Raw genomic sequence first — 115,343 nt, 5'->3', positions numbered from 1 at the left:
GCCGGCGCCCTCGGCTGGGTGGCGATGATCACCATCGGTTCGATGTATCACCTGATTCCGAAGGTCTTCGCTCGCGAGCAGATGCACAGCATCGGCCTGATCAACGCACACTTCTGGTTGGCTACCATCGGCACCGTGCTCTACATCGCCTCGATGTGGGTCAACGGCATCGCCCAAGGCCTGATGTGGCGTGCGATCAACGAAGACGGCACCCTCACCTACTCGTTCGTCGAAGCACTTGAAGCCAGCCACCCAGGCTTCGTGATCCGCATGATCGGTGGTGCGTTCTTCCTCATCGGCATGTTCTTGATGGCCTACAACACCTGGCGCACCGTGCGTCACGCCAAGGCTGCCGACTATAACGCTGCCGCACAGATCGCCTGAGGAGCCGAGCAATGAAGAATCACGAAATACTGGAAAAGAACGTCGGTCTGCTGACCCTGTTCATGATCCTCGCGGTGAGCATCGGCGGTCTGACCCAGATCGTCCCGCTGTTCTTCCAGGATGTCGTCAACGAGCCGGTGGAAGGCATGAAGCCCTACACCGCACTGCAGCTCGAAGGTCGTGACCTCTACATCCGTGAAGGCTGCGTCGGCTGCCATTCACAGATGATCCGTCCGTTCCGCGCAGAAACCGAGCGCTACGGCCACTACTCCGTCGCGGGCGAAAGCGTCTACGACCATCCGTTCCTGTGGGGCTCCAAGCGTACCGGTCCGGACCTGGCCCGTGTCGGCGGCCGCTACTCCGATGACTGGCACCGCGCGCATCTGTACAACCCGCGCAACGTAGTGCCGGAATCGAAGATGCCGTCCTACCCGTGGCTGGTGGAAAACACCCTCGACGGCCGGGACACCCCCAAAAAGATGAACGCCTTGCGCACCTTGGGCGTGCCTTACACCGATGAAGATATCGCCGGTGCGAAAGACGCGGTAAGGGGCAAGACCGAAATGGATGCCATGGTGGCCTACCTGCAGGTCCTTGGCACTGCACTCACCAACAAACGGTAACGCACCATGGATATCGGGACTCTTCGCGGTCTGGGCACTATTTTAGTCGTCGTCGCCTTCATTGGCGTCGTGCTCTGGGCTTACAGCAGCAAACGCAAGAACAGCTTCGATGAAGCCGCCAACCTGCCCTTCGCAGACGAGCCCGACGCCAAGAAGCGTGATGAAGAAGCGTCCAGGAGTAAGAAATAAATGACCTCGTTTTGGAGTTGGTACATCACCCTACTGAGCCTGGGCACCATTGCCGCGCTGGTATGGCTGCTACTGGCAACTCGCAAGGGACAACGCCACGAAAGCACCGAAGAAACCGTCGGCCATTCCTATGATGGCATCGAGGAATACGACAATCCGCTGCCGCGCTGGTGGTTCATGCTGTTCGTCGGCACCGTGATATTCGCCCTCGGCTATCTGGTCCTCTATCCGGGACTGGGCAATTGGAAAGGCATCCTGCCCGGCTACGAAGGTGGCTGGACCCAGGTCAAGGAATGGCAACGCGAGATGGACCGCGCCAACGAGCAGTACGGCCCGCTCTATGCCAAGTTCGCCTCCATGCCGGTTGAAGAAGTCGCCAAGGATCCGCAGGCCCTGAAAATGGGCGGTCGTCTGTTTGCGTCCAACTGTTCGGTCTGCCACGGTTCGGATGCCAAGGGCGCCTACGGCTTCCCCAACCTCACCGACAACGAATGGCTGTGGGGCGGCGAGCCCGAAACCATCAAGACCAGCATTCTGGCCGGTCGACAGGCTGCAATGCCAGGCTGGCTGAACGTGATTGGCGAAGATGGCATTCGCAACGTCACCGGCTACGTGCTCAGCCTGTCCGGGCGCAATACGCCGGAGGGTATCAACATCGACATTGAGCAGGGTCAAAAGATCTTCGCCAGCACCTGTGTAGCCTGTCATGGTCCTGAAGGCAAAGGCACCCAGGCAATGGGCGCGCCGGATCTTACGGACAACGTCTGGCTTTACGGTTCAAGTTTCGGCCAGATACAGCAGACCCTGCGCTACGGCCGTAACGGTCGCATGCCTGCCCAGGAAGAAATTCTTGGCAATGACAAGGTGCACCTGCTGGCAGCTTATGTGTACAGCCTCTCGCAACAACCGGAGAAGTGATCGTTCGAGGTCGGGGGTGACGTCCTGTCGCACCCGACCTCTATACTCCGGGCGTACCATTCGCAGCTGGACAGAAAAATGATCCCGGTCGGCATGTACCGACCGGGACACTCACCCTCCGCCGTGGTACGCATTCGATGACTGAGCAAATCCCCGTTCATGATGTAACCCCCCCGAACAAGGTCCAGGCTTCAACAGACCTCTACGCTGCTCGTGAAAAAATCTATACCCGCTCGTTCACCGGTCTTTTCCGCAATCTGCGTCTTGTAGGCGGCGGCCTGCTGTTCATCCTCTATTTTGGTACTGCCTGGCTGAACTGGAATGGTCGTCAGGCGGTCTGGTGGGACCTGCCCGAGCGCAAGTTCTACATCTTCGGCGCCACCTTCTGGCCGCAGGACTTCATCCTGCTGTCGGCGCTGCTGATCATCTGTGCCTTCGGCCTGTTCTTCATTACCGTCTTCGCCGGGCGTGTCTGGTGCGGCTACACCTGCCCGCAAAGCGTTTTCACCTGGGTTTTCATGTGGGCGGAAAAGGTCACCGAAGGTGATCGCAACCAGCGCATGAAGCTGGACAAGGCGCCCATGAGCGCCAACAAGTTCGGTCGCAAACTGGCCAAGCACACAATCTGGCTAGGCGTATCCCTGGCCATCGGCATCACCTTCGTCGGCTATTTCACTCCGATCCGCGAACTGGTACCTGACCTGTTCACCCTGCAAGTCGGAGGTTGGGCGCTGTTCTGGGTAGGCTTCTTCACGCTGGCCACCTATGGCAACGCCGGCTACCTGCGTGAACAGGTGTGCATCTACATGTGCCCCTACGCGCGCTTCCAGAGCGTGATGTTCGACAAAGACACCCTGATCGTTTCCTATGACCCGCGCCGTGGCGAGAAGCGCGGCCCACGCAAAAAGGATGCGGACTACAAGGCCATGGGCCTGGGTGACTGCATCGACTGCACCATGTGCGTGCAAGTCTGCCCGACCGGCATCGACATCCGTGACGGCCTGCAGGTGGAGTGCATCGGCTGCGCCGCCTGTATCGACGCCTGCGACACCATCATGGACAAGATGAACTACCCGCGCGGGCTGATCAGCTACACCACCGAGCACAACCTGTCTGGTCAGAAGACCCACCTGATGCGGCCCCGTCTGATCGGTTATGCCGTTGCGCTGCTGGCCATGATGGGGTTGTTCGCGTACGCCGTGGCCGACCGTTCGCTGGTCAAGCTCGACGTTCTCAAGGACCGCGTGCTGTACCGCGAGAACGAGCAGGGCATGGTGGAGAACGTCTATACCCTGAAGGTCATGAACAAGTCTCAGAGCGAACAGACCTACATCATCGAGGCCAGTGGTATCGATGGCCTGCGTTATGAAGGCCGCAACGAAATCCACTCGGCAGCCGGCGAACTGATCACCATCCCGGTGGAACTGTCCATCGCGCCAGAAAAGCTGCCCTCCAGCACCAACGACATCGTCTTCCATATCCGGTCGGCTAACGATTCTTCAATCAAAGACGATGCAGAGAGCCGTTTCATCGGCCCGAGCATCCGCTGAACAGGTAGTCCATGAGCGCTTCTGATAACGTAAAAACCCGTTGGTACACCCAGTTCTGGGCCTGGTTCGTCATCGGCATCCTGGCGTTGGCGGTGGTGCTCGGCACCTCGCTGCTGGTCATTTCCATCCGCACGGCCGACACCCTGGTATCGGACAACTACTACGATGCCGGCAAGGGCATCAACCAGTCGCTGGAACGCGAGAAACTCGCCGAGCGCCTGCAGGTTCAGGCGCAACTGAAGCTCAACGACGAGCGCGGGCTGGCCGAGCTGCAGCTCAGCGGCAACAGCCATCCGCCGCAACTGGTGCTCAACCTGCTCTCGCCGACACAACCCGAGCGTGATCGCCGCATCATCCTGCAACCCCAAGGTGAAGGCCTGTACCAGGGGCAAATGCAGGATTCCGTCACGGGTCGGCGCTTTATCGAGCTGATCGGTCGTGAAGGCGAGCAGGACTGGCGCCTGTTCGAGGAAATGGAAATCAGCAGCGGCCAGACCTACCAACTGAACCACTGATCGATTCGATGGCAAGTCCTCTCCCCTGCTATCACTGTGGCCTGCCGGTTCCCGCCGGCAGCACCTGGCACGCCCGCGTACTCGACGAGACGCGGGCGATGTGCTGTCCCGGTTGCCAGGCGGTAGCCGAGGCCATCGTCAGTGCCGGTCTGGAAAGCTACTACCTGCACCGCAGCGAGGCTTCGACCAACCCCGGCGCACTTCCTCAGGCTCTGTCCGATGAGCTGGCGCTGTACGACCGCGAGGACGTCCAGCAACCCTTCGTACAGCATGAGGGTGATCTCGCCAGTACCGCGCTGATGATCGAAGGCATCAGTTGTGCTGCCTGCGGCTGGCTGATCGAGCGGCATCTGCTCGGCCTCGACGGCATCGCCGAGGCCAGTCTGAATCTGTCCAATCACCGTCTGCAGGTGCGCTGGAGCGACAGCCGCTTGCCGCTCAGCGAGTTACTCGCCGAGCTTCGCCGCATCGGCTACGCCGCGCATCCCTATCAGGCCGACCAGGTCTCGGAGCGACTGGCCAGCGAAAACCGCCGCAGCCTGCGCCAGATTGGTGTAACAGGACTGCTCTGGATGCAGGTGATGATGGCGACCATGGCCACCTGGCCCGAGTTCAACCTGGATCTTTCAGAAAGTTTCTTCGTCACCTTGCGCTGGACCGCGCTGCTGCTTACCACGCCCATCGTCTTCTATTGCTGTACCGATTTCTTCAAGGGTGCCCTGCGCGATCTGCGCACACGCCACCTGACCATGGACGTCTCGGTCTCACTCGCCATCGGCGGCGCCTATCTTGCCGGCATCTGGTCCACCGTGACCGGCCAGGGCGAACTGTATTTCGACGCAGTAGGCATGTTCGCGCTGTTCCTGCTCACCGGCCGCTATCTGGAGCGCCGTGCACGGGAGCGTACAGCGGCGGCCACTGCGCAACTGGTCAACCTGCTGCCAGCGTCCTGCCTGAGACTGGACGAAGAGGAGCAAACCGCTCGTATCCTGCTTAGCGAGCTGTGTGTGGGTGATCGCATACTGGTGCAGCCGGGCGCTCTCGTCCCGGCTGATGGCCGCATCCTCAGTGGTCAATCGAGTGTTGACGAATCGGTCCTGACCGGCGAGTACCTGCCGCAACCGCGGGACGTTGGCGACTCGGTCACCGCCGGCACTCTGAACGTTGAAGGCCCGCTGACGATCCAGGTGCAGGCGCTCGGTGACGATACGCGCCTGTCGGCCATCGTCCGCCTGCTGGAACGCGCCCAGTCGGACAAGCCGCGTCTTGCCGAACTGGCTGACCGTGTCGCGCAATGGTTCCTGCTGGTGGTGCTGCTGACTGCAGCCGTCGTCGGCATCATCTGGTGGCAGATCGATCCTCAGCGGGCTTTCTGGGTAGTGTTAGCCCTGTTGGTCGCCACCTGCCCCTGCGCCCTTTCGCTCGCCACGCCGACTGCCCTGACCGCCGCTACCGGCACGCTGCACAAGCTTGGCCTGCTGCTCACCCGCGGCCACGTGCTGGAAGGCCTCAATCAGATCGACACGGTAGTGTTCGACAAGACCGGTACCCTTACCGAGGGCCGCCTGACGCTCAGCGCCGTGCACCCGCTCGGCGCACTCGACGCCGATACCTGCCTGGCGCTGGCAGCAGCCCTCGAAAATCGCTCCGAACATCCCATAGCCCGTGCTTTCGGCCGAGCACCACAAGCCGCCGAGTCCGTCGAGACCGTTCCGGGCCTGGGCCTTCATGGCAGCGTCGACGGCCGTAAGCTGCGAATCGGCCAACCCGGCTTCGTCGCTGAAGGCTTCACCCAACCTACCCCCGCCATTCCAGGCGAACAAGGTCAGTGGCTGTTGCTGGGTGACGAACAGGGGCCGCTGGCCTGGCTGGTACTGGACGATCGTCTTCGTGATGATGCCCCCGCACTGCTCGAGGCCTGCCGTGCCCGTGGCTGGCAGACGCTTCTGCTCTCCGGCGATAGTTCACCCATGGTCGGCCAGATTGCCCGCGAACTGGGTATCGATCAGGCCGAAGGCGGTATGACGCCCGCCGCGAAGCTCATCCGACTGCAAGCACTGCAGGCCCAGGGGCATCGGGTGCTGATGCTCGGTGATGGTGTCAATGACGTCCCGGTACTTGCTGCAGCTGATATCAGCGTTGCCATGGGTTCGGCCACTGACCTGGCAAAAACCAGTGCCGATGCGGTGCTGCTATCCAATCGCCTCAGTAGCCTGGCGCAGGCTTTCGACGTTGCACGGCGCAGCCGCCGCATCATCATCGAAAACCTGAGCTGGGCAACCCTTTACAACGGTTTGATCCTGCCGTTCGCCGCCGTTGGCTGGGTGACGCCACTGTGGGCTGCGCTGGGCATGTCGGCCAGTTCTCTGCTCGTGGTGCTCAACGCGCTGAGGCTGACCCGACTGCCAAAAACGCCTGACGCGCCGAACACCAGCAGCCTGAAGTAGGATGAGCGACACCCGCCCCCCCTTCACCTGCATCACGGCATTTTCCGGAGGCCCCATGGCCGCACTCTACATTCTGATACCCGTCGCGATTGTTCTGGTCGCGCTGGCCATCTGGGTATTCTTCTGGGCCGTTGACACGGGGCAGTACGACGACCTGGACGGACCGGCACACAGTATTCTGTTCGACGACGAAGACCCGAAGCATCAGGCCGGCATCGAGCAGGCGGCGCAGAACGACGAGGAGAATCCCAAGCGTGACTGAGCTAGTGCCCCTGCTGCTGTCCGCCTTTGTCCTCGGCCTGCTCGGCGGGGGACATTGCCTGGGCATGTGTGGCGGTTTGATGGGCGCCCTGACCATGGCCATTCCAGCCGAGCAACGCGGCAAGCGCCTGCGTCTGCTGGTGGCCTACAACCTTGGCCGGGTACTGAGCTATGCAGCCGCAGGCCTGCTTGTCGGTCTTGCCGGCTGGGCCGTTGCCAAAAGCCCGGCGGCGATGGCGCTGCGGGTCGTGGCGGCACTGCTGCTGATCGCCATGGGGCTGTACCTGGCAGGCTGGTGGAGCGGACTGACACGCATCGAAACCATGGGGCGCGGCCTGTGGCGACATATCCAACCCGTCGCCAGCCGCCTCATGCCAGTGCGCAACATGCCGCAAGCGCTGTTCCTTGGCACGCTCTGGGGCTGGTTACCCTGCGGGCTGGTCTACAGCACCCTGCTCTGGTCGGCGAGCCAGGGCGACGCTCTCGACAGCGCCCTGCTGATGCTGGCCTTCGGTATCGGTACCTGGCCGGTCCTGCTGGCCACCGGCCTGGCCGCCGAGCGCATGACCGCACTGCTGCGCAAGCGCGGTGTACGCATGGCCGGCGGCATCATGGTCATTCTCTTCGGCCTCTGGACTCTACCCGGCCCCCACCAGCAGTGGCTGATGGGGCATTGAAAGCCAGAGGGGTTGCGGTATCCAGGCTCGCTAGTCGGGTGGATGAAGCGCGACCCAACGTCTGCTTTACCGCCTTGGCGGTTCTTTAGGCAATTCCCGCTTGTGCTGTGACTTGTCGTAGGTATCGATGATGATCCGTGCGACCTCGTCCGACACCTCGAAACCTTGCAGGAAGGCGTCGATGTCCTGATAGGTCACGCCATGGGCAACCTCATCCGGCTTACCCGGCTCGAGTTCTTCCAGATCAGCAGTAGGCACCTTGTGTACCAGTTGCTGCGGAGCACCCAGTGCAGCGGCGATCTCACGGACCTGGCCCTTGACCAACCCTGCCAACGGCGTCAGGTCGCAGGCGCCGTCACCGAACTTGGTGAAAAAGCCCATCACCGCCTCGGCAGCATGGTCGGTGCCAATAACCAGGCCCTGACGCGCATTGGCGATGGTGTACTGCGCCACCATGCGCATCCGCGCCTTGGTATTACCCAGCACGAAGTCACGCGAGCTGTCCGCCAGCGGCTCCAGCGCCTCGGTCGCCCGGGAAAGCCCCAGGACCGCCGCGCCGATATTGACCGTATGACACTCATCCGGGCTGATGGTATCCACTGCCAGCTGCGCTTCATCTTCATCGTGCTGCACCTGGTAAGGCAGACGCACCGCGATGAATCGATAATCGTCGCCTTCGCCCGCGGCACGCATCCCCTCGACCGCGCGCTGAGCAAGCATCCCTGCCGTGGTCGAATCGACCCCGCCACTGATACCCAGCACCAGGGTCTTCAATCCGGATTCACGCAAGCAGCCCTGGATAAAAGCCACCCGCCGGTCGATTTCAGCCTGAACGGCCTCGGGCCCCTCAAAAGGCGGGCACACATTGAGTGCGACAGCGATCTGCTGCTGGCGACCTTGCATTGGCTTACTCCTTATAAAACGAACAATTCAGTGACTGACCACAGTTTGACAATCCGACCACAGACACGCCAATAAATCTCCACCCATCATACCGCTCGTCTCAAGGCGCCAGGCGGCCTCCGGGCTGGCTTGATGCAGGTCAAGTCTGTACCTGTGTGCCCCCCCTAGAATCCCGCCCACTGCAGTCAATCCGAGAACGCACGATGCTCGACGTCATTCGCTGGAATACCGACCTGATCCGTCGTTACGATCAGACCGGCCCGCGCTATACCTCGTATCCGACTGCCCTTCAGTTCAATGACAAGGTCGGCTCCTTCGATCTCCTGCATGCATTGCGCAGCAGCCGGCAGGCCAATCGCCCGCTTTCGCTGTACGTTCACCTGCCGTTTTGTGCAAACGCCTGTCACTACTGTGTGCGCAACAGGGTCATTACCAAGGATCGCGGTTGCACGCTGCCTTATCTGGAACGCCTGGAAAAGGAGATCGAGATGATCGCCTGCCATATCGGGCCTGACCAGGTCGTCGAGCAGCTGCACTTTGGCGGTGGCACCCCCACCTTTCTCAGCCATGACGAACTGCGCCACCTGATGGCGCACCTGCGCAAGCACTTCAATCTGCAGGACGACGACCACGGCGATTTCAGCATCGAAATCGATCCGCGCGAAGCCGACTGGTCAACGATGGGCCTACTTCGCGAGCTGGGCTTCAACCGCATCAGTATCGGCGTGCAGGCCCTGAATCCCGAGGTTCAACGCGCGATCAATCGCATGCAGACACTGGAGCAGACCGAAACCATCATCGAGGCGGCGCGAACCCTGCAATATCACTCGATCAACATCGATCTTCTCTATGGCCTGCCGCTGCAGACACCCGAGCGTTTTGCGCAAACCGTGAAGAACGTTGTCGCCATGCAGCCGGATCGCGTATCGCTATTCAGCTATACCCATAGTCCCGAACGCTTCCAGGGACAGCGCCGAATCAACGCAGCGGACCTTCCTTGCGAAGCCGACAAGCTGGCGATGCTGCAGAACGGCGTGGAAGGGCTGACGCAATCCGGTTACCGCTATATCGGCATGGACCATTTCGCCCTGCCCGATGATGAACTGGCAATGGCCCAGGAAGACGGCACCCTTACCCGGAATTTTCAGGGCTACACCACTCATGGACATTGCGATCTCATCGGGCTTGGCATGTCATCCATCAGCCAGATAGGCGATCTGTATTGCCAGAACCACAGCGACATCAACCTCTACCAGAAGTCGCTGGATCAGAAGCAACTCGCCACTGCCCGAGGCCTGCGCTGCAACGAAGACGACCGGATCCGGCGGCAGGTGATCCAGAACCTCATCTGTGAATTCGAGCTGCACTTCAAGGAGATCGAGCGAAGCCTCGGTATCGATTTCAAGGAATACTTCCAGTCAGCCTGGCCAGCACTTGAGCAGATGGCCAGCGATGACATCATCCAGCTGAGTGACGACGGCATTGCCGTATTGCCTGCGGGCCTCTTGCTGGTTCGTGCGCTGTGCATGCAGTTCGATCATTACCTGCTGCCCGAGCACCGGCCCCAGCGCGTTTCCCAGGTTTTCTGAACCTGACCACCCGTTCGACACCCTGCGACTCTTGCACCAATTGGCCTAAGTCCGCTGCCTGAGTTAATCTTGCGACATCTCGTAAGGTTTTCAGGATCACCCATGCCCGAGTCGATCAAGACCCGCACGCAGCGGCAAGCTCATTGCAAGGATTGCAGCCTGTCCGGCCTGTGCCTTCCGCTTTCGCTTAATATGCAGGATATGGACGCGCTCGACGACATCGTCAAGCGTGGCCGTCCTTTGAAAAAGGGCGAAATGCTGTTTCGTCAAGGCGATACATTCAGCTCCGTATTCGCCATACGCTCCGGCGCCCTGCGCACGTTCAGCGTGACCGATACCGGAGAAGAACAGATCACCGGTTTTCACCTGCCCAGCGAAATGGTCGGCCTTTCCGGCATGGATACCGAAACCTACCCGGTTTCAGCACAGGCGCTGGAAACCACCTCTGTTTGCGAAATCCCCTTCGAGCGCCTCGATGAACTCAGCGTTCTGCTACCGCAGCTGCGACGTCAGCTGATGCGCATCATGAGTCGCGAAATTCGCGATGATCAGCAAATGATGCTGTTGCTCTCGAAGAAAACCGCCGATGAACGCATCGCTACCTTCCTGATCAACCTGTCAGCCCGCTTCAGCGCGCGCGGCTTCTCCGCCAATCAGTTCCGCCTGCCCATGTCACGCAACGAAATCGGCAGTTATCTGGGGCTAGCAGTCGAAACGGTTTCCCGGGTTTTTACCCGCTGTCAGGCCAGTGGTCTGCTGGAAGCTGAAGGCAAGGAAGTGCGCATTCTCGACTCCATCCGACTGTGCGCCCTGGCCGGTGGAAACATGGACGCCTGAAGGAGCCCCTGATGATCTTCGATGAATTCAGCATCAAGAAACTGATTCGCCCCGTGCCGGATTTCCCCAGCCCCGGCGTGGTGTTTCGAGACATTACCCCGCTGTTGCAATCGCCCAAGGCCCTGCGCATGGTTGCCGACAGCCTGATTCAGCGCTACGTGGAAACCGAGTTCAGCCATATCGGCGCGCTGGATGCTCGCGGTTTCATCATTGGCTCGATCATCGCCTATGAACTGAACAAACCACTGATTCTGTTCCGCAAGAAGGGCAAACTGCCTGCCGATGTGCTGGTCGAGTCCTACCAGAGCGAATACGGCGAAGCCTTTCTCGAAGTCCATGCCGACAGCCTCTGCGAAGGTGATTCGGTACTGCTGCTCGATGACCTGATTGCCACGGGTGGAACCTTCATCGCGGCAGCCCAACTGGTTCGTCGCATGGGCGCCCACATTTACGAAGCCGCTGCGATCATCGATCTTCCCGAACTGGGCGGCTCGCGCAAGCTGCAGGACATGGACATTCCCACCTTTACCCTGACTGCATTCGAGCTGAACGAGCGCTAAAAACCACGACAGCTCGCCCTTGCGGCGGGCTTCACGCCTGGCCAAGCCCTCTGCAAAACGAGATTGTCATGCTCGATTCCCTGCAACTGCGCTGCCTGCTGATGGGCATGCTCTTTTTCACCCTTCCCGCCCTCGCGCTGGATCGCAACGCCCTAATGGACGACGCGAACCTCTTGCTGCTACCGCGCGAGCGCGCCCTGCCCAACATCGAGCTGATCGACCAGGACGGCCAGCCCTTCAACACTCAGTCACTGCGTGACCACTGGCATATCCTCTTCTTCGGCTTCACCGCCTGTCCGGATATCTGCCCCACCACGCTCAGCGACATGCGCCGGGTCTTGGGGCAATTGCCGGGCGAAGTACGCGAACGACTGCAACTGGTACTGGTCACCGCCGATCCGGCACGCGACACGCCCGAGCAGCTGAAAACCTACCTGGGCTACTACCGCGCGGGTTTTACCGGGCTGACCGGCGAGATGGCGCAGCTGCAAAAATTATCCAAGGCGCTGGGCCTACCGTTCGTTCCAGCCAGCGCAACCGAAGGCGACTACAGCGTCGCCCACAGCGGTAATCTGGCCCTGATCGCCCCCGACGGCACCCTGCGCGGGCATATCCGCGCGCCGTTCAAACTGGAAGCCTTGCCGGATGCCCTGACGAAAGTGCTGACAAAAAGCCCCTGAGCAGGGCTTCACGCTTCGCGTGCAGTCCGTCCTATGGCCCGCTCGACATTCTGTTTGCACAGCAGCAGCGCCTGATTGAGCGCCTCCCCATGGGAAACCACTCGGGGTGTCGGAACCACCACGGAGATGCTGTAACTCCCTTGGTAGGTGTCCAACAGAACCGAAAATGAACTCAACCCTTCGATCAGCTCACCGTGGTCCTCAGCCACGGCGCCGGCACGGATCAGCGCCAGTTGCTCACGCAGCTCCGCCAGATTCAGTGTTTTAGGCGTCAGATTTGGCAACGGGTCAGGCAGCAACTGCCGTAGTCCCTCTTCCGACAGCGTGGCCAGATGCGCCTTGCCGCCAGCCGTGGCATAGGCCGGAGCTTTGATACCGATGGGAAACACGACTCGCAACTCGCGCTCGGCAATGGTGCGATCGAGGACATAAACCTTGTCGCCAACCAACGCGCTCAGACAGACCGACTCCTGAAGCCGCTCGGACAGGTCCAGCATGTGCGGCCTGAGCAATGAAATGATGTCGGTTTGTGTCTGACTGATCAGTTGGCCCAGCGCCGGGCCCAGCCGGAAACCGCCACTCGGCCCCAGGGTTTCAACCAGATATTCACTTTCCAGTGCATTGATGATGCGCTGCACCGTCGAGCGCGGCAGATCGACGATCTGCGCGATGGCCGCCAGGCTCAGACCCTGCGGATTGTTACCCAAGGCACGCATGACCGCCGCCGCACGGGCAATCACCTGAATACCGGCATGCTTGCCGCCGCCGCCAATCTAGTCCGTTTGAGTCATCGATACCTCTCCTGTATTTGCCCCGCTCGCCGTGCCGTCATTGTCCGGCAGCCGCCGTTTGTACGCCAATCACAATCTCTCCTTCTGACCCGTCACTGCCAGCAAGCATTCGCTCGACACCCTGTGCGGACAGTTTTGTTTTGGCGAGACCGAACCGCCTACTGATACACTAGCCCGCATAACGATACATGATGATATGTATCTCAAGGAGAAATACAGGTGATACACACTAAATTCTTGCGTGCCAGGCCGTTGGTTCCTCTGACGGCCCTGTTTTTGTTGGTCGGCTGTTCCAATGAAGAGCCGGTAGCCAGCGCCCCACCTGTCCCGGAGGTCGGCGTGTATAGCGTGCAGGCCCGGCCGCTGACACTGACTACCGATCTACCCGGACGGACCTCGGCTTACCGTATCGCCGAGGTCCGTCCGCAGGTGTCCGGCATCGTCCAACAGCGCCTGTTTACCGAAGGCAGCGAAGTGAAGAAGGGCCAGCAGCTCTACCAGATCGACCCGCGCACCTATGAAGCCGAGCTGGCGCGCGCCAAGGCCAACCTGGTCACCGCCGAGAATCTCGCCAAGCGCTACGAGCGCCTGCTCAAGACCAACGCAGTCAGCCGCCAGCAGTACGACGATGCTCTGGCCGCTTGGAAACAAGCCCAGGCCGAAGTTCAGGTGACGCGCATTAATGTGCAGTACACCGAAGTGCTGGCACCGATTTCCGGGCGCATCGGGCGTTCGGCAGTCTCCGAAGGCGCACTGGTGACCAATGGCCAGGCCCAGGAACTGTCCACCGTTACCCAGCTCGACCCGATCTATGTAGACGTCAACCAGCCCATCACCAAGCTGCTTGAGTTGCGTCGCGCGCTGGACTCCGGGCGACTGCAGAGCACTGGTGAGGATCAGGCCCAAGTCAGCCTGACCCTGGATGACGGCAGTGCCTATCCATTGACTGGCACGCTGAAGTTCTCAGAGGTCAGCGTCGCCCCGACCACAGGTTCCGTGACCCTGCGCGCCGAGTTCCCCAACCCCGACCGCAAGTTGCTGCCCGGCATGTTCGTCCACGCACTGCTCAAGGAGGGCACTCAGCAGGAGGCCATCCTGGTGCCGCAACAGGCGGTAAGCCGCGATGTACGCGGTGTGCCCAGCGTCTGGGTGGTCAAGTCGGACGACAGCGTCGAACTCCGTGAAGTCGAGACCCTGCGCACTGTCGGCAATGCCTGGCTGATCGGTAAGGGCATCGCCGATGGCGAGCGGGTGGTCACCGAAGGCACTCAGCGTGTGCGCAGCGGCATCACCGTCAAGCCGGTAGAGGCCAAGAACGTCAAGCTGGTCGACGAGTTCAGCCCTACGCCAACCGCCGCTGCGGCCAACTGAGGAGCTGAAGCTTAATGTCCCGTTTCTTTATCGACAGGCCGATCTTCGCCTGGGTGCTGGCCATCGTGGCCATGCTCGCCGGCGCGTTGTCATTGGTGAAAATGCCGATCAGCCAGTACCCGAATATTGCCGCTCCGGCAGTTTCGATCCAGGTCAGCTACCCCGGTGCCTCGGCGCAGACAGTGCAAGACACCGTGGTGCAGGTCATTGAGCAGCAGCTCAGCGGCCTCGACGGTTTCCGCTACATGTCCGCCGAAAGCAGCTCCGACGGCAGCATGACCATCATCGTTACATTCGAGCAGGGCACCGACCCCGACATCGCCCAGGTCCAGGTGCAGAACAAGCTGCAGCTGGCCACGCCCAGGCTGCCTGAAGAAGTGCAGCGCCAGGGTCTGCGGGTGGTGAAATTCCAGCAGAACTTTTTCCTGATCGTCAGCCTGCTGGACAGCACCGGCAAGATGGACAACTTCGACCTTGCCAACCTGGCCGCCTCGCAGTTGCAGGACCCGATTTCGCGCATCGACGGCGTCGGTGACTACATGCTGTTTGGCTCGCCTTACGCCATGCGCATCTGGCTAGATCCGGCCAAGCTCAACAGCTACCAGCTGACCCCCAGCGATGTCGCAGACGCGATTCGCGAGCAGAACGTACAGGTTTCCTCCGGCCAGCTCGGCGGTTTGCCGACCCGCAGCGGCGTGCAGCTGAATGCCACCGTACTGGGCAAAACCCGCATGACCACACCGCCGGAATTCGAGGAAATCCTGGTCAAGGTCAAGGCTGACGGCTCACAGGTCCGTATCAAGGACGTGGCCCAAGTCGAACTGGGATCCGATAACTTCTCGATCTCCAGCAAGCGTAATGGCCAGCCAACGGCCGGGCTGGCGCTGCGCCTGACTTCGGGCGGCAACCTGCTGGAAACCGTGGAAGCGGTGAAGGCCCAGATGGAGAAGCAGAAGGCTTATCTGCCCGAAGGCATCGAGGTGATCTACCCCTACGACACTACACCGGTGGTGGAAGCCTCGATCAGCTCGGTGGTGTTTACCATCATCGAAGCCGTGGTACTGGTGTTTCTGGTGATGTACCTGTTCCTGCAGAACTTCCGGGCCACGCTGATTCCAACCCTGGCGGTGCCTGTGGTGCTGCTCGGCGCCTTCGCTCTGCTGCCCTACTTCGGCCTCAGCATCAACGTGCTAACCATGTACGCCATGGTGCTGGCCATCGGTCTGCTGGTGGATGACGCCATCGTGGTGGTGGAGAACGTCGAACGCCTGATGCATGAGGAAGGGCTGACGCCGCTGGAAGCGACGCGCAAATCCATGGGACAGATTCAGGGCGCACTGGTCGGCATCGGCCTGGTGCTGTCAGCGGTGTTCGTGCCCATGGCCTTCTTCGGCGGTTCAGCGGGCATCATCTATAAGCAGTTCGCCGTGACCATCGTGCTCTGTATGAGCCTGTCGGTATTGGTTGCGCTGATTTTCACCCCGGCGCTGTGCGCCACCCTCCTGAAGAAGCCCACAGGTGACGCCCATCACGAGAAAAAAGGCTTCTTCGGCTGGTTCAACCGTGTTTTCGACCGTGGCACGAATCGCTTCGAACGCGGCGTCAGCGGCATGCTCAAGAATCGCGGGCGCTACCTGCTGGCGTTCGTGCTGGTTACCGCCGGCACTGGCTACCTGTTCACCCAGATCCCCAAGGCCTTCCTGCCCAACGAGGACCAGGGGCTGATGATCGTGGAAGTGCGCATGCCGGTGAACTCGACCTCCGAGCGGACCGAAGCGGTCCTCCAGCAGGTGCAAGAGCACCTGAAGGACGAGGAAGGCGAGCTGATTGAGCACGTGTTCACCGTCAATGGCTTCAACTTCGCCGGTCGCGGGCAGAACTCCGGCCTTGGCCTAGTCATGCTCAAGGGCTGGGATCAGCGCGCCGATGATGGCCAGGATGTATTCAGCCTTGCCGAGCGCGCCAATGCCCACTTCGCCGGGATCAAGGACGCCACGGTGATGGCCTTCGTGCCGCCAGCGATTCTGGAAATGGGTAATGCCATGGGCTTCGACCTGTTCCTGCAGGATAATGCGAGCCTCGGCCACGAAGCTCTGATGGACGCACGCAACCAGTTTCTGCAATTGGCCAGCGAGCACCCGAAGCTGAATGCCGTGCGCCCCAACGGCAAGGATGACGAGCCGCAGTTCCAGGTCAACATTGACGACGAGAAGGCCCGCGCATTGCAGGTCAGCATCGCCTCGATCAACCAGACCATGAGCGCTGCTTGGGGCTCGATGTATGTCAACGACTTCATCGACCAGGGCCGCGTCAAGCGCGTCTACATCCAGGGCCAGGACGATTCGCGCATCTCGCCGGAAGACTTCGACAAGTGGTACGTGCGCAATAACCTGGGTGAGATGGTGCCGTTCTCGGCCTTCGCCACCGGCGAATGGGCGTTCGGCTCACCCAAGCTGGAGCGCTACGGCGGCATCTCCTCGGTGCAAATCCTCGGCGAGCCGGCCTCCGGCTACAGCACCGGCGACGCCATGTTCGCCATCGCCGAGATCATGCAGCAGCTGCCGCCTGGCATCGGCCTGAGCTACAGCGGCCTGTCCTATGAGGAAATCCAGACCGGCGACCAGGCGCCCATGCTCTATGCGCTCACCGTACTGATCGTGTTTCTCTGCCTGGCTGCACTCTATGAGAGCTGGTCGGTGCCGGTCTCGGTGATGCTGGTGGTGCCGCTGGGCATCCTCGGTGCGGTATTGGCCACGCTGATGCGTGAGCTGAACGCTGATGTGTACTTCCAGATCGGTTTGATGACCACCGTCGGTCTGTCGGCGAAGAACGCCATCCTCATCGTCGAGTTCGCCAAGGACCTGTACGAGAAGGAAGGCATGCCGCTGGTCCAGGCCGCGACCCATGCCGCCCGGCTGCGGCTGCGCCCGATCGTCATGACCTCCCTGGCATTCACCCTCGGCGTAATGCCGATGGCCCTGGCCAGTGGCGCCGGTGCCGGCAGCCAGCACTCGGTAGCCACCGGTGTAGTCGGCGGGATGATCACCGCCACGGTGCTCGCGGTGTTCTTCGTACCGCTGTTCTATGTGTTGGTGGTTACGTTGTTTGAGGGCCGCAAGAAAGCCGACGAAGGAGAAAGTGTATGAGTCTCAAGTATCTAACCGTCGCGGTGACTCTGGCGTTGTCCGGCTGCAGCCTGATCCCCGAATACGAGCGCCCGGAAGCGCCCATTGCAGCCAACTGGGCACCAGGTACGGCTTATGACCAGGAAGGCGGCAAGAGCGCCGCAGACCTGGCCTGGCAGGAATTTTTCCGCGACCCAGCATTGCGCCAATTGGTCGGCGTGGCGCTGGACAACAACCGCGACCTGCGCCAGGCCATACTGAACGTCGAAGCCTACCGGGCATTGCACCGTATCCAGCGTTCCGAGCTGTTTCCCAGCATCGATGCCGGCGCTGGCGGTGCTCGCCAACGCCTGCCGGATGACCTGTCGCCGAACGGCGTATCGGGCATCCAGAGCCAGTACGACGTATCACTCGGCGTGGCCTATGAGCTGGACGTCTTCGGGCGTATCCGCAGCCTCAGCCGAGCGGCACTGGAGCAATACCTGGCCACGGCCGAAGCACAGCGCAGCGTGCAGATCGCGCTCGTCAGCGACGTGGCCACGGCCTACTTCAACTGGCGCACCGACCAGGCCCAACTGAAGCTGACCGAGGCAACCCTCGACAGCTATCAAGAAAGCCTGGAGCTGATCAAGGCCACTGCCGAAGCGGGCACCGCCTCGGCACTGGACGTCCGCCAGGCGCGCACCCTGGTCGATCAGGCGCGTACGCAGAAGGCACTGTATAAGCGGCTCATTGCCGAAGATGCCAATGCCCTGCGCCTGCTGCTCGGCACCGGTATTCCGGCGGACCTGCAGGATGCCGACAAGCCGCAGATGGATCTGCTTGCCGAGTTTCCCGCAGGTCTGCCAGCCGACCTGCTGCTTCGTCGGCCGGATATCCGTGCCGCCGAACATCGCCTACTCGCCGCCAATGCCAATATCGGCGCAGCACGGGCGGCGTTCTTCCCAAGCATCGGCCTGACGGGTGCCGCTGGCACCGCCAGCAGCGAGCTGAGCGGCCTGTTCGACGCAGGTTCCGGAACCTGGAGCCTGATGCCGCAGATCAATATCCCGATCTTCACCGCCGGGCGGCTCAAGGCCAACCTGGAGTACGCCGAAGTCCAGAAGGACATCAACGTCGCAGCGTATGAAAAGAGTATCCAGACGGCCTTCCGTGAAGTGGCCGATGGCCTGGCCGCGCGCGACAACCTCGGCGAACAGGTGCTGGCCCAGAGTGATCTGGTCGAGAACAACCAGGACTACTATCAACTGGCGCGCCAGCGTTACGACGAGGGCGTGGATGCCTACCTGACCGTGCTCGACGCTCAGCGCGAACTGTTCGCCTCGCAGCGGCAGTTGCTCAGCGACCAGCTATTACAGTTGAACAGGGAAATTCTGCTGTACAAGGCGTTGGGTGGTGGCTGGGAAGAACGCTTCGCGCTGCATAACGAAACCCCGCAGTAACTGGCGGGGCCGGTCTGCCGAGCGGCCCCTCCTTGCAACACCGTTCTGGTGAGCAATAAAAATGAGGAAAGAAATATGAAAAAACGCTTTGCACTGCCTTTGGCACTGGCCCTTCTGACCGGCACCGCCTCTGCCACCGCAGCCGAGTTTTCCGGCTCCCTGGGCGTGACCGGCCAGGGCGATATGAGCTACCGCGCCGGCCTGGCATTCGACTGGGACAAGAGTTGGCTCAACAGCGACACAGGCCATCTGAGCGGCTACTGGGATGCCGCCTACACCTACTGGGAAGGCGGCGACGACTACACCGCCGCGCACTCGCTGTCCTTCGCCCCGGTGTTTGTTTATGAGTTCAGCGGCTTCAAGTACACGCCCTTCGTCGAAGGCGGTGTCGGTGTCGCCTTCTTCTCCAAGACCGACGTCGGCGAGCAGCAGCTGGGCTCCTCGTTCAACTTCGAAAACCGCATTGGCGCCGGCCTGAAGCTGCCCCATGCGCAGAAGGTCGGCATTCGCGCCATGCACTACTCCAATGCCGGCATCAAGCAACCCAACGATGGCATCGAGTCCTACTCGCTGTTCTACAGCCGCCAGTTCTAAGCAGCGGCAGCGGTTGTTGGCGATGTGCAATGCTCGCCAGCATCCGCTGCTACGCTTTAGCAGGTGGTTTTGTTAGTGGCAGTCCAGAGTATCGGCCAACACGTAGGCTTGGAAGGCCACCTCATCGATCCAGAAGCGGATCAGTTCTTCCAGCGCTCCCTCTGCCTTCCACTGCGCCAGCAATCCGTCGATGCGAGCCTGTAGCGCAGCATCCGGCGTGGCGATACGCAGCTGCTGCTTGCCCTCCTCCAGAGCCGGCAGCAGGCTGTTGTAACGACGCCATTCGGGCAGCTTTGCCATTTCTGTGAGCAGACGCTGGTCATCGACAACTGCGCGGCACTCGCCCAGTTTGAGACCGATCAGGGCATGTGCAGTGCTGGGGTATTCACGCGGCTGTGCGCCGAAGCGCTGTGCAACCAATTGCGCGTAAGGGCTGGCCGCAACGAGGCAGACCGGCTGATCGCGCAGGTGCTGCCAATCGGCGACACCACCTTCGTTGGCCGTCAGAGCAGCGGGAACGGGCTGGTAGTAGAGCGGGCCGGTGTCCGCCGATCCCAGCCGCAGGTCAGCGCTGTCGAGCTGCTGCGTGATAGTCACCGCCTGCCCCAGCGCCTCAGCCAAAGCCTCCAGCAGTGCCGACTCGAAGCTGTCCGTTTCGGTGCTCGACAGCATGCGGTATTCGGGCAGCGTCGCATGCAGCGGCTGAGCAGATGCCAGGACCGGTCCCAGCAAGGCCGGCAACAAGACTAGAAGCGGTAATACGCGCACGGCAGCGACCTCAGACGTATTGGTAACGCAGCATCCGTTGCTTGAATTTTTCCAGCACCACCTGATCGATCAGCGTGGCGAGGATGGCGATCACTAAGATATTCATCATCACCCCGACCATATCGGCGATCTCACCGGAATACGCCAGCGAACGTCCCAGCCCCTGGCCGAAACCGATCAGCATTTCAGCGGAAATCAGCGCACGCCAGGCGTTGCCGAAAGCCAGCTGAGCACCGGTGATCAATTCAGGCATCACCGCCGGCAGATAAACGCGGCGCAGCAACTGCCAGCGTGACGCACCCATCACCCGCGCAGCCGCGACATGCACCGGCTGCACGCTTTCGGTGGCATTCATCACCGACAGCGCCATGGGGAAGAAGGCCGCCAGCGCCACCACGACGATGATTGGCAGGTTGCCGAAGCCCATGACGATCAGAAACAGCGGCACCCAGGCAATCGAGGGAATCGACTGCAGGATGACGATGGCCGAGCGCAGAATCTCGCGGAAGAAAAACAGCACCCCGCCAACCAGGCCAAAGCCGATGCCGAACAGCAGTGCAAAGCTGTAGCCACTGCCGAGGCGACTCATGCTCCCGTAAAGCCCCTCACGGAACTCCGGTTGCTGGATGGTCATGAACAGGCGTTCGAAGACGGTCGGAATGCCCGGCATCAGAAAGGCCGGCAAGCTCCATGCGGCGGCCTGCCAGATCGACAGAATGAACAGGATTGCCAGAACGACAGCAAGATACTTCTTCGGGCCGGTAAGACGACGTGCCTGGCTCATGGATGCGCTACCTCCGTCTTGATGCCCAGCAGACTCAGAATTTCCTTACGCTCGGCAGCGAAGTCGGACAGGTCGTGGCTCTTCTCGCAATGGGTGAAGTTGAAGGTTTTCAACACACGCGTTGGCCGCGCGCTGAAGACGAGCACGTGATCGGCCAGGTACAACGCCTCATCAACATCATGGGTTACCAGCAGCACGGTTGGCTGATGCTCCTCGATCAGCTCGCGCAACACATCCTGCAGCGCCATTCGAGTCAAGGCATCCAAAGCGCCGAACGGTTCATCCAGCAACAGCACTTCGGGTTTAGCGATGAACGCGCGGGCCAGAGCCGTACGCTGGCGCATGCCACCAGATACCTGATGCGGGTAGTAGTGCTCAAAACCGTTGAGTCCGACCCGTTCGAGCCAGCTCTGCGCCTGTTCGAACGCATTGGTCTTGGCCACCCCTTGCAGTTCAAGCGCCATGGCGACATTGCCCTGCAAGCTGAGCCAGGGATACAACGCGTGCTCCTGGAACACCAGCGTACGTCGGGGACTCGGCTCGGTGATCGGCTTGCCGTCTGCAAGCACGCGGCCCGCGCTAGGCTTCTCCAGACCGGCGACCAGATGCAATAGGGTCGACTTACCGCAACCGGAAGGTCCGACCAGCGCAACCAGTTCGCCCGGAGCAAACTCGCCGCTAAAGCCCTTGATGACCTCGAGCTGCCCGAAGCGCTTGTCTACTTCTTCAAACCTGAGCTGCATAAAAATCCGCAAATCCAGAAACGGAACTGCCCGGCAATGCGGGCGATGTAAACGACCCGACGCGAGGCCGGGCCGATGTGATGACGAAACGAAAAAACGATCAGAGCTCGCGGGCTTCCTGCCAGGACAGATCGAGGATGGCGCTGGTATCGAAAGGCTTGCCATCGCGCGTCTTCAGCGAGCCGAGTTCCTGCAGAATGTCCGCAAGCTCCTGAATACGCGCCCGGTCGTTTTCATCAAGCTTGGCGCTGAAGGTCTGGGTGCCGATTGCCTCTTCAATGACCACCTCACGGGCGAGCTCGCCACGCTTGAGTGTCTTCAATGTCGGCTCGGCGATGAAGTAGCTGGCAATGAGCTTGGCCGCTTCGGCCGGCTGCTTGTCGAGCATCTCGATGGCATCACGTTGGGCGTCCAGCGACTTCCAGACCGCGTCCTTGCGCTTTGCCAAGGTGTCGCCCGAGGTGATTACCACCATGCATGGGAACGGCCACACTTCACCGATCTCATAGACCTGACGAACCGGCGCGACCAGTTGCGCGATGCGATCATACGGCTCGAACAGGAAAGCAGCGTCCACGCGCCCGGATACCAACGACTGCACCGCCACCGCAGGACTGACGCCCATGATATTGACGTCACTCGGCTTGAGCCCGGCACTCTTCAAAGTCACACCGCGCAGGACCGCATCTGCCGTGCTGCCCTCGCGCTGGGAAGCCAGCGTACGATCCTTGAGGCCCGCTACGTCTTTGATGTCGGTGTCTTCGCGCACAAGAATCGAGTGATAACCCTGCTGTGCACCACCCACCACCTTCAGATCAGCCCCTTTGGAGGCCCAGGCGACAGCATTGGTGAAGCCGAGCACGCCGGTGTCCAGCTGCCCGCCAACAATGGCTTTGATCAGATCGGTGCCCGAGCTGAATTCGATCAGCTCGACATCCAGGCCATGCTTTTTGTACAGACCCGCTTCATGCGCAACCATTGCCTGGGCATCATCCATCACACGGATGTAACCCACCTTGAACTTCTCCTGCGCCTGGGCAAATGCACTCAACAGAAGAAGAGCAGGAACCAGCCAATGCTTCGCTTTCATTTCGACCTCGATTCGGGGAGCCAGCACATATAACCAAAACGAAGGCTTATATTCGTTTTAGCTATCTAACTTTCGTGGCTTAGAACTTTACCCGAATCAAATAAGAAACGGCACTACCGAGGTGGCATAACGTCAGTAGTTCGGGTTATAGGCTGATCGTCTTACGACCCGCCAATGCGTGCGCCAAGGTGCCGCCATCAACCAAATCCAGCTCCCCACCCAAGGGCACACCGTGGGCGATCCGGCTAATGGTTAACCCCTTCGGAATCAACATTTGCGCGATGTAGTGTGCCGTCGCCTCGCCTTCGACCGTTGGATTGGTGGCCAGGATGACCTCACTGAACGCCCCGTCCGCAACCCGGGTAAGCAGCTCGGGAATGCCGATGGCTTCCGGCCCCAGACCATCGAGCGGGGACAGATGACCCTTGAGCACGAAATAGCGCCCTCGAAAACCGGTCTGCTCGACAGCGAAGACGTCCACGGGGCTCTGCACCACGCATAGCAGCGAATCGTCCCGCCGCGGATCAGCGCACTGCGGGCAGAGCTCATCTTCGGTCAGCGTTCGGCACTGCCGACAATAGCCGACCCCCTCCATCGCTTTTTCCAATGCCTGAGCCAGGCGCAACCCGCCACTGCGATCACGCTCCAGCATTTGCAAAGCCATGCGCTGCGCAGTCTTCTGCCCGACACCGGGAAGAATGCGCAGCGCATCGATGAGTTGGCGAATCAGGGGACTGAAGCTCATAGGTATATGTGTCGCTATCGAAAAGGGCAGCATGGAGCAAGGGCGTTCAGGCGGCATGCAGGGCAAGGCACGAGAAAGCGCGGGCACCGAAATTCACTGCGCGTAAATGAGGATGTCCGCGCCTTCGAGCAACGCAGCCGTGCGCACCGACTGGATGACCCGGTTCAGAAGGGCATCTTGAAGCCTGGGGGTAGTTGCATGCCGGCGGTCATGCCCGCCATCTTGTCCTGGCTGTTCTGCTCGATCTTACGCACCGCGTCGTTGACGGCAGCGGCGATCAAGTCTTCTAGGATCTCTTTGTCTTCCTGCATCAGGCTGTCGTCGAGGCTGACGCGCTTGACGTCATGGCGCCCGTTCATCACGACGCTGACCAGCCCGGCACCAGACTGGCCAGTAACCTCGGCGTTCGCCAGCTCTTCCTGCATTTTCTGCATCTTTTCCTGCATCTGCTGCGCCTGCTTCATCAGGCCGGCCATGCCACCTTTCATCATGGGATATCACCTCAATTCAATCAGGGTTCGGAGTGTTCTACGGGTTCTATGGTGCCTTCGCGGATTACCGCGGCGAACTGCTGCATCAACTGTTGGACCAGAGGGTCCGAGTGAATCGACTCTTCCGCTGCTCGTTGCCGCTCGGCGCGCCGGCGCGCAGCAGCCTGCGCCGGCGTCTCCTGCTCCGGCTTCTGAAGCACAATATCCAACTGCAGCGTGCGACCATGGTATTGGTTCAGCGCTTCGTTCAGCCGCCGCTGTTGCGTGGAGTTGAACAGCGCACTCTGCGCTGGATCGAGGTGCATCAGCCAACGGTCACCTTCTACCGCGATCAAGGTACAGTTCGCGGCAATACTTCCAGTGAGGCCGGACAAGCCAAGTTTGAGATAGAGCTCTAGCCACTCGGCAGCAAGCCCGGTCGCCGGCTCGACCGAAGGTAGCGGCTCGACGATCTCTGGCTCATCGCTGGCCTGGTCCAACTCATCCAGATAGGCCTCGGCCTGATTCTCGGCCTCAAAGTAGTCCTCATCGGTCAGCGGCGGCTCGTCATCGTCCGGCTCTTCGACCTGCACTACAGAAGCCACGTGATCGGCTGGGCCATCCAACGATACAGGCTCAGCCAGCACGGCAGCGGCCTCGACTGCAATTGGCGGTACATCGGGTGGCTCGTTCCACGGCACATCGACGACGGGCGCTACTTGAGGCGCCTCTGTAGGCTGCATGGTCACTTGCGGCACGGCCGAGGGCTCGCGCATCGATGGTGCCGCACCCTCGGAAACCGCAGGCAACACAGGCGCTGGTGCAGCAGCTGCTACCGAAGCCACCGGGGCTGGACGCGGCGACACGCTCGTCGAAGTCGTGTCGGCCACCGCTGCGGGCTTGGAATCAGCTGTGGCCGGACTGATTCCCAGGGTCTTTAGCGGTGTTCGCGGTGCGTCATGACTTCCCGCAGGACGAAACGCCAGCATCCGCAGCAGCACCATTTCGAAGCCACTACGCGGGTCTGGCGCCAGCGGCAGATCGCGCCGACCGATCAGCCCCATCTGGTAGTAGAACTGCACGTCTTCGGCTGGCAGAGCCTGGGCCAAGGCCAGTACGCGATCGCGATCACCCTGGCCATTGTCCACTGCCTCCGGTAGCGCCTGGGCGATGGCGACGCGGTGCAACACGTTGAGAATCTCAGCCAGTACACCAGCCCAGTCCGGGCCTTGCTCGGCAAGGTGTCGAACTGCTTCGAGCAGTGCCCTGGCATCGCCTTCGAGCAGCGCCTGAAGCACGCCGTAGACCTGACCGTGATCGAGCGTACCCAGCATCGCCCGCACGTCGGCAGCCAGCACCTTGCCTTCACCAAAAGCGATCGCCTGGTCGGTCAGGCTCATCGCATCGCGCATCGAGCCATCCGCCGCGCGGCCCAGCAGCCACAGCGCATCATCTTCGAACGGAACGTTTTCGACACTCAGAACATGGGTGAGGTGCTCGACCACGCGCTCCGGCGGCATGTTCTTCAGCGAGAACTGCAGGCAGCGGGAAAGGATGGTGACCGGCAGCTTTTGCGGATCGGTAGTGGCCAGCAGGAACTTGACGTGAGGTGGCGGCTCCTCGAGGGTCTTGAGCAGCGCATTGAATGAGTGCGACGAGAGCATGTGCACTTCGTCGATCAGATAAACCTTGTAGCGCCCGCGGCTCGGCGCGTACTGCACGTTGTCCAGCAGCTCCCGGGTGTCTTCGACCTTGGTGCGGCTCGCGGCGTCGACCTCGATCAGGTCGACGAAGCGCCCTTCATCGATCTCACGGCACACCGAGCACTCGCCACAGGGGGTCGAGCTAACGCCGGTTTCGCAATTCAGACACTTGGCGATGATCCGCGCGATGGTCGTCTTGCCGACACCTCGCGTGCCGGTGAACAGGTAGGCGTGGTGCAGGCGCTGATTGTCTAGCGCATTGATCAGGGCCTTGAGCACATGCGTCTGGCCGACCATTTCGCGAAACGAGCGCGGACGCCATTTACGTGCGAGAACCTGATAACTCATAACACCATCGCGGGGGACAAGGCAGAGGACGGGTAATGCTAGCGGAGCAGGATGGAAATTGCATCCGGGCTGCGCCAGAACTGCCGGCTAACCAAGCAATCGGGCACCGAGCGCCTCGACTATCGTAGCCAGCGCCGGATTGTGCCCGCCTATCCGCACCTTGAGGCCATCAATCTCGCGCCGCAGCGGGTACTGTTTGCGCAGCAGGTCGAACCCGGCCCGACGCTGCGCCTCATCGCCAAGCAGGCTGCGACGAAAGTCGGCGTCGTCGCGGCGGGGGTCGTAAACCGCGCGACATACTGTGGTCAGCAGATCGGTCGGCTTTGCGGAAGCTGCGAAGGTCAGCTCGGTCAGCGGCGCACCAGGCATCAGTTGCGCCAGCTCTATCACTGGCTCAAGGCCGCGCACTGCGCAAAACGCGGCGTAGACCTGTGCTGTGCCGCGCAGCTTACCATCCAGGCTGTACCCAGCGATGTGCGGCGTGGCGATACGGCACAAGCCGGCAAGTGCGACGTCCACTTGCGGTTCACCTTCCCAGACATCTAATACCGCTTCGACATCCGGACGCTGCAGAAGCAGATCGCGCAGTGCCGCGTTATCCACCACAGCCCCTCGGCTGGCGTTGATCAGCCAGGCACCCGGCCGCAGCTTCGATAGTCGCTTCTGCTCGAACAGGTGGAACGTCGGCCAGTCACCGCTCATGTCGAGCGGGGTATGCAGGCTGATCACATCGCACTCGGCGAGCACTTCATCCAGCGGGACGAAACCACCCACCTCCCGAGCCTGGCGTGGCGGGTCACAGACGCGCACGTCCCAGCCAAGTCCTCGCATGACCTCGACCAGTCGCCCTCCCACCTCGCCGGCCCCGACAACACCGAACCGGCGCTGCGCCAATGGCTCGCCTTTCAATTCCGCCAGCGCGAGCAAGCTGCCCAGCACATAGTCGACAACTCCCCGCGCATTGCAGCCTGGCGCGCTGGCCCAATCGATGCCTGCTTGCTCGAAGTAATCAAGATCCAGATGGTCGGTGCCAATTGTGCAGGTACCGACGAATCTAACCGCCGTGCCATCCAGCAGCTCGCGGTCTACGCGAGTCACCGAGCGCACCAGCAGCACATCGACATTCTCTAGCGCCGCTCGATTGATGCTGCGGCCCGGCATGCGGCGAACCTCTCCGACGCCGGCGAAGAATTCATCGACCAGCGGAATGTTTTCGTCGGCAAGGATATGCATGGCGTGGCTCCGGTGAGGGGAAGCACATTCTAGACGGCTTGCCACTGCTTTGCCGCCTTCCTGAGTGCAGCTGCGGGGCGTAGACTAGCGCGCTTCTTGTATACAACCGGAACGCCACGTAATGCCCACTGAGCTCAGACTCAGACGGGTCCGCCTTGAATTGCGCACCCTCTTCGCCCTCGCCCTGCCCATGATGATCGCCCAGCTGGCCAGCACTGCCATGGGCTTCGTCGATACCGTGATGGCCGGGCGCGTCAGCCCACATGACCTGGCCGCGGTCGCGCTAGGCAACTCGATCTGGGTGCCGGTTTATCTGCTGGTCAGCGGCATTACGCTGGCAACCACGCCGAACGTTGCACAACGTTTTGGCGCGGGAAACCATGCCGAAATCGGGCCGCTGGTTCGTCAGGCATTGTGGATGGGCGCCGGCATAGGGGTGGCCAGCGCGCTGCTGATGTGGAACGCCAAGCCCGTGCTGCACTGGATGCGAGTGGAGCCGGCCCTGATCGAGCCAACCATGGCCTACCTGCGCGCCGTAGCTTGCGGCTTCCCGGCCGTCGCGCTGTATCAGGTGCTGCGTTGCTTCAGCGACGGCCTGGGGCATCCGCGGCCGAGCATGGTGATTGGCATCCTCGGCTTGTTGCTGAACATCCCCCTGAACTACGTGTTCATCTACGGCAAGCTCGGCGTGCCTGCGATGGGCGGCGTCGGTTGCGGCGTTTCCACCGCTCTGGTGATGCTGTTCATGCTGATGGCGATGAGCTTCTGGGTCAGGCGCGCTCCGGCCTATCAGGCGAGCCAGCTGTTTTCGCACTTCGAATGGCCACGCTGGCCGATGCTCCGACATCTGCTGTCGGTCGGCGTACCGATTGGCGTCGCAGTATTCGCCGAAGCGAGCATCTTCTCCGTGATCGCATTGTTGATCGGCGGGCTCGGTGCAACCGTGGTGGCCGGTCACCAGATTGCGCTGAATTTCACCTCGCTGATCTTCATGATCCCGCTTTCCCTGGGCATGGCAGTGACCGTGCGCATCGGTCAGGAACTCGGTCGCAATGCTCCACGAGATGCTCGCTTCGTGGCTGGTGTGGGTATCGCCGCAGCGCTCGTATATGCCTGCTTTTCCGCCAGCCTCATGCTGCTGTTCAGCGAACAGATAGCAAGGATCTACACGCCGGACCCGGCCGTGATCGCCGTTGCTGCCGGCTTGTTTTTCTACGCAGCGTTGTTTCAATTCTCGGACGTAGTCCAGGTCACCGCCGCCGGCGCGCTGCGCGGCTATCAGGACACTCGCATGACGATGGTCTATACCCTCTTCGCCTATTGGGGCATCGGCCTGCCGGTGGGGTATCTGTTGGGCCTGACCGACCACCTCGGTGCAGCAAGCGGTCCGAGCGGGCTCTGGCAAGGGTTGATCGCAGGCTTGAGTTGCGCGGCTCTGCTGCTCAGCATTCGCCTGGCCCGCAGCGCCCGCCGCGAGATCCGTCGACAGACCGTTCTACGCAGGGCGATCATCTAACGCCAGGAACCAGAGATTGGCCCGCTGCAATCATAGGCTGCGCTCGATCCTGCCGTTTGAGCGAGCCAAGTAGCCTGTGCCGCATTCCCAGAGCAGCGCTGCACGGTCCTCCGCGCTTAGCGCGTCGAGCCCGCCTTGAAGTGCATAGGCGGTAAAGCCGAGCTGGGTCAGCAAAAACACTGCATTTGCGCTGCGCTTACCGCTTTCGCAATAGCAGAGGTAGGGGCGTTGAGGGTCCAGCAGGCGTGTCTTCAGGCGCAGCAAATGCAGAGGCATGTGCAGCGCCTGCATGGCATGGCCCCGCTCGTAATCATCGAGCAGACGTACGTCCAGCCACTGGGCACCGCAGCCAAGCAGATCCGCCACGCCATCCAGATCGACCTCGCCGACCACCGGCGCCTTCAGCAATTCGAGAAAGTCTGTCCGCGCAAGGCGCAGCACACGACCATCCTCGACCATCGCGACACTGGCATTGCGCGGACGCTCCTCAAGCAGTGCTTCCTCACCGAAACACGCACCAGGCTCCAGTTCGGCCAATAACTGGTCGCCGCTACCGGCGGCCTTCAGCACCTGTGCACGGCCACTCTTGAGGAAATAACAGCAATCGCCAGTCTCGCCTTCACGCAGCAACGCCTGCCCAGCGAAGACCTCTAGCTCCAAAAGGCGATTCAACATGCTGCGAATATTCGCAGCCGGCACTTGGACAAAAAGGGGGTTTTCCAGCAAACGCTCAAGCCACTCGCCGTCTTCGCCATCCATAGAAAGCTGCAGCAGTACGTCCTGAAGGGACTGTCGCCAGGACAGCAGCCGCTCCAGCTCCATGTTATCTACCGCGAGCAGGTTGCAGTCATCCAGCGCTCGCACTTCTCTCAGTTGACCTGGGGAAAGGCCGTATAAAGCTGCCGGCGTATTGGCCAGCAGCTGGGACTCGATGCCCTCGGCATCGATCAACAGCAGACGGCCAGACATCAGATAGTGGCGCATCGGCGTTTGATCGGTAGCTGTTTCGAGTACCTGACCCGTCCGGAGCGGACGCGAAAGCAGCCGCGCGCGCAACTCCCACAACTGACGCGGCGAAAGACCATTGAGTGGGACCAGATTACGCAGCTGGTCAGGATGCAGCGGTTTGTTCATCCGAGAAAATCCAAACGTCTATCCGTCAATCAGCTTCCGTAGCTGACCCTGAGCAGCGCGGCGCCCTTGCAGCCCACCGGTGTGGACGAATATCAGCCGCGTACCAGAAGGAAAATAACCGCGCCCGATATAAAGGCGCAATGCCATCATTGTCTTTGCAGTGTATATCGGATCGAGCGGCACGCCACCGTCGCGCTCGGTGCTCAGGATGAACAGGGCCAATTCCTTGTCGAAACGGCCAAACCCGCCACGACTGGCGTCCAGCAATTCATAGCCCCTGTCGGGCACACCCGCTTGTGCGAGCAAGTCCGCCACGCCCGCCCCGACAGCATGCGAAGGCGGTCCCGCCAGCGCCCCGAAAACCCGGTGCTGGCCGGCCTCGCCAATGACCAGCCCAGCCAGGGTCGTCCCGGTTCCGGCGGCCAGCCAGATCGCGTCATAGTTGTCCCAACCGGCTGACGCCAGCGCAGATCGAACTCTTGGAACAAGCTCCGCGCAACCCATTGCGCCAAGCAAGCCACCCCCGCCTTCCGGGATACAGTAGAAGCCCGGATACTGCGCTCGCCATCGCTCCCAAAAAGTGGGTAGGTTGCGGTCCCGGTAGCCGCCGTAGCCGAGCCAGTGGAGCTGCATGCCCCAGGCGCGCAGATCCGTGACTGTCGGAGTGTCCTGCTCCTGACCGCGCAGCAACCCGACGGTTGCGAGGCCAAATCGGCGGCCGGCAGCCGCTAACGCGTGCAGGTGATTGGAATGAGCACCGCCAAGGCTGATTAGCCCAGGCGCACGCGCACGCTGAGCCGCTTCCAGGTGCTTTACCAGCTTGAACCACTTGTTGCCCGATAGCTCGTGGTCAACCAGATCCAGCCGAAGCACCGCGACCTCGACCCCACTCTGCTGCAGCCAGTCCAGCGACAAGGGCCGCAGGATCAACTGGCCATCGAACCCGAAACGAGGTTGGGAAGAGAACAAACCGCTCAGCTACCGGTACGCTGTCGGTCTTCCTTGCGGTGCCGGGCGCAGCAGTTGGATTCGCCGATCACGAAGCGACTCGGCGCATCGATCTTGTCCAGGGGCATCGCGCAACGCTCACCGCTGGAAAGCGCCGCGACGCAGGCCGGCTTCTGATAATGCTCCAACCACTGGCGATATTGCTCCTCGGAAACGAAACACTTGGCAGCGGCGTAAGCGAGAGGGTTGGCGCGATAACGAGCCAAGTCCTGCAGCGCAATGGTCAGGTGCCCGGCACCGGGATGGTAGGCCATGAAAACAACGCCCTGGCGCGACAGATCTTCGAGCACGCGATCGCCACTGCGCCGTAGTTCCTCGCCTTCGTTTTTCAGTCGCTGGATTTCCTCTTCCTGCTGAGCATCCAGTTCATTGCGATAGGCCAGCTCGACATCGCGGATCGCCACTTGCTCCTTGTACTCTGCAACTGCCGCGGCGATGCGGGCTTGAGCCTCATGCTCGAACTGCTCTCGAGCTGCGCCAATCTCGACCCGTCCGCTCACTTCCAGTGTGCGCAGCTGCTTGCTCATCTCCTCACGGGCCTTTTGGAAGCTCTCACCCTGGGCGGTCATCTGCGCATGCAGACTCGCGTTGATCTCAGCCTGCTGCTGCAGCTGTTGCTGCAGCGCGCGGATTTCCTCCTGCAGCGCCTTACGCTCCTTTTCCGCGGAAGCCGACAATTTCAGCGCCTCCTCTTCGCGCAGGCGCTCAAGGTTGGCGATGCGCTGACGCTGCTGCTTGATCAGCAACGCCGCCTTCTGCCGCTGCTCTCGCTCATGGCTCTCGGATCGCTTGGCAGCGGCGCCCTTGCCCGCCTCGGCCGCATACCAGGCATCTTCAGCGACCATCTGCAGGCGCTCTGCCGGCACCGTCTGTGGGCCATCGTCTTCTACCAGCAAGCCAAGCTGATTGCGCTTGATTGTTTCGCGCAGCACTACCAGATCGTTGCGCTCAGGGCTGATCTTGGGGTCCCACATGTGCATCTGATGCCAGGACACTGGGCACTGACTGCGGCAAGCCAGGCGAATCGGCCCAGCGCCCATGTCCGGGCCACGGCCAGTGCGCTCGGCCAACTGGCGCAACGGAATGTTCCAGCCTGCGTCGGCGGAGCCGTCATCATTGAAGTCGAGACAAAAAAATACTGCGGCACGCACCTGCAGCCGCGGATTGATCATCACGTATACAGCGTGCATCTGACGATCCGCGAACTCAGGCAATGCAACGACTCCGTCGAGCACCGCCTCGAATTCTGGATACAGCATTTCCTTGCAGATGGCGCCTTCATTGAAGAACAGTACGGCTTCGACCATCTGCGGTTTGTTCTGCATGCTCGACTTCCTTTATTGCCCGCAGCAGCGAGCCAGCATTGTCCGGAGCGATATGGCCTTCCGATGCCGTCGCCCCGTTAGTGCCGCAAGTTTAGGGGAAATGTTCAAGCAGGCAATGTGACTGGGTTGGCAGCCAGTCCCGAGATTGAGCGACAGTCGATGCGGGGCACTACAGATTTTGCGATGGGCTTTGCTAAATCACCCGGCACTGTATGCCGCAAGGCGGCGCTTCATCTCGTCACCCAGCGCCTGCAGGCCGCTCATGGGACGGACCATTACTTCGAAATCGACAATCTTGCCCGCCTCATCGAAACGGATCATGTCGATACCCTTGAGCTCGCGACTGCCTATACGGGCACTGAACTCAAGCACCACATCCGTGCCTTGTGCGCTAGCCAGCTCCCGATGGTAGTGAAAGTCCTCGAAAACCTTGAGTACAGTATTGAGAATCAGATTGACCGCCGCCGCGCCTTCATACGGTTTGTGCGCCATTGGAGAGCGGAATACCGCCTGCGGATGCAGTAATTCCGACAACGCGCTCAGATCTCCATTGGCGACCATTCGATGCCACGCTTGCAGGCTGGCAGCAGCGCCAGCCTGCAACATGAGTTCACTTTCCATACGCTAGGGCTCCATTCAAATACGCGGACATATCGGGAGTGCTATAGCACCGCGGCCAGCCGGCAGCCCTGATTGATGGCGCGCTTGGCATCGAGTTCGGCAGCCACATCCGCGCCGCCGATCAGATGCACTTGAGCGCCTGCAGCCTCCAACCCCTCCTGAAGTTCGCGCAGCGGCTCCTGGCCGGCACAGAGGATCACGGTATCCACCGGCAGTAGCTGCGGCTCACCTTCGCCCACACGAATGTGCAGACCAGCATCGTCGACTTGCAGATACTCCACCGAGTTGAGCATCTGCACGTGCTTGTTCTTCAAACCTGTACGGTGAATCCAGCCGGTGGTCTTACCCAGACCGTTACCCACCTTGGACTTCTTGCGCTGCAGCAGATAGACCTGACGCTTGGGCGCATGCGGAGCGGGCTGAATGCCCGCGATACCACCGCGTACCGACAGTCCTAGGTCGATGCCCCATTCTTTCCAGAAGGCCTCACGATTCAGGCTGGTGGACTCGCCGTCGTGAGTAATGTACTCGGACACGTCGAACCCGATACCGCCTGCACCGATCACGGCGACACGCTGGCCGACCGGCTTGCGCTCCAGAATCGCATCCAGATAACTGACTACTTTCGGATGATCGATCCCAGGAATTGCCGGGATTCGCGGCGCGATTCCAGTCGCCAGCACGATCTCATCGAAGCCTCCAGCCAGTAGCGTCTGCACCGTTGCGCGGGTGTTCAGACGAACCTCGACGCCGGTTTCCTGAAGGCGGTTCTGGAAATAGCGCAAGGTTTCGTAGAACTCTTCCTTGCCCGGCACTCGCTTGGCGACATTGAACTGGCCACCAATTTCGGCGGACGAATCGATCAAAGTCACCTTATGGCCCCGTTCGGCCGCGATGGTTGCAGCAGCCAGGCCCGCCGGGCCGGCACCAACTACCGCGATCTTTTTCACCGCAGTGGTGGGGATATAGTTGAGTTCGGTTTCGTAGCACGCACGCGGGTTGACCAAGCAGGTCGTGAGCTTGCCGCTGAAGGTGTGATCCAGACAGGCCTGGTTGCAGCCGATGCAGGTGTTGATGCGCTCGCTGTGACCGGCGGCAGCCTTATTGACGAACTCCGGATCGGCGAGGAACGGGCGGGCCATGGACACCATGTCGGCGTCACCTTCGGCCAGCACCTGCTCGGCGATCTCCGGGGTATTGATACGGTTGGTGGTGATCAGCGGAATGCTCACCTCACCACGTAGCTTGGCAGTGACCTTGGTGAAGGCGGCACGCGGCACCTTGGTGGCGATGGTCGGAATACGCGCCTCATGCCAGCCGATACCGGTGTTTATCAGCGTCGCTCCGGCCTGTTCGATCGCCTTGGCCAGCTGCACCACCTCCTCCCACACACTGCCGCCTTCGATTAGATCGAGCATCGACAGGCGATAAATGATGATGAAATCGCTACCCACTGCTTCGCGTACACGGCGCACAACCTCTATCGGCAGGCGCATGCGATTCTCATAGCTGCCACCCCAACGGTCGGTGCGGTGGTTGGTATGCGCAACCAGGAACTGATTGATGAAGTAGCCTTCCGAACCCATGATTTCAACGCCGTCATAACCGGCCTGCTGGGCGAGACTTGCACAGTTGACGAAGTCACGGATCTGCTTCTCGATACCTTCCTCATCCAGCTCGCGGGGCGTGAAAGGGTTGATCGGTGCCTGGATCGCGCTCGGAGCGACCAGTTGCGGGCTGTAGGCGTAACGACCTGCGTGCAGGATTTGCATACAGATCTTGCCACCGGCCTCATGCACCGCCTGGGTGACGATTTTGTGCTCCTCGGCTTCTTCAGGCGTGGAGAGCTTGGCTGCTCCGGCACGCACCGAGCCCTCCTCGTTGGGACCTACGCCGCCGGTAACGATCAGGCCTACTCCACCACGAGCACGCTCAGCGAAGAACGCCGCCATCCGCTCGAAGCCATTGGGCATCTCCTCCAGGCCGGTGTGCATGGAGCCCATCAAAGTGCGGTTGCGCAAGGTGGTGAAGCCCAGGTCTAGCGGAGCCAGCAGTTTCGGGAAAGCGGTCATCGGAGCGTCCTCATCATTTCGAATGCCGGGCCTCTTGGGGCCGCGGTCGGTATGCAGCGACGATAAACAGAGCAACCGCCGTACTCAATGATCGAAAGTGACAACTTTTTGATCCTTCAGCGCAAAAAACTTGGCAATTCGAGTTGTGTTCCCTAGGCTGACTCACTTTATAGCCGTTCTTTTCTCATGCGCATCTCACTTAGAATCGTCCTACTGCTTCTGCTCGCCGGGGTTTCGTTCGCCGTTTACCTCGACTGGACCGGTGATCGGCGGAGCGGCCCGTTGCTGTCCGATCTGCGCACCCTGCCTATCGAAAGCCATGGGCAAGCCGGCACTGCGGGCAACCTGCTAGGTATCGAAACGCGACTCCAGCCCGCCGACTACCAGAGCCGCGAGCGGCTACAGCTGAAGTTCCAGACCTACCTCCGGCAAGCTGAAGAAGCCGGGATGCTCAGTGAGCGGACCATTGTGGTATTGCCCGAGCATGTCGGCACAGGCCTGTTTGCCCTGGGTGAAAAGCCGGAAGTACAACAGGCCCGAACCCTACGTGACGCGATGCAATGGATGGCCTTGAGCAATCCAGGCAGCTATCTTCGCGCCCTGACCGGAAACCAGGGCGACGACCGTCGTACGGGTGCCGTGCTGCGCCTCAAAGCACGGCAGATGGCTGAGGAGTACCAAACGGTTTTTGGTGGTTTGGCCAAAGAATTTGGCGTCACGCTGGTGGCTGGCTCGATCGTGCTGCCAGAGCCTTATCTGGAAAATGCCCATCTCAAAATCGGTGATGGCCCACTGCGACAGGTCAGCCTCACCTTCGACTCACGGGGCAGAGCACTAGGAGCGTTGCAGTACAAACAGACCCTGAGCCGCTACGAGCGTCGCTATAGCGTTGCGCCGATCCCAGAGCCCCACCGTCTTATCGAGACGCCAGCAGGCTCACTGGCGGTGCTTCTAGGATGTGACGCCTACCTGCAGCGACCGCCTGCCGAAGCGAAATTATTGGCCATTCCCGGTGCGTTGGCAGATCCGCAATCGAGCTGCGGCAGCACGATCACCGATACGTTCGCCGAGCGACCGCACATGGCCGTGCGCACCCTGGCCATGCCCTGGAATCTGTTGGGCTCGCCTCGCCGCCCTGCCCCTCCCGGCCATGGCGTTCCGGTGCAGATACGTAATCTCTGGCTCGATGCTGCCCGGTGAATACACAGCGCGTGCGACTGGGTGACCTGTCCGTTGGCTTCCTCCACAGCCTCGGTGAAGCGCTGCAACTATACGGACAGGACCCCCAACCCTTGTTGCTGGCCTACGGCCTGGACACCGAGCGGCTCGCCGAGCCACACGCGCGCCTTTCGATTGCGCGTTATATGCGCTTGGGCCACGCTGCGATTCAACTCGCTGGCGATCCGGCACTGGGCCTGGTGATGGGACGCCTACGCAAACCCGGGCATCTTGGGCTGGCCGGGCTGACCGCCTCTCAGGCACCGACCGTGCGCGAAGCGGCGCGTGCGCTGATCCGCTACGAAGCGCTGTACGCATCCAACTACCGGGGTAGCTCAAGCTTCCACGAAGACGCATCAGGAGCGTGGTTGCGCTTCTACTCCATTAGTCCTTACAACGCCTACAACCGCTTTGTCGTCGATACTGTGCTCGCCAGCTGGATTAGCCAGCTGGCGCGGCTCAGCGCCCAGCCCTTGGTGCCAATGGCGGTACACATCGAGTTCGAAGCGCCAGATTACGCACCGCGTTACGACGCACTGTTTGGTCGTCCTGTCAGCTTTGCCGCACAGGCGAATCAGCTGCAGCTGGACCAAGCCACGCTTGCCCTGCGTAACCCCGAGCACTGCCCAGGCACCTGGCGGCATCTACTGGAGCTTTGCGAAGCCGAACTGGAACGGCGCACTCGCACTCGCAGCCTGCGCGAGCGGGTCGCACAACTACTAGGGCCGCTGCTCAAGGGCCAGGAGCCAGACCTGCAGCAGATTGCAGCCCGCCTGCAAATGCCGGCATGGACACTGCGACGCAAGCTTGCCGATGAGAGCAGCAGCTATCGCGCAATCCTGAATGACACGCGCCGCGATCTGGCAATGGCCTATATACGTGACACCGACTCGGCCTTCGGCGAGATCGCCTGGCTACTCGGCTTTTCCTCGGCGGAAGCGTTCCAACGCGCTTTCAAACGCTGGAGCGGTCAGACGCCCGGTGATTACAGGCGTGCCCAGCGTCGCGGAGCCTGAACAGCCGAGGCGCGGCCGCTCAGCGGCTAGAGTTCGACCGCGTCCTCAGCGCAGTCGGGATGGTCCTGCTCGGCGGCGTGCCACTCGAGTAGTTCGTCCTGGTAGTCGTCCATAGTTGGATTCCTCGTCGCTGTTTTTGGTCAAGGCGCTACGCCTGTCCATTCATCAAGGTTCATGCCAGCAAGGCTACAACCTGCAAATTAAGGAATCGTGACGTGGCTCACCTGCGCCGCAGCCACAAAAAGGCGCTGTAGGTGAAGGACGCGCCCCATGCCGGGGCACGCGTCAAGGTGAGGACAACCCCGCGGCATTCATGGCCAGACGCAGCAGCCAGGCCACGACGCCCAACGCCAGCACGCTGCCGCTCCAGATCAGCACAAGCCATGTCATGCGCTGCCAGAGCGGTTTTGGCTCGCCTCCCGAGGCTGTTTTTTTCTCCTGCTGCGCCATCAGTGATACCCGTCCTCGGCGCTGACCTTGCCCCGAAATACGTAATAACTCCACGCCGTGTACATCAGAATCAATGGAAGAATCAGCAGCGCCCCGACCAGCGTGAAACCTTGACTTTGCGGTGGTGCAGCCGCGTCCCAGATTGTCACCGACGGAGGAATGATATTCGGCCACAGACTTATACCCAGCCCGCTGTAGCCGAGGAAGATCAGCGCTAGCGTCAGCAGGAACGGCGTGTAATTGGCATAGCGTTGGATAGATCGCAACAGGCCGAAGGTGCAGAGCAACACCAGCACCGGAACCGGCATGAAATACAGCAGGTTAGGCATGCTGAACCAGCGCTCGGCGATGTCCGGGTGAGTCAAAGGCGTCCACACACTGACGATCCCGGTCACCACCAATACAGCCCACACCAAGGGAATGCCGATATCGTGCATGCGGCGCTGCAGATCACCTCCAGTACGCATCATCAGCCATGTGCAACCAAGCAGCGCGTAGGCAAAAATCAGCGCCAGGCCACAGAACAATGAGAAGGGGGTCAGCCAGTCCAGTGCTCCGCCGGCGTAGGCTCGGCCCTCTACCGGTAACCCGCTGATGAATGCACCGAGCACCACGCCCTGGAAGAATGTCGCCACCAGCGATCCGCCAATGAACGCCCTGTCCCACACGTGTTGTCGTTCACGGGCGACCTTGAAGCGAAACTCGAATGCTACGCCACGGAAGATCAGCCCCATCAGCATGAAGATGATCGGTAGGTAGAGTGCCGACAGCACCACCGAGTAGGCCAGCGGAAAGGCTGCGAACAGCCCCGCCCCACCGAGCACCAGCCAGGTTTCGTTACCATCCCAGACCGGCGCCACGGTATTCATCATGACGTCGCGCTCGGAGCTGTCCTTAACGAACGGAAAAAGAATGCCAACGCCGAGATCGAAGCCATCCATCACCACGTACATCATGATGCCGAAGATGATGATCACCGCCCAGATCAGTGAAAGATCGATGCCCATGGCTCAGTTCCTCTCGCCCAGTTGATCGCTTTGCCCTTCTGGAAGGCCCTCGTCCGCGGCGGATATTGGCCGCATCGGCGTCCGCGACTCGCCGGGACCACCCGTGCCCTTCTCGCGCCCCTCGCTGATTACCGGGCCTTTTTTCACCAGCCGCAGGACATACACCATGCCTACCCCGAACACGGCGAAGTAAACAACGACGAACATAGCCAGGGTCAGCCCGAGCTGGCCGGCACCGTGACTGGATACCGCATCGGCTGTACGCATCAACCCATAGATCACCCATGGCTGACGGCCAATCTCGGTGGTGTACCAGCCGGCGAGGATAGCGATCAGGCCGGACGGTCCCATCCACAAAACCAATCGCAGGAAGGGCCGCGAGCTGTATAGCCGCTCGCCTCGACGCAGCATCAGACTCCAGATACCAGTCAGGATCATCAGCAGGCCTAGTGCGACCATGATGCGGAACGTCCAGAACACAATGGTGGAGTTCGGCCGGTCTTCAGGGGGGAAATCCTTCAGCGCCGGAATCGGCTCGGTCAGACTGTGCTTGAGGATCAGGCTGCCAAGGTAGGGAATCTCGACCTTGTAGCGGGTTACCTCCGCTTCCATGTCCGGCCAGCCGAATAGCAGCAACGGGGTCGGACCACCCTCGGAATTGTCCCAGTGCCCCTCCATCGCCGCGATCTTCGCAGGCTGGTATTCCAGTGTGTTCAACCCGTGGAAATCACCGATAACCGCTTGCACCGGCGCCACCAGCAGGGCCATCCACATGGCCATCGAAAGCATTTTTCGAATCGCCGGAGTGTCCTTCCCACGTAGCAGATGCCAGGCTGCCGAAGCGCCGACGAAGAAGGCCGTGGCAAGGAACGCCGCTACCGCCATATGTGCCAAGCGATAAGGGAAGGACGGGTTGAAAATGATCGCGAACCAGTCCACCGGCACTACGATGCCATCGATGATCTCGTGGCCCTGCGGCGTATGCATCCAGCTGTTGGACGCGAGAATCCAGAAGGTTGAGATCAGGGTGCCGACCGCAACCATGAGCGTGGAAAAGAAATGCAGCCGCTCACCGACACGGTTCCAGCCAAACAGCATCACGCCAAGGAATCCCGCCTCCAGGAAGAAGGCAGTCAGTACTTCGTACGCAAGCAGCGGCCCCGTCACACTCCCGGCAAACTCGGAGAAAGCGCTCCAGTTGGTACCGAACTGATAGGCCATGACAATTCCAGACACCACCCCCATGCCGAAATTGACCGCGAATATCTTCAGCCAGAAATGGTAGAGATCCCGATAGACCTCATCACGGGTCTTCAGCCATAGCCCTTCGAGTACCGCAAGAAAGCTTGCAAGCCCGATGGTGATCGCAGGAAAGATGATGTGGAACGTGATCGTGAAAGCGAACTGGATTCGCGCAAGCTCAAGTGCTTCCAATCCGAACATTGGTGAACTCCTCGTGAGATGACCACCCGCTCGGCGCAATGACAGCAGATGCGGGGTGCAGCACAAGTGACAGCAGATCGCGCCAAGGGTGCGCCGCAGGGCCGCGCCAGATCGTCGCAGCAGTCCTTTGATGGGCGGTCGTCCTGGCAGTTCGACTCGGAGCTATGCTGGTCGATGCCGCGTCAAGTCAGGAGTACCGCCGGTGCCCATGCATGCCTTCATCCCGCCATACATACTCGACCGTATCATCGACCGCGGCTCGCCCTACCAGCGAGATCGCGCCCTGGGCACGCTGGATCATCTGCACAGCCTGCTGCCCAACCCCGGCCCACCCCACCCCACGGTGATTGCCGCACTTGGCGAGCAACGCACACCTGGTCATCCGCAGCGGCTCATTCATGATGCCGAACAACGCATGCAGCTGCCCGGCACCCCGCGCCGCCGTGAGGGCCAACCTGCCACGGGCGACCCGGCGGTGGATGAGGCCTACGATGCGCTCGGCGCGACCTATGAGTTCTTCTGGCAGGTTTTCCAACGAGACTCGATTGACGACCTGGGCATGCCGCTGATCGGCACCGTGCACTATGGCGAAGGCTACGAAAACGCCTTCTGGAATGGCGAGCAGATGGTGTTTGGCGATGGCGATGGCGAGCTGTTCCAGCGCTTCACGCGATCATTGGATGTGGTCGCACACGAGCTCGCGCATGGATTGATCGAAAGCGAAGCAGCGCTAATCTATTTCAATCAGTCGGGCGCGTTGAACGAATCCGTGTCGGACGTTTTCGGCGTACTGGCCAAGCAGCACGCCCTACGCCAGAGCGCCGCAGAAGCAGACTGGCTGATCGGCGCCGAGTTACTCACCGAGAAGGTCCAGGGCGTTGCGCTGCGCTCCATGGCCAACCCGGGGAGCGCCTATGACGATCCCCTGCTTGGCCGCGATCCGCAACCGGCACATATGCGCGACTTCATCGAAACCTGGGATGACAATGGCGGCGTGCATCTGAACTCCGGTATCCCCAACCGAGCGTTCTACCTAGTCGCTGCAGCACTCGGCGGTTACGCATGGGAGCAGGCCGGACGCATCTGGTACAACACCATCTGTGATCCCCAACTACCGAACGATGCAGATTTCATCACCTTCGCCGAGACAACGCTGGAGCAGGCGGCGCGCTTGTTCGGCCATCAATCAGGTCCGGTCGAAGCAGTGCGTCACGCCTGGATGCAGGTTGGTGTATCACCACGCTAAGGAGGCAAGATGAAAATGCCAGTACTAGGGCCAGAGACATCATTGCGCGTCTCACGCCAAGGCGGATTTGCCCCAGCCCCAGGGATGGCGCGAACCAGACAGATAGAATTCATCGACTGCGACGACGCGCAGCGGCGTGAGCTTTGTTCGGTAGTCGAGCGTTGCCTGCCGGTCGCCAGCAAGAATGTAGGTGGTGGCGACCGGCGCTTCTTCAGGGTCGAGTTGCACTATCGGCGCGAGGACACCGACGCCGAGATGATCCTGCAAGTAGCCGAGGAGCGCGCGCCGCAGGAACTGGTGCAGCTCTGGAAGGATGGCGCCGTCGCTACCGAGAGCTGACGCCGGGGCTACAAGGTGACAACTCCTCCCGCGGCCAGCAATGCCGCGACCTGCACCGCAGGCAGAGGCCGCGACAGTAAATAACCCTGAAATTCGTCGCAGCCATTACGGCGGAGAAATTCGAATTGGGCCAGGTTTTCCACGCCTTCGGCCACCACCGTCTTGTGCAGGCTCTTGCCTAACGAAATCGCTGCACGGGCAATCATTGCCACCTCCTCTTCCTGCTCAAGCCCGGTGACCAATGATCGATCGATCTTGATGATGTCCAGCGGAAACCGCCGCAAATAACTGAGCGCCGAGTAACCGGTACCGAAATCGTCCATCGCCAGTCGGAAGCCGCGCGACTTGAACTCGGCGAGAATCGAGACCGCCCGCGTGTCGTCGCCGAGAAAGACCGTTTCGGTGATTTCCAGCTCGACCTGCGTCGGCGGCATCCCTACTTCATCCAGTACCGCGACGACGCGCTCGACCACGTCGCCGCCAAGAAACAATAGGGGCGACAGATTCACGGCTACCAGCAGCGGCCTATCGCGTCCCTCATTCCACTGTCGTGCATCAGTGACGGCCTGTCGCAAGATGGCCAGCGTCAGCGGCATGATCAGGCCGCTCTCTTCCGCTACCGGAATGAAGCGATCGGGCCCGATCACCCCCAGCTCGGCATGCGTCCAGCGCGCCAGCGCTTCGAACCCTACGATACGTCGCGACGCGTCGACCTTTGGCTGGTAATGCACCGCAAACTCATTTCGCTCCAATGCTATGCGCATAGCCGCTTCAAGATTCAAACGCTCGTCGGCAATCCGGTTGAGATCCTGAGTAAAAAACTGAAAGTTGTTGCGCCCCCGCTTCTTGGCGGCGTACATCGCGATATCTGCGTGTTTCAGGAGGGTCTGCGCGTCGTCTCCGTCGTCAGGGAACATCGCCACACCAAGGCTCGCCCCAACCTGAAACTCACGTCCAGCAAGCGTGACCGGTCGGCTAATCTCGTTGAGCACGCGCTCCAATAACGAGATCACCGTGCTGATGCGGTAGTGATCACTGAGCACCAGCACGAACTCGTCGCCGCCTACCCGAGCGACGGTGTCGGAACTGCGCAGGCTGCCGGCAAGCCGAGCGGCGATGGTCTTGAGCAGCTCGTCGCCCACCACATGCCCAAGACCATCATTGATGAATTTGAAATTATCCAGATCGATGAACACCAAGGTCAGGTAATAGCCAAGACGCGCCGCGCGCGCCAGCCCCTGTTCGATACGGTCATTGAGCAGAATGCGATTGGGCAGGCCGGTCAGCAGATCGTGGTTGGCCTGCCGCTCGAGCTGCTGTTGATAGTGTTTACGCTCGGAGATGTCCTGCACGGTACCTTCGTAGCAGATGAACTCACCACTGGATCCGCGTACCACATGCGCGTTCTCCGAAATCCAGATGCGTGTGCCGTCGCGGCGATACACCTCGGATTCAAAGTTAAGCACCTCGCCCTGAAGCTCCATCTGCTGGCAGAACGCCTCACGGCGGCCAGCCTCAACGTACAAACGGCGCTCTATATCAGCCAGGTCGGCCACCAGTTCGGACGCACTGTCATAACCATAGATTCGCGCAAGCGCAGGATTGGCGGCCAAATAACGGCCATCACGAGTCGACTGGAAAATTCCCTCTGAAGCATTCTCGAAAATGCTGCGGTAACGCAGTTCGGCTTGCTCCAATGCGTCGAGTACAGCCTTTTGCGCCGTGATGTCCTCAATGAAACCCTCCACCACGATTTCGCCCTGCTCATCGGCCACCGCGACACCTCGTTCGATGACCCACTTGAGGAAGCCCGACGCAGTGCGAATCCGATAGTGCACGGCAAATCTGCCCAGCTCGGCAATGGCCGTCTCGATGCTACGCCGTACCCGCAGCCGGTCATCCGGATAGGTAATACGTTCCCAGGAGACATGGGTATCGTCGACCAAATCTGCAGCGGTGTAGCCACACAAACCCAGCGACCCCTGGCTGACGAAGATCATCGTCCATGACGCATCATTGCGGCAGCGGTAAGCCATACCTTCAAGATTGTTGACCAGCGTGTCCAGGACGCGAGGACGGTCCAGCACCTCGGAAGTCAGCAAACTGCTCCGACGATTGGTTCTGGTGGGGATTTCGTGGGTCATTGGTTCGGGCTTGATGTGATGGTCCTGCGATTCGACCGAATAGCCGCGGCAGCCCGATGTCTGGGGCCAGGAGTCAGCAGGAGAGGCAGAAAGCCGGAACACAGCAAGAAACGCTCCATCGATGGCACGTTGCCATCCATACGGGTGACAACTGCGCCTGTCGCCGCATAACGCACCAGCAAGACGCACGCAGATAATGCCAGGCCCCAGTTTGGGGCGCGCCAGCCATGAAAATCCGACAGCTTCCGCACGAAGATATACGAGGTGTCAGCGCTCTTTTGGGTCAGGGCCGTGCATCGCTGCTTCTGGAAGGCTCATGGCCGTCCTAACCGTGGGTTCGCTGCGCTGAAATGCAGCAGGCAGAAAAAGCGCGGTCACACCAGCTGCCATAGCCGCGACCAGCACAACGGGACCTGCAGCGCTCCAGCCGAAGGCTGCAGTAACGCCGCCGACAAGGACCGGGCCCAGCAATTGCCCCAGATTGCTGCCCTGCATCATCAGGCCGACGGCAATTGGAACGAGGGGTGTCTCTCGCGCTGCCAGTGATGCGGATGCCAGCAACGTGGCCGGGATCAGTCCGCCTACGGCAGAAAAGAACAGGCACAGCAGGAAGGTTGTCAGCGGCTCGAACAATCCCAGGAATATGCCAAGCCCGGCTGCACCCATGACGCCGCTGGCGAACAGGATCAGCGCACCACGCCCGGCACCGCGCACGAGCAGATAGCCTGCAGCAAGGTTGCCACTGGCATTAACCGCACTTGCCAGCGCGCTCAAAAGTCCCGCGCCCCGATATGAGATATCCATACGTTCCATCAACAGAACAGGCAGGAAGCTGAACAGAGCAAAGAACATCAAGCTGTACAGTGCGAAAACAACTGCCAGCAAAACGGTGGACCGGGAATAAAGCACGCGCCGAATATTTCCCAGTAACTGCCGCTGCAGCCCGGACGAAACGCCATGGGGTATGCAACAGGTTACGGCCACTGCAGCGATTACGGCGAGTCCTGAACTCGACCACCAGAACCATTGCCAGCTCTGGAACAGCGGCCCTCCGACCATGGCCAACGCTACCCCGCATGGCATGAAGCAACTCCATAGCGAGAATGCCTTGTCCCGCTCCGGGCCAGTCGTTAGCCGCTCCAGAATCGCCGGACCGGCGACGATGATCAGCAGAAATCCTAGCCCCTCCAACAATCGAGAAGTGAGCAAAGCGGCGAATGATGGCGCGATTGCACCTGCGGCTCCGGCAACTGCGGTGGTTCCGAGCCCCAGCAGTAAGGCCCTGCGATCGCCTGCCGCTGCTGCCAGCGCACCGGCTGGCGCGCCGCCAAGCAGACCGATCACCGCAAATATGCCGGTCAGCCAGCCGGCTTGAGCAAGATCTAAGCCCAGGTCCGCCTGTAGCAGCGGTATGGCGATGGCGGCCTTGCCCAGATGCAGAGCTGCAACGATTCCGCAGGTCAGAATGATCCAGACGATCAGCCCCATACGCGACTGACGGATCTCTGCGCTCATCTCGGCGCTCCGAGGGGATTGGCAGCGAGTGCTGCAGCAACACGTGCGACGTGTCGCCCCTGGAAACGCGCACCCTGCAGCTCGTTCTCGCTTGGCCGACGGTCACCGCCGCTGCCGTCATCGGCCAGAGTCGAAGCGCCATAGGGCGTGCCGCCGCTAATAGCATCCATCCGGAGCTGGCCCTTGAAGCTATACGGCAGCCCAACCACGACCATCCCAAGATGAAGCAGTACGGTGTGGGTCGCCAGAATGGTGCTTTCCTGGCCCCCATGCTGGCTTCCCGTCGAGGTAAAGACGCTTCCCACCTTTCCAACCAGCCTGTCCTCGGCCCACAGGCCACCGCACTGGTCGAAAAAGTTTTTCATCTGCGCTGCCATGTTGCCGAAACGCGTCGGCGTGCCGATCACGATCGCGTCGTAACTCGGCAATTCCGCCACAGTTGCCGCTGCGGCGGACTGGAGCATCTTGTATCCCGCTTTGCGGGCGACCTGCTCCGGAACGAGTTCGGGCACCCGCTTGACGTCTGCAAGCGCGCCGGCCTCGCGAGCGCCTTCGGCGACGGCATGGGCAAGTGCTTCGACATGCCCATAGGATGAGTAATAGAGCACCAGTACGTTCGTCATTGCTGCAGTCCTCCGATGGCATTGACTGGAGCCAGGCTAATGGCTAAAAACGCTCTCGCGGAGTGATTAAATTTCGATCAACTCGATCTACGGGGCAGATCATGCTCGATGGCATGACGCTGGATCAGATTCGTACATTCGTGACGGTGGCCGACAGCGGAAGCTTTAGATCCGGCGCCGCACGGCTTTTGCGCGTGCAGTCGGCCATCAGTCATGCAATTGCGAATCTGGAGACGGAACTGGGCCTGCAGCTGTTTGATCGCAGCGGCTATCGTCCCGTACTGACACCAGAGGGCCAGGCGTTGCTGGCCCATGCACGCGACATCCTGCTGCGCGCTGATGCCATGCGTGCTCGGGCTCGCGCACTGGGCGCGGGTGTCGAGCTGGAACTGACCCTGGTGGTGGATACGCTGTTTCCGATCGAAGCGGTGGCGCAGGCCATTACCCAGGCGAGCGTCGACTTTCCTTCCACCAGCTTTCGTCTGGAGTCACAGGCCCTGGGTGGCCCGATTGCAGCGCTGGATGAAAAGCGCTGCACGCTCGCAATCGTCGTTGGAGAAGATTTTCGAAATCCTCGACTCGCACTGGAGGCGATCAGCTCGATTCGGCAGATCGCTGTCGTGCGTAGCGATCATCCGCTGGCAGAACTCGGCAACCATGCGCCGTTCGGCTTGCCGGAACTCGCGGGGTTTCTGCAGGTGGTATTGACTGACCCTACCCCACTCTCGGAAGGCCGCTCGTTCGGCGTTCTCTCCCCATTCACCTGTCGAGTAAACACCCAGGAGGCAAAGGCCGCGCTGATTCGCGCCGGGCTCGGTTGGGGTAGGTTGCCGGCGTGGCAGATTCAGGATGACCTGGATGCTGGCCGACTTGTGCGCGTTGCCATTCCCGACCTCGGCAGACGCAGCGAAGTGCAATCAGAAGCTTATCTGGCGCACCGCCTGGATGAGCCGCTCGGGCCTGTGGCACAGGCGTTCCGCCGTGCACTGCTCGAGCAAACCAGAATCTAGCCTCGCTGCAGCGCTGCTCCAGCCTTATTCAAACGAGCAGGGCTCAATAGCCGCTAGCCGTGTATTTCCGAGCCACTTCGCGAACGGTTACATCGTCCGCGGCTACAGGGCGTCGGTTACGGCCGCACGTATGTCATCGGCCAGCTGACGTACCCGCGCTTCGCTGGTGTCCCACGAGCACATGAAGCGCGCACCGCCGACACCGATGAAGGTGTAGAACATCCAGCCGCGGTTCCTGAGCGCCTCCAGTGCCGATGGCGGCAGGCTGACGAAGACGCCATTGGCCTGCACCGGAAACATCAACTCGACACCAGGCAACGGCTGAATCAACTCGGCCAGCAGCTGGGCACAACGGTTGGCGTGTTCGGCGTATCTCAGCCACGCGCCGTTTTCCAGAAGCCCGACCCACGGCGCCGAAAGAAAACGCATCTTGGAGGCAAGCTGGCCAGCCTGCTTGCAGCGGTACTCGAAATCCGTGGCCAGTTCGCGATTGAAGAACAGGATGGCCTCGCCCACCGCCATGCCGTTCTTCGTGCCACCGAAACAGAGCACATCGACGCCGGCCTTCCAGCTCAGCTCGGCGGGCGACATGCCCAGGTAAGCGCAGGCATTGGCGAAGCGCGCGCCGTCCATGTGCAGGTGCAACCCGAGGTCCTTACAGATGTCGCTGATGGCACGCAGCTCGTCGGGCTGGTAGACGGTACCGACTTCTGTGGCCTGGGTCAGGCTAACCACCCGCGGCTTGGGGTAATGGATGTCCTTGCGCTTCAGGGCGATCTCGCGAATGGCGGCGGGCGTTAGCTTGCCGCCCTCGGTCCTCCCGAGCAGCAGCTTGGAGCCATTGGAGAAGAATTCCGGCGCGCCGCATTCGTCCGTCTCGACGTGGGCGATGTCGGCACAGATCACACTGTGGTAGCTCTGGCAAAGGGACGACAACGCCAGCGAATTGGCCGCCGTACCGTTGAAGGCGAAGAACACCTCGCAGTCGGTCTCGAACAATGCGCGGAAGTGGTCAGCCGCGCAGGCGGTCCATTGGTCGTCGCCGTATGCCCTGTCGTGGCCCTGGTTCGCTCTCGCCATGGCGTCCCAGGCTTCAGGGCAGATGCCGGAATAGTTGTCGCTGGCAAATTGCTGTTTGTCGGTCGTCATCAAATCCTCGTCGTATGGCATTGCCGGCCAGGTGGTAGCTGCACGTTACGTTGTAGAAGCCACGACATGCGAGTGCAAACGGACGTGTCGGACGGACAAGTGCGGGTTGATGATATCGCCGCCTGTCATCACAAGCCTCTACGCACCGTCGTAGCACGGATAAGTGCCCGGCGCGGATCACCACGAAGGCGCGATGAGCTCGACCGTTCTACAAGGATAGCGAATAGCGCTGTGGCACCCTGCAGCGCATGCACCAACAACCACGGCACGCCGTATTCCATCTAGTCTTTGACGACGCGCTGCGGCGAATCGAAGAGCGTCGTGCCCACCCATATCACCAATCAGGAGGGTTCATGGTCCATCCCAGTGTGTCGCAAAAACGTGCCGCTTTTCGTGCGCTGCATCAGTCGGGCTGCTTCGTCCTGCCCAACCCTTGGGATGCCGGCAGCACGAGTGTCCTCGCAGGTCTCGGTTTCAAGGCGCTGGCGACGACCAGCTCTGGCTATGCTTGGTCGTGTGCCCGTGCCGATGGACAGATGCAGCGCGACGAGGTTCTCGCCCATATGCGCTACATGGTCCAAGCCACCCATCTGCCCGTGAACGCCGATTTCGAGAGTGGCTACGCCAATACGCCCGAAGGCGTGGCCGAAAGCGTGCGGATGGCGGTCGGAACCGGTGTCGCGGGTATTTCCATCGAGGACTCCACAGGCGACCCGCGCGAGCCATTGCGCGAGCTTGCTGAGGCAACTGAGCGAATGTGTGCGGCGCGGGAGGCGATCGACGCTACCGGAGGCGAAACATTGCTTATCGGGCGCGCCGAGAACTTCTTCGTGGATCGCCCTGATCTCGACGACACCATTGCACGCCTGAAAGCCTATGCCGACGCAGGCGCTGACTGCCTGTACGCACCAGGCCTGAGAACTCGCGAGCAGATCAGCGCCGTCGTGGCGGCGGTCTCGCCAAAGCCGGTCAATGTACTGATTGGCTGGAACAGCGACCTGACCGTTCAGGACCTCGCTGCCCTCGGCGTCAGGCGCGTCAGCGTCGGCGGGGCCTTGGCAAGAGCGGCATGGACCGGTTTTCTACACGCGGCGCGGTCCATCGCCGAGCATGGACGGTTCGATGGTTTCGCCAACGCTGCCTCCGGAGCGGAGCTCGACGCGCTATTTCGGCAACGCGGGTAGCCCATAGCAGTACAAACCGTGCCACATCATTCCGCTACCGGATAATGGAGCGCTTGAGATAGGAGGCCTCGATGCCTTGGTCGTTAGCCGCTTCCATCGGTGATTGCAGGCCACCGTCAAACAGGACAAGCGCGAGGGCCAGTGTGCCCAGCGAGGGAGCGGCTAGTGCATTGTCAAAGGCAACGCCGCAAATACCACTCTCCCCCGCCAGCATCCCTGTGATCAGGAACATAACCAGAACGGGGAGCCCCAGACGGGCCGACACTTTGCTGGGTTGGCGCCGAGCAGAGCACCTTGTACGGCGTTCACTCTGCACCGGATTGTTTCGACAGGCTTCGGATCACGACAGTTGCACTGCCTCGCCTAAGCAGCTCCCCCCAGTGCCCTTCCTTCGTATCAACCGCGTAACAAGCGCGGTTGCGCGCTGTCTTCTGAAGGAGCTCAGCAAGACGATGGGCTACGTGGTGCGTTACACGCATCGACGCTTGATCTGATCAGGACTTCGCTTCGTGTCGATACGTGCTCGTCTCATATGGCTTGTCGTAGCAGTCATTACACCAGCACTGGCCTTTGCACTATTTGCAACCTATTCGGTTTACAAGGCGCAGTCGTACCAGATCGATCAGGGCATGTACGAGGCTGCTCGTGGCGTGGCCCTTGCGGTCGAGCGCGAACTTGAGCGCTATGGGGCCATCGTCACGACGCTCGCTGCATCGCCAACACTGGTACAAGGTGACCTGCGGACCTTTCACGAGCGGTTGCAACAGACAATTCAACCGATAGGTACCGGTGTAACGATATTTGACCCGAACGGCATTCCCCTTGCTGACTCCGACTATCCGTACGGAACGCCCTTGCCAATGCCCCCAAGCCTGCCGGGGTTCGAACACTACCCGCTGCTTGCCGTCAGCCCATTGTTTCGCGATCCGCTGACACGCGTCCATAGCGTTGCCGTTCATCGGCCGGTGATGCGCGACGGTCGTATCATCTACTACCTGACAATGAGGTTCCCGCTCGCTCGCATTGGAGCGCTACTCGAGGCGCAGGAGCTGCCTGAACAATGGCTCGGTGCGGTGTTGGACCAAACCTATACCATCGTGGCACGCACCCGCGACCCTGATCGCCATGTCGGCGAAGCCGCCGGCGCTGACTTCGTCGCCGGGCTGCGCGCCAGCCCCGATCGCGAAGGCAAGCTCACGTCCGTCACACGCGACGACCAACCAGTGGTTACCTTTTTCAGCCGCGCTGAGGGATCAGGCTGGACGGCGCTGATCGCGATCCCCCGGGCAGACCTGCTTGCCAGCGTTTTGTCGCCCATCGGCACCGCCTGCCTTGGCATCCTTTTCGTGCTCGCGCTCGCGATCGGTCTAGCCGTCGCGCTTGGCCGCACAATTACACGCCCGTTAACACAACTGGACCAGGCTGCAGGCGCCTTGGCACGCGGAGAGGTGTTCGAGCCTCCTCAGACCGGAATAGACGAGACCGACCGGACTGCACAGGTACTGGCGAAGGCCAGCGTGACTATCCACCGTTCCAGCCAGGAAATGTCAGAGCGGGTTCAAGAGGCGGTCGCCCAGGCCGAACGGTCCCATCGTGCGTTGCTACAGGGCCAGAAGCTCGAAGCCCTGGGCAATCTCACTGCGGGGATCTCGCACGAGTTCAACAACCTCCTGCAGAGCATGACTGTGGGATTGCACCTGGCTGAAATGCTGAGCTCGAACCCCAGAGCCAAGCGCGCCATCGAAACCTGCCAGCGATCGGCACAGCGCGCAACCCGCCTTACTCGGCACCTGATGACGTTCAGCCGAAGCCGTACAGGAGATATCGAGCAGGTCGACTTGCGCGAGCTGATCCTCAGCATGCGTGAGCTACTCACCGGCGCGCTGCCGAATAACGTCGTCTTGGAGCTTCTTTTGCCTGACGGTGCCTGGCCGACCGCACTGGACCCCGTGCAGTGCGAGCTTGCCATCCTCAACCTGGCAATTAACGCACGCGACGCAATGCCCGAAGGCGGCCCCTTGACTATCACCCTCCACAGCGTCGTGCTAGAGCACGGCAACTCGCCGAATCTACCGGCAGGAGCCTATCTCTGTGTAACTGTTGCCGATACCGGTTGCGGCATGAGCAAGGAAATCCAAGCGCGGGCGTTCGAGCCATTTTTCACCACCAAGGCAATCGGTGAAGGTACAGGCTTGGGCCTTGCTCAGGTCTATGGTTTCGCCCATCAATCCAACGGTGCGGTTTCGCTGGACAGTGAAGTCGGCAAAGGTAGCCGCATCACGCTCCTGCTACCGCGCATCGAACACCAAGGCCAAGCGGCAAATCCAGTACAGGAAGCACCGCCCCGTAATAAACGCACCGCGCGAGTGTTGCTGGTCGATGACGATGCGGACGTGCGCGAGGTGGTGGTGTCGATGCTCGAGGAACTTGGCTATCAGGTCGATGAGGCACCAGACGCTGATACGGCTTTGACGAGATTGGCAGACGAAGCCCAGCCAGCGATCGATGTGCTACTTTCGGACATCGTCATGCCTGGAAGGTTGGATGGCGTTGGGCTTGCCCAAGAAGCGCAACGCTTCTATCCGGGGCTACGCGTGATACTGGCGACAGGCTATACCGAGCGTATCGCCGCCGAGCACGGCTTTCGAGTCCTGGCGAAACCCTTTACGAGCCAGACACTCGCCGAAGCATTGCTCGACGCTCTCGAATCCGACGCTCGCCTGCATCCTGCAGTGCCTCGATACTAGGCACAAAGCGAGGGCTCTAAAGGCCCCGCGGCAGGGCTGCGACGGTTCCGGCCAACAGGTTGCGTCGATGCTTAGCGCCAGCAGCGCTACGCTGCGCGACCGCACCATGGAACGACAATGAACGGCCATCTATCATCACATGCTTCGGCACCGTGAACATCGACATCAAATTGATTTACCGCAGGCATTTTTAGCGAGCACAAAAAAAGCTGCCATTGGCAGCTTTTTTTGTTCCATCCTCTAGTTCAAAAGGAGGAGTTATATGGCGCAGCGGACGGGACTCGAACCCGCGACCCCCGGCGTGACAGGCCGGTATTCTAACCGACTGAACTACCGCTGCGCGTCGGCCGGACTTTCGTCCGAAATCTCACAAAGGTTGGTGGCTGATGACGGGATCGAACCGCCGACCCCCTGCGTGTGATGCAGGTGCTCTCCCAGCTGAGCTAATCAGCCGATCGCCTTGCGAGGCGCGCAATTTACTCACCCCCCTACGCTAAGTCAACAACAGCATTGAATTTTTTTTACGGAACTGTGGTCAACTACAGCTGCCACGTCACTTTGTAACTTTGTCCAGACACCATCGTTCCGCCAACGATGCCTGCAAATTTGCTGCGGCCTGGTCGAAACTGTTCTACAAGTGCTGTATCGCCTGACAGAGGCAACCCGCGTACAGGGAACCGAATAACAAAAGCGCCACGGAGTATTCCGCTTGCCACTGCCGGGAAAATTGCGCAACTACCGCCGCTACGCTCCACTGATCATCAGCACCGTATTCCTTTGCCTGTTCGGGGTTTACCTCGCGGCGCAGATTGAGCAATGGATAAGCCTATCCCGTGCGCCTGCTCCCGCAGATGTCTATGAACAGGGTGCGGGAAACTTGGGCGGTCCAGACATGCAACGGCTGGAGATATTGTTCGGCTCAGCCGCCTCCTCTAATTCCTACGCGACTACCGCGGCGGCCAGCGGCTTCACTCTGCGTGGCAGTTTTGTGCATCGCCAACCGCAGCGCTCAAGTGCAATCGTGCAGATCGATGGGCAGCCGCCCCGGCTTTACTGGCAGGGTGAAGAGCTAGCAAGTGGTGTAAGCCTGCATCGGGTCTACCCTGATCGCGTAGAGCTATCGCGCGACGGCGCCGTCGAAATCCTGCGGTTTCCTCAAGTCCGCTCGCCAAGCTACATTCCCGGCGAGCTGAACGATGCGTCCTACCAGGATGACGCCACCTATGCCGAACCACCGGAGGAGGAGACGCAGCTGATGCAGCAACAGATGGACGCCTTGCGTCAGCAACTGGAAGACGCCGTAAACCAAAACGATGCCCCGCCCGCCAATGACCAGCCCATGGAAGACGATTGACCGATGCCGAAGCCTTTTTCGCGCCCGTTACTTGCCCTGCTCGCCACCAGCCTGCTGGCCGTCCCCCTACCCTCTATTGCCGCCGAACCCGGTATCGAACCAAGTAATACCCAACAGGACGGCTGGACGATCAATCTTAAGGACGCAGACATCCGTGCGTTCATCGATCAGATAAGCCAGCTCAGTGGACAAACCTTCATCGTCGACCCACGAGTAAAGGGGCAAGTGAGCGTCGTTTCCAATGCCACGCTCTCGCTCAGCGAGGTGTACCAGCTGTTTCTCTCCGTGATGGCCACGCATGGTTTCAGCGTACTGACACAAGGCGACGTCGCACGCGTGGTCCCCAACGCCGAGGCCAAGGCAGAAGCAGGCGGTGGGCCTTCCGGCGGTGATCAACTGGAAACCCGCGTTATTCAGGTACAGCACACTTCTGCTGCGGAGCTGATTCCGTTGATTCGACCGCTGGTCCCGCAGTTCGGTCATCTTGCCGCTGTTTCGTCTGCAAATGCGCTGATCATCAGCGATCGCAGTGCCAATATTGCACGCATTCAGGACTTGGTCCGCCAACTTGATCGGGCTGAAAGCAACGACTACGGCGTCCTCAATCTGCAGCACGGCTGGGCTGTCGATATTGCCGAAGTGCTGCGCAACTCATTGTTGCGCGGCGATGCGAAAACCACCTCTGGCGTGCAGATCATCGCCGACTCACGGACCAATCGACTGATATTCATCGGCCCCAGCGAAGCCCGTGGCAAGCTTGCCTCGCTGGCACAGAGCCTCGACACGCCAACCACGCGCTCGGCCAACACGCGCGTCATCCGCCTACGCCACAACGACGCCAAGTCGCTGGCCGAGACGCTGGGGGACATTTCCGAGGGGCTGAAGAGCCCCGACGACGGTGAGACCGCGTCAAGAAGGCCGCAGAATATCCTGATCCGCGCCGATGAAAGCCTGAATGCCTTGGTTTTACTTGCCGATCCTGAGCTGATCGGCACCATGGAAAGCATTGTCAGGCAGCTCGATGTACCTCGAGCCCAGGTGATGGTCGAAGCCGCCATCGTCGAGGTTTCGGGCGACATCACCGACGCGCTCGGCGTACAGTGGGCGGTGGACGCGCGCGGCGGTACCGGCGGAGCCGGTGGTGTTAGCTTCGGCAACACTGGCATTTCTGTCGGCAGCGTGCTCAATGCAATCAACGAGAACGAAATTCCCGACAACCTACCCGATGGCGCGATCATCGGCATCGGCACCCGCAGTTTCGGCGCGCTGGTTACCGCACTGTCAGCCAACAGCAAGAGCAACTTGCTGTCGACGCCGAGCTTGCTGACGCTGGATAACCAGGAGGCTGAGATTCTTGTCGGCCAGAACGTGCCATTCCAGACAGGCTCCTACACTACCGATGCAGCCGGGGCGAACAACCCATTCACCACCATTGAGCGCCAGGACATCGGCGTAACACTGAAGGTGACGCCACACATCAACGAGGGCGCCACGCTGCGCCTGCAGATCGAGCAGGAAATATCCTCGATTGCACCAAGCGCCAGCCTGACGGCGCAAGCCGTCGATCTGGTGACCAACAAACGCGCCATCAAGAGCACCATCCTTGCCGAAGACGGCCAGGTGATAGTGCTAGGCGGCCTGATTCAGGACGACGTTACCCGCACCAACGCCAAGGTGCCGTTACTGGGCGACATTCCATTCCTCGGTGCACTGTTTCGCTCGACTCAGGAAACACACGTCAAGCGCAATCTGATGGTGTTCCTGCGGCCCACGGTGATCCGCGACCGAGCCGGCCTGGCTGCCCTTTCCGGGAAGAAGTACAGCGACATCCGGGTAATAGAGACCGATTCGGCCAGCCCAAGCATCCTGCCGGCAAATCCTGAGCAACTCTTCGACGGACGGGGCGAACCCGCTCCGGCCATCGATCTGCGTCAGTGAAACCGAGTCAATAGGCCTCGTGCTCCAGCCCCGCTTGCGCGAGGCGGAGCACGTGGCGCTTAGAGAGCGGCCAGCCCTCGGGCGAGATCGGCCTTGAGATCAGCAACATCTTCAAGCCCGACCGCGACGCGAATGAGGCTATCGCGGATACCGGCAGTCGCACGATCCTCGGCGGAAAGCCGGCCGTGGGTGGTAGAGCCTGGATGGGTGATGGTGGTCTTGCTGTCGCCGAGATTGGCGGTGATCGAGATCAGCCGCGTGGCGTCGATAAAGCGCCAGGCGCCCTCCTTGCCACCGGTGACCTCGAAACTTACCACTGCACCAAAGCCCTTCTGCTGACGCTTGGCCAGTTCATGCTGTGGATGGCTGGATAAACCAGCGTAGTAGACGCGCTCGATACCGGGTTGCTGCTCGAGCCACGCGGCAAGCTCTTGTGCGCTGGCACAATGCGCCTGCATGCGTAGCCGTAGCGTTTCCAGACCCTTGAGAAATACCCAGGCGTTGAACGGACTGAGTGTCGGCCCGGCAGTACGCAGGAATCCGACAATCTCTTTCATCTGTTCGCCACGACCGGCAACGACACCGCCCAGGCAGCGGCCCTGACCGTCGATGTACTTGGTCGCGGAGTGGATCACTATATCCGCGCCCAATGCCAACGGCTGCTGCAATACCGGTGTGCAAAAACAGTTATCGACAGCCAGCAATGCCCCCTTGGCATTGCAGAGCTGCGCCAGCGCGGCGATATCGACCAACTCGGCCAGCGGGTTGGAAGGTGATTCGACGAAAACCAGCTTGGTGTTTTCCTTGAATGCCGACTCCCAAGCGGAAAAGTCGGTGAGCGGGACGTAGTCGACCTGCACCCCGAAGCGCTTGAAGTACTTCTCGAACAGCGAAACGGTCGCACCGAACACGCTACGCGACACCAACACATGGTCACCGGCCGAGCACAGGCTCATGACAGTAGCGAGGATGGCCGCCATGCCGGACGCCGTGGCTACGGCTTGTTCGGCGCCTTCCATAGCCGCAATGCGCTCTTCGAATGCGCGCACGGTTGGATTTGTGTAGCGCGAATAGACATTACCCGGCACGTCGCCTGCGAAGCGAGCAGCCGCATCGGCAGCGCTACGAAACACGTAACTGGAAGTGAAGAACAGCGGCTCCCCGTGCTCACCCTCCGGAGTCCGACGCTGGCCCGCGCGCACCGCGAGCGTGTCGAACCCAACGCCCTGCAGATCGCTGTCCAGCCGTCCGGCTTCCCATTCAGTCGTCATAGCCCTTACCTCGACCAGGGGCAGCCGTGGCTGCCGCCCCGGCATGAATCAGTTGTTGTAGAGATCGATGATCGCGCTGACCGCGTTGGTCTTGACCTTGCTCAGGTCGTTCCGCGCCTGCTCGATCTTGTGCAGATAGGCTTCATCGATGTCGCCTGTGATGTAGTTGCCGTCGAAAACCGCACAATCGAAGTTGTCGATCTTGACCTTGCCGCCACCAACCGCCTCGATGAGATCTTCCAGATCCTGGTAGATCAACCAATCGGCGCCAATCAGCTCCGCAACCTCTTCAGTGGTGCGGTTATGCGCGATCAGCTCATGGGCACTGGGCATGTCGATGCCGTACACGTTCGGATAACGTACCGCCGGCGCGGCCGAGCAGAAGTAGACATTCTTCGCCCCGGCTTCCCGGGCCATCTGGATGATCTGCTTGCAGGTGGTACCGCGCACGATGGAGTCGTCCACCAGCATCACGTTCTTACCGCGGAACTCGAGCTCGATGGCATTGAGCTTCTGGCGAACCGATTTTTTGCGCGCAGCCTGGCCGGGCATGATGAATGTGCGACCTATGTAGCGGTTCTTGACGAACCCCTCGCGGAACTTCACGCCCAGCCGGTTGGCCAACTCCAGTGCAGCGGTACGGCTGGTATCAGGAATCGGGATGACCACATCGATGTCATGCTCGGCGCGTTCGCGCAGAATCTTGTCGGCCAGTTTCTCGCCCATACGCAAGCGCGCCTTGTACACCGAGACGCCGTCCATGAGGGAGTCGGAGCGCGCCAGGTAGACGTACTCGAAGATGCAAGGGGCAAGCTTCGGTGCTTCCGCACACTGACGAGTGAACAACTTGCCGTCAGCGGTGATATACACCGCTTCGCCTGGTGCCAGATCGCGAATCAGGGTGAAGCCGAGCACGTCGAGCGAAACACTTTCCGAGGCGATCATGTACTCGACGCCCTCGTCGGTATGACGCTGACCGAACACAATAGGACGGATTGCATTGGGGTCGCGGAAGCCGACGATGCCATAGCCAGTCACCATCGCAACCACCGCATAGCCACCACGGCACCGGTCATGGACTTTGCTCACCGCAGCAAAGACGTCTTCCTCTGTCGGCTGCAGCTTGCCACGCACCGCCAGTTCATGAGCGAACACGTTGAGCAGCACTTCCGAGTCGGAATTGGTGTTCACATGACGCAGATCCGACTCGTAGATTTCCTTTGTCAGCTGATCGACGTTAGTCAGGTTGCCGTTGTGCGCGAGAGTGATGCCGTAGGGCGAGTTGACATAGAACGGCTGTGCTTCGGCGGAACTGGAGCTGCCTGCGGTGGGATAGCGGATATGGCCGATGCCCATGTTGCCCACCAGCCGCTGCATGTGTCGTTGTTGGAATACGTCCCTAACCAGTCCGTTGTCCTTGCGCAGAAACAAGCGTCCGTCATGGCTGGTCACGATACCGGCTGCATCCTGGCCACGGTGTTGCAGCACGGTAAGCGCGTCATACAGCGCCTGATTGACGTTCGACTTACCGACAATGCCGACAATGCCACACATGCAAGGAACCTCTCAGTTATTACAGGCTGACCGGATACAACGGCAGGCCGAGCATCCGTTAAAAAAGACTCAACCAGGCGGGTTGAGCGAACCGGCGAACCATTGGCCGCTGAACCCGAGAATGAGGTTCTTGGACCAGTCGGCGATCAGTAGAAAGTGAGGTAACAGTGCCGATTCGCGCCACCACATATCCTGCTCGACCGGTGCGAGGCTCAACAACCCGGCAAGTACAACGATCAGTAGACCGCCTCGAGCGGCGCCGAACACCATACCGAGGAATCGATCGGTTCCCGACAGGCCGGTAACCCTGATCAGCTCACCGATCAGAAAATTAACCAACGCACCTACCAGTAGAGTGGCCACGAACAGTAAAGCGCAAGCCGCAATGACCTGTGCAGAAGGCGTGCTGATGTATTCCGCCAGATGGTGGGACAACGCACCACCAAACATCCATGCGACCACACCGGCGATGATCCAGGTAACCAGCGAAAGCGCTTCTTTCACGAAACCACGCTTCAAGCTGATCAGGCTGGATACAGCTATGACGGCAATAATGGTCCAATCGACCCAGGTGAATGCCACGATGACTTCTGCAATGGAGAAAGGCGGCGGATTTTAGCAGAGCGCGAGCGCCAGGAATACGAGCTGGCTACCGCTGGTGATGCGCTGGTCGATCCTAATGCCGAGTACTCGGCCAGCGCTTCAACAACTCAGCTTCCTTCCGGCTTGAAGCGGACAACGAAACCATCGAGCTTTTGCTGACGTTGCAGTACATCGCGAAGCCGATTCGCCTCGCTGCGCTCGACCAAGGGCCCGACGAAGACACGATTCATGCCTTCTGCGGTGCGGATGTAAGCGTTATACCCCTGCGAGCGCAGGGTTTGCTGCAGGCTTTCGGCGCTGGCACGGTTGGACAGACTGGCTAGTTGAATCGACCAGCTGACCGGCAGATTGTTGTTGTCCAGCCGCGGATCGGCTACCGGGGGTTGTGACTGTGTTGCGGGCGGTTGCGCAGCTGGGGCAGCCGCCACCGGAGCAGCTGGCTCGATTGGTGCCGGGGCCTGTTCGGGAGCAGCCGGCGCTGCATCTGGCTCGGCACCCTCCTCGATGATCTCGAAACCCTCGGGGACAGACTCGGGCTGCGGTACTTCGACCGGCTGCATCTCTATTTCCGCAACCACGGGCGCCGCAGGAATGCTTGGCGCATCGACAGTGACATGCCCCAGGTCATCTTGCCGATTGAACAGCATCGGCACGAATATGACCGCCAGCGCAACCAGCACCAGTGCGCCAACCATGCGTTGCAGCAATCCCTTATCCAGCAATGCCATCCCCGCTCTCCTCAGCCTGTTTTTCGAGCCACTCAAGCGCCGCCGCTACGCAATAGAACGATCCGACGACCAGTACTTGGTCAGTGGATTCAGCCTTGGCGCACTGGGCGTCCAGCGCCTGTTCGATGCTCGCATACTGGCTGACTGAAGCGCCGCGCTCAAGCAGCGCCGAAGCCAACTGTGCGGCCGATTGTGTCCGCGGTGTGGGGAGTGGCGCGACAGCCCAGTCAGCAACGCATGATCGCAGCGCGTCCAGCACCCCGCCCAGGTCCTTGTCGCCAAGGAGACCGAACACCGCCAGCCTGCGTCCGGTTATCGACTGCTGCGCAAGGCGCTGGGCGAGATAGCTCGCGGCGTGCGGGTTGTGACCGACGTCCAGCAGCAGAGATATCTCGTGCCCTCGCCAGAGGATTTTTCGAGTGTCGAGACGCCCAACCACCCGCGTCTGAAGCAGCGCAGCAGCCAAACGAAGTGCGTCCCACGGCAACCCCAGCAATGCATATGCCTGCAGCGCAAGGGCAGCGTTTTCGATGGGCAACGACAGCAGAGGCAAGCCATGCAGTTCCAGCTGCTCTCCAGCTGGACCAACACCCCGCCAATGCCAGCTCTCAGGATCCAGCGCCAGATCGAAATCCCGCCCTCGCAAATACAGCGGCGCTTTCAGTGTGTCAGCGCGCGCCAGCAACGGCGCCGGAATATCCAGATCCCCGCAAAGCGCCGGCTTGCCATCGCGTAGAATTCCGGCTTTTTCGTAGGCGACGCTCTCGCGAGTATCGCCCAGCCAGTCGGCGTGATCGAGCCCGATATTGGTGATTACAGCCAGGTCCGCATCGACGATGTTGACAGCATCCAGACGACCGCCAAGACCAACTTCCAGCACCACGGCGTCCAGCCCGCTCCGCTCGAACAGCCAAAAGGCCGCAAGCGTGCCCATCTCGAAGTAGGTAAGAGAAACTTCGCCGCGAGCGGTCTCCACTGCAGTGAACGCTTCGCAAAGCTCAACATCGCTCGCCTGCCTACCATCCAGCTGCACGCGCTCGTTGTAGCGCTGCAGATGTGGCGAGCTATAGCTGCCGACCTTAAAACCCTGACTAACCAACAAGGCTGCAATGAAGGCGCAAGTCGAGCCCTTACCGTTAGTGCCGGTAACCGTAACCACCAGCGGAGCCGGCCGTGTAAGGCCAAGCCGCGCCGCCACTGCCTGGACTCTTTCCAGCCCCATATCGATGGCAGTGGGATGCAGTTGCTCGAGATAGGCGAGCCAGTCGGCAAGACTCCGACCGGTCATGCAGTAGCCGTCACCTGAGCGGGCTCCACCGGGCTTGGCAATTTCTGCATCTGGGCTAGCAGACGGGATAGACGGGAGCGCAATTCGGAGCGCGGAATGATCAGATCGATGGCACCATGATCCAGCAGGAACTCGCTACGCTGGAACCCTTCCGGCAACTTCTCCCGCACGGTTTGCTCGATCACTCGTGGGCCGGCGAAGCCAATCAAGGCCTTCGGCTCGGCAACGATCACGTCGCCGAGCATCGCCAAACTCGCGGAGACGCCACCGTACACCGGGTCGGTCAGCACAGAGATGAACGGAAGGCCTTCTTCGCGCATACGCGCCAGTACAGCGGAGGTCTTTGCCATCTGCATGAGAGAGATCAGAGCTTCCTGCATGCGAGCACCGCCCGACGCGGAGAAACACACTAGCGGGGAACGCTTTTCCAACGCCACGTTGGCGGCACGAACGAAACGCTCACCGACAATGGCCCCCATGGAGCCGCCCATGAAGGAGAACTCGAAAGCGCAAGCGACCACGGGGATGTTGACCAACTTGCCGCTCATAGCAACCAGAGCATCTTTCTCGCCGGTCTGCTTCTGCGCCGCGGTCAGGCGATCCTTATATTTCTTGCTATCACGGAATTTGAGGCGGTCAACCGGCTCCAGCTCTGCTGCAATCTCCTCACGGCCGTCGGCGTCGAGGAAAATGTCGAGGCGAGTACGGGCGTCGATACGCATGTGATGCTGGCACTTGGGGCAGACGTCTAGCGTCTTTTCCAGCTCCGGACGGTACAGAACCGCTTCGCAGGACGGACACTTGTGCCAGAGGCCTTCGGGTACCGAACTCTTCTGCGTCTCCGAGCGCATGATCGAAGGGATCAGTTTGTCTACCAGCCAGTTGCTCATGCTCTTGTTCTCCAAAGCTTCAGTCCCGAGCGCGCTCGCGCTGCAGGCACATTCATCGTTGCGACCGGAGGTAAGCCGGCACTCTTGGTCGCGTGAGCGATGCACCTAGTAGGGCGCAGTCGCGAAACTTCGATTTCCACCTGACGGAGGAAATCACCAAACACGGTGCTGGTCTCACCAGCGACTCGTTACTGGACGGCGACGGCTGCCCAGGCGTCACATGGCCGAACGCACGCGCTCGACAAAAGCCATTACCTTGTGAGCGTCCTTGATGCCCTTACTCGCTTCCACGCCCCCACTGACATCCACCGCATATGGCCGAACCTCGGCGATGGCTTGCTGAACGTTCTCCATGGTCAGCCCTCCCGCCAGAATCAAGGGCTTGGTCAGCGCAGCCGGAATCAGCGACCAATCGAAGCGTTCGCCCGTCCCTCCCGGCACGCCTGCTACGAAGGTATCCAGGAGAATGCCGCTAGCATTCCGATAGCGAGCAGCTTGAGCAGCAATATCCTCACCACCACCAACCCGCAGCGCCTTGAACCAAGGCCGATGGAAACCTTCGCACTCCGCAGGCGATTCGTCGCCGTGAAATTGCAGCATATCCAGCGGCACGGCATCGAGGATTTCGCCGATCTCACAACGACTGGCGTTGACGAACAAACCGACCGTCGTAACGAAAGGCGGCAGGGCCGCGACGATGTCGCGGGCCTGCTGCACACTGACGGCACGAGGGCTCTTGGGGTAAAACACCAAGCCGATGGCATCGGCACCCGCTTCGGCGGCTGTCAATGCGTCCTCGACTCGAGTGATCCCGCAAATCTTGCTGCGAACGACTGACAACGGATGCTTACCTAATAAGAAAGAAACCGGATGGTAACAAAAGAGCTGTCACCTGCAAGCGAATAGGCGCAACAGCCCAAGATACGAGCATCAGTAGCGCACATCCGGCAAACCCGACAGAAAATGCGGCCCAAGATAGCGCTTCGGCAGTTCGAACTCGTCGGGATAATCGACCTCGATTAGATAGAGCCCGTAAGGGTGCGCGGTTACTCCACCGGTTCGTCGCACCCGAGACTGCAGCACTTCGGCCGCCCACTCCACTGGCCGCTCACCCGCGCCGATCGTCATCAGAACGCCTGCGAAGTTACGTACCATGTGATGCAGAAATGCGTTGGCGCGCACATCGATGACGATTAACCGGCCATGCTCGAGAAGTTCTAGGTGATGAATGGTTTTGATCGGTGACTTGGCTTGGCACTGCCTTGCTCGGAATGCACTGAAGTCGTGCGTCCCCACAAATACCGCAGCAGCGGCACGCATGCGGTCAACATCCAGCGGCCGATGGTTCCAGGTCACCTCTTCTGCCATATGCGCCGGGCGGATCTGGTCGTTATAGATCACATAGCGATACCGACGGGCCATCGCACTGAAGCGGGCATCAAAATGGCGAGGCATTTCTTTCGCCCAGGTGACACTGATATCGGACGGCAGATTCATATTCGCGCCCATGACCCACGCGTGCATGCTGCGCGTGATCGGCGTATCGAAATGAACCACCTGCGCGCTCGCGTGCACGAGCGCATCGGTTCGCCCGGCACAGCTGAGTGTGACGGAATGACCTCCCGCCACCTTTGTCAGCGCGGTTTCGAGGGTCTCCTGAATGGATGGCACGCCAGCACGCTGACGCTGGAACCCGCGATAGCGCGATCCCTTGTACTCAACGCCAAGTGCAATTCTGGAAACGCCGACGGCAGCCATTTCGGCTGCCGTTTCGGGTACTGCTTGGGTCATGATCAGGCTAGTTTGGCGAGCATCTCTCGCGCCTCTTGCTGTTGGGCATCACTACCTTCGGAGATCACCTCGTCGAGGATATCGCGAGCACCTTCAGCATCGCCCATGTCGATATAGGCTCTGGCGAGATCCAGCTTGGTGGTGGTTTCGTCGGTATCGGAGAAGAAATCGAAGTCCTCATCCACACCGCCGGCGTCTGTCGCAGCCAAATTGGGGGCAGGGGCAGGCTCATCCAGATCCCTGGACAAATCTTCGAGCTCAGCCTCTACTTCGTCCAACTTTTCGGCAAAACTCTCAGGCTGCTTTTCGGGCTCACCAAAGGAAATGTCGAAGTCGTCAGGCAGGTCCGCAGGACTGGTGGCAGGCTCAGCGAGTTCGAAGTCGAGTTCGTCGCTGTCGAATGCGGTGGGCGCGTCTGCAGGTTGCTCGTCGAAATTGAGCGAAAACTCGTCGTCGCCCTTCTTACCGCTCGTATCGGCGCCCAGATCGAAGGAAAAATCCGACAGATCCTGCTCAGCGTCCGGCGCGCTCTTTTCCTCTTCAAGATCGAAAGAGAAATCACTCGCGGCTGTCTGCGCGCCAGGCGTAACCCCTTCAACTTCATCCAGCGTCAGGTCATCGAAATTCAGCGAATCATCCACTGGCGCACTCTTCGGGCGCTCATCATTCAAATCTATGTCCAAGTCATCCAGACTTAGATCGAACGAATCATCCATATCCTGACCGGCGGATGGCGAAGTTGGCTCGTCCAGCTGCAGGTCGTCGAGATTGAAGCTGTTCATATCCATTTGCGTCGAGGCCACAGCTGCTGACCCGCCAATGGCTGCCATAGCTGGGTACTTGTACTTCAGCTTCTCGACCTCATGGGTAGCGCCACCGATTTCGCGTAACTCGGCTTCTTCACGAGCGAACCCATCACGATTACCGAGCTCTGCGTAAACCTCCATCAGCTTCAACCGCAAATCACTGCGCTGAGGCTCATCATTGAGCGCGTTCTGCAGCAGCTCTGCTGCCTGATTGAAGCGACCATAGGCTATATAAATGTCCGCCTCGGCCAGCGCATCTCCAGTAGAAGCCGTCAGTTCATCTGCGCTCGATGCCGACGCAGCGGCGCCGGAAAATTGAGTTTGCTTCGGCTGCTCCTGTCCGATATCGACGAAGGCCGGAGAACCCGTGTGCAGATCGTCAATGGTGTTATCCGCCAACAGGCTCTCTTGCAGCTCGGCCTCTTTCATCGCGTTGCGCCGTGATAGCGCCATCAAGCCGACTAGCAACAGCAGCAGAGCGCTACCGCCTACCACACCCAGCAGCAATGTATTGGACAGCAGGTCATCGATCAGCCCCTTGGGCTCCGGCTCGACAACAGGAGCGACCGGCGCCGCAGGCGCGGCGGGCTTAGCAGCTGGTTTGGCAGCAGGTGCTGGAGCGGCAGCTGGTGCGGCCGCCTCCTGATCGCTTGGGGCCGAATCGCCCGTGACGCTACCCTCAGGAGATGGGGACTCATTTGCGGCAGTCTCAGGCTGACCAGCAATATCATCTGCTGTCGGGGCCTGCCCCTCTGCGCCAACCTGAGCCTGAAGCTTGGCAAGCTGATCATCCTTGAGCTGCATCAGGCGCTGTAGTTTCTCCAGCTGCCCCTGCAGATCATTCAGACGATCTTTGAGTTCGTCATTTTCACGACGACTGGAATCCAGGCTTTCCTGAGTTACGGCAAGCTTGTCGCGTAGGGCCTTGCCATCACCGGCTGAACCGGTATCCGAGCCTTCGGTCGATTTGCCTGCATCGCCGGCAACCAGGCGCAGGTTGTCGCCAGATTCACTACGCGACGGGGCGGCACCGGCCTCGGTACGGCGAGTCGCATCCAGCTGACGAGCACCGGCTGCTGCACTACCCTGGCGCCAGGCCGCATTCTGCTCTGCGACCTGAGTGATCGCCTGGGCTTGAGAGCGAGTGGATATCTGCTCGGCATCCGGCAGGCGAAGCACCTGCCCGCTCTTCATGCGGTTGATGTTGCCGCCAATGAAGGCATCCGGATTGAGATCCTGGATGGCCAGCATCGTCTGATGAACCGTTCCGTTACGACGATTGCGCTCGGCAATTTCCCAAAGGGTGTCACGGGCAGAAGTTTTGTACTCGCTGCTTCCACTCTGAGGAGCGGTTGCAGACTGCACTGCCGTTGAAGGCGCAGCAGTCGGACGAGCCGGCGCAGGGCGCGCGGGCTGAGTAGTGCGAACTGGAGCGGATATCGGCAACTGAGGCGCGGCGGCCGCGGCGGTTTCCGGCGAATAGAGCGGCGGATCCAGCAGCAGAGTGTACTCGCGCAGCAAGCGCCCGCTGGGCCAGAGCACTTCTACGAGGAAATTGAGATAGGGCTCGCGTACCGGCTTGTTGGAAGAAACCTGGATGACGCTCTTCCCGTTTGGCCGCAATACCGGCGTGAACTTCAGATCAGTCAGAAAGTACTGGCGATCAATGCCGGCCCGATTGAACTCCTCAACCGAGGCGAGCACCGGAATGACCTCACCCGGCGCAAGGCTATTTGCATCGAGCAGCTCGATTTCCGCGATCAGCGGTTGATTCAATGACGACTGAAGCGTGACCTCACCTAACCCAAGCGCATGGGCCATTTCTGTAGTCAGCGCGGTAGCAGCCGCGATTGCCAGCACCAGATTGCGAACCCGAACCATTATTTAATCCCTTGTTTATCTTTTTTCTCGAACTACGAGAGGCTCTTATGTCACTGCCCGCGCCACCTAACGGTGACTCCCCATCAGCGATAAGCCGTTCAGCGCATCGGCTAGAAATATTCTTTGAATTACCAGTAAGTATCTTTTACAGATAGTCTTTTATCAACAACTCACCGGACTGCACAGCGTTTAGTGCCGAGCCTTTTCGCACGTTATCAGACACAATCCACAAATTGACTTCGCGCGGATCACAGATGCCACGGCGCATCCGGCCTACATAGATGACATCCTGCCCAACCGCGTCACCGACCGCCGTCGGGTAGTCGTCCGACTCCACAAGTTCGATCCCCGGAGCCATGTCCAGAGTCTCAGACAGCCCTTGAACGTTCGCCTCGACACTACCCTGCAACGAGACGACAAGACTTTCGCCAAAGAACACCGGCGCCTGAATGAAGGTGACGGCGACCGTGAGTTCCGGAAGACCCAGCAGCTGACGAAGCTCCTCAATCAGCCGTCGCTCTTGTCGCCCATAGCCCTGCACATCAACCTCTTCGACTTGCGCGAGCATATTGAACGCCATCTGCCGGCCAAACACTCGCGGCTCTAGAGGTCTGGCATTCAACAGTTCGGTTGTTTGTCGTGCGAGCTCTTTCACGCCCACCTTGCCGCGACTAGATACCGGCAGGCACGCCGTTACCGTAACCCGCTGCAAGTCCAGCTGCTGCTGAATCGGGGCCAAGGCGATTGCCAGCGCGACCGACTCCGGCAGCGGCGAGGCGATGGCACGCAAATCAGCTGCCGCACCCAGCAGGCTGCCGTTTACCTCCGGCACCAGGCATGGCTGCTGAGACACGGGAATAGAACCGGACAGATCAACGATCCGGCAGCCTGCAGCCACTGCCTTGGCGTTGCATTCGACAACCGCCGCCGCACCACCAACGAGAAAGACTAGCTGCACACGACTGAAATCAAAGCGCTCAGCATCGGAAACACGAAGATTACGCCCCTTGAAAGGCACTGTTTGCCCGACGCTCTCCTCGTGGTCAAGCAGGTGCAGCTCGGCAAGCGGAAACGCACGCTCTTCCAGCACCTCGACCAGCGCCTCACCTACCAGGCTGACCGCACCTACAACCGCAACACCGACACCTGTGGGCATCGCCACCTCCACGCGTTAAGGATCGGCACTGTAGCGAAATGGCAGATCACTGCAACCAGCGCCGCCGAGTGGCACGCTGCGCAAACGAAAACGCCGCGAACAAGTCGCGGCGTTCTGCACTTCATCGAGTGCGCATCAACGCTCCAGCAGGATACGTAGCATGCGACGTAGCGGCTCGGCAGCACCCCACAGCAGCTGATCGCCCACGGTGAACGCGCCCAGGTAGTGCGAGCCCATATTGAGCTTGCGCAAACGTCCAACCGGAACGCTCAGCGTCCCGGTGACCGCTGCCGGACTTAGTTCCTGCATACTGGCATCACGGTGATTCGGCACCAGCCTGACCCACGGATTGTGCTGGCTGATCAGCCCCTCGATATCGGCGATCGGCACATCCTTGTTCAGCTTGATGGTCAGGGCCTGGCTGTGGCAGCGCATGGCGCCGACGCGCACGCAGATACCGTCGACCGGGATCGGGCTCTTGAATCGGCCGAGAATCTTGTTGGTTTCGGCCTGCGCTTTCCACTCTTCACGGCTCTGTCCGTTTGGCAGCTCCTTGTCGATATACGGGATCAGACTACCCGCCAGCGGCACGCCAAAATTGTCGACCGGGAAGGCTTCGCTACGCTGGGTCTCGGCAACCTTGCGATCAATGTCGAGAATGGCGCTGGCGGGATTGGTCAGGTCATCGGCCACAGCCGCATTGATGGCGCCCATCTGCTTGATCAGCTCGCGCATATTCTGCGCACCGGCTCCGGAAGCCGCCTGATAAGTCATCGCGCTCATCCACTCGACCAGACCGGCTTCGAACAGGCCACCAAGGCCCATCAGCGCCAAGCTGACGGTGCAGTTGCCGCCGATGTAGTTCTTGGTGCCCGCATCCAGCTGCTGGTCGATCACACGGCGGTTCACCGGATCGAGGACGATTACCGCGTCGTCCTGCATCCGCAGTGAGGACGCCGCATCGATCCAGTAGCCCTGCCAGCCGGCTTCACGCAGCTTGGGGAAGACTTCGTTGGTGTAGTCGCCGCCCTGACAGGTCAGGATCACATCGAGGCCTTTCAACTCGTCGATGTTGTAGGCGTCCTTCAGCGCAGCGGTTTCCTTTCCAATTTCGGGGCCTTGGCCGCCGACGTTGGAGGTGGTGAAGAACACGGGCTCGATCAGGTCGAAATCCCGCTCTTCCAGCATCCGCTGCATGAGCACGGAACCGACCATACCGCGCCAACCGATCAGACCTACACGTTTCATCGCAACTACACCTATAGAAAAAGTGGCCCGCGCAGATTAAGGCGGGCCAGAAGATTACAACTTCGCGAGGGCCGCGACTACTGCATCACCCATCGCCTGAGTGCCGACTTTGTTACAACCTTCGGACCAGATGTCTCCGGTACGCAGGCCCTGATCGAGCACATCGCTCACCGCCTGTTCGATGGCATCGGCCGCTGCGCCCTGATTGAAGCTGTAACGCAGCATCATCGAAACGGAGAGGATGGTTGCCAGCGGATTTGCAATGCCCTGACCGGCGATGTCTGGCGCCGAACCGTGGCACGGCTCGTACATGCCCTTGTTGCCCGCATCCAGCGAGGCAGATGGCAGCATGCCGATGGAGCCGGTCAGCATGGACGCTTCGTCCGACAGGATGTCGCCAAACATGTTGTCGGTGACGATCACGTCGAACTGCTTCGGTGCACGCACCAGCTGCATCGCCGCATTGTCGACATACATGTGGCTCAGCTCGACCTCGGGATAGTCCTTGGCCACTTCCTCGACCACGGCACGCCACAGCTGGCTGGACGCCAGCACGTTGGCTTTATCCACCGAGCAAAGTTTCTTGTTGCGCACCATGGCCATGTCGAAGCCGACCTTGGCAATGCGACGGATCTCGCTCTCGCTGTACGGCAGCGTGTCGTACGCCATGCGCTCGCCGCTCTCCAGCACCTTGCTTTCGCGTGGCTTGCCGAAATAGATCCCGCCAGTCAACTCGCGAACGATGAGGATATCCAGACCGGCCACGATCTCAGGCTTCAGCGATGACGCATCGGCCAGTTGAGGGTAGAGCAGTGCAGGACGCAGATTGCCGAACAGGCCCAGCTCGGAGCGAATCTTCAGCAAACCGCGCTCGGGACGGATGGCCGGATCGATCTTGTCCCACTTCGGCCCGCCCACAGCGCCAAGCAGGATGGCGTCCGCGGCACGGGCACGCTCGAGGGTTTCGTCCGCCAGCGGCACGCCATACTTGTCGACCGCCGCGCCACCCAGTTCGTCGTAGCTCAGTTCGAAATCCAGCTGGAACTTGTCATTGGCTAGCTGCAGTACCTTGACCGCCTCGGCCATGATTTCCGGGCCGATGCCGTCGCCGGGGAGAATTAGAATCTGTTTGGACATCTCTTATTCCTTATAGGGGAGTCACATCGCGGCAGGGGCATTTCATAGGGTAGGCCTCAGCCCACCAGTAGCTCCGAGCCATACCGGTGGGCTGAAGCCCACCCTACTTGGCAATACTCAGCCTACTTGATCGCACCGAACAGCCATGGCTGGTTCTGCTGGTGACGGATTTCGAACGCTTTGATCGCGTCCGCGTCTTGCAACGTCAGGCCGATATCATCGAGGCCATTGAGCAGGCAGTGCTTACGGAAGGCATCGACTTCAAAGTCGTACTGCTTGCCGTCTGGGCGTGTCACGACCTGCGCGGCGAGGTCAACGGTCAGCTGGTAGCCTTCGTTCGCTTCGGCCTGCGCGAACAGCTCATCCACCTCTTCTTCCTTCAGCACGATCGGCAGCAGGCCGTTCTTGAAGCTGTTGTTGTAGAAGATGTCGGCAAAGCTCGGCGCAATGATGGTACGGAAACCGTATTCTTCCAAAGCCCAGGGGGCGTGCTCGCGGGACGAGCCGCAGCCGAAGTTCTCACGGGCCAGCAGCACGCTGGCGCCCTGATAGCGCGGAAAATTCAGCACGAAGTCCTTGTTCACCGGACGCTGCGAGCAATCCTGGTTCGGCTGACCGACGTCCAGATAGCGCCACTCGTCAAACAGGTTCGGACCGAAACCGGTGCGCTTGATGGACTTGAGAAACTGCTTGGGAATGATCTGATCGGTATCGACATTAGCGCGATCCAATGGGCAGACCAGGCCGGTGTGTTGGGTAAAGGCTTTCATCCGTTCTCTCCTCAGGCCTGGACCAGTTCGCGTACATCGATGAAATGGCCGGTTACCGCCGCAGCGGCCGCCATGGCCGGGCTGACCAGATGGGTGCGCCCACCGGCGCCCTGACGCCCCTCGAAGTTGCGGTTGGAAGTCGAGGCGCAATGTTCGCCGCTGCCGAGTTTGTCCGGGTTCATCGCCAGGCACATGGAGCAGCCCGGCTCGCGCCATTCGAAGCCGGCTTCGACGAAGATCTTGTCAAGCCCTTCAGCCTCAGCCTGCTGCTTCACCAAACCGGAGCCCGGCACCACCATCGCCTGTTTGACGTTCGCTGCAACCTTGCGGCCCTTGGCGACTTCAGCCGCCGCGCGCAGGTCCTCGATCCGCGAGTTGGTACAAGAACCTATGAACACGCGGTCCAGTTTGATCTCGGTGATTGGCTGATTGGCCGACAGGCCCATGTATTTCAACGCGCGAACGATGGAATCACGCTTGACCGGGTCGGCTTCGGCGGCAGGGTCCGGCACGTTCTGATCAACAGCCAGCACCATTTCCGGCGACGTGCCCCAACTGACCTGCGGCTTGATATCTTCTGCGTTGAGTTCAACGATGGTATCGAACACTGCGTCGTCATCGGAGACCAGGCCCTTCCACAACTCAACGGCCTTGTCCCAATCCGAGCCTTTCGGCGCGTACGGACGCCCTTCGACATAGGCGATTGTCTTTTCGTCGACCGCTACCATGCCGACACGCGCCCCGGCTTCGATCGACATGTTGCAGATCGTCATGCGCCCTTCCATGGACAGATCGCGAATGGCGCTGCCGGCGAACTCAAGCGCATGGCCGTTACCGCCGGCAGTGCCGATCTTGCCAATCACTGCCAATACGACGTCCTTGGCGGTCACGCCGAACGGCAGCTCGCCTTCGACGCGCACCTGCATGTTCTTCATCTTCTTGGCCACGAGGCACTGGGTCGCGAGCACATGCTCGACTTCCGAGGTACCGATGCCATGGGCCAGCGCCCCGAAGGCACCGTGGGTGGAGGTATGCGAGTCACCGCAGACCACGGTCATGCCTGGCAAGGTCGCGCCCTGCTCGGGGCCGATGACGTGGACGATACCCTGGCGTACGTCATTCATCTTGAATTCGAGAATGCCGAAGTCATCGCAGTTCTCGTCCAGCGTCTGCACCTGAATGCGCGACACCTCGTCAGCGATGGCCTCCAGCCCGCCCTGGCGCTCGGCCTTGGTGGTCGGCACGTTGTGGTCGGGGGTAGCGATATTGGCATCGATGCGCCACGGCTTGCGATTGGCCAGACGCAGTCCTTCGAACGCTTGTGGCGAGGTCACTTCATGCAGGATGTGACGGTCGATGTAGATCAGCGACGAACCGTCATCGCGACGCTTCACCTCGTGCATTTCCCAGAGCTTGTCGTAGAGCGTTTTGCCGGCCATCGGACTTTCCTCATCTGCTTTCTATGCGGGGCGAATAGCCCTTGCGCTTATGGGGACGATGCTAGGGGCTTGCATTGAATTACTCAAATTCATATTTTTCATCCAAACTATTCCCGAAAGGAATTGGCATTGCCGTGGAGAGACCCTACCGATGGATTTAGCCAACCTCAATGCCCTAATCGCTGTTGCCGAAACGGGCAGCTTTTCCCTGGCTGCCGAGCGGCTACATCTGACCCAGCCGGCAGTCAGCAAGCGCATCGCAGCCCTGGAATCGCAACTCGGCGTGCGCCTGTTCGACCGGCTTGGTCGCGAGATCGGCCTGACCGAGGCAGGCCGATCCCTGTTACCGCGTGCCTATCAGATTCTCAATGTGCTGGACGACACTCGTCGTGCTTTGACCAACCTCAACGGCGACATTGGCGGGCGATTGAGCCTGGCGACCAGCCATCACATCGGCCTGCACCGACTGCCGCCACTGCTTCGCGCATTCACCCGCGCTTATCCGCAGGTCAGCCTGGATATCCGCTTTCTCGATTCGGAAGTCGCCTACGACGAAGTGCTGCATGGCCGTGCGGAACTGGCCGTCATCACCTTGGCACCGCAAACTGCCGATCCGGTAAGAGCGGTAAAAGTGTGGGACGACCCGCTGGAATTCGTCGTCGCCCCCGAGCATCCTCTGGCAGGCAAGACGGACATCCGGCTCGCAGATGTGGCGGGCCATCCCGCCGTGTTTCCTGGCGGCAACACCTTCACACACCACATTGCCCAGCGACTATTCGAACGCGAGGGGCTGACGCCCAATATCACCATGAGCACGAACTATATGGAGACCATCAAAATGATGGTCTCCATTGGCATTGCCTGGAGCGTGTTGCCCCGCAGCATGCTCGACGAACAGGTCGTCAGCTTGCCGCTGCCGGACATCCAACTGACGCGACAACTCGGCTACATCCTCCATACCGAGCGCACGTTATCCAATGCAGCCAAGGCCTTCATGGCGCTGCTGGATGCCGAACGCGGGAGCTGATCGACACAAATGCCCCGAACGAAGAAGGACGCCATGCGGCGCCCTTCTCTACTTTCCGGATCAACCCTCCAGTGCGGGTCGCTGATCGGCATTGATCGGGATGCGCTTGGGCTTGGCTTCTTCCGGCACGACCCGCACCAGGTCGATATGGAGCAGGCCGTTGTTCAGCGCCGCCCCCTTGACCTCGATATGGTCGGCCAGACGGAACGACAGCTTGAACGCCCGCTGGGCGATGCCCTGATGCAGATAGGTGACGTTCTCTACCTCATTTTCACGACGCCCGCCGCTGATCGTCAGCACGCTGCGCTCCACCTGCAGATCGAGGTCGGACTCTTCGAGGCCGGCGGCGGCGACCACGATGCGATACTGGTCCTCGCCATGTTTCTCGATGTTGTAGGGTGGATACGAGCTGCCGGTATCGTTGCGCAGGGCGGACTCGAACAGGTCGTTGAAGCGGTCGAAGCCGACGGATTGCCGGAACAGAGGAGCCATGGGAAATGCACTCATGATAAAACCTCCTGAAATCAGCGAGTTGAAACAGGCGGAACCCGAATTCGGCATCCCGCTGAGCCCTAGATAGGAGCTGTCCCGCAAATTTCAAGGCTCGCTCGACAAGCCTGCCTGCAAGAGGAAAAGCCATGTCCAGAGTCATGTTGATCACCGGTGCCAGCCGGGGTATCGGGGCGGCAACGGCCCGACTGGCGGCACGTCAGGGCTACGCCATCTGCCTCAACTATCACCATCGCGAAGACGCAGCGAACCAAGTGCTCAAGCAGGTTCGCGCGCTGGGCATATCGGCGATCACGGTCAAAGCCGATGTCGCCGATGAAAACCAGGTGGTGAACATGTTCGATGTCATCGACCACGAATTCGGCCGCCTGGACGTGCTGATCAACAACGCCGGCATGCTCGAACAGCAAATGCGCCTGGAGCAGATGGATGCCGCCCGCTGGACGCGCGTGCTAGGTGCCAACGTCATCGGCAGCTTTCTATGCGCACGCGAGGCGATCAAGCGCATGTCCACTCAGCATGGAGGCCAGGGTGGTTCGATCATCAACCTGTCCTCGATCGCCGCGCGACTTGGCGCGCCTGGGGAGTACATCGACTACGCGGCGGCCAAGGGCGCCATCGACAGCATGACGGTCGGGCTGGCCAGGGAAGTGGCCGGCGAAGGCATTCGGGTGAATGCGGTACGACCCGGCGTGATCGATACCGAGATTCACGCCAGCGGTGGCGAGCCGGATCGTATCGAGCGGGTCAAGGCGAGCGTGCCCATGGGCCGCGGCGGGAAAGCCGAGGAAGTTGCCAAAGCCATACTCTGGCTCGCCAGTGAGCACGCCAGCTATACCACCGGCGCGTTGCTGGACGTCAGCGGCGGACGCTGATCGGCCTAACCCAGCGCCGCCACCGGAATACCGACGGTTTCGACCCCGAGCATCGCGTCGATCCGCGCGCAATCGTTCTCCCGGCGCAGTGCGGCGAACAGCGCCACCGCCTCGGGGTAGTTGCGCGTAAGCAAGGCCAGCCACTGCTTCAGTCTGCCGGGCGCATAGCGTGGTGCGATCTTGCCTCGCGCCTGCTGCCAGAAGTCGACCAGCATGGGCTGGAACTCTGCCCAACTCATCTCGGCGATGTTTTGCCCCTGTTTGGCTGCGGCGATCTGCCGTGCCAGATCTGGCCGCGAAACCAGGCCGCGACCCAGCATGATGTTCTCCGCACCGCTGACCTCTCGACAGCGACGCCAGTCTTCCAGGGACCAGATATCGCCATTGGCGTACACCGGCACCGCGACCACTTCCTGCACGCGAGCCACCCACTCCCAATGAGCCGGCGGTTTGTAGCCCTCGACCTTCGTTCGCGCATGCACCACCAGCTGCTCCGCCCCGCCGTCGACCAACGCCCGAGCGCAATCAAGTGCACCGTCCGGGCTGTCGAAGCCCAGGCGCATCTTGGCGGTAACCGGAATATGCGCAGGTACGGCCCGCCGCACCTCGCACAGGATGGCGTGCAGCAATTCCGGTTCCCTGAGCAGGATGGCCCCGCCGCGCGACTTGTTCACCGTCTTGGCCGGGCAGCCGAAATTGAGATCTATAGCGGGCGCGCCCAGCGAGGCGGCGAAGGCGGCGTTATCCGCGAGACAAATAGGGTCAGAACCGAGCAGCTGGACACGCACTGGCGTTCCGAAACGCGTGACAGCCCCAGCCTGCAATTCAGGTGCTAGCTTGCGAAAGCTGCTTTGCGGTAATAAACGATCAGAAACTCGAATGAACTCGGTGACGCACCAGTCGACACCGCCCATACGCGTTAGTACGTCTCGTAGAATCCCGTCGACCAGCCCCTCCATGGGAGCCAAAGCGATCTGCATACCAGGCCAATACATGATGAAAGGCGGGCATTGTACGTATGCCCGCCTTCTTTATGAATCACGCATGAGTTATCAGCTCTGGCAACCGAGCTACTCCTCGATCGTTCCTCCGATGGTATCGGTGCCGGTGGTAGCGCCCATGCCGCCCGTTGTTCCGGTATTGCCTGTTCCCATGGTGCCCAGATCATCATCCTGCTCGCCCTCGCGGGAGCGATCATCATGAATGGAGGACTTGTCATTACGCGGCGAGGAATTCGATTTCGACTCCACTGACGTCTGATCCGCGGAGCCATGAGGATGGGTATTGTCGTGGGTTTTATCCGCCGAGCCTGCAAAAACGCCGGCAGAACTGGTCAAAAGCAATGCTGCAACTGATGTGAGTATTCGATTCATGGCTACATCCTCGGGTAATGAAGAGCAACGTCAATCGCTGCGCTTTTCCAGCTTCGGCCGGCGGCGATGCTCCATATCGGTTTCGTTACCGCCGTGCCCCGGCTCGGCGGATTTGTCGAGCTGCTCTGAAGATGATGGTTGGGTTCCATTACGTTGCGCAGGCGCTTTTCGATCATCGCCGATGTAGTCGATACCATCCCCGACGCCCATTGAGCCGTTTCCGGCTGCCCCGCGGTCCGCTGCACCGGTGTTCTGCGCTAACGGCATTTCAGCAGACGGGGCCATCGCACCCTGTGCACCCGCCGTGGAAGCGAGTACCAACAGTAAAGCAGTTAGGTAAATACGCATGATCGGCATCTCCCGTGATCCATCTATTGGTTTGGGCAGCACTGGCCAATAGGAGTGCAATGCGCGGCGACCGATGGCACCGGAACCGCCTGCCACCATAGGGGTCCCATCAACAAGGATGAATATGGATTTACAGAGGGAGCCACCGGATGGAACCTGCGCTGATACTGGTAATGATGTTGATGGGCTGGCTCACGGTTGCGTTCGCCATGCTCTGGGGCATGATGCGGATCGCGCGGCGACATCAGCCGCGTACACCCAGCACTCCCCCACCACGCCCATCCCACGGCCCTACCGACGCTCCCGCCCTGCCCTCCTGGCACGCCTGACCGGCACTCGCGGTTTTTTTTAAATAAACCCGTGACAGCAGCATTTAAAGCTGTAGAATGCGCATCGCGGGATGGAGCAGTCTGGTAGCTCGTCGGGCTCATAACCCGAAGGTCGTCGGTTCAAATCCGGCTCCCGCAACCAATTTTTGAAAGCCACTCAGATGAGTGGCTTTTTTTTTGCCGCCTGAAAAAGCGCATCCCCTTGGCTAGCTCCTCTCCGCGCGACCCGGGCTAACCTTTTGAATAAATTAACCTTTTTTATTCATTTCGATTGACATCGAGTGTTCCGACTGTAGAATGCGCCCCACAGACGCGGGATGGAGCAGTCTGGTAGCTCGTCGGGCTCATAACCCGAAGGTCGTCGGTTCAAATCCGGCTCCCGCAACCAAATACGAAAAGGCCACTCAACCGAGTGGCCTTTTTCGTTTGAGCGTCTTCTTTGCCGCCCCAGCAGGTGCGCGCCCTTCGACTAACGGTCGAATCCCCCAAGCATTCATAGAATTAACTCTTTCCAAGAGTAGTTGCCTAATGCCCTCGGAATAATAAGCCTCCCGCTTATGCAATCGATACTAAAGACCAGTAAGGCGACGAGTTCTTATTCACCTTGGAGCTAATTATAACGCTCACTATAACGGCCCATGATAGTCATCATGGCTCAGCCTCAAAATCAAAAATCAATATAATTCAGTATGTTAACGCGCCCGACTGACAAGGCATGGCTGGATTCAACATTTTTTTGGCTCGCCAGCTTGACTTGGTTCACGTTATGACGGATATCTATTCACAACAGGGAGCAATACGTTGCAAAGCAGTTTAAGACCAACTGGACAGGTCAAGTTTTGTGACACGAGAGTTAAACCCCCTGCCTGATTAGCAGCGCTTCCGTAGAGTAGCGATGTAGGCTTGTTCGTCATCGGTATCGTATAAAGCCTCTGGATAGTTTCCGGGGTGCGGTAGCTTTGCCTGAACATTCCTCAATCTCGCGATACTCGCATAGACGAGAAGTTCTACTGCTGAAAGGCAAGCATTACGCAGCAAGTAACCTGCAACGGCTTAGCATGCCGGTGGCGGTAGCTTTACCAAAATAAAAAGCAGAAAACGCAATCACATTTAGCTCTAGTCAATCTCGAATCGCCTTCGCTTCTCCACTATCCCTGACAGCACTGCGTTGATAAACACTCGCAGCACGCAAATGGGTAGAACTTTTTCGCCTGACATATATGCAGGGAGAACTATCGTGTCCATGTTTCATAGCTTGGAAGCTCAGGATAAAGCGCTGATTGCCTGGGAGATAAATCGAAAAGGGTTCGCTTGCCTGCCCGGTTATCTGAACAGCAATCAATTAATTGAGTTGCGTGAGCAGGTATTTGACCAGGCGCAACGGCATCGCGGGGAGTATTTCGCGATTCACGACGGAGAACAAATATCCGGCTCACTCCTTTCCATACTGAGTGCCGCGCCGGAGTTCAGGGCTTTGCTGGCCGACATCTATCGGATCGGTGCAGGTATGGCCGCTCACAGCAACCGCATTTATCTGGTTATGCGCTGCGTGCAAGGTCAAACGGGACGAAAGGAGTCGAACTGTTTTCACTTTGACGCCTCGCTGGTTACCGCGTTGCTTCCGGTTGAGATACCGCGTGAAGGCGAGGAACGCGGTGATCTTCTGCTGTTTCCCAACCTTCGCAAAGTCCGCAAATACGTGCTGTTCAACGTGCTGGAGAAGGTACTGCTGCAGAACAGCCTAAGCCGGAAGCTGGTTACTCGAGCGATCGCAATCGGTCTTCTCAAGCCGCAGCGCCTGCAACTGGTGCCAGGCAATCTCTACCTGTTCTGGGGCTATCGATCGCTGCATGCCAACGAGCCTTGCGATCCGGCGAAGCTACGCGCAACCGCGATATTCCACTTCGGTGATCCGCATGCTGGGAGCCTGCTTACTCGAATGATCCTCAGGCATAACCAGCGCAGAGCACGGCGCGCCAGTGTGATTGGTGCCCACCAGCCGGTTTGAGTTAGCGTGCTGCTCTCATGAGCGCGCGTGCTGAATAACAGCCGGATGGCTGAAAGCCTCGATAAGGAAATCACCATGATAAATGTCACCAAGTCTTACCTGGGCAGCAAAAACAAACTCAAAGCTTATATCGACCGAATCTACAACACTGGCTGGCTCACCAATAACGGGCCACTTGTAACCGCCCTCGAGCAACGACTGAAAGATTATCTAGGTGTGAGGAACATCATTCTCACCAACAACGGAACCATTGCACTACAGATTGCCTATCGGGCACTTGGAATCAATGGCAGTGCAATTACCACTCCGTTCAGTTTCGTGGCCACCACCAGCTCGCTACAGTGGGAAGGCATTAAACCGATCTTCGCCGACATTGATCCGGCCACATGGAATCTTGACCCGAACCAGATCGAGCGCCATATACAACAGGACACATCCGCCATAGTTGCCACCCATGTATTCGGCAATCCCTGTGATGTGGAGCGTATTGAGCAGATTGCGCGCATACACAACCTGAAGGTTGTTTATGACGGCGCACATGCGTTCGGCGTTCGCCATAAAGGACAGTCCGTTTACAAATGGGGAGACATCAGCACCCTCAGCTTTCACGCCACCAAACTGTTTCACACCATAGAGGGCGGAGCCATCGTCACCAACGACGACGAATTGGCCGACCGGGTACGGCTGCTATGTAATTTCGGCATCGTCGACACCGATCAGATCGAAGGCATTGGCATCAATGCCAAGCTCAATGAGTTTTCCGCAGCCATGGGCATGTGCGTGCTCGATGACATCGAACTCATTCTCGAGTGCCGCGCCGAGATCGGTCGACGCTATGAAAAACGCCTTGCCGACCATTTTGACCTGCAGTTGCTACAACCCGAATCTCAATGCAACTACAGCTATTTCCCTATCGCACTCGATGACGAAAACCAACTTCTGCGCTGCCGCTCGCAGCTGAATGAAAACGGTGTCAATCCGCGGCGTTACTTTTACCCCTCGCTGGACACGCTTGAGCACTTGCAACCACAGACGCCGCAGCCCCGCTCCCGCGCACTGAGCCGCCGGGTGATGTGCCTGCCGATTTATCCAGGTTTGCCGCGCAAGGTGCAGGAGATGGTCGTGCAGACACTGATTCAGGAGTCGGTTCACAGCTCGCAGTCGAGCCGTACGCTGTTTCAGCCGTTCGTCGAAGCGTTCGGGATGCTCGGCGTCGCCGAGCCCATATCCGCTACGGAGTGCAAACACATTTCCTGATTTATCGAGGCTACTCACAGCTTATGTCAGATCCCAAGCGGCTATCGGTGATCCGAAACACCGGCCTGAATTACCTTGGCCAGGCCTACGCCCTGCTGATCGGCATTCTGATTCTGCCTTTCTATCTGGCGCATCTGGGAGCAGAGGCGTATGGCCTGATCGGCTTCTTCGCCGTGCTTCAAGCCTGGCTGCAGCTACTTGATGCCGGGATGTCGCCGGCACTGGTACGCCAGGTGGCGCACTATAGGGGCCAAGCCGAACTGATGGCCGGACCGGGGCCCGCCGGGCGTTTACTGCGCTCCTTCGAACTTCTGTTGCTGCCGATCGTACTGACCACGTGCACGGCTATTTTTCTCGCCAGCGGCTGGATCGCACAGACGTGGCTACAGGCTCGTGAGCTCAGTACCGGAACCATCATGCAGTGCATCAGCCTGATGGGCCTGATGGTCGGCCTACGTCTATATGCAACGCTGTACAAGAGCGGCCTGCAGGGCGTGGAGCTGCATGGCTGGCTGAATGCCGCGAACATGCTGATCGCCACCCTGCGTTATTTCGGCGGGCTGTTTCTGGTCGCCTACGTCTCGCAAGACCCGCTGGACTTCTTCCTGTTCCAAGCGGCCGTCGCCCTGGTGGAAACGCTGGCATTTGCCAGCAAGGCGTACGTCCAGCTGTCCGGTCCACGGCTGTTCACCGGCATCGACTGGCAGGTCGTCCGGCCGATCCTCCCGTTTGCCGGCGGCATGTGTTTCTCCTCGCTGCTATGGATCGTGCTGACTCAGCTGGACAAAGTGCTCCTTTCCAAGGTGTTGCTGCTCAAGGAGTACGGCTACTTCTCGCTGGTGGCGCTAATCACCACCGGGATCATGACCCTGACCAATCCGCTGGTGCAAACGTTGCTGCCGCGCATGACCGTACTCGTCGCCGAAGGCCGAATCGCCGACATGGAGCGGCTATACCTCAACGCCAGCCGCTTCGTCTGCAGCGTTCTATTTCCGATGGCCGCAGTGATCGCCTGGCACGGACAGTCGTTGATCTTCGCCTGGACCGGTGACGCGGCAGCCGCCCAATGGAGCGAACCCATGCTGTTCTGGTACGTGCCCGGCAGTGCACTGATGGCAGTCAGCGCGTTCCAGTTCTACCTGCAATATGCCTACGGCCAGTTGCGCCTGCACATCTGGTACAGCGTGACTTCCACCGCCATCAGCGTGCCGATCGTGGTTTACGCCGCGCTTGTCCATGGCGCCTACGGCGCTGCGGTGGCCTGGTTCTTTCTGCGCCTGACGACCTTCGCGATCTGGCCTCCAGTGGTACACCGGCGCTTTGCTCCGGGTCTGCAAGGCATCTGGGTGCGCGACATGCTGCGGATCACCGCCGCGACCTTAATCGGTCTGGCAATCAGCGAGCCGCTGTTCGCGCTGATCGCCAGCGATAACCGCTTCGACATCCTGGCGGCGCTCACCATGAGCGGGCTGATCTGCCTGCTGGCAGTCGCTGCCAGCTCGAAGTCCCTGGTACTGACGCTTTACCTTCTTATCACCAAGCGAGCATCCAAAAATGGAATTGAAGAGCGAGCAAGCCTTGATTGAACGCTGGGGCGGCAAGACCGAACCGCTGCTGAGCATCGTCTGCCTGGCGTACAACCATGCATCGTTTATCAGAAAGGCGCTGGAAAGCTTTCTCCAGCAGGAAACGGATTTTCCCTTCGAGGTGATCGTCCATGACGACGCTTCGACCGACACCACCGCTGCGATCATTGCCGACTACGCGGCGCGCTACCCACGCATCATCAAGCCGATCTACCAGACCCAGAACCAGTTCAGCCTCGGCGTGCCGTTCAGCACGCGCCTGTTCGCTCGGGCGGGCGGCAAGTACATTGCCTATTGCGAAGGCGACGACTACTGGACCGACCCAAGCAAACTGCAACAGCAGGTGGATTTCCTCGAACAGCACCGCGACTACGTCATCACCTATCACGATGCATTCATGTTCAACAGCCAGGGCATCATTCAAAGCCCGCAGCTGACTGGAAAACTGCGCAAGGATGCCACCGCTCTCGAGCTGATGCAGGGTCGCCCACTTTCCACACTAACCGTCTGCTTTCGCAACCTTATCCAGGAACTACCGCCGGAACTGCTCGGCGTGGAAGTACTGGATATTTGCTGGTGGTCGCTGCTTGGCGCCTACGGCAAAGGCAAGTTCATGGAAGAAATCAGCCCGGCTGCCTACCGCGTCCATGAAGGCGGCATCTTCTCCATGCGGCCAAGCAAACAGCGCATCCAGATGGCCATGCACGCCCACTACTCGCTGGCGCGCTATTACAACCGCATCGGTAACCGCCCGCTCTACGAATACTTCCTGGTTCAGATATTCGGTGAGTGTCTGTCGCTGATCTCTCCGCTCAGCAAGCTGCAGGCGCTGTCCACGATCGCCCAGAACATCACCCTCAACCTGCTGCGCAGGTTGAGCCCCAGGCTGGCCAAGAGCTGATCAGCCCAGACCCGGATCTTCGCAAACTCGCAACATGAGGAAGGACTCCCAATGACTGCCTTGACCCGCTCTTCACTGGAATACGACGCGGACAACCGCATCGATCTCGCCGCAATAATGCGCACGGCCTTCGACCACAAGGCGCTGATCATTGCCATCACGGGGCTGTTCGCCGCGCTTGGCGTCGCCTACGCCCTGATCGCCACGCCAATCTACCAGGCCACTGCGATGATCCAGATCGAACCCAAAAAAGGCGCGATCACAGGCGTACCGGAAATATCGGCGCGACCAGACTCGGTATCCCAGGCGGTCACCGAGATATCGCTGCTCAAATCCCGTGCCGTGCTGGGCAGGGCGGTCGAAGAGCTCAAGCTTTATATCGTTGCGAAGCCGCGGCACTTCCCGGTGATTGGCGCCTACATGGCTCGCAAACACGATCCCGCGACCGATGGCGCTCTGGCTGCGCCCTTGTTCGGGTTGGCCGGATATGCCTGGGGCGGGGAAAAGCTCGACGTATTCCAGCTTGATGTCCCGGAGGCCTATCTGGGCATGGAGCTCACTCTGGTTGCCGGCAATGCCGACAACTTCAGCCTGTATGACGACGAACAGCAGCTGCTTCTGCGTGGCCAGGTAAACCAGGCTGTGGAAAGCCAGGGCTTCAAGGTGCAGGTCGCCGACCTGCAAGCGCGCGCCGGTACCGAATTCCTGCTGGTCAGGAATCGCCCGCAGACCACGGCACTGGATTACCAGAACCGCCTGAAGGTCGGCGAGGCCGGCAAGGATTCCGGGATCATCTATATGTCTCTGGAAGACCCCGACCCGCAGCTGGCCAACCGGGTTCTCGATGAAATCAGCCGCTTGTACGTCAGCCAGAACATTCAGCGCAGCTCGGCCGAGGCGGCTCAGCGCCTGGAGTTTCTCCGCTCGCAACTGCCACAGGTGCGCAAGGAGCTTGAGAAGGCCGAAGCGGCACTGAACAGCTATCAGACCAGCTCCAAATCGGTGGATATCAGCATCGAGACCAAGGGCGTGCTGGACCAGATCGTCGCATTGGAGACGCAGATTTCCGAACTGACGCTCAAGCGTGTGGATTACGACCGGCTCTACACCCGCGAACACCCGACCTACCGCACGCTGATCACCCAGATGAACGAGCTGCAGGCGCAGAAAGCCCAGCTAATGAAGAAGGTCGACGCTTTACCCATGACGCAGCAGGAGTTGCTGCGCCTGCAACGTGACATGGAAGTCACGACCCAAACCTACACGTTGCTGATGAACCAGGCGCAGGAGCAGGACATTCTGCGCGCCGGCACCATCGGCAATGTGCGCATCATCGACAACGCCTACTCAATGATCGAGAAGCCCTCAAAGCCGGTTCGCCCCCTGGTTGTGGCTATTGCCATTCTCGTCGGCTTACTGGTTTCGGCAGCGGTGATCCTGCTTCGCCAGGCGTTCTACCGTGGCGTGGAGAGCCCGGACGTCATCGAAAAGCTCGGCGTTCCGGTATATGCCGGCCTGCCCTACAGCGCCTCCCAGGATCAACTGAACCGCAGCCGCAAGACGCGCGACGGCAAGACCCGACTGCTAAGCCTGACCGAGCCGACCGATCTGGCCGTCGAATCGCTGCGCAGCCTGCGCACCAGCCTCAAGTTCGCCATGCTCGAGGCGCGCAACAAGGTGCTGATGATCACCAGCCCTACCCCCGCGGTGGGCAAGTCGTTCGTATCCAGCAACCTCGCCGCCGTCATCGCGCAGACCGGGCAGCGCGTGCTGTTGATCGATGCCGACATGCGCCGCGGTTACTTGCACACACTGTTCGGCATTGCGCCACGCCACGGGCTGTCGGATGCACTGGCCAGCGGCCTGGGGCTGGCGGAAGTCAGCAACCGTACAGAGCTGAAGAACCTGCACTTCATCTCCGCCGGTTTCTCGGCACCGAATCCATCGGAGTTGCTGATGCATGACAACTTCTCCCGGCTGCTGAAAGAAGCAGAGCGCCTGTATGACTTCATCATCATCGACACGCCACCCGTGCTGGCCGTCACCGATGCGGTGTTGGTCGCCCAGCAAGCCGGCACCAACCTGTTGGTGGCCCGCTTCGGGATTAGTACGAGCTCGCAGATCGATGCGTCCAAACGCCGCCTTGCGCAAAACGGCGTGATCCTCAAGGGCGTGATCCTCAATGCCGTGAAGCGCAAGGCGTCGACGTCACCTTATGACAGCGGTGCCTACGGCTATTACACCTATACCCAGCAAGCTTGAACGCCATACAAGGAGGTGCGCCGTGCTCAGAACCGTCTCGATGATGCAGCCCTACCTATTTCCATACATGGGCTACTTTCAACTGATTGCCCTCAGCGACGTGTTCGTCCTGGGGGACGACCTGCAGTTCGTCAAAGGCTCATGGATGAACCGCAACCGCATATTGGTCAACGGTCAACCCAAACTGATCACCTTCCCCTTGAAGAAGGGCCATCAGACCGAGCGCATCAACGAGCGCTGGCTCTGTGACGACTTTGACAAGGAAGCCGATGCGCTGCTGACGATGCTCGAACGCTGCTACGCCAAGGCGCCACACCGCGACACGGTGCTGCCGCTGATCCACGGCATCCTGCACTGCCCGGAACGCAACCTGGCGCTGTTTACCGAGAACGCCCTGCGCTGCCTTTGCGCCTACCTGAATATCCGCACGCCGATCTATCGCGGCTCCAGCCTAGGCTTGCCGGCGAAGATGGAGATGCAGGACCGGGTCATCCAGATCACCCATCGTATGGATGGTGAGCTATACCTGAACCCCATCGGTGGCATGGACCTGTACTGCCCTGCCCGCTTCCGCGCCGACGGGCTGCTGCTGCGTTTCCTGCGCATGGACGACATTGCCTACCCGCAATTCAAACATCCATTCGTGCCGTCGTTGTCGATCATCGATGTACTGATGTTCAACAGCCGCGAGACGCTCAAGGACCTGTTACAGCGCTTCAGCGTGCTCGAAGGTCATGAAAAAAGGGCAACGCTGACGCTGGCTTGACAACATTCAGCCTGCCATCGGGATTCGAGCAGGCCACTCAGGGAAGGACATCCTCATGACACCGAGCAAAACCGCACGCTGGTATCTGATCCAGACCAAACCACGCCAGGAAGCCCGCGCCGAGGAGCACCTGCTGCGCCAGCACTTCGAGTGCTACCGGCCGATCAAAGCGCCGCCGCCATTGCGCGGCTCATCAAATTTCAGGACCGGCGAAGCACTGTTTCCGGGCTATCTGTTCATCCGCCTGGATTGCATCAATGACAACTGGTACCCGATTCGCTCCACCCGCGGCGTCAGTCGTGTGGTGAGCTTCGGCGGCCAGCCCACAGCGGTGCGCGACGAGCTGATCGAGCAGTTGCGACAGCGCCTCGCCCAGGAGCAGGACACGCCGGCCAGGCCGTTCACCCCCGGAGATCGGGTACAGCTAAGTGGCGGCAGCTTCAGTGAGATCGAAGCGATTTTCGTCAGCAGCGACGGCGAGGAGCGTTCCGTCATCCTGCTCAACCTGCTGCAGCGTGAACAGAAAGTCCGGGTGCCCACCCGCTATCTCCAGTGCTATTCCTGACCAGGCGAGGTGCTTCGGCGCCTCCGAGCAGCCTGACAGGATCAATCAGCGAGCCAACCGATGAAGATCCTATTCCTCAATGCGTTCTACCCCCCGCATGTCGGCGGCGGCGCGGAAGTCATCCTCCGCCACCTGGCAGAGGGACTACAGCGTCGTGGTTGCGAGGTGGCGGTACTGGCAACCGGCCCGGATGCCGGATTGAACATGCAGTGCCAGGACGGCGTACGGGTCTACCGCGCGCGCCTGGCGAACATCTATTGGCATTACACACAGCAGCGCCCCAGCCACGTCGCCCGGCTCGGCTGGCACTATCGTGATCGCTACAACAACGACATGCGCCGCTACGTACGCGAGGTGATCGAGCAGGTGCAACCGGATATCGTCGTCGCCAACAACCTCACCGGCTGGTCGATTTCCGTCTGGGACGAAATCGCCGCCGCGGGCCTGCCCATCGTTCAGGTGCTGCACGACCTTTATCTGCTCTGCCCAAAGGACACCATGTTCAACCGCGGCAGATGCTGCCAGCGCCAGTGCGGGTTGTGCTCGGTTTTCCGCCTCGGCCACGCCAGCGCCTCGACCCAAGTCGCCACGGTGATCGGCGTCAGCCGCTTCGTGCTCAAACGAATCACCGAACAGGGCTACTTCAGCGGCGCCCGCCAACACGTGGTGCACAACTGCACGCCGGCAAATCCTGGCCACGGCCGCAAGCCGAAGCAGCGCTGCAACTACCCGCTGCGTTTCGGCTACATCGGCACACTTTCGGAGAACAAGGGCGTCGGCTGGCTGATCGAGCAGTTTCAGCGGCTGGACATCGATGCCCGGCTGGACATCGCCGGGCGCGGAAAGCTTGACTACGAGGCCAAGCTCAAGGCTATGGCCGATCCGAAAAAGGTCAGCTTTCTCGGTTACTGCGACAGCGACGAGTTCATGCAAAGCATCGATGTGCTGGTAGTGCCATCGCTGTGGGCCGAGCCCTTCGGCCTAGTCGCCGTCGAGGGCTGCGCCAACCACCTGCCGGTGATCGCCAGCAACATGGGCGGGCTGCCGGAGATCATCCGCGACGAATGTAACGGTCTGCTCTGCTCGCCCGATGATCCCGACTCACTCGGCATCGCCATGCTCTGGCTCTATATCGATGGCGCAATGCGCCAGAAGCTGGCCAGTCAGGCTCGAGCCAGTGTGCTGCCGCTGCTGGATATGGAACGCATGCTGGATCAGTACCAAGCCATCTTGCGCGAAACACTTCAGGGAACGAGGACCCACCATGACCCAGAGCCTGCTGATTACCCCGCGGCAACGCGACTCGAATCCGTTGGCCTTCGACAAGCCGACGTTGCTGACGCTAGTCGTCGCCTCGCTGCTGCTGACTGAAACCTTTTCCGGGGCGCTGCGCTATTACTTCGATATGGCCGGAGTCTCCTGGCTGCTGTACTTACCGAAAGTAGCCTGCTTGCTCGCCCTGAGCCTGGAACTGTTGCGCTATCGAGGTTGGCCGCTGTTCTGGCTGGTGCTGCTGGGACTTGTCACATCGAGCCAGTTGGCACTGATGCACGGTGCGGAGCTGGCCAACATCGGCTTCAGCCTATTCATTTACATACCACTGCTGTTCGGTCTGATCTGCGGCCGTCATCTGGAGTTACGGCTGGCACTACTGCGGCGGATCATCGGCTTCTGCCTGATCGCATCGTTCGTTGGCATCGCCCTCGACCTGCTGACCAGCGTGCCATGGAAGGGCTATAGCTACATGGTCGGCGAAGTGGAACTGAGCGCCAACCGATCCTGGGCGTTCGACGACATCGACCGCATCGGCGGCTTCGCCCGCATGTCCACGGCGTTGTCGGTGATGATCGCGGTATACAGCCTGTTCATCGCCGCCTTCACCCGGTCACGCCTGCTACGGTTGATGCTCTACGTCGCTGCGCTGGTGGGCATCGTGCTCACCACCAACAAATCCACAGCCGCAGCCTACGTGCTGACGCTATTGATGCTGTTCGTGACGGCCTACCGCTTTGCCAGCGCGACCGCCTTCCTCGTCGCGGTGCTGGTTGGCCTTGCATTGCCCTTGGCAAGCCTGGTGCTGAGCCTGGACCCCAACGCAGCCAATAACGGCACCCTGCTGGCGTCCTTCGCCGACCGGCTGATCAACAGCTGGCCGAACTTCATCGAAGTAATCAGCCGCGAAGGTTGGGGCTTGTGGGGCGCGGGATTCGGTGCAGTGGGCAGCGCCGGCCAGGTCTACCCATTACCGGGACTCGAGCTGCTGAGCATTGCCGACAGCACCGCGCTTTACCTGTGGGGAATGCTCGGCGTGTTCGGCGTGCTGCTCTACCTGCTGACCTTTCCGCTCATGCTGCGTCTGCATGAACGTGGGCCGCGGCTGCGCAGCGCCCTGCTGCCGATCGTCTTCTGCATCTGTCTGGTGGCCTGGGCCACGGATGTACTCGAAGTTTCCATCGCCACACTTTTCCTCGGGCTGGCCATCTCTCACGTGCTGTCCCCGGCCCGGGCCTCGGCCAACAGCCTGTCGGCACAACGGCTTCCTGAACTGCAGCACCTCACCTGAGCACCAACCTTCACGGATGATCCACATGACGATGCGCTCTTCCCTGCTGAACGCTCTGCTGCTCGGCGGCCTGCTCGGCCACTCCCTGCATGGCTTAGCCCAGACCACCACCGAGGACCCCTTCGTTGTCGGCGTCTGCGCCCATGAATTGCACAGGGGCGATCCCAGCGGGCGCGCCTACGCGATGATGCGCGATGCAGGCATCACCTCCGTGCGTACCGACGCCCACTGGGCTTATGTCGAACGCAAGCCGGGACAGCTGAAGATCGAGCCGAGCTGGCACCGTTACCTGAAGGAAACAGCACGCCATGGGCTGAGCACGCAGTTCATCCTCGGCTATGGCAATTCCCACTACGGTGGGGGGCAAAAGCCCCGCAGCGAGCCGGTCAGGGCAGCGTTCAACCGTTACGTCGAATTCATTGCCGACCAGCTGAAAGGCCAGGTGGCCTATTACGAGATATGGAACGAATGGGACGTCGAAGACCCGCGCGATCCAGAATTCACCCAGGATTACGCGCGGCTCATCGCCGACGCATCGGGCATCATTCGGCAGCGGGCACCCAATGCCAAGGTGCTCGCGGGCGCCGTGACCACCCAGGGCATCGAGTCTGGCTTCGCCCTGCGCCTGTTGGAAAACGGGCTGATGCAATCGGTGGATGGGCTGTCGCTACACCCTTACGTGCACTGCCGAGGCTGGCGACGTAACACACCTGAAGCCTGGATCGAATGGATGACCGAGGTCGACAAGGACCTGACCCGCGCCGCCGGGCGGCCGGTGCCGCTTTATCTCACCGAAATGGCTTGGCCGTCGCATCAAGGCGCGTGCGGCATCGACGAGACCCTGCAGGCCGCCTACCTCGCACGCAGCTTCTTCCTTGCCAAAACGCTGCCCAGCATCAAGGGCATGTGGTGGTACGACTTCAGAAACGATGGCACCGACAAGACCGAGCGCGAGCACAACTTCGGTCTGGTTCGGCAGGACTTCACCGTTAAACCAGCCTATCTGGTACTCAGCGCCATAAGCGAAATCGTCAGCACCTACGCCTTCGTTGGACGAGAGCAGCACGCGAGGGGTGAGGTAGTAATGCTGCGCTTTGCCCGCGGCGAGGATGAACGGATCGTGGCATGGAGCACCGGCAAACCGCGCTCGGTCGAGCTGCAAGCCAGCACGCAGGAAGCTGGCCGGGTCGCTCTGATCGATACCGCACAGCCACAGCACGGACGAGTCACCACCAGCACCGAGTGGCAATGCCCAGGCAAAGATCGTGGTTGCAGCGCCACGGTGGAGCTGACGGGATTTCCGAAGATCGTCAGCCTGCGAGCGGTGCCGCCCGAAGGTTGAATGGAATCGCTTCACCGCTTGCACCTCTGTCCGCTGCATTCCAGGCGCGTATGACAACCCAATCGCCACGGCGCTGACCACTCTGCTTTGACCCTGCGCCGCTGCTCACCGGCGGCGCAATGATCTCTCGTCATCGTCGCTTCTAAAAACGACGCACCTTCCCGCAAGGAGAGCCGCTCATGATTGCGATCAACGCTCGTTTCCTGACTCAGGAAACCCGCGGCGTACAACGTTTTGCCGAACAGGTCTGTCTGGAGCTTGCTGCCATGCGCAAAGACCTGACATTCGTCGCCCCTCACGACATCCATATGCACGTCAGCGCCGAACGTCTACAGGTGCGTCGCATCGGTCGCAACCGTGGTCACCTTTGGGAACAGCTTGATCTGCCCTTGTGGCTGTCGCGTAACGGGCATCCTCCGCTGCTTTCGCTGTGCAACACGGCACCGTTGATCTACAGCAATCAGGTAGCCACGCATCATGACATTACCTACGTCCGCCACCCGGAGAGCTATTCGCGTACTTTCCGCAGCCTCTACAAAGGCCTTACGCCGTTGCTGCTCAAGCGGATCAAGGCGCTGATCACCGTCAGTGATTTCTCGCGCAAGGAAATTGCCCGCTACTACGGCTACCCGAGCGAAAAGATCTGCGTGGTGCCGAATGCGGTTGCGGCGAAATTTCATCCTCCGCGCGGCGCGCAGGGCAAGCACAGCGGCAGGCCTTACCTGCTGGCGGTTTCCTCGCCGAATGCGCACAAGAATTTCACGCGAATGGTGGCGGCATTCCTCAGCCTCGAAGGCTTCGATGAGGTGGAGCTGCACATCGTCGGCGATTCGCACTCGGTCTTTTCCGGTACCAATTGCAGTGTTGGCGGCGACACCCGTGTGCGGGTACTCGGCCGACTCGACGATGAGCAGTTGGTACGCGAATACCAGGGTGCCTCAGCGTTCGTCTTTCCTTCGCTATACGAGGGGTTTGGCATTCCACCATTGGAGGCACAGGCCTGCGGCTGCCCGGTGATCGCGGCACGGGCTGCCTCGATTCCCGAGGTGCTCGGAGACAGCGTGCTCTATTTCGAGCCGCTGAACATCGAAGACATCGCCCGCTGCATGCGCCATGTGCTGCAGGACGCGCGGCTGCGCGACGATCTGCGCACCCTCGGGCTGGCCAACGTGGAGCGCTACTCCTGGAAGCGCTCGGCGCAGACCGTGTCGCAGCTGATCGATCAGGCGCTGATGGGCAGGCCCAGCCCGCCGACCTTCGTCGTCTGGTCATCGGACCGCTCCTGACGTTTGGCCAATGCTGTTTCGACATTCAATCCCATCAATCAAGCGAGGCAGACCATGGAACGGTTGGCGCATATCGACGCGCTACGTGGCAGCGCGGCGATACTTTTGATTTTCCAGGCCCTACTGATACCGCTTCTGGGCGGCTGGACACTGCAGCACGCCCTGGACCCTGGGCTGCTGGCGATACTTTGGTTTCTACTGTGCTGCGGTTTCGTCGTACCGGCCAGTCTGCACGCCAGTGCAGACGGCGGGCGAGGTTTCGCCATCCGCCGCCTGCTGCGGCTGCTGCCGGTTTACCTGCTGGCGGTGCTGCTGACAGCCATTCTGCTGCCGACAGCATCGGCCTGGCTGCCGGGTGTGGCAGCAGCGCCAGACAGCGCTACGGCATTCGAGGTCATCGGCGCTTACGGGGCACTGCCGCCAATCCTGCTGTTCTACGGGCTGTGCCTGCTGCTGCAGGTGCTCGGTCTGTTGCACAGCGTAAGCCTGCGGGCCAGCTGCGCACTCCTTCTGCTGGCTGTCGCGCTGCTGCTTGCCGTGACGCGGCAGCTGATGGGCGAAGAGCTGCCTGTCACGCTACCGCTGGTGCTATCGCTGATGTTCTTCGCATCACTCCGGTATGAGGCCAAGCATGAAAGCAGCAGCTATGCACGCAGAAGAGCCCGCGAATATGCGCGCTACACGCTAAGGGTCTACCTGCTGGTGCTGCCGATCATCTTCCTGGCTGGCTGGACTGCGGACGAAAACGCCTGGCCTCGGGACCTGTTCACCTATGCCCTGGCCATCGTGACCTTCCTGCTGCTCACCAGCCGGTTGCCGCTGCGGGCGCCACCACTCGTCTGGCTCGGAAGCCTTAGCTACTCGCTCTATCTGCTGCTGCCGGCGATGCATCGGCTGAGCCACCTGCTGACCCAGGCACTCGGCTTGACCGGCCCATCCGCGGACCTCGCTGGCACTGCTCTCGGCCTGCTGCTGGCACTCGGCAGTGCCCAGCTCTGCCGTCAGCTGCTGGACCTGCCGGTGGCTCATGCCGGTAAGCGCCTGACGGGACAACACAACCTGATGCCACTGGTACGTCTGCACGGCCGCTAAGCATTGCTGCCTTGCCGCTCTTCTCTTTTTCGATCAAGGATGTCATGCCATGAAAGTTGCCATCGTTCACGATTGGCTGGTGACGTACGCCGGCGCCGAACGCGTGCTCGCCGGCCTGTGCGCCGTCTGGCCAGACGCCGACCTGTTCGCCGTCATCGATTTTCTTTCCGACGAAGACCGTGCTCACCTCGGTGGAAAACGCGCCACCACCACCTTCATCCAGCGGTTGCCGAAGGCGCGCACCCATTACCAGAAGTACCTGCCGCTGATGCCACTGGCCATCGAGCAGCTGGACATGTCCTCTTATGACCTGGTCATTTCCAGCAGCCACGCGGTGGCCAAAGGTGTACTAACTGGCCCCAACCAGCTGCACATCAGCTATGTACATTCGCCGATCCGCTATGCCTGGGACCTGCAGCACCAGTACCTGCACGAGGCCAGCCTGGAGTACGGCATCAAGGCCAAGCTCGCGCGCATGCTGCTGCATTACATGCGCATGTGGGATCAGCGAACTGCCAGCGGCGTCGATGAGTTCATCGCTAACTCGCACTTCATCGGCCGCCGCATCAACAAGAGCTACCGGCGCCAGTCCACGGTGATCTACCCGCCGGTGGATACCCGCCAGTTCACCCTCCACGAGGCCAAAGAGGACTTTTACCTGACCGCCTCGCGCATGGTGCCGTACAAGAAGATCCCGCTGATCATCGAGGCGTTCGCGGCGATGCCGGACAAGCGCCTGATCGTGATCGGCACCGGGCCGGAGATGGAAAAGGCTCGCGAAGCGGCAGGCCCCAATGTAAGCCTGCTTGGCTACCAAAGCTTCAACATGCTGCTGCGACATATGCAGCGCGCCAAAGCGTTTGTCTTCGCCGCTGAGGAAGACTTCGGCATTGCTCCGATCGAGGCACAGGCCTGTGGCACACCGGTCATCGCCTTCGGTCGTGGCGGCGTGCTGGAAACCGTGCGCGGCCTAGAGCATCCCGACCCGACCGGCGTGTTCTACCCGGAACAGACCACCCAATCGATCATCGATGCCGTTGCCGAGTTCGAAGCCCAGCGCTCGCGCATCAGCGCAGCGAACTGCCGCAGTAATGCCGAGCGTTTTTCCAGCGAGCGCTTTCAGCTGGAAATCCGCGCCTTCGTTGAAGCACGGCTGCGTGAAGCCAAGGCCTACAACGGCGAGGGCTTCGTCTCCTCGCCACCGCCTGGCTCACTGATCTATCCGGCCGCAGTGGTGCCCATCAAGCAGGCGTGAAAACGTCCACGCACATTCATTTACGAGGTTTCAAGGATGAACACAGTAAAGCAGTGGATGAGAGCGACCCGCGCGCTCGGGTTCGCCCTCGTCATAACGACTGCGCCCGCAAGCGCGGCAGTTGTGAACGAGTCGCTGATTGATACGTCCGCCAACCCGGACAGCCATACCGTCGTCTGCGATGCCACCACCAGCGTCATGGCGTTTAGCCCGACACCGGGTGGTGCCCCGCAGCGCTGTGCCTCGTCCCAGGCCGAGCAGCACAACAGCCCGGCACCCGGCCAACAGCAGCATCGATTTGCCGAGCCGGCCTCCGGTTCGTTCTGGTCTGTGCCCATGGACGGCAGGCGCTATTCATTCTGAACAAGGCATCGCAGCACCCGGCTACTCAGGAGCCACAGCATGAGCACAAAAGATCTATCCAGAACGTCGCTGATTCAAGCCGATGGCTACTCCTACACCGAAGTCATCCCGGCACCAGACGCGCCAGGCAGCAGCTCGGGAGGAGGATTCATCCGCATCTTCCACGCCTTCTTCAGCCCTAATGAACAGGACTCGGTAGTCGAAGCGCAACCCTTCTGCCCCCCGCTCGCCTTGCCAGAACAGAGTTGAGGAGACATCCCCGTGCCGAATACAGCATGCATCGAGCCCTGCCCCCAGGGTGCACAGCCAGTCGTAACCACCCCTTGTGAGGCACCGTTAAGACGGCAAACGACCATCGTCACAGTGACCTACGGAGATCGACTGATCTACCTGCGACGCTTGATTGAACAGGCCTTCGCCTTCGAGCAGATCGCCCGTGTGGTGGTGGTCAGCAATGCGTCCGCTGCACCACTCGAGCAACTGACCAGCCGCTGGCCCGGCCAGGTGCGGGTCATCCCGCTTGCGCAGAATACCGGTTCGGCAAACGGCTATGCGGTTGGGTTGGAAGCTGCGCTCGCCGAAGGCGCGCAGTACATCTGGATGATGGACGACGACAACGCACCGACCGCATCTGCCGTGCGGTTGCTACACGAGGAGCTGGCGCTGCTGGGTAACGATGTAGGTCTGCATCGCGCCGCTGTACTGGGCTTTCGGCCCAGCCAGCAGGAGGACGTCGCTCGCGGAGTACCGAAGCACTTCGTCATCCAGCCGCGCTCCAGCTACTTCGGCTTCCACGTGGCGCAGTTGCCCTACAAGCTCTGGCGCCGTCTACCCTGGGGCCGGCCGAAGGGCACACCGCCCAGAGCCATTGATCTGCCGTTCGCGCCCTACGGCGGCATGCTCGCTCACCGCAGCCTTTATCAAGCCATCGGCGTGCCGTTGCGCGAGCTGGTGCTGTATGCCGACGACACCGAATACACCCGCCGCATCACTGCCAAGGGCGGCCGCTTGCGGCTAGTCACCGACGCACTGATCGACGAGCTGGAGCTGTCCTGGAACATCAAGGCCCACACCCGCAACATCTACGAGGCCTTCCTGCTGGGCGACTCCGATTTCCGCGCCTACTACACCGCCCGCAACCAGGCCTGGTTCGACACCTACGTCTGGGTGGCGACGCCATGGATGTATCGCCTGAACCGGTGGATCTTCCTTGGCCTACTACGCCATGTGGCGCGACGGCGGCATGCCGCGCAACGCCTGCAACTGATCGAGCAAGCCATCCGTGACGGCGAAAGCCGCACGCTAGGCATGAGCCAGGCGTTCCCACTGCGCTGATCGCGTTTACAAGGAGGTTTCGATGCATACGTCAACCATGGCGCACAGGGAGAACAACTTCGATTTCCTGCGCTTCTTCGCCGCTTCGATGGTGGTATTCGGCCACAGCTTCTGGCTGTCCGGCCGAGGTGCCAATGAACCGATGCGGCTGTTCAGCGGCAGTTACGATTCGGCCGACATCGCCGTACACGTGTTCTTCGTCATGAGCGGTTTTCTCATCGCTGCCTCCTGGCTGAACAGTCGCAGCGTGCTGGAGTTCGTCGCCAAACGGGCGCTGCGCATTCTTCCGGCACTGATCGTCTCCGTGCTTTTCGCCGTACTGGTGGTCGGCCCGCTAGCAACCCACCTGCCCCTGCGCGAATACATTGCTGCCCCGGACACCTTGAGCTATCTGGGCAACGTGCTACTGATCACCGAGTTCCGCCTGCCCGGGGTGTTTGAATCCAACCCGTTCCAGTACACAGTCAACGGCTCGTTATGGACGTTGCCTTATGAGGTACTGATGTACGCCACGGTACTGACACTGGGCCTGCTCAGGGTCTTTGGCCGCAGTACCGCCCTGGTAGGGCTGGCACTGATGATGGCCGCACATTTCCACCTCATTCCGACCTACGAGGTGCAAGCCGACCTGTTGCGCAAAGCGACGCGGCTAGGGATGTTCTTCTATGCGGGGGTGGCGTTCTACCTATACCGCGAGCGCATCGTCTGGAGCTGGAAGCTTGCCGCGCTGCTGGTGGTTATCAACCTGCTCAGCGCACGCAGCGACTACTGGCAGTTGATGCATGTGCTGACCCTACCCTACCTCACGCTATACCTCGCGCAATTGCGCATCCCTCGGCTGGCCGGGTTCGGCAAGGCAGGCGACTTCTCCTACGGGCTATATATCTTCAGCTTTCCAATCCAGCAGCTGATCATGCACTGGACCCAAGGCCAGTTGCCGTTGATTCCGTTCATGCTCCTGGCTTTCATTACCAGCCTGGCCGCCGCCGCATTGTCCTGGCACCTGATCGAATCACCGGCGTTGACGCTCAAGCGTTATCTGCCGCGCCAGCGACGCTCAGCAGCGACGGCAGTTGCGACCGCCAATCGCTGACCGGTTAAAAACGCCCGCGTGTGTCCGTTAGAAATCCTCTACGGGACTGGCGAGCGCGTCCTTGAGCTTTCTGGCCTCCAGCTTGGGAAAGGAAAAGCGGATGGCGAGAATCGAGTCGGCACCATCATCCATTATCACCAGCTCAGCAACACGGGTGTTGTCCTTGGCGGCGCCTATTGCTGTTGTGACGTTAGGGTGCTTCTTGGCCCGATCCAGGCCTTCGATGAAGGTATAGGTAAGGTTGCCCGCGTTAGCCGCCACGCTTTCGTAACTCGACAACTTGGCAGCGAAATCCTGCCGGTTGTTGCGACGATCCAGATCAAGAAGATCGAGCTGCGAGCTGGCATCGGCCAGGGAAACAAGGGCGAAGGACTTAGCCAGCGCAGCGACCGCCTGCACATAGGCCTGCTGTTCAAAAGTGGACAGCAGGCTGACCATATAAAGCTTGTCGCCGGAAAACAGTAAGGCTGCGGTAAAAGAGTGACCTACGAACTTGACGTCATCCACGCACAGTGCGGTGGCGCCAATTTCTGCAGAACAATCGTAATAGCCTTCCTGATTGCTGTGTGTGCTGAACGGCGCGCCATACATATACCCCTTGAATAGCGCATCCTCGGCGAATGCGGCCGTACAGAAAACCATGGCGGCCGTAATCGCCAGACAGTTCGATAGCAACGTTTTCATGAAGTCCCTTTGCTCGGTTTAATTAAGACGGCAATGATAGCGTTTTGATACCTCATGCAGCACGACCGCCTCGTGCCGGCCAATGAATGTGGAGGTTAGTCCAGCCAGATCACCGTGCCGCCTCGCTCGCTGCCGTGGCAGAGGACCGGCAAAACCGCTGAACGGTCGAGCCCAGGCGCATCCAGTCTGGCTAAAAAATGCTCAGCTCTATATACTCGCGCGCCTTTTTCATACGCGGTTTTCGAGGTTCAAAGTCGATGAGCAAAACGCCAACAGTCGGGTTCGTGAGCTTGGGTTGCCCCAAGGCAACGGTCGACTCTGAACGCATCCTCACGCAGCTGCGCATGGAGGGTTACCAGATCGTGCCGTCCTACGAGGATGCCGATGTGGTGGTGGTTAACACCTGCGGTTTCATCGACAGCGCCAAGGCCGAATCGCTGGACGCCATTGGCGAGGCGATCGCCGAGAACGGCAAGGTGATCGTCACCGGCTGCATGGGCGTGGACGAGAACAACATCCGCGGCGTACACCCCAGCGTGCTGGCAGTCACCGGGCCGCAGCAGTACGAGCAGGTCGTCAACGCCGTGCACGAAGCGGTGCCGCCGAACATCGAGCACGACCCCTTCGTCGATCTCGTACCGCCGCAGGGCATCAAGCTCACCCCGCGCCACTACGCCTATCTGAAGATTTCCGAGGGCTGCAACCATACGTGCAGCTTCTGCATCATCCCGTCGATGCGCGGCAAGCTGGTCAGCCGGCCGGTCGGTGACGTGCTCAGCGAAGCCGAACGCCTGGTCAAGGCCGGTGTGAAGGAGGTCCTGGTGATCAGCCAGGACACCAGCGCCTATGGCGTGGACCTCAAGTACAAGCTGGATTTCTGGAACGGCCAGCCGGTCAAGACGCGCATGCTCGAGCTGTGCGAGGAGCTGGGCAAGATGGGCGTCTGGGTGCGCCTGCACTACGTCTACCCCTACCCCAATGTCGACGACGTGATCCCGCTGATGGCCGCCGGCAAGATCCTGCCGTACCTGGACATACCCTTCCAGCACGCCAGCCCGAAAGTGCTCAAGGCCATGAAGCGCCCGGCCTTCGAAGACAAGACCCTGGCGCGCATCAAGAAGTGGCGCGAGATCTGCCCCGAGCTGACCATTCGCTCGACCTTCATCGTCGGCTTCCCCGGCGAAACCGAAGAAGATTTCCAGTACCTGCTCGATTGGCTGACCGAAGCCCAGCTCGACCGCGTCGGCTGCTTCCAGTATTCGCCGGTCGAAGGCGCACCGGCCGAGGTCATGGGCCTGGAGCCGGTGCCGGACGAGATCAAGCAGGAGCGCTGGGACCGCTTCATGGCGCACCAGCAGGCCATCAGCGCCGAGCGCCTGCAGCGCAAGGTCGGCCAGGAGCTGGAGGTACTGATCGACGAAGTGGATGAAGACGGCGCCATTGGACGCTCCTGGGCCGATGCCCCGGAGATCGACGGCATGGTCTACGTCGACAGCGAACAGCCACTGCAGCCGGGCGACAAGGTCCGCGTACGCGTCACCAACGCCGACGAGTACGACCTCTGGGCCGAAGTGATCTGAACTGTTCCGCCACACGAAAACGCCCCGCACTAGCGGGGCGTTTTCATTTCTGTGCAACCAGTCCTCGGCGAAGCCTTCTCCACCGACGGACTGCAGGTCCGTCAACGCTGCGGCGGTTGCCGCATCGGTGCGCCGTTGGCGACGTAGTAGCTCGCCGTGCTGCGCGGCAACGGCTCGCGACCGCGAATCCGGTCGGCGATCTTCTCGGCCAGCATGATGGTGGTGGCGTTGAGGTTACCGGTGATGATCTGCGGCATGATCGAGGCATCCACCACGCGCAGCCCGTCCACCCCATGCACCCTACCCTGACCGTCAACCACGGCCATGTCGTCGGTGCCCATCTTGCACGAGCAGGACGGGTGATAGGCCGTCTCAGCGTGCTCGCGGACGAAGGCGTCCAGCTCGGCATCGCTCTGCGCTTCCACACCCGGGTTCAGCTCACGGCCGCGGTAGGGGTCGAGCGCGGGCTGCGAGATGATCTCGCGGGTGATGCGGATGGCATCGCGAAACTCGCGCCAGTCCTGCTCGTGGGCCATGTAGTTGAACAGGATGCTGGGATCGACCCGCGGATCAGTGGAGCGAATCTCGATACGACCGCGACTGGGTGAACGCATCGAGCCGACGTGGGCCTGGAAGCTGTGGCCGTCATGGGCATTGCTGCCGTTGTAGCTGACCGCCACCGGCAGGAAGTGGAACTGGATGTTCGGCCATTCGAACTCGTCGCTGCTGCGAATGAAGCCGCCGGCCTCGAACTGGTTGCTGGCACCGATGCCGCTGCCGAGGAACAGCCACTCGGCGCCGATCGCCGGCTGGTTCCACCACTTGAGCGCCGGGTACAGCGACACCGGCTTCAGGCACTCGAACTGCAGGTACATCTCCAGGTGATCCTGCAGGTTCTGGCCGACACCGGGCAGCTCCTGCACCAGCGTGACGCCGAGCTTCTTCAGCAACGCGCCAGGGCCGACCCCCGAACGCTGCAGGATCTGCGGCGAAGCGATGGCGCCGCCGCACAGCAGCACTTCACGGCGTGCGCGCGCAACGTGGGGCTGCTCGCGGCCGCGCAGGTAACGTACCCCGACGGCACGCTTGCCCTCGAACAACACGCGGTCGGTGACGGCATGGGTGTGGATGGTCAGGTTCGGCCGTTCCTTGGCCTGGTCCAGATAGCCGCGAGCGGTACTGGCGCGCCGGCCCTGCGGCGTCACGGTGCGATCCATCGGGCCGAAGCCTTCCTGCTGGTAGCCGTTGAGGTCATCGGTACGCGGGAAGCCCGCCTGCACGCCCGCTTCGACCATCGCGTGGAACAACTCGTTGTTGTCGGCTTTGGGTGTGGTCACGCTGACCGGGCCGTCGCCGCCGTGGTAGTCGTTGGGGCCGATGTCGCGAGACTCGGCCTTGCGGAAGTACGGCAGGCAGTCCAGGTAGGTCCAGTCCTCCAGCCCCGGTGCTTTGGCCCAGTTGTCGTAGTCCAGGGCGTTGCCGCGGATGTAGCACATGCCGTTGATCAGCGACGAACCACCCAGGCCCTTGCCGCGACCGCAGTCCATGCGGCGGTTGTTCATGTGCGGCTCGGGATCGGTCTTGTACGCCCAGTTGTAGCGCGTGCCCTGCAGCGGATACGCCAGTGCGGCGGGCATCTGGGTGCGGAAATCCAGCCGATAGTCCGGGCCGCCGGCTTCCAGCAGCAGCACGCTGACGTCGGCGTCCTCGGTCAGGCGCGCGGCGAGCACGTTACCCGCCGAGCCGGCGCCGATGATGATGTAGTCGTATTCCATGGTTCTACCTCCCTCAGAACACCGAGGCGAACTCGCCCAGTTCTACCTGTACCGATTTGACCCGCGTGTAGTGCGCCAGCGAGGCGATACCGTTTTCGCGGCCGATGCCGGACTGCTTGTAGCCACCGACCGGCATCTGCGCCGGCGATTCGCCCCAGGTATTGATCCAGCAGATGCCGGCTTCCAGGCGATGGATGATGCGGTGCGCCCGCGCCAGATCGCTGGTGACCACGCCCGCGGCGAGGCCGTACTCGGTGTCGTTGGCGCGGCGGATGACTTCGTCCTCGTCCTGGTATTCGAGCAGGCTCAGCACAGGGCCGAAGATCTCTTCGCGCACGATGATCATGTCGTCGCTGCAGTCGCTGAAGATGGTCGGTGCGACAAAGGCGCCCTTGGCGTATTCGCCTTCAGTCACCCGCTCGCCGCCACAGAGCACCCGCGCACCGGCGGCTTTGCCCTTGGCGATGTAGTCGAGCACATTGTTCATGTGCGCGAAGCTAACCAGTGGACCGAAGTTGGTTTCCTCCTGCTGCGGATCGCCGAGACGAATGCGCTGCACCCGCTCCAGCAGCTTGGCCTCGAACGCAGATTTCAGACCGGACGGGACGAACACCCGCGTGCCGTTGGTGCACACCTGGCCGGAGCTGAAGAAATTGGCCATCACCGCGATGTCGGCCGCGCGGTCCAGATCGGCATCTTCGCAAATGATCAACGGCGACTTGCCACCCAGCTCCATGGTCACGTCCTTGAGCGACGACGCCGCCGCGCTGGCCATGACCTTCTTGCCCGTCGCCACGCCGCCGGTGAAAGACACTTTGGCGATGCGTGGGTGCTCGGTGATCAGCGCCCCAACGCCAGCACCAGTGCCGGTCAGAACGTTGAATACCCCGTTTGGCAAACCCGCTTCGCTGAAGATTTCCGCCAGTTTGAGCGCGCTCAACGAGGTGACTTCGCTGGGTTTGAAGATCATCGCGTTGCCGGCGGCCAATGCCGGAGCCGCCTTCCACAGAGCGATCTGGATGGGATAGTTCCAGGCGCCGATGCCGGCGACCACGCCCAGCGGTTCGCGCCGGGTATAGACGAAGCTGCTGTCGCGCAGCGGAATCTGCTCGCCCTCGATGGCCGGCGCCAGGCCCGCGTAATACTCCAGCACGTCGGCGCCGGTGACGATGTCAACGCTGCGGGTTTCGCTCAGCGGCTTGCCGGTGTCCAGGGTTTCCAGCACGGCCAGCTCGTCGTTGCGCTCGCGCAGCAGATCGACCGCGCGACGCATGATTCGCGCCCGCTCGATGCCGGTCAATGCCGCCCAGATGCGCTGGCCCTGCTCGGCACTTTCAACCGCGCGCTCCAGATCGGCCGCACCGGCCTCCGCCACTTCGGCCAGGACTTCGCCGTTGGCCGGGTTGATGCTCTCGAAGGTCTGGTTGCTGCTGGCGTCGACGTAGCCGCCATGGATATAGAGTTGCTGCCGTGGGAAACGGGCCATGTTCTACCTCTTCGTACTGGTCGTGGCGGCAGCGGATCGACACTACCGCGACATGAATGGAACGCCTCGGGGATCGCCCGAGGCGTGCAGGGTCAAGGTGTCGGCGTTGCGCCCGGGTTGGGCATGCCGCTTTCACCACCACCGTTCTCGCGCTGCAGATGCAGGAAGTGCATGTGGTGCTCGTAGTGGTCGAGGATGTCCTCGATCAGCTGGCGCCGGGAGTAGCCCATCAGGTCGTAACCCAGGCTGCCCTGACGCAGATGCACCTCGAGCCGGTAGTAGTCGGCGTTGCCGCTCTGCGTGCGCAGGGCAAAGGATGGCATGGTGCCGCGCACCGGCCAGATCTGGTAAGTGAAGTCCTGCTCGCTGCCCAGATTGACGTGCAGCGCCAGGTGCTCGTTGCCCGGCTCGCCTTCAACGATGTCCACCGGCACGCCCTTCTCGCCCAGCGCCTTCTGGATCTCTTCCATCGCCGGCTTGCAGACATCCTTCAGGTAACGACGGATCTGCGAACGGCTGGGGAAGCTCATCGCCCGCGACAGGCGCTGACTCCAGTTCATCTGCGTGTGCTCCAGCGTGGCGCGCCCGGACAGGTAGCCGGACAGGCTCTTCTGGTAGCTGTCGGCCATGACGCCTTCGACGTGCAATGCCTTGAACAGCCCGTACATCATGAACAGCAGGACGATGGAGAACGGCAGCCCCATGATCACCACGGTGCCCTGCAGCGCGGTCAGCCCGCCGGCGATTAGCAGCGCCAGGGTGAGAATGCCGATGATCGCCGCCCAGAGAATGCGCATCCACACCGGCGCATCGCTGTTCACATCCTTGAGGATGGACGTGAAGTTCGACAGCACCAGCGAGCCGGAGTCGCCGGAGGTGACGAAGAACACGATGGCCAGGATCGTCACCACGATGGTGGTGAGGCCGGCCCAGGGCAGGCTCTGCAGGAACAGATAGATCGACGAACCGGGGTTGCTCACCGCCTGCTGACCGAACTCGAGCGCACCGCCCATGACCATTTCGATGGCGCTGTTACCCATGATCGACATCCAGGCCATCATGAAGGCCAGGGGCAGCAGCAGCGTGCCGATGACGAACTCGCGGATGGTGCGACCGCGGGAAATCCGCGCCAGGAACAGGCCCACGAACGGCCCCCAGGCAATCCACCAGGCCCAGAAGAACACCGTCCAGGCGTTCAGCCAGTCGGTCGGACGGCGGTAGGCATAGGTGTCCAGCGACAGGCTGATGAAGTTGGAGAAGTAGTCGCCGACGTTCATCACCAATGCGTTGAGCAGGAACACCGTGTCGCCGACCACCAGCACGAACAGCAGCAGCAGAACCGCCAGCAGCATGTTGAATTCGGAAAGCCGGCGAATCCCCCGCTCTACCCCGGTCGCCGCCGAGATAGCCGAAAACACCACGATCAGCACCACCAGCACCGCCTGGGTGAGCGTGCCTTCCGGAATGCCAAAGATGTAGTTGAGGCCGAAGTTCAGCTGAATGATGCCGATGCCTAGACTGGTGGCGATACCGAAGATCGTGCCCAGGACCGCGGCGGTATCGACAGTGTGGCCGATGGGGCCATAGATGCGCTTGCCGAAGATCGGGTACAGCGATGAGCGGATCGACAGCGGCAATCCCTGACGGAAGCTGAAATACGCCAGCGACATGCCGACCAGTGTGTAGACACCCCAGCCGGAGAGGCCCCAGTGCAGGAAGGTCAGTTCCATCGCATGACGCGCAGCCTGGGTGGTTCCGCCATCGCCTACCGGCGGTTCGAGAAACTGGGTGATGGGTTCGGCGATACAGAAGAACAGCAGGTCGATGCCGATACCGGCGGAAAACAGCATAGCCGCCCAGGTGACCACATTGAATTCAGGCTTGGAGTGATCCGGCCCGAGGCGGATCTTGCCGTAGCGGCTAGTGGCGACGATCACCACGAATAGCAGATAGAGCAGAACGGCGAGGAAGTAGAACCAGCCGAATGTGTTGGATATCCAGCCAAGTACCGTATTGATAACCGCCAACGAGCGGTCGGTGAAAAACATCGTCCATACGGCAAACAGCACGATGGCGATTGCGGAACCGTAGAAGACTACGGGATTGATTCGGTCAGCGGGCGCTTCGGAATCGTTGGGCGAGAGCTCAGCCTCGTTCATCAGTTCTATCTCCTGAACTTGTTCTGGCTTTTACGACATCGCAGTGCGACGTATTGCGGCAGGCGACACGCAATTCATTGGTGAATGCGTCGGCCCGATGGAGGGATGGGCAAAGCAAAGCAGCCGTACTGATGACAGCCATGCCCGTCGGCAAAGCAATGCCGACAAAAACAAAAGTTGAATTCTGCTCCCATAATGTTGAAGTCGGCGCGCATCCTACACGATAAGCACCGATTTAGCGACCACGAACAGGATCGTACACCTTCTAGCCGCCATATTTCGATCCGGCAATCGCCTGTGTGGACTGCTCGCAAGAGGTCTGCGCCGGTGCCAGCCGCGGCATTTTCAGCAACCGTGTCCTGACTTATGATCACCGCCGCGCAGCAGGCGCCCCTACCATTTCACCCGCAGAGATGAACACATGTCGTCCGATCCCCGCTTCACTGCCATGCCCGATGCCAACGGATACTTCGGTCCCTATGGCGGCCAGCTGGTCCCGCCGCACCTCAAGCAGGCCATGGACGACATCAACCTCGCCTACGAAGAAATCCGCCAGCGCGAAGATTTTCAGCAAGAGCTGGCTGCACTGTTCGCCGACTACGTCGGTCGCCCGAGCCCAATCTTCCATGCGCGTCGCCTCTCCGAGCAGCTCGGTGGTGCGCAGATTCACCTGAAGCGCGAGGACCTGAACCACACCGGCGCGCACAAGATCAACCATTGCCTCGGCGAGGCCCTGCTGGCCAAGTTCATGGACAAGAAGAAGGTGATCGCCGAAACCGGGGCCGGCCAGCACGGTGTCGCCCTGGCCACCGCCTGCGCGCTGGTGGGTATTCCCTGCGAGATCCACATGGGCCAGGTGGACATCGAGAAGGAACACCCCAACGTCACCAAGATGAAGATCCTTGGCTGCAAGCTGGTGGCCGTAACCCGCGGCGCCGCCACCCTCAAGGAAGCGGTGGACAGCGCCTTCGAGGAGTACCTGAAGGACCCGCACGACTACATCTATGCCATCGGCTCGGTAGTCGGCCCGCACCCGTTTCCGAAGATGGTCCGCGACTTCCAGTCGATCATCGGCACCGAGGCCCGGGAGCAGTTCCTCACCCGTCATGGTCGCCTGCCCGACCACGTCGTCGCCTGTGTCGGCGGCGGCTCCAATGCCATGGGCATGTTCACCGCCTTCCTCGAAGACGCCGCGGTCGAGCTGGTCGGTATCGAGCCGGCCGGCGAAGGCCTGGACAAGCCCGGCCGCCACTCCGCGACGCTGTCCAAAGGCAAGCCAGGCGAATTGCATGGCATGGCCTGCTACGTGCTGGAGGATGCCGATGGCAACCCGTCGGCGGTGCACTCCATCGCTTCCGGCCTGGACTACCCGGGCGTCGGTCCACAGCACAGCTACCTCAAGGATCTCGGCCGGGTGAATTACCAGACGGCAACCGACCAGGAGTGTCTCGACGCCTTCATGACCCTGTCCCGCGTGGAAGGCATCATCCCGGCACTGGAAAGCGCCCATGCCGTAGCCTGGGCCATCCGCACCGCACCGACGCTGAGCAAGGACAGCCATATCCTCGTCAATCTCTCCGGCCGCGGCGACAAGGATGCCGATTACGTGGCCAACCTGCTCGGCCTGTAGCACATCAGCGGCGGGCCGGCGCCACCCATGGGCGTCGGCCTGCGAAAAGCGCAACGGGTGGCCATAGCGGGTAATATGCGCAGCCGCCCGACTGCTTCCAGGCCCGCTTTTCATGGATTACAGCGTCTCGCCTATCGGTTACGTTCGCTCCTGCTTCAAGGAGAAATTCGCTATTCCGCGCCAGCCCAGCCTGGCGCCGGCCGCACGTGGCGTGCTGGAACTGCTGCCGCCGTTCGACAACGGTGATGCGGTGGCCGGCCTTGAGCAGGCCAGCCACGTGTGGCTGCTGTTTCTCTTCCACCAGGCGCTGGAAAGCAAGCCCCGCCTCAAGGTCCGCCCGCCACGTCTGGGCGGCAATCGCATGACTGGCGTGTTTGCCACGCGAGCAACGCACAGACCCAATGGCATCGGTCAGTCGGTGGTCAGGCTGGATAAGGTCGAGCCGGGACGACTGTTCATTTCCGGCATCGACCTGCTGGACGGCACCCCGGTGCTGGACATCAAACCCTACGTGCCCTACGCCGATGCGCTACCTGACGCACGCAACGACATGGCCGCCGATGCGCCAGAGTTGATCGAGGTGCAATGGTCGGAATCGGGATTGCTGCAAGCCCGCCGCGAAGCACTGCGCCTGGGCGAGCCTCTGGTCGAACTCATCGAACAGTGCCTGGCGCAGGACCCGCGCCCGGCCTATCAGAAGCCGGAGCCCGAACGGCGTTACGGCGCGCAGTTATGGGATGTGGACGTGCGCTGGCACTATCCGGCTCAGAACATGATCCGTGTTCTCGAAGTCGCACCAGCTGCGCCGCAACCGGCATAACGCCGGTGCAGCGCGCCTATCACTTACCTGCCGGCGTCAACAACAGGCGCTGATTGCCATAGATCTTGTCGAGGTTCTCCGTCTTGAACGGGAAGCTCATGTATTGCGCCTTCATCCAGGCGTCGATGCCGTCGGCATAATGCGGGCTGGCCGGATTGCCCGACTGCCCCGAACTGTTGAGGCCGATCATGGGCTCGTCGCGACCGAAGTCGACGATGATGCGCATCGCCGGAATCAGCCAGGTATTGAAGTCTGCACCCATGCTGTAGGCGGAGGCGTTCAGCGTGCTGTGATCACCACCCATGGCGCAGGGACCACGGTCGAGGTAGCTGCCGATGGCATTGATCTTGCTGCGCTGGCTCGCCGGCATATGTGGCGCCAGCTGCGTAGCGCCAGAGGTCCAGCTGGCCGTATGCAGCTTGCCCCATTGCCAGGCACTACGCTCATTTCCGAGACGGCTTTCCAGCAAGGCCACGGCGGCTGCCAGGCTGCGCGCGAGGATCGCCGGCTTGTCTTCGGTTTGCGCAGTCCGCTGGTCGTTCCAGAACGGGCTGTCTTCACGTCCGAGCAAATGGTCCGCCTGCGCCGAATAGGAGGTATTGGCCGCCTGCACCAGAGCGCGCCACGCCGGCATGTCCTCCGGGCCCAACTCGTCGAGGAAGATCTGCCGCGCGCTTTCATGCAGGAAGGCGCTGTAAAGCGCAGCGTTGGCCGAGTCAGCGGCCAGCTTGCCATCGAAGGCCAGCAACCGATCCAGCGCTTCACGCGCTTTGCTGCGCTCGGCGACTGGAAGCGCATCGATCGCCTGCCGCAGCGGCCCGGCCATGCCTGGGGCCTCGAACATTGCCCTGAGCTTGGCGGCGAACGGGGTCACCTGGTCGTATTGCATCGCAATGGTGCTGCGGGTGTCGTGCTTGCCGCGCCCCGCCAGCTCCGCGAGCCGCTCATAACGTTCGGGGCCGTACCAGGAGCTGGATAGCTGCATCCCATAACCCCGCGGCACGCTGCGATGGTTGGCAGTACCGAGCCAGCCCTGGGAAGGGTCTTGATCATACGGGTGCAACATCGGGTCGGCGAAGCCATCCCACTCATAGCGATTCTCCCAACCCGGCGACGGCACCAACCCCAGGCCTTCTCGGCGGTTGGGGAAACGCCCGGTGACCTGCCAGCCGATGCCCTGCTGGTCGGCGAACACCAAGTTCAGGGCGGTCGAGCGGATCTCGCGGGTCGCCTCGAAGGCCTGATCCACCGATTGCGCACGGGACAGATCGAAGAAGGCATCCAGCGAGCGGTCCGCCTCCAGCTGCGTGGTTTTCAGCGCAAGACCGTAGCCGCTGCGCAGTTGCAGCGGCTGCAACGGATGCTTGCGCTCGCCTAGCGCGGTATTCAGCAGTGGGCCGTTGCGGGTCTCGAAGATGGTCTCGCGGATCGGCCGCTCGCCTTTGACGATATAGGTTTCATGCCGCTCACGAGCCGGCAGCCACTTGCCGTCGGCCAGATACATCAACCGTGAACCTTCACGGCGCACCTGCTCGAGATACAGGTCCTGGTTATCCCCCATAACCATGGTCATGCCCCAGCCGAGCTTGCCATTGAAACCGGCCACCACCGCGGGCACACCAGCGATGGTGACACCAGCAGCCTGGAATTTAGGTGCGCGTATCTGCATGAAATTCCAGTACGAAGGCATCGACAGTGGCAGGTGCGTGTCGTTAGCCAGAATTGGTTTGCCACTCCGGGCGTTGCTGCCGGCAATGGCCCAGTTGTTCGACGCAGCCATGCCAGTCGGGGTTAGCGACGCCAAGTGTTGTGCCGCCTGCTCGATCGCCGCCAGTCCTGGCACTGATCCACTCAGAGCGAGCCCCTTGAGCTTGTCGGCTTCGGCAAACGGCAATGCCTCATCCGGATAGATCGGCAGGAGCCAGGCCAGCTTGTCGCTCCCTACCTTCTGCGCCAGCAGCAATGCCGCCACCTCCTCCTGCAGATTCTGTGACAGCCCGAAATTGAGCAGGCAGAACACCAGCACCGAATCCTCGGGCTTCCAGTATTCCGGCTTGTAGCCGGACTCAGCCAGATCCATCGGGAGCTTATCGCTGTGGCGATATAGATAGGCATTGACGCCGCGAGCATAGACCTCGAAGAACTTCTTCATCCGCGGAGAGGATTCTCGGTAGAGCACCTCAGCGCTTTGGCGCAGATTGACGGCACGCATGAATCGGTCGGTATCAAGCACACCGGGGCCCACCATCTCGGCCAATCGCCCCTGCGCCATGAGACGCAGACTCACCATCTGACTCAAACGATCAGTCGCATGGATATAGCCCATTGCGAACAGCGCATCGTGGAACGACGAGGTCTCGATCAGCGGCATACCTAACGAATTGCGCCGAATGCTCGCGCTGCCCGCCAGGCCCGTGAGCGGTTGAATACCCTGAGCCGGCGGCAGGCTGGCGCTGTAGCGGTTATCGAGATAGGCCTGACAACCACCGAGGCCGGCCAGGCCGAGCGCGGCCCCCAGCGTCACGCGAACCAGGCCGAACGGCAGACGCAGAGACATCGAAGACTCCTGTGCGAGCTTTGCAAGAGAAAAGAGTGCTAACAGCTTAGAGGGTGTGCAGCGAAGAAGATCGGTCGATCAGGCCGCGTCGCGTGATTTTGGCAGAGCTTCGTCGAGCAGCCAACGGGCCGAACGCCGGGCTTCAGCCTTGTGTTGCAGTTCCAGCGCACTGAACTGCGCCTCGTGCCGACGCCGCTCGTGCTTGTCCAGCGCCTTCCAGGCATCGTGAGTAGGCACTTGCTCGGTGGCGTCGAACAGCTGTTGGAACACCTGGCAACGGGGATGCTGGCCCAGCGCCACGTCATAGTTGTCGAGCAGCACCTTGATTCGAATAGCGCCTTCAATGAGCGGTAGCTGTTCGTCCAGCAGGCAGCTGGCAAGAATCCGCAGATCCTCCGCCAGCGCTGTCTGCTGTTTGGCCCTGGTCTCCACCTGTAAATGCTCTTTACGCCAGACACGGCGCCAGAGATAGAGGGCATAACCGCCTAGCGCCGCAATCAGCAGCACGGCAATGATGAGAAGACCGAGGGCTAAGGTCATAACAGGCTCAGGCGCCGTGGCATTTCTTGTACTTCTGCTGACTACCGCAGGGGCACGGGTCGTTGCGACCGACATCCTTCAGCGGATTGCGCACAGGCTCATGGCTGTGATTGCAATGCGGCCCATGGACGTGGTGGTGATCATGGTCATGATCGTGGTTGCAGTCGGGACCATGGACGTGGGGTTCTTGGCTCATGGGGTACTACTCCGGAATAAAGTTGCCCGGGATTATCTCGCCATCTGTGGAAATGTGCACGCGCCGCCCCGCCATCAAACCCGTCTTGAGCTCACCGGCCAATCGATAGCTGATCGGACGGTCGGGTTTCTCCAGCAGCCGCACAATGTACTTCATGTGGCGCCATAGGTTGGTATGCACGGGCACCTCGTAATACTCGAAGCTATTGGCCGGAACCGTCAACCAACCACTGGATTCGCCACTGGCCAGCTCCACGTCATTGAGATGGACGGTATAGATAAGTCCGCGCACCGGCAGACTGCGATCATTGGGATTGTCGATACGAAAGCGCAGCATGAACTGCTGTTCGAGCAACCTCGCCTTGATGATATCGACTTTGGTGAGCTCGACCTTCGGCTCCTTGAAATCCCCCGAGAACCAGGTCGAACAACCGGCAATGCCGCCAAGCAGCGTCAGCAACACGACCGTTCTAAGAATTCTTATTGTGTGTGCCTGGCAAAACATTCCGGTACTCCAAAGGACGGTCAAGTGTAGCAAGCGGCGTGCTTGCCGCAATGGTGTCCGCCGCAAAAAATACCAGTCTCAAGCCGCAATATGACAACGACGTTTCAGACAAAGCGCACCCGCGTTGCAGTGCGCCGCAGATAGTCAGGCCGCCAGCACTTTTGCGAGTATCTGTCGCGCCTTACCTATACCGGCAGCCAGTGCCGCCTCGATCTCAGTCATGGTGATCACCCCGCTCGCCTTGCCGGCCGCCGCATTGACCACCAGCGCCAGGCAGGCATAAGGCAAGTCGAGCTCACGGGCCAGCGCGGCCTCTGGCATGCCGGTCATGCCCACGATGTCGCAGCCATCGCGCTCCATGCGGGCAATCTCCGCAATGGTCTCCAGACGCGGTCCCTGGGTACAGCCGTACACGCCATGGCTGCTGAACGCATAACCCTCGGCCGCTAGCGCGCCAATCAAGCGTTCACGCAGCATTTCGTCATAGGGATAGCTGAAGTCGATATGGGTTACGTGGTCGATATCGCCCTCGAAGAAGGTGTGTTCGCGGCCATAGGTGTAATCGATCAGCTGGTGTGGCACGCAGAAATGGCCTGTGCCCATGGCCGAATGAATGCCGCCCACTGCATTGACCGCGAGAATTGCCTCGGCACCGGCGTGCTTCAACGCCCAGAGATTGGCGCGGTAGTTCACCTGATGCGGCGGAATACGATGTGGATGACCGTGCCTGGCCAGAAAGAGCATTTCTCGGCCGCCATACTCACCGCGCAATATTTCACCGGACGGACGCCCGTAGGGCGTATCGATGAGCTGTGCGCGCTGCATCTTGAAGCCGCTCAGCTGAGTCAGGCCGGTACCGCCGATAATGGCATGGACTGTCATGGGTATTCCTTGAGAGCAAGAGTCAGTCAATCAGGTCGGCGGCTTTGAGCGCACCAATGGCGTCCAGCCAACGAGGGTTCTGCTTGTAATCCACAACGCATTCCCTACGAGCGCGCATGCGCGAAAGCGTAGGTGGAGGTGTCGCACCCAGGCGTTGCAGCGCACCCAACGCCAGTTCTGCTGCCGCCCGATCATTGCACACCAGCCCCATGTCACAGCCTGCTGTCATGGCAGCCTGGATCCGGTCAGCGGCGTCGCCGGCGACATGTGCACCGGCCATCGACAGATCGTCACTGAATATCACACCCTGGAAACCGAGTTCGGTACGCAAGATGTCCTGCAGCCAGCGTCGCGAAAAGCCCGCCGGCTGATCGTCGACCTGAGGATAGATCACATGCGCTGGCATGATTGCATCGAGCGTGCCGCTCAACGCCTGAAAGGGAATCAGGTCACAGCTGCGCAGCTCCTCAAGACTTCGCTCATCAACGGGAATGGCGACATGAGAATCCGCCTCAGCCCAACCATGTCCGGGAAAATGCTTGCCCGTGGCCGCCATGCCAGCAGCATGCATTCCTCGGATGAAGGCATCGATCAGCACCACAGCGGCGTGCGGATCACTCTCGAATGCACGTGCTCCGACTACCGCACTTCGCTGATGGTCGATATCTAGAACCGGCGCGAAGCTCAAGTCCAGCCCCACAGCCAGCACTTCAGTCGCCATCACCCAACCACAGGCTTCAGCCAGCCGCGGTGCATCGGTGCAACGTGCCAGTTCACGCATCGCCGGAAGCTTCAAAAACCCCTGGCGCAACCGCTGCACGCGACCGCCCTCTTGGTCCACTGCCAAGAGCAAGTCTGGTCGAACAGCTCGGATCGAGCGGCACAGCTCATCGACCTGACGCGGGTGCTCGATATTCCGGGCAAACAGAATGAGCCCGCCAACCTCGGGCTGGCGCAGCAGGTGCCGGTCTTCGGCAGTCAGCCAGGTACCGGCAATGTCCAGCATGAGTGAACCGTACATATGCAGTTGGAATCCTTATTCGAGTTCAGCGGCGGCCCAGTTCGGACAGGGAGCCTCGTCGATGCGCACCGCACAATGAGGCGGTACCAATGGAAAGAGCTTGAGCAAATCGTCGTTGCGCATGCGGATGCAGCCGTGAGAAAGCGGCACACCCATCGGCTCGCAATCGGGGGTACCGTGGATATAGATGTAGCGGCGAAAGGTATCGACCTGGCCCATTCGGTTGGCTCCGGACTCACACCCACTGAGCCAGAGAATGCGCGTCAGTATCCAATCGCGCCCAGGAAAGCTGTCGTGAAGCGCCCCAGACCATACCTCACCGGTCCAGCGACGTCCGCGCAGTACCGCCCCTGACGGCAGATCGTCACCAATTCGCGCACGGACCTGGTGTAGCCCACGTGGCGTGCAGCCGGAGCCATTCAGCTCCCCGGCGCCATTGCGCCCCGTGGAAACCGGTAAGCGCAGGCACAGATGCCCGTCAGCGAAACCGTAAAGCTGCTGATCGGCGATGGATATATGCAGAAGATCGAGAGATGCCATGGGCAGCTAGCTTAGCCGATCAACCGGCAGGCTTATACATCAAGCCTTTGCCGGGATGGCCACGGCGTTGCGTCGCCCAATCGGCAATGCGGCGGCCAGCGCCATATCATCGATGCCGCTGTCGGCTCGCATGCCCGCCGCAAGAAAAGGCACCATCATGCGCATGACCTGCTCGATCGAGGTTCTCACCCCGAAGTCGTTTTCGGAAATTGCGCGCAGCGCCTTGATACCCGACATGCTGAACGCTGCCGCGCCGAGCATGAAGTGCACCCGCCAGAACAACTCGATAGGCGGAATAGCCGGAGCGGCATCATGAACTTTGAGCATGTAGCGGCGGAATACCTTGCCGTACATGTCTTCCAGATAACGCCGCAGGTGACCCTGGCTCTGGCTGAACGAAAGGCCCAGCAGGCGCATGAAGATGGAGAGATCGTCGCCACTGCGTGGCTTGACCGCCAAGGCCTGCTCGACGAGGATCTCCAGCAACTCTTCGAGCGTGTCCTTCTTGTCGGTCAGCGCCTCCCGGCGGTCCAGTTCACGCTCGAGGCTGGCGCAGAATGGCCCGAGAAAACGCGAGAAAACGGCCTGAATCAGCGCCTTCTTCGACCCGAAGTGATAGTTCACCGCAGCCAGGTTGACCCCAGCCTTGCTGGTAATCAGGCGAAGCGAGGTTTCGGCGAAGCCTTTTTCCGCGAACAGCTGTTCCGCTGCATCAAGAATGCGCTCAACTGTTTCCGACTGCGCCATGCCCCCTCCGAAAGACAAACAACTGTTTGAAACTTACGTTTCACCGACCGGCAAGTCAACCACGAAACGCCTTGCGGCACTAGCGTCATTGTCGCAGACGCGTCATGCCGCATGCGCTACGAAGCACCTGACCTCCAAGAATCATTCGTTGCCAAGGCCAGATCACTGTATATAATCCCAGTCACTGTATAAAAGAACAGAGACCGACATGATCAAGCTGACGCCTCGCCAGACGGAAATCCTCGCCTTTATCAAGCGTTGCCTAGAGGACAACGGATATCCGCCGACCCGCGCCGAGATCGCCAATGAACTTGGCTTCAAGTCGCCCAACGCTGCCGAGGAGCATCTCAAGGCACTGGCGCGCAAAGGCGCAATCGAGATGACGCCCGGTGCATCCCGCGGGATACGCGTTCCAGACTTCGAACCCGCGCCCGCCGAAGCTGGCCTGCCAATCATAGGGCGGGTTGCCGCCGGCGCGCCGATTCTGGCACAGCAACATGTCGAAGAATCCTGCCAGATCAGCCCGGGCTTTTTCCATCCGCGAGCAGATTATCTATTGCGGGTGCATGGCATGAGCATGAAGGACGTCGGCATCTTCGACGGCGATCTGCTCGCCGTACACACAACTCGTGAGGCGAGAAACGGCCAGATCGTAGTTGCGCGCATTGGTGATGAAGTCACGGTGAAACGCTTCAAGCGTGACGGCAAGAAAATTTGGCTGCTGGCGGAGAACCCCGAGTTCGCACCCATCGAGGTCGACCTCGAACAGCAGGAATTGGTGATAGAAGGCTTGAGTGTCGGCGTCATACGCCGCTAAGGAGAAGGTTCATGCAGTATCAGACCAGCACTTCCCGGCCCCAACTGTCGTTGTTCGATGGCGTCATCGCGCAAAGCCTGGCACCGTTTGGCAGTTTGAAAGCACGTAACAAGCCCGAACAGTGCAAGGAGCATCTGAGCGAGTTGAGCCTGAGTGGCAGCAGCGAACACTGCCACCTGTTGCTCGCCCCTATCCTGCGTGAACTCGGCGATGCGACGGACAGCCGATGGCTGACCCTGATTGCCCCACCTGCGTTTCTCTCGCAAAACTGGTTGCGCAAATGCGGCCTGAATCGCGAACGCATCATCCTGCTGCAGCCGCGCGATGCGGAAGGTGCACAGGAGCTTGCCTGCAAGGCGCTGGCCTCGGGTTGCAGCCATACTGTCGTCAGCTGGTTCAGTAAGCTCGATGGCGCAACCCGCAGCAAGCTCCGTGCTGCTGCCGATCTGGGCGATGCTCAGAGTCTGAATATTCGCCTGGGATGCTGAGCACCACAGCACAGGGATGTGCTGCTGCATCGCTCATGGAATTCTGAAGTCACTGCGTTCAGTGCAGAACGCGCGGCTCGTCGTCATCACGCTCGAAATCACCTTCCGACATACGACCGGCCATCTGAACGCCGACATTGAACATCGCCTTGGCGATTTCGACATGCTGCCCCTGCAGAAACAGCTTGGCGTCTTTGGAGAAATCCAGCGTGACCAGCACCTCTTCGTCCTCGGCACGACGAAGCACGATGCGCCCGTCAGGTAGCTCGACGATTTCCAGAAAAGATGTAGGCATGGATCAGCTCCGCGTGAAAGGCGACCATTGTAACAGCCGACCAGCCTCAGAGCAGCCTTTGCCAACCTCAGGCACGCTCGGCAGCCCGCAGATACGAGCCTGCACGTCATACGAAAAACAATGTGCCCGAGGGTGACTGCCACGTAGCATGCGCAAAAAAAGCGCGCGCGTCCGCGCGGCGATAAGGATTGCATATGACCACCCGAACCCTGCTGCTAACCGCTCTAGCCATACTGGCGTTCGCCGGCAATTCGATTTTGTGCCGTATTGCCTTGCGGGATACCGCTATCGACCCGGCCAGCTTCACCAGCCTGCGCCTCCTGGCCGGGGCGCTCACACTCTGGTTGCTGTTGCGATTCAGCACTAATCATTCGACAGGTGGAGACTGGCTCAGCGCCTTGGCGTTGTTCGTCTACGCGGCGAGTTTTTCCTTCGCCTATATCAACCTGGATGCAGGCGCAGGCGCCCTGCTGCTGTTCGGCGCAGTGCAGCTGAGCATGCTTGCCTGGGGATTGCTGCGGGGCG

The 115,343-nt window shown here is 60.6% G+C and carries 106 protein-coding genes and 4 tRNA genes (2 of these 110 cut by a window edge); 54 read left to right on the top strand and 56 right to left on the bottom strand.

Going from position 1 to position 115,343, the window contains the following annotated elements; genetic code table 11:
• The 9 genes from ccoN to CXK91_RS00750 form a co-directional block, all read left to right on the top strand.
• Positions 1-384 carry the final stretch of a cytochrome-c oxidase, cbb3-type subunit I gene (gene ccoN / locus CXK91_RS00790; RefSeq protein WP_103454526.1) on the top strand. It extends 1,044 nt beyond the left edge of the window, so 384 of the gene's 1,428 nt are visible here — the last part of the coding sequence; the start codon falls outside the window, past its left edge; its stop codon occupies positions 382-384.
• 11 nt (positions 385-395) lie between these two features.
• Positions 396-1,007, top strand: coding sequence for a cytochrome-c oxidase, cbb3-type subunit II (gene ccoO / locus CXK91_RS00785; protein WP_103454525.1), 612 nt, complete (start codon positions 396-398; stop codon positions 1,005-1,007).
• Positions 1,008-1,013: 6 nt separating this feature from the next.
• Positions 1,014-1,196, top strand: coding sequence for a cbb3-type cytochrome oxidase subunit 3 (locus CXK91_RS00780; protein WP_103454524.1), 183 nt, complete (start codon positions 1,014-1,016; stop codon positions 1,194-1,196).
• Positions 1,197-2,114 carry a cytochrome-c oxidase, cbb3-type subunit III gene (gene ccoP, locus CXK91_RS00775; protein WP_103454523.1) on the top strand — a complete coding sequence of 306 codons (918 nt, stop codon included), beginning with the start codon at positions 1,197-1,199 and terminating at the stop codon, positions 2,112-2,114. It begins immediately after the preceding gene.
• Between the two features lie 137 nt (positions 2,115-2,251).
• Complete coding sequence (gene ccoG, locus CXK91_RS00770) at positions 2,252-3,664, top strand: cytochrome c oxidase accessory protein CcoG (RefSeq protein ID WP_103454522.1); 1,413 nt, start codon at positions 2,252-2,254, stop codon at positions 3,662-3,664.
• A gap of 11 nt (positions 3,665-3,675) precedes the next feature.
• On the top strand, positions 3,676-4,179 hold the full coding sequence (locus CXK91_RS00765; RefSeq protein WP_103454521.1) for a FixH family protein: 504 nt from the start codon (positions 3,676-3,678) through the stop codon (positions 4,177-4,179).
• Between the two features lie 8 nt (positions 4,180-4,187).
• Positions 4,188-6,626: a heavy metal translocating P-type ATPase gene (locus tag CXK91_RS00760; protein ID WP_103454520.1), complete on the top strand. Its 2,439-nt coding sequence runs from the start codon at positions 4,188-4,190 to the stop codon at positions 6,624-6,626.
• Positions 6,627-6,681: 55 nt separating this feature from the next.
• Positions 6,682-6,888 carry a cbb3-type cytochrome oxidase assembly protein CcoS gene (gene ccoS / locus CXK91_RS00755; RefSeq protein ID WP_103454519.1) on the top strand — a complete coding sequence of 69 codons (207 nt, stop codon included), beginning with the start codon at positions 6,682-6,684 and terminating at the stop codon, positions 6,886-6,888.
• Positions 6,881-7,564, top strand: a complete 684-nt coding sequence (locus CXK91_RS00750) for a sulfite exporter TauE/SafE family protein (RefSeq protein WP_103454518.1) — start codon at positions 6,881-6,883, stop codon at positions 7,562-7,564. Before ccoS ends, CXK91_RS00750 begins: the two co-directional genes overlap by 8 nt.
• Before the next feature lie 66 nt (positions 7,565-7,630).
• Here the strand turns inward: CXK91_RS00750 and nadE are convergent, their stop codons facing one another.
• The gene (nadE, locus tag CXK91_RS00745; protein WP_103454517.1) at positions 7,631-8,467 is read right to left on the bottom strand and encodes an ammonia-dependent NAD(+) synthetase; all 837 of its coding nucleotides are present in this window, start codon (positions 8,465-8,467) and stop codon (positions 7,631-7,633) included.
• 203 nt (positions 8,468-8,670) lie between these two features.
• On the opposite strand from nadE, the gene hemN reads away from it, so the two are divergent.
• The 4 genes from hemN to CXK91_RS00725 all read left to right on the top strand — a co-directional run bounded on the left by hemN (position 8,671) and on the right by CXK91_RS00725 (position 12,133).
• Positions 8,671-10,056 (top strand): oxygen-independent coproporphyrinogen III oxidase, encoded by a 1,386-nt coding sequence (hemN, locus tag CXK91_RS00740; RefSeq protein WP_103454516.1) that lies wholly within the window; start codon positions 8,671-8,673, stop codon positions 10,054-10,056.
• Between the two features lie 102 nt (positions 10,057-10,158).
• The gene (gene fnr / locus CXK91_RS00735; RefSeq protein WP_103454515.1) at positions 10,159-10,893 is read left to right on the top strand and encodes a fumarate/nitrate reduction transcriptional regulator Fnr; all 735 of its coding nucleotides are present in this window, start codon (positions 10,159-10,161) and stop codon (positions 10,891-10,893) included.
• An 11-nt stretch (positions 10,894-10,904) separates the two neighbouring features.
• On the top strand, positions 10,905-11,453 hold the full coding sequence (locus CXK91_RS00730) for an adenine phosphoribosyltransferase (RefSeq protein WP_103454514.1): 549 nt from the start codon (positions 10,905-10,907) through the stop codon (positions 11,451-11,453).
• A gap of 68 nt (positions 11,454-11,521) precedes the next feature.
• Positions 11,522-12,133 (top strand): SCO family protein, encoded by a 612-nt coding sequence (locus tag CXK91_RS00725; RefSeq protein WP_103454513.1) that lies wholly within the window; start codon positions 11,522-11,524, stop codon positions 12,131-12,133.
• A gap of 8 nt (positions 12,134-12,141) precedes the next feature.
• On the opposite strand, the gene CXK91_RS00720 is transcribed toward CXK91_RS00725, so the two are convergent.
• Positions 12,142-12,906: an IclR family transcriptional regulator gene (locus CXK91_RS00720; protein WP_256055780.1), complete on the bottom strand. Its 765-nt coding sequence runs from the start codon at positions 12,904-12,906 to the stop codon at positions 12,142-12,144.
• A 240-nt stretch (positions 12,907-13,146) separates the two neighbouring features.
• Between CXK91_RS00720 and CXK91_RS00715 the strand changes: the two genes are divergently transcribed.
• The 4 genes from CXK91_RS00715 (at position 13,147) to CXK91_RS00700 (ending at position 19,456) form a co-directional block, all read left to right on the top strand.
• A complete protein-coding gene (locus CXK91_RS00715) occupies positions 13,147-14,295 on the top strand; it encodes an efflux RND transporter periplasmic adaptor subunit (RefSeq protein ID WP_423833529.1) in 1,149 nt (382 codons plus the stop codon).
• Between the two features lie 14 nt (positions 14,296-14,309).
• Positions 14,310-17,441, top strand: a complete 3,132-nt coding sequence (locus CXK91_RS00710; protein WP_103454511.1) for an efflux RND transporter permease subunit — start codon at positions 14,310-14,312, stop codon at positions 17,439-17,441.
• Positions 17,438-18,862: an efflux transporter outer membrane subunit gene (locus CXK91_RS00705; RefSeq protein ID WP_103454510.1), complete on the top strand. Its 1,425-nt coding sequence runs from the start codon at positions 17,438-17,440 to the stop codon at positions 18,860-18,862. Before CXK91_RS00710 ends, CXK91_RS00705 begins: the two co-directional genes overlap by 4 nt.
• Positions 18,863-18,937: 75 nt before the next feature.
• Entirely contained in the window at positions 18,938-19,456 is a 519-nt protein-coding gene (locus CXK91_RS00700) for an acyloxyacyl hydrolase (protein WP_103454509.1), read from the top strand.
• Between the two features lie 72 nt (positions 19,457-19,528).
• On the opposite strand, the gene CXK91_RS00695 is transcribed toward CXK91_RS00700, so the two are convergent.
• The 8 genes from CXK91_RS00695 to pdxB all read right to left on the bottom strand — a co-directional run bounded on the left by CXK91_RS00695 (position 19,529) and on the right by pdxB (position 27,340).
• A complete protein-coding gene (locus tag CXK91_RS00695) occupies positions 19,529-20,224 on the bottom strand; it encodes a transporter substrate-binding domain-containing protein (RefSeq protein WP_103454508.1) in 696 nt (231 codons plus the stop codon).
• 10 nt (positions 20,225-20,234) lie between these two features.
• Positions 20,235-21,008 carry an ABC transporter permease gene (locus CXK91_RS00690; RefSeq protein WP_103454507.1) on the bottom strand — a complete coding sequence of 258 codons (774 nt, stop codon included), beginning with the start codon at positions 21,006-21,008 and terminating at the stop codon, positions 20,235-20,237.
• Entirely contained in the window at positions 21,005-21,751 is a 747-nt protein-coding gene (locus tag CXK91_RS00685; protein ID WP_103454506.1) for an ABC transporter ATP-binding protein, read from the bottom strand. The genes CXK91_RS00690 and CXK91_RS00685 overlap by 4 nt, the downstream gene beginning before the upstream one ends.
• 100 nt (positions 21,752-21,851) lie before the next feature.
• Positions 21,852-22,841, bottom strand: coding sequence for an ABC transporter substrate-binding protein (locus CXK91_RS00680; RefSeq protein ID WP_103454505.1), 990 nt, complete (start codon positions 22,839-22,841; stop codon positions 21,852-21,854).
• A 145-nt stretch (positions 22,842-22,986) separates the two neighbouring features.
• Positions 22,987-23,586, bottom strand: a complete 600-nt coding sequence (gene recR, locus CXK91_RS00675) for a recombination mediator RecR (protein ID WP_103454504.1) — start codon at positions 23,584-23,586, stop codon at positions 22,987-22,989.
• 164 nt (positions 23,587-23,750) lie between these two features.
• Entirely contained in the window at positions 23,751-24,077 is a 327-nt protein-coding gene (locus CXK91_RS00670; RefSeq protein WP_003294866.1) for a YbaB/EbfC family nucleoid-associated protein, read from the bottom strand.
• Between the two features lie 20 nt (positions 24,078-24,097).
• The gene (gene dnaX, locus CXK91_RS00665) at positions 24,098-26,107 is read right to left on the bottom strand and encodes a DNA polymerase III subunit gamma/tau (protein WP_103454503.1); all 2,010 of its coding nucleotides are present in this window, start codon (positions 26,105-26,107) and stop codon (positions 24,098-24,100) included.
• An 87-nt stretch (positions 26,108-26,194) separates the two neighbouring features.
• Positions 26,195-27,340 carry a 4-phosphoerythronate dehydrogenase PdxB gene (gene pdxB / locus CXK91_RS00660; RefSeq protein ID WP_103454502.1) on the bottom strand — a complete coding sequence of 382 codons (1,146 nt, stop codon included), beginning with the start codon at positions 27,338-27,340 and terminating at the stop codon, positions 26,195-26,197.
• Positions 27,341-27,461: 121 nt separating this feature from the next.
• Here pdxB and CXK91_RS00655 point away from each other — a divergent pair, with 121 nt between their 5' ends.
• On the top strand, positions 27,462-28,856 hold the full coding sequence (locus tag CXK91_RS00655) for an MATE family efflux transporter (RefSeq protein ID WP_103454501.1): 1,395 nt from the start codon (positions 27,462-27,464) through the stop codon (positions 28,854-28,856).
• Positions 28,857-28,886: 30 nt separating this feature from the next.
• Here the strand turns inward: CXK91_RS00655 and CXK91_RS00650 are convergent, their stop codons facing one another.
• From CXK91_RS00650 to CXK91_RS00630, 5 genes are all read right to left on the bottom strand, one after another.
• Entirely contained in the window at positions 28,887-29,990 is a 1,104-nt protein-coding gene (locus CXK91_RS00650) for a cyclic nucleotide-binding domain-containing protein (RefSeq protein ID WP_103454500.1), read from the bottom strand.
• An 18-nt stretch (positions 29,991-30,008) separates the two neighbouring features.
• A complete protein-coding gene (locus CXK91_RS00645) occupies positions 30,009-30,959 on the bottom strand; it encodes a 1-aminocyclopropane-1-carboxylate deaminase/D-cysteine desulfhydrase (protein WP_103454499.1) in 951 nt (316 codons plus the stop codon).
• A gap of 5 nt (positions 30,960-30,964) precedes the next feature.
• Complete coding sequence (locus CXK91_RS00640; RefSeq protein WP_103454498.1) at positions 30,965-32,323, bottom strand: chromosome partitioning protein ParA; 1,359 nt, start codon at positions 32,321-32,323, stop codon at positions 30,965-30,967.
• Between the two features lie 198 nt (positions 32,324-32,521).
• Positions 32,522-32,944 (bottom strand): nuclear transport factor 2 family protein, encoded by a 423-nt coding sequence (locus CXK91_RS00635; protein ID WP_103454497.1) that lies wholly within the window; start codon positions 32,942-32,944, stop codon positions 32,522-32,524.
• Between the two features lie 41 nt (positions 32,945-32,985).
• Entirely contained in the window at positions 32,986-35,016 is a 2,031-nt protein-coding gene (locus tag CXK91_RS00630; protein WP_103454496.1) for an NADPH-dependent 2,4-dienoyl-CoA reductase, read from the bottom strand.
• 186 nt (positions 35,017-35,202) lie between these two features.
• On the opposite strand from CXK91_RS00630, the gene CXK91_RS00625 reads away from it, so the two are divergent.
• Together CXK91_RS00625 and CXK91_RS00620 are read left to right on the top strand one after the other, a co-directional pair.
• Entirely contained in the window at positions 35,203-36,216 is a 1,014-nt protein-coding gene (locus tag CXK91_RS00625; RefSeq protein ID WP_103454495.1) for a carbon-nitrogen hydrolase, read from the top strand.
• Positions 36,213-37,250: an AraC family transcriptional regulator gene (locus CXK91_RS00620; protein ID WP_103454494.1), complete on the top strand. Its 1,038-nt coding sequence runs from the start codon at positions 36,213-36,215 to the stop codon at positions 37,248-37,250. The genes CXK91_RS00625 and CXK91_RS00620 overlap by 4 nt, the downstream gene beginning before the upstream one ends.
• A gap of 285 nt (positions 37,251-37,535) precedes the next feature.
• On the opposite strand, the gene CXK91_RS00615 is transcribed toward CXK91_RS00620, so the two are convergent.
• The 3 genes from CXK91_RS00615 to CXK91_RS00605 are packed head-to-tail and all read right to left on the bottom strand — an operon-like array spanning position 37,536 to position 40,150.
• Entirely contained in the window at positions 37,536-37,700 is a 165-nt protein-coding gene (locus tag CXK91_RS00615; protein ID WP_103454493.1) for a DUF2474 domain-containing protein, read from the bottom strand.
• Positions 37,700-38,707 (bottom strand): cytochrome d ubiquinol oxidase subunit II, encoded by a 1,008-nt coding sequence (gene cydB, locus CXK91_RS00610; protein ID WP_103454492.1) that lies wholly within the window; start codon positions 38,705-38,707, stop codon positions 37,700-37,702. Before cydB ends, CXK91_RS00615 begins: the two co-directional genes overlap by 1 nt.
• Before the next feature lie 3 nt (positions 38,708-38,710).
• Positions 38,711-40,150, bottom strand: coding sequence for a cytochrome ubiquinol oxidase subunit I (locus CXK91_RS00605; protein WP_103454491.1), 1,440 nt, complete (start codon positions 40,148-40,150; stop codon positions 38,711-38,713).
• A 202-nt stretch (positions 40,151-40,352) separates the two neighbouring features.
• Here CXK91_RS00605 and CXK91_RS00600 point away from each other — a divergent pair, with 202 nt between their 5' ends.
• Together CXK91_RS00600 and CXK91_RS00595 are read left to right on the top strand one after the other, a co-directional pair.
• Positions 40,353-41,396, top strand: a complete 1,044-nt coding sequence (locus tag CXK91_RS00600) for a M4 family metallopeptidase (protein WP_103454490.1) — start codon at positions 40,353-40,355, stop codon at positions 41,394-41,396.
• Positions 41,397-41,405: 9 nt separating this feature from the next.
• Positions 41,406-41,735 (top strand): protealysin inhibitor emfourin, encoded by a 330-nt coding sequence (locus CXK91_RS00595; RefSeq protein WP_103454489.1) that lies wholly within the window; start codon positions 41,406-41,408, stop codon positions 41,733-41,735.
• An 8-nt stretch (positions 41,736-41,743) separates the two neighbouring features.
• Here CXK91_RS00595 and CXK91_RS00590 read toward each other — a convergent pair whose 3' ends face one another.
• From CXK91_RS00590 to wrbA, 3 genes are all read right to left on the bottom strand, one after another.
• Positions 41,744-43,879, bottom strand: coding sequence for a putative bifunctional diguanylate cyclase/phosphodiesterase (locus CXK91_RS00590; protein ID WP_103454980.1), 2,136 nt, complete (start codon positions 43,877-43,879; stop codon positions 41,744-41,746).
• A gap of 267 nt (positions 43,880-44,146) precedes the next feature.
• Positions 44,147-45,394 (bottom strand): MFS transporter, encoded by a 1,248-nt coding sequence (locus CXK91_RS00585; protein ID WP_103454488.1) that lies wholly within the window; start codon positions 45,392-45,394, stop codon positions 44,147-44,149.
• The gene (gene wrbA, locus CXK91_RS00580; protein WP_103454487.1) at positions 45,391-46,017 is read right to left on the bottom strand and encodes an NAD(P)H:quinone oxidoreductase; all 627 of its coding nucleotides are present in this window, start codon (positions 46,015-46,017) and stop codon (positions 45,391-45,393) included. The genes CXK91_RS00585 and wrbA overlap by 4 nt, the downstream gene beginning before the upstream one ends.
• 101 nt (positions 46,018-46,118) lie before the next feature.
• Here wrbA and CXK91_RS00575 point away from each other — a divergent pair, with 101 nt between their 5' ends.
• Positions 46,119-47,027: a LysR family transcriptional regulator gene (locus CXK91_RS00575; protein WP_103454486.1), complete on the top strand. Its 909-nt coding sequence runs from the start codon at positions 46,119-46,121 to the stop codon at positions 47,025-47,027.
• Positions 47,028-47,129: 102 nt separating this feature from the next.
• Here CXK91_RS00575 and CXK91_RS00570 read toward each other — a convergent pair whose 3' ends face one another.
• Positions 47,130-48,176: a threonine aldolase family protein gene (locus tag CXK91_RS00570; protein WP_103454485.1), complete on the bottom strand. Its 1,047-nt coding sequence runs from the start codon at positions 48,174-48,176 to the stop codon at positions 47,130-47,132.
• A gap of 353 nt (positions 48,177-48,529) precedes the next feature.
• On the opposite strand from CXK91_RS00570, the gene CXK91_RS00565 reads away from it, so the two are divergent.
• Positions 48,530-49,360 (top strand): isocitrate lyase/PEP mutase family protein, encoded by an 831-nt coding sequence (locus CXK91_RS00565; protein ID WP_103454484.1) that lies wholly within the window; start codon positions 48,530-48,532, stop codon positions 49,358-49,360.
• A gap of 34 nt (positions 49,361-49,394) precedes the next feature.
• On the opposite strand, the gene CXK91_RS00560 is transcribed toward CXK91_RS00565, so the two are convergent.
• Positions 49,395-49,592: a hypothetical protein gene (locus tag CXK91_RS00560; protein WP_256055776.1), complete on the bottom strand. Its 198-nt coding sequence runs from the start codon at positions 49,590-49,592 to the stop codon at positions 49,395-49,397.
• A 277-nt stretch (positions 49,593-49,869) separates the two neighbouring features.
• Here CXK91_RS00560 and CXK91_RS00555 point away from each other — a divergent pair, with 277 nt between their 5' ends.
• A complete protein-coding gene (locus CXK91_RS00555) occupies positions 49,870-52,107 on the top strand; it encodes a hybrid sensor histidine kinase/response regulator (protein WP_103454483.1) in 2,238 nt (745 codons plus the stop codon).
• Between the two features lie 263 nt (positions 52,108-52,370).
• Here the strand turns inward: CXK91_RS00555 and CXK91_RS00550 are convergent.
• Together CXK91_RS00550 and CXK91_RS00545 are read right to left on the bottom strand one after the other, a co-directional pair.
• Positions 52,371-52,447, bottom strand: a tRNA-Asp gene (locus CXK91_RS00550).
• A gap of 37 nt (positions 52,448-52,484) precedes the next feature.
• Positions 52,485-52,560 (bottom strand) — tRNA-Val (locus tag CXK91_RS00545).
• 256 nt (positions 52,561-52,816) lie between these two features.
• On the opposite strand from CXK91_RS00545, the gene CXK91_RS00540 reads away from it, so the two are divergent.
• Together CXK91_RS00540 and gspD are read left to right on the top strand one after the other, a co-directional pair.
• Positions 52,817-53,461 (top strand): type II secretion system protein N, encoded by a 645-nt coding sequence (locus CXK91_RS00540; RefSeq protein ID WP_103454482.1) that lies wholly within the window; start codon positions 52,817-52,819, stop codon positions 53,459-53,461.
• Positions 53,462-53,464: 3 nt separating this feature from the next.
• On the top strand, positions 53,465-55,399 hold the full coding sequence (gene gspD / locus CXK91_RS00535) for a type II secretion system secretin GspD (protein ID WP_103454481.1): 1,935 nt from the start codon (positions 53,465-53,467) through the stop codon (positions 55,397-55,399).
• A gap of 59 nt (positions 55,400-55,458) precedes the next feature.
• On the opposite strand, the gene CXK91_RS00530 is transcribed toward gspD, so the two are convergent.
• The 14 genes from CXK91_RS00530 to leuC form a co-directional block, all read right to left on the bottom strand.
• Positions 55,459-56,670: an O-succinylhomoserine sulfhydrylase gene (locus CXK91_RS00530; protein WP_103454480.1), complete on the bottom strand. Its 1,212-nt coding sequence runs from the start codon at positions 56,668-56,670 to the stop codon at positions 55,459-55,461.
• 48 nt (positions 56,671-56,718) lie between these two features.
• Positions 56,719-58,224, bottom strand: a complete 1,506-nt coding sequence (gene purF, locus CXK91_RS00525; protein ID WP_003285315.1) for an amidophosphoribosyltransferase — start codon at positions 58,222-58,224, stop codon at positions 56,719-56,721.
• Positions 58,225-58,293: 69 nt separating this feature from the next.
• Positions 58,294-58,806, bottom strand: coding sequence for a CvpA family protein (locus CXK91_RS00520; RefSeq protein ID WP_103454479.1), 513 nt, complete (start codon positions 58,804-58,806; stop codon positions 58,294-58,296).
• Positions 58,807-58,934: 128 nt separating this feature from the next.
• Positions 58,935-59,555: an SPOR domain-containing protein gene (locus tag CXK91_RS00515; RefSeq protein WP_103454478.1), complete on the bottom strand. Its 621-nt coding sequence runs from the start codon at positions 59,553-59,555 to the stop codon at positions 58,935-58,937.
• Complete coding sequence (folC, locus tag CXK91_RS00510; RefSeq protein WP_103454477.1) at positions 59,539-60,843, bottom strand: bifunctional tetrahydrofolate synthase/dihydrofolate synthase; 1,305 nt, start codon at positions 60,841-60,843, stop codon at positions 59,539-59,541. Before folC ends, CXK91_RS00515 begins: the two co-directional genes overlap by 17 nt.
• Positions 60,840-61,733 (bottom strand): acetyl-CoA carboxylase, carboxyltransferase subunit beta, encoded by an 894-nt coding sequence (gene accD / locus CXK91_RS00505; protein WP_103454476.1) that lies wholly within the window; start codon positions 61,731-61,733, stop codon positions 60,840-60,842. Before accD ends, folC begins: the two co-directional genes overlap by 4 nt.
• A gap of 216 nt (positions 61,734-61,949) precedes the next feature.
• Complete coding sequence (locus CXK91_RS00500) at positions 61,950-62,573, bottom strand: phosphoribosylanthranilate isomerase (protein ID WP_103454475.1); 624 nt, start codon at positions 62,571-62,573, stop codon at positions 61,950-61,952.
• Between the two features lie 90 nt (positions 62,574-62,663).
• Positions 62,664-63,524 (bottom strand): tRNA pseudouridine(38-40) synthase TruA, encoded by an 861-nt coding sequence (gene truA, locus CXK91_RS00495; protein WP_103454474.1) that lies wholly within the window; start codon positions 63,522-63,524, stop codon positions 62,664-62,666.
• A 2-nt stretch (positions 63,525-63,526) separates the two neighbouring features.
• Positions 63,527-66,211: a FimV/HubP family polar landmark protein gene (locus tag CXK91_RS00490; RefSeq protein ID WP_103454473.1), complete on the bottom strand. Its 2,685-nt coding sequence runs from the start codon at positions 66,209-66,211 to the stop codon at positions 63,527-63,529.
• Positions 66,212-66,356: 145 nt separating this feature from the next.
• Positions 66,357-67,367 carry an aspartate-semialdehyde dehydrogenase gene (locus tag CXK91_RS00485; protein ID WP_103454472.1) on the bottom strand — a complete coding sequence of 337 codons (1,011 nt, stop codon included), beginning with the start codon at positions 67,365-67,367 and terminating at the stop codon, positions 66,357-66,359.
• Positions 67,368-67,502: 135 nt separating this feature from the next.
• Positions 67,503-68,615 (bottom strand): aspartate-semialdehyde dehydrogenase, encoded by a 1,113-nt coding sequence (asd, locus tag CXK91_RS00480; RefSeq protein WP_103454471.1) that lies wholly within the window; start codon positions 68,613-68,615, stop codon positions 67,503-67,505.
• A gap of 54 nt (positions 68,616-68,669) precedes the next feature.
• Positions 68,670-69,752 (bottom strand): 3-isopropylmalate dehydrogenase, encoded by a 1,083-nt coding sequence (leuB, locus tag CXK91_RS00475; RefSeq protein ID WP_103454470.1) that lies wholly within the window; start codon positions 69,750-69,752, stop codon positions 68,670-68,672.
• Positions 69,753-69,874: 122 nt separating this feature from the next.
• Entirely contained in the window at positions 69,875-70,522 is a 648-nt protein-coding gene (gene leuD, locus CXK91_RS00470) for a 3-isopropylmalate dehydratase small subunit (RefSeq protein ID WP_103454469.1), read from the bottom strand.
• Positions 70,523-70,533: 11 nt separating this feature from the next.
• Entirely contained in the window at positions 70,534-71,961 is a 1,428-nt protein-coding gene (gene leuC, locus CXK91_RS00465) for a 3-isopropylmalate dehydratase large subunit (protein ID WP_103454468.1), read from the bottom strand.
• A gap of 151 nt (positions 71,962-72,112) precedes the next feature.
• Between leuC and CXK91_RS00460 the strand changes: the two genes are divergently transcribed.
• Positions 72,113-72,988: a LysR family transcriptional regulator gene (locus tag CXK91_RS00460; protein WP_103454467.1), complete on the top strand. Its 876-nt coding sequence runs from the start codon at positions 72,113-72,115 to the stop codon at positions 72,986-72,988.
• Positions 72,989-73,048: 60 nt separating this feature from the next.
• Here CXK91_RS00460 and CXK91_RS00455 read toward each other — a convergent pair whose 3' ends face one another.
• Positions 73,049-73,495: an Hsp20 family protein gene (locus CXK91_RS00455; RefSeq protein ID WP_272887630.1), complete on the bottom strand. Its 447-nt coding sequence runs from the start codon at positions 73,493-73,495 to the stop codon at positions 73,049-73,051.
• 131 nt (positions 73,496-73,626) lie between these two features.
• Between CXK91_RS00455 and CXK91_RS00450 the strand changes: the two genes are divergently transcribed.
• Positions 73,627-74,373 carry an SDR family oxidoreductase gene (locus tag CXK91_RS00450; protein ID WP_103454466.1) on the top strand — a complete coding sequence of 249 codons (747 nt, stop codon included), beginning with the start codon at positions 73,627-73,629 and terminating at the stop codon, positions 74,371-74,373.
• 5 nt (positions 74,374-74,378) lie between these two features.
• Here CXK91_RS00450 and CXK91_RS00445 read toward each other — a convergent pair whose 3' ends face one another.
• From CXK91_RS00445 to CXK91_RS00435, 3 genes are all read right to left on the bottom strand, one after another.
• Positions 74,379-75,353: a tRNA dihydrouridine synthase gene (locus CXK91_RS00445; RefSeq protein WP_103454978.1), complete on the bottom strand. Its 975-nt coding sequence runs from the start codon at positions 75,351-75,353 to the stop codon at positions 74,379-74,381.
• A 90-nt stretch (positions 75,354-75,443) separates the two neighbouring features.
• Entirely contained in the window at positions 75,444-75,746 is a 303-nt protein-coding gene (locus tag CXK91_RS00440; protein ID WP_103454465.1) for a hypothetical protein, read from the bottom strand.
• A 30-nt stretch (positions 75,747-75,776) separates the two neighbouring features.
• Positions 75,777-76,094: a hypothetical protein gene (locus tag CXK91_RS00435; protein WP_058066005.1), complete on the bottom strand. Its 318-nt coding sequence runs from the start codon at positions 76,092-76,094 to the stop codon at positions 75,777-75,779.
• Positions 76,095-76,488: 394 nt separating this feature from the next.
• Between CXK91_RS00435 and CXK91_RS00425 the strand changes: the two genes are divergently transcribed.
• From CXK91_RS00425 to CXK91_RS00335, 19 genes are all read left to right on the top strand, one after another.
• A tRNA-Met gene (locus CXK91_RS00425) sits at positions 76,489-76,565 on the top strand.
• 169 nt (positions 76,566-76,734) lie between these two features.
• A tRNA-Met gene (locus tag CXK91_RS00420) sits at positions 76,735-76,811 on the top strand.
• A gap of 855 nt (positions 76,812-77,666) precedes the next feature.
• Entirely contained in the window at positions 77,667-78,431 is a 765-nt protein-coding gene (locus CXK91_RS00415; RefSeq protein WP_103454463.1) for a hypothetical protein, read from the top strand.
• Positions 78,432-78,506: 75 nt separating this feature from the next.
• Positions 78,507-79,688 (top strand): DegT/DnrJ/EryC1/StrS family aminotransferase, encoded by a 1,182-nt coding sequence (locus tag CXK91_RS00410; RefSeq protein ID WP_102819863.1) that lies wholly within the window; start codon positions 78,507-78,509, stop codon positions 79,686-79,688.
• 23 nt (positions 79,689-79,711) lie between these two features.
• Entirely contained in the window at positions 79,712-81,274 is a 1,563-nt protein-coding gene (locus CXK91_RS00405) for a lipopolysaccharide biosynthesis protein (protein WP_103454462.1), read from the top strand.
• A complete protein-coding gene (locus tag CXK91_RS00400) occupies positions 81,243-82,175 on the top strand; it encodes a glycosyltransferase family 2 protein (RefSeq protein WP_103454461.1) in 933 nt (310 codons plus the stop codon). Before CXK91_RS00405 ends, CXK91_RS00400 begins: the two co-directional genes overlap by 32 nt.
• A gap of 51 nt (positions 82,176-82,226) precedes the next feature.
• Positions 82,227-84,437 carry a polysaccharide biosynthesis tyrosine autokinase gene (locus tag CXK91_RS00395; RefSeq protein WP_103454460.1) on the top strand — a complete coding sequence of 737 codons (2,211 nt, stop codon included), beginning with the start codon at positions 82,227-82,229 and terminating at the stop codon, positions 84,435-84,437.
• Between the two features lie 22 nt (positions 84,438-84,459).
• The gene (locus CXK91_RS00390; protein ID WP_103454459.1) at positions 84,460-85,203 is read left to right on the top strand and encodes a WbqC family protein; all 744 of its coding nucleotides are present in this window, start codon (positions 84,460-84,462) and stop codon (positions 85,201-85,203) included.
• 55 nt (positions 85,204-85,258) lie between these two features.
• Positions 85,259-85,768, top strand: coding sequence for a transcription/translation regulatory transformer protein RfaH (rfaH, locus tag CXK91_RS00385; RefSeq protein WP_103454458.1), 510 nt, complete (start codon positions 85,259-85,261; stop codon positions 85,766-85,768).
• A gap of 60 nt (positions 85,769-85,828) precedes the next feature.
• Positions 85,829-87,139: a glycosyltransferase family 4 protein gene (locus CXK91_RS00380; protein ID WP_103454457.1), complete on the top strand. Its 1,311-nt coding sequence runs from the start codon at positions 85,829-85,831 to the stop codon at positions 87,137-87,139.
• Positions 87,033-88,331, top strand: coding sequence for a hypothetical protein (locus CXK91_RS00375; RefSeq protein WP_103454456.1), 1,299 nt, complete (start codon positions 87,033-87,035; stop codon positions 88,329-88,331). Before CXK91_RS00380 ends, CXK91_RS00375 begins: the two co-directional genes overlap by 107 nt.
• Before the next feature lie 25 nt (positions 88,332-88,356).
• Positions 88,357-89,673: a hypothetical protein gene (locus CXK91_RS00370; RefSeq protein WP_181003892.1), complete on the top strand. Its 1,317-nt coding sequence runs from the start codon at positions 88,357-88,359 to the stop codon at positions 89,671-89,673.
• Between the two features lie 179 nt (positions 89,674-89,852).
• On the top strand, positions 89,853-90,959 hold the full coding sequence (locus CXK91_RS00365) for a glycosyltransferase family 4 protein (protein WP_103454454.1): 1,107 nt from the start codon (positions 89,853-89,855) through the stop codon (positions 90,957-90,959).
• Between the two features lie 54 nt (positions 90,960-91,013).
• The gene (locus tag CXK91_RS00360; protein ID WP_103454453.1) at positions 91,014-92,051 is read left to right on the top strand and encodes an acyltransferase; all 1,038 of its coding nucleotides are present in this window, start codon (positions 91,014-91,016) and stop codon (positions 92,049-92,051) included.
• 49 nt (positions 92,052-92,100) lie between these two features.
• Complete coding sequence (locus CXK91_RS00355; RefSeq protein WP_103454452.1) at positions 92,101-93,306, top strand: glycosyltransferase family 4 protein; 1,206 nt, start codon at positions 92,101-92,103, stop codon at positions 93,304-93,306.
• A 123-nt stretch (positions 93,307-93,429) separates the two neighbouring features.
• Entirely contained in the window at positions 93,430-93,669 is a 240-nt protein-coding gene (locus tag CXK91_RS00350; RefSeq protein WP_256055775.1) for a hypothetical protein, read from the top strand.
• Between the two features lie 39 nt (positions 93,670-93,708).
• Positions 93,709-93,918, top strand: a complete 210-nt coding sequence (locus CXK91_RS00345) for a hypothetical protein (protein WP_103454450.1) — start codon at positions 93,709-93,711, stop codon at positions 93,916-93,918.
• A gap of 12 nt (positions 93,919-93,930) precedes the next feature.
• The gene (locus CXK91_RS00340) at positions 93,931-95,004 is read left to right on the top strand and encodes a glycosyltransferase (RefSeq protein WP_103454449.1); all 1,074 of its coding nucleotides are present in this window, start codon (positions 93,931-93,933) and stop codon (positions 95,002-95,004) included.
• 22 nt (positions 95,005-95,026) lie between these two features.
• Positions 95,027-96,097, top strand: a complete 1,071-nt coding sequence (locus tag CXK91_RS00335; RefSeq protein ID WP_103454448.1) for an acyltransferase family protein — start codon at positions 95,027-95,029, stop codon at positions 96,095-96,097.
• 27 nt (positions 96,098-96,124) lie between these two features.
• Here the strand turns inward: CXK91_RS00335 and CXK91_RS00330 are convergent, their stop codons facing one another.
• Positions 96,125-96,781 carry a hypothetical protein gene (locus CXK91_RS00330; protein WP_103454447.1) on the bottom strand — a complete coding sequence of 219 codons (657 nt, stop codon included), beginning with the start codon at positions 96,779-96,781 and terminating at the stop codon, positions 96,125-96,127.
• A 257-nt stretch (positions 96,782-97,038) separates the two neighbouring features.
• On the opposite strand from CXK91_RS00330, the gene rimO reads away from it, so the two are divergent.
• Positions 97,039-98,361, top strand: coding sequence for a 30S ribosomal protein S12 methylthiotransferase RimO (gene rimO / locus CXK91_RS00325; protein WP_103454446.1), 1,323 nt, complete (start codon positions 97,039-97,041; stop codon positions 98,359-98,361).
• 101 nt (positions 98,362-98,462) lie between these two features.
• Here rimO and betA read toward each other — a convergent pair whose 3' ends face one another.
• From betA to CXK91_RS00310, 3 genes are all read right to left on the bottom strand, one after another.
• On the bottom strand, positions 98,463-100,136 hold the full coding sequence (gene betA / locus CXK91_RS00320; protein ID WP_103454445.1) for a choline dehydrogenase: 1,674 nt from the start codon (positions 100,134-100,136) through the stop codon (positions 98,463-98,465).
• A gap of 13 nt (positions 100,137-100,149) precedes the next feature.
• Positions 100,150-101,622, bottom strand: a complete 1,473-nt coding sequence (betB, locus tag CXK91_RS00315; protein ID WP_103454444.1) for a betaine-aldehyde dehydrogenase — start codon at positions 101,620-101,622, stop codon at positions 100,150-100,152.
• A gap of 92 nt (positions 101,623-101,714) precedes the next feature.
• On the bottom strand, positions 101,715-103,781 hold the full coding sequence (locus tag CXK91_RS00310) for a choline transporter (RefSeq protein ID WP_103454443.1): 2,067 nt from the start codon (positions 103,779-103,781) through the stop codon (positions 101,715-101,717).
• Between the two features lie 421 nt (positions 103,782-104,202).
• Between CXK91_RS00310 and trpB the strand changes: the two genes are divergently transcribed.
• Both trpB and tsaA read left to right on the top strand, forming a co-directional pair.
• Positions 104,203-105,411: a tryptophan synthase subunit beta gene (gene trpB, locus CXK91_RS00305; protein WP_103454442.1), complete on the top strand. Its 1,209-nt coding sequence runs from the start codon at positions 104,203-104,205 to the stop codon at positions 105,409-105,411.
• A gap of 112 nt (positions 105,412-105,523) precedes the next feature.
• On the top strand, positions 105,524-106,231 hold the full coding sequence (gene tsaA / locus CXK91_RS00300; protein WP_103454441.1) for a tRNA (N6-threonylcarbamoyladenosine(37)-N6)-methyltransferase TrmO: 708 nt from the start codon (positions 105,524-105,526) through the stop codon (positions 106,229-106,231).
• Positions 106,232-106,250: 19 nt separating this feature from the next.
• On the opposite strand, the gene CXK91_RS00295 is transcribed toward tsaA, so the two are convergent.
• The 8 genes from CXK91_RS00295 to CXK91_RS00260 all read right to left on the bottom strand — a co-directional run bounded on the left by CXK91_RS00295 (position 106,251) and on the right by CXK91_RS00260 (position 113,218).
• Positions 106,251-108,788 carry a penicillin acylase family protein gene (locus CXK91_RS00295; protein ID WP_103454440.1) on the bottom strand — a complete coding sequence of 846 codons (2,538 nt, stop codon included), beginning with the start codon at positions 108,786-108,788 and terminating at the stop codon, positions 106,251-106,253.
• 78 nt (positions 108,789-108,866) lie between these two features.
• Entirely contained in the window at positions 108,867-109,328 is a 462-nt protein-coding gene (locus CXK91_RS00290; protein WP_103454439.1) for a DUF2489 domain-containing protein, read from the bottom strand.
• A 7-nt stretch (positions 109,329-109,335) separates the two neighbouring features.
• Positions 109,336-109,524, bottom strand: a complete 189-nt coding sequence (locus CXK91_RS00285; protein ID WP_003302497.1) for an SEC-C metal-binding domain-containing protein — start codon at positions 109,522-109,524, stop codon at positions 109,336-109,338.
• Between the two features lie 6 nt (positions 109,525-109,530).
• Positions 109,531-110,028: an LEA type 2 family protein gene (locus tag CXK91_RS00280; RefSeq protein ID WP_181003891.1), complete on the bottom strand. Its 498-nt coding sequence runs from the start codon at positions 110,026-110,028 to the stop codon at positions 109,531-109,533.
• Between the two features lie 144 nt (positions 110,029-110,172).
• On the bottom strand, positions 110,173-110,910 hold the full coding sequence (locus CXK91_RS00275) for an S-methyl-5'-thioinosine phosphorylase (protein WP_103454437.1): 738 nt from the start codon (positions 110,908-110,910) through the stop codon (positions 110,173-110,175).
• 22 nt (positions 110,911-110,932) lie between these two features.
• Positions 110,933-111,931 (bottom strand): beta-N-acetylhexosaminidase, encoded by a 999-nt coding sequence (gene nagZ / locus CXK91_RS00270; protein ID WP_103454436.1) that lies wholly within the window; start codon positions 111,929-111,931, stop codon positions 110,933-110,935.
• 15 nt (positions 111,932-111,946) lie between these two features.
• Complete coding sequence (locus CXK91_RS00265) at positions 111,947-112,471, bottom strand: L,D-transpeptidase (RefSeq protein ID WP_103454435.1); 525 nt, start codon at positions 112,469-112,471, stop codon at positions 111,947-111,949.
• Between the two features lie 39 nt (positions 112,472-112,510).
• Positions 112,511-113,218, bottom strand: coding sequence for a TetR/AcrR family transcriptional regulator (locus CXK91_RS00260; RefSeq protein ID WP_103454434.1), 708 nt, complete (start codon positions 113,216-113,218; stop codon positions 112,511-112,513).
• A gap of 208 nt (positions 113,219-113,426) precedes the next feature.
• On the opposite strand from CXK91_RS00260, the gene lexA reads away from it, so the two are divergent.
• Together lexA and sulA are read left to right on the top strand one after the other, a co-directional pair.
• Complete coding sequence (gene lexA, locus CXK91_RS00255) at positions 113,427-114,035, top strand: transcriptional repressor LexA (RefSeq protein ID WP_103454433.1); 609 nt, start codon at positions 113,427-113,429, stop codon at positions 114,033-114,035.
• 11 nt (positions 114,036-114,046) lie between these two features.
• Positions 114,047-114,523 (top strand): SOS-induced cell division inhibitor SulA, encoded by a 477-nt coding sequence (gene sulA, locus CXK91_RS00250; RefSeq protein WP_103454432.1) that lies wholly within the window; start codon positions 114,047-114,049, stop codon positions 114,521-114,523.
• Positions 114,524-114,581: 58 nt separating this feature from the next.
• On the opposite strand, the gene CXK91_RS00245 is transcribed toward sulA, so the two are convergent.
• Positions 114,582-114,818, bottom strand: a complete 237-nt coding sequence (locus tag CXK91_RS00245) for a hypothetical protein (protein ID WP_103454431.1) — start codon at positions 114,816-114,818, stop codon at positions 114,582-114,584.
• A gap of 194 nt (positions 114,819-115,012) precedes the next feature.
• Between CXK91_RS00245 and CXK91_RS00240 the strand changes: the two genes are divergently transcribed.
• Positions 115,013-115,343, top strand: the beginning of a protein-coding gene (locus CXK91_RS00240) for a DMT family transporter (protein WP_103454430.1). 506 nt of this gene lie beyond the right edge of the window; the window shows 331 of its 837 coding nt (coding positions 1-331); its start codon is at positions 115,013-115,015; the stop codon falls past the right edge of the window.

Source organism: Stutzerimonas stutzeri (genome assembly GCF_002909485.1).
Classification (GTDB): Bacteria; Pseudomonadota; Gammaproteobacteria; order Pseudomonadales; family Pseudomonadaceae; genus Stutzerimonas; species Stutzerimonas stutzeri_AH.
This window is presented reverse-complemented; position numbering and strand designations above follow the sequence as displayed.

Bases quoted from the DNA above. Each gene is read 5' to 3' on its own strand.
- CXK91_RS00765 (WP_103454521.1), top strand. From the start codon at position 3,676: ATGAGCGCTTCTGATAACGTAAAAACCCGTTGGTACACCCAGTTCTGG.
- CXK91_RS00490 (WP_103454473.1), bottom strand. From the start codon at position 66,211: ATGGTTCGGGTTCGCAATCTGGTGCTGGCAATCGCGGCTGCTACCGCG.
- CXK91_RS00445 (WP_103454978.1), bottom strand. From the start codon at position 75,353: ATGCAGATCGCTTTGGCTCCCATGGAGGGGCTGGTCGACGGGATTCTA.
- CXK91_RS00295 (WP_103454440.1), bottom strand. From the start codon at position 108,788: ATGTCTCTGCGTCTGCCGTTCGGCCTGGTTCGCGTGACGCTGGGGGCC.
- CXK91_RS00690 (WP_103454507.1), bottom strand. From the start codon at position 21,008: ATGAGCCAGGCACGTCGTCTTACCGGCCCGAAGAAGTATCTTGCTGTC.
- CXK91_RS00685 (WP_103454506.1), bottom strand. From the start codon at position 21,751: ATGCAGCTCAGGTTTGAAGAAGTAGACAAGCGCTTCGGGCAGCTCGAG.
- CXK91_RS00265 (WP_103454435.1), bottom strand. From the start codon at position 112,471: ATGGCATCTCTCGATCTTCTGCATATATCCATCGCCGATCAGCAGCTT.
- ccoP (WP_103454523.1), top strand. From the start codon at position 1,197: ATGACCTCGTTTTGGAGTTGGTACATCACCCTACTGAGCCTGGGCACC.
- CXK91_RS00450 (WP_103454466.1), top strand. From the start codon at position 73,627: ATGTCCAGAGTCATGTTGATCACCGGTGCCAGCCGGGGTATCGGGGCG.
- CXK91_RS00355 (WP_103454452.1), top strand. From the start codon at position 92,101: ATGAAAGTTGCCATCGTTCACGATTGGCTGGTGACGTACGCCGGCGCC.
- CXK91_RS00310 (WP_103454443.1), bottom strand. From the start codon at position 103,781: ATGAACGAGGCTGAGCTCTCGCCCAACGATTCCGAAGCGCCCGCTGAC.
- betB (WP_103454444.1), bottom strand. From the start codon at position 101,622: ATGGCCCGTTTCCCACGGCAGCAACTCTATATCCATGGCGGCTACGTC.
- CXK91_RS00635 (WP_103454497.1), bottom strand. From the start codon at position 32,944: ATGGAAAGTGAACTCATGTTGCAGGCTGGCGCTGCTGCCAGCCTGCAA.
- tsaA (WP_103454441.1), top strand. From the start codon at position 105,524: ATGGATTACAGCGTCTCGCCTATCGGTTACGTTCGCTCCTGCTTCAAG.
- CXK91_RS00245 (WP_103454431.1), bottom strand. From the start codon at position 114,818: ATGCCTACATCTTTTCTGGAAATCGTCGAGCTACCTGACGGGCGCATC.
- CXK91_RS00330 (WP_103454447.1), bottom strand. From the start codon at position 96,781: ATGAAAACGTTGCTATCGAACTGTCTGGCGATTACGGCCGCCATGGTT.
- CXK91_RS00515 (WP_103454478.1), bottom strand. From the start codon at position 59,555: ATGGCATTGCTGGATAAGGGATTGCTGCAACGCATGGTTGGCGCACTG.
- CXK91_RS00605 (WP_103454491.1), bottom strand. From the start codon at position 40,150: ATGTTCGGATTGGAAGCACTTGAGCTTGCGCGAATCCAGTTCGCTTTC.
- ccoO (WP_103454525.1), top strand. From the start codon at position 396: ATGAAGAATCACGAAATACTGGAAAAGAACGTCGGTCTGCTGACCCTG.
- CXK91_RS00380 (WP_103454457.1), top strand. From the start codon at position 85,829: ATGAAGATCCTATTCCTCAATGCGTTCTACCCCCCGCATGTCGGCGGC.
- CXK91_RS00560 (WP_256055776.1), bottom strand. From the start codon at position 49,592: ATGTTCCTGATCACAGGGATGCTGGCGGGGGAGAGTGGTATTTGCGGC.
- lexA (WP_103454433.1), top strand. From the start codon at position 113,427: ATGATCAAGCTGACGCCTCGCCAGACGGAAATCCTCGCCTTTATCAAG.
- sulA (WP_103454432.1), top strand. From the start codon at position 114,047: ATGCAGTATCAGACCAGCACTTCCCGGCCCCAACTGTCGTTGTTCGAT.
- accD (WP_103454476.1), bottom strand. From the start codon at position 61,733: ATGAGCAACTGGCTGGTAGACAAACTGATCCCTTCGATCATGCGCTCG.
- folC (WP_103454477.1), bottom strand. From the start codon at position 60,843: ATGACCGGTCGGAGTCTTGCCGACTGGCTCGCCTATCTCGAGCAACTG.
- CXK91_RS00360 (WP_103454453.1), top strand. From the start codon at position 91,014: ATGGAACGGTTGGCGCATATCGACGCGCTACGTGGCAGCGCGGCGATA.
- CXK91_RS00275 (WP_103454437.1), bottom strand. From the start codon at position 110,910: ATGACAGTCCATGCCATTATCGGCGGTACCGGCCTGACTCAGCTGAGC.
- CXK91_RS00285 (WP_003302497.1), bottom strand. From the start codon at position 109,524: ATGAGCCAAGAACCCCACGTCCATGGTCCCGACTGCAACCACGATCAT.
- leuD (WP_103454469.1), bottom strand. From the start codon at position 70,522: ATGAAAGCCTTTACCCAACACACCGGCCTGGTCTGCCCATTGGATCGC.
- pdxB (WP_103454502.1), bottom strand. From the start codon at position 27,340: ATGCATATCCTTGCCGACGAAAACATTCCGCTGGTCGATGAATTCTTC.
- CXK91_RS00395 (WP_103454460.1), top strand. From the start codon at position 82,227: ATGACTGCCTTGACCCGCTCTTCACTGGAATACGACGCGGACAACCGC.
- CXK91_RS00530 (WP_103454480.1), bottom strand. From the start codon at position 56,670: ATGACGACTGAATGGGAAGCCGGACGGCTGGACAGCGATCTGCAGGGC.
- CXK91_RS00485 (WP_103454472.1), bottom strand. From the start codon at position 67,367: ATGCCCACAGGTGTCGGTGTTGCGGTTGTAGGTGCGGTCAGCCTGGTA.
- wrbA (WP_103454487.1), bottom strand. From the start codon at position 46,017: ATGACGAACGTACTGGTGCTCTATTACTCATCCTATGGGCATGTCGAA.
- CXK91_RS00370 (WP_181003892.1), top strand. From the start codon at position 88,357: ATGACGATGCGCTCTTCCCTGCTGAACGCTCTGCTGCTCGGCGGCCTG.
- recR (WP_103454504.1), bottom strand. From the start codon at position 23,586: ATGAGCTTCAGTCCCCTGATTCGCCAACTCATCGATGCGCTGCGCATT.
- CXK91_RS00615 (WP_103454493.1), bottom strand. From the start codon at position 37,700: ATGGCGCAGCAGGAGAAAAAAACAGCCTCGGGAGGCGAGCCAAAACCG.
- CXK91_RS00440 (WP_103454465.1), bottom strand. From the start codon at position 75,746: ATGAATCGAATACTCACATCAGTTGCAGCATTGCTTTTGACCAGTTCT.
- leuC (WP_103454468.1), bottom strand. From the start codon at position 71,961: ATGGCCGGCAAAACGCTCTACGACAAGCTCTGGGAAATGCACGAGGTG.
- CXK91_RS00780 (WP_103454524.1), top strand. From the start codon at position 1,014: ATGGATATCGGGACTCTTCGCGGTCTGGGCACTATTTTAGTCGTCGTC.
- rfaH (WP_103454458.1), top strand. From the start codon at position 85,259: ATGACACCGAGCAAAACCGCACGCTGGTATCTGATCCAGACCAAACCA.
- CXK91_RS00640 (WP_103454498.1), bottom strand. From the start codon at position 32,323: ATGCAGAACAAACCGCAGATGGTCGAAGCCGTACTGTTCTTCAATGAA.
- CXK91_RS00565 (WP_103454484.1), top strand. From the start codon at position 48,530: ATGGTCCATCCCAGTGTGTCGCAAAAACGTGCCGCTTTTCGTGCGCTG.
- CXK91_RS00400 (WP_103454461.1), top strand. From the start codon at position 81,243: ATGGAATTGAAGAGCGAGCAAGCCTTGATTGAACGCTGGGGCGGCAAG.
- CXK91_RS00405 (WP_103454462.1), top strand. From the start codon at position 79,712: ATGTCAGATCCCAAGCGGCTATCGGTGATCCGAAACACCGGCCTGAAT.
- gspD (WP_103454481.1), top strand. From the start codon at position 53,465: ATGCCGAAGCCTTTTTCGCGCCCGTTACTTGCCCTGCTCGCCACCAGC.
- CXK91_RS00435 (WP_058066005.1), bottom strand. From the start codon at position 76,094: ATGCGTATTTACCTAACTGCTTTACTGTTGGTACTCGCTTCCACGGCG.
- CXK91_RS00625 (WP_103454495.1), top strand. From the start codon at position 35,203: ATGCGCATCTCACTTAGAATCGTCCTACTGCTTCTGCTCGCCGGGGTT.
- fnr (WP_103454515.1), top strand. From the start codon at position 10,159: ATGCCCGAGTCGATCAAGACCCGCACGCAGCGGCAAGCTCATTGCAAG.
- CXK91_RS00280 (WP_181003891.1), bottom strand. From the start codon at position 110,028: ATGTTTTGCCAGGCACACACAATAAGAATTCTTAGAACGGTCGTGTTG.
- CXK91_RS00460 (WP_103454467.1), top strand. From the start codon at position 72,113: ATGGATTTAGCCAACCTCAATGCCCTAATCGCTGTTGCCGAAACGGGC.
- nadE (WP_103454517.1), bottom strand. From the start codon at position 8,467: ATGCAAGGTCGCCAGCAGCAGATCGCTGTCGCACTCAATGTGTGCCCG.
- purF (WP_003285315.1), bottom strand. From the start codon at position 58,224: ATGTGTGGCATTGTCGGCATTGTCGGTAAGTCGAACGTCAATCAGGCG.
- CXK91_RS00260 (WP_103454434.1), bottom strand. From the start codon at position 113,218: ATGGCGCAGTCGGAAACAGTTGAGCGCATTCTTGATGCAGCGGAACAG.
- CXK91_RS00410 (WP_102819863.1), top strand. From the start codon at position 78,507: ATGATAAATGTCACCAAGTCTTACCTGGGCAGCAAAAACAAACTCAAA.
- rimO (WP_103454446.1), top strand. From the start codon at position 97,039: ATGAGCAAAACGCCAACAGTCGGGTTCGTGAGCTTGGGTTGCCCCAAG.
- CXK91_RS00595 (WP_103454489.1), top strand. From the start codon at position 41,406: ATGAAAATGCCAGTACTAGGGCCAGAGACATCATTGCGCGTCTCACGC.
- truA (WP_103454474.1), bottom strand. From the start codon at position 63,524: ATGACCCAAGCAGTACCCGAAACGGCAGCCGAAATGGCTGCCGTCGGC.
- CXK91_RS00335 (WP_103454448.1), top strand. From the start codon at position 95,027: ATGCATACGTCAACCATGGCGCACAGGGAGAACAACTTCGATTTCCTG.
- CXK91_RS00570 (WP_103454485.1), bottom strand. From the start codon at position 48,176: ATGACGACCGACAAACAGCAATTTGCCAGCGACAACTATTCCGGCATC.
- CXK91_RS00680 (WP_103454505.1), bottom strand. From the start codon at position 22,841: ATGAAAGCGAAGCATTGGCTGGTTCCTGCTCTTCTTCTGTTGAGTGCA.
- CXK91_RS00725 (WP_103454513.1), top strand. From the start codon at position 11,522: ATGCTCGATTCCCTGCAACTGCGCTGCCTGCTGATGGGCATGCTCTTT.
- betA (WP_103454445.1), bottom strand. From the start codon at position 100,136: ATGGAATACGACTACATCATCATCGGCGCCGGCTCGGCGGGTAACGTG.
- CXK91_RS00590 (WP_103454980.1), bottom strand. From the start codon at position 43,879: ATGACCCACGAAATCCCCACCAGAACCAATCGTCGGAGCAGTTTGCTG.
- CXK91_RS00700 (WP_103454509.1), top strand. From the start codon at position 18,938: ATGAAAAAACGCTTTGCACTGCCTTTGGCACTGGCCCTTCTGACCGGC.
- CXK91_RS00650 (WP_103454500.1), bottom strand. From the start codon at position 29,990: ATGAACAAACCGCTGCATCCTGACCAGCTGCGTAATCTGGTCCCACTC.
- ccoG (WP_103454522.1), top strand. From the start codon at position 2,252: ATGACTGAGCAAATCCCCGTTCATGATGTAACCCCCCCGAACAAGGTC.
- trpB (WP_103454442.1), top strand. From the start codon at position 104,203: ATGTCGTCCGATCCCCGCTTCACTGCCATGCCCGATGCCAACGGATAC.
- CXK91_RS00670 (WP_003294866.1), bottom strand. From the start codon at position 24,077: ATGATGAAAGGTGGCATGGCCGGCCTGATGAAGCAGGCGCAGCAGATG.
- CXK91_RS00375 (WP_103454456.1), top strand. From the start codon at position 87,033: ATGACCCAGAGCCTGCTGATTACCCCGCGGCAACGCGACTCGAATCCG.
- CXK91_RS00760 (WP_103454520.1), top strand. From the start codon at position 4,188: ATGGCAAGTCCTCTCCCCTGCTATCACTGTGGCCTGCCGGTTCCCGCC.
- asd (WP_103454471.1), bottom strand. From the start codon at position 68,615: ATGAAACGTGTAGGTCTGATCGGTTGGCGCGGTATGGTCGGTTCCGTG.
- CXK91_RS00730 (WP_103454514.1), top strand. From the start codon at position 10,905: ATGATCTTCGATGAATTCAGCATCAAGAAACTGATTCGCCCCGTGCCG.
- CXK91_RS00655 (WP_103454501.1), top strand. From the start codon at position 27,462: ATGCCCACTGAGCTCAGACTCAGACGGGTCCGCCTTGAATTGCGCACC.
- CXK91_RS00585 (WP_103454488.1), bottom strand. From the start codon at position 45,394: ATGAGCGCAGAGATCCGTCAGTCGCGTATGGGGCTGATCGTCTGGATC.
- nagZ (WP_103454436.1), bottom strand. From the start codon at position 111,931: ATGTACGGTTCACTCATGCTGGACATTGCCGGTACCTGGCTGACTGCC.
- CXK91_RS00455 (WP_272887630.1), bottom strand. From the start codon at position 73,495: ATGAGTGCATTTCCCATGGCTCCTCTGTTCCGGCAATCCGTCGGCTTC.
- leuB (WP_103454470.1), bottom strand. From the start codon at position 69,752: ATGTCCAAACAGATTCTAATTCTCCCCGGCGACGGCATCGGCCCGGAA.
- CXK91_RS00575 (WP_103454486.1), top strand. From the start codon at position 46,119: ATGCTCGATGGCATGACGCTGGATCAGATTCGTACATTCGTGACGGTG.
- CXK91_RS00630 (WP_103454496.1), bottom strand. From the start codon at position 35,016: ATGACCGCTTTCCCGAAACTGCTGGCTCCGCTAGACCTGGGCTTCACC.
- hemN (WP_103454516.1), top strand. From the start codon at position 8,671: ATGCTCGACGTCATTCGCTGGAATACCGACCTGATCCGTCGTTACGAT.
- CXK91_RS00345 (WP_103454450.1), top strand. From the start codon at position 93,709: ATGAGCACAAAAGATCTATCCAGAACGTCGCTGATTCAAGCCGATGGC.
- CXK91_RS00365 (WP_103454454.1), top strand. From the start codon at position 89,853: ATGATTGCGATCAACGCTCGTTTCCTGACTCAGGAAACCCGCGGCGTA.
- CXK91_RS00415 (WP_103454463.1), top strand. From the start codon at position 77,667: ATGTTTCATAGCTTGGAAGCTCAGGATAAAGCGCTGATTGCCTGGGAG.
- CXK91_RS00705 (WP_103454510.1), top strand. From the start codon at position 17,438: ATGAGTCTCAAGTATCTAACCGTCGCGGTGACTCTGGCGTTGTCCGGC.
- cydB (WP_103454492.1), bottom strand. From the start codon at position 38,707: ATGGGCATCGATCTTTCACTGATCTGGGCGGTGATCATCATCTTCGGC.
- dnaX (WP_103454503.1), bottom strand. From the start codon at position 26,107: ATGAGTTATCAGGTTCTCGCACGTAAATGGCGTCCGCGCTCGTTTCGC.
- CXK91_RS00710 (WP_103454511.1), top strand. From the start codon at position 14,310: ATGTCCCGTTTCTTTATCGACAGGCCGATCTTCGCCTGGGTGCTGGCC.
- CXK91_RS00290 (WP_103454439.1), bottom strand. From the start codon at position 109,328: ATGACCTTAGCCCTCGGTCTTCTCATCATTGCCGTGCTGCTGATTGCG.
- ccoS (WP_103454519.1), top strand. From the start codon at position 6,682: ATGGCCGCACTCTACATTCTGATACCCGTCGCGATTGTTCTGGTCGCG.